General features: G+C 68.1%; 100 protein-coding genes, 2 pseudogenes and 1 riboswitch (1 of these 103 running past the window's edge). Of the genes and pseudogenes, 69 read left to right on the forward strand and 33 right to left on the reverse strand.

Annotated features, from left to right (window positions below):
• The 3 genes from SI859A1_RS05405 to SI859A1_RS05415 form a co-directional block, all read right to left on the reverse strand.
• Positions 1 to 918, reverse strand: the 5' portion of a protein-coding gene (locus SI859A1_RS05405; protein WP_040325357.1) for a threo-3-hydroxy-L-aspartate ammonia-lyase. The gene continues 78 nt to the left of window position 1, outside the view; only the first 918 of its 996 coding nucleotides appear in the window; the start codon lies at positions 916 to 918; its stop codon lies off the left edge, out of view.
• 138 nt (positions 919 to 1,056) lie between these two features.
• Positions 1,057 to 1,692, reverse strand: coding sequence for an NrsF family protein (locus tag SI859A1_RS05410; protein WP_009208836.1), 636 nt, complete (start codon positions 1,690 to 1,692; stop codon positions 1,057 to 1,059).
• Positions 1,693 to 1,696: 4 nt separating this feature from the next.
• A complete protein-coding gene (locus SI859A1_RS05415; protein WP_009208837.1) occupies positions 1,697 to 2,251 on the reverse strand; it encodes a sigma-70 family RNA polymerase sigma factor in 555 nt (184 codons plus the stop codon).
• A gap of 188 nt (positions 2,252 to 2,439) precedes the next feature.
• Between SI859A1_RS05415 and SI859A1_RS05420 the strand changes: the two genes are divergently transcribed.
• The 8 genes from SI859A1_RS05420 to SI859A1_RS20195 all read left to right on the forward strand — a co-directional run bounded on the left by SI859A1_RS05420 (position 2,440) and on the right by SI859A1_RS20195 (position 12,369).
• Entirely contained in the window at positions 2,440 to 2,736 is a 297-nt protein-coding gene (locus SI859A1_RS05420; RefSeq protein WP_024348792.1) for a BufA1 family periplasmic bufferin-type metallophore, read from the forward strand.
• Between the two features lie 73 nt (positions 2,737 to 2,809).
• A complete protein-coding gene (gene bufB, locus SI859A1_RS05425; protein WP_009208839.1) occupies positions 2,810 to 3,712 on the forward strand; it encodes an MNIO family bufferin maturase in 903 nt (300 codons plus the stop codon).
• Positions 3,709 to 4,503 (forward strand): HvfC/BufC N-terminal domain-containing protein, encoded by a 795-nt coding sequence (locus SI859A1_RS05430; RefSeq protein WP_148233747.1) that lies wholly within the window; start codon positions 3,709 to 3,711, stop codon positions 4,501 to 4,503. Before bufB ends, SI859A1_RS05430 begins: the two co-directional genes overlap by 4 nt.
• Positions 4,496 to 4,981: a DoxX family protein gene (locus tag SI859A1_RS05435; RefSeq protein WP_050767446.1), complete on the forward strand. Its 486-nt coding sequence runs from the start codon at positions 4,496 to 4,498 to the stop codon at positions 4,979 to 4,981. The genes SI859A1_RS05430 and SI859A1_RS05435 overlap by 8 nt, the downstream gene beginning before the upstream one ends.
• A 448-nt stretch (positions 4,982 to 5,429) precedes the next feature.
• A complete protein-coding gene (locus tag SI859A1_RS05440) occupies positions 5,430 to 6,371 on the forward strand; it encodes an IS110 family RNA-guided transposase (RefSeq protein ID WP_040325081.1) in 942 nt (313 codons plus the stop codon).
• Between the two features lie 1,148 nt (positions 6,372 to 7,519).
• Positions 7,520 to 11,317 carry a methionine synthase gene (gene metH / locus SI859A1_RS05445; protein WP_009208844.1) on the forward strand — a complete coding sequence of 1,266 codons (3,798 nt, stop codon included), beginning with the start codon at positions 7,520 to 7,522 and terminating at the stop codon, positions 11,315 to 11,317.
• Positions 11,318 to 11,466: 149 nt separating this feature from the next.
• Positions 11,467 to 11,931, forward strand: a complete 465-nt coding sequence (rirA, locus tag SI859A1_RS05450) for an iron-responsive transcriptional regulator RirA (RefSeq protein ID WP_024348786.1) — start codon at positions 11,467 to 11,469, stop codon at positions 11,929 to 11,931.
• Positions 11,932 to 12,069: 138 nt separating this feature from the next.
• A complete protein-coding gene (locus SI859A1_RS20195; RefSeq protein ID WP_085931412.1) occupies positions 12,070 to 12,369 on the forward strand; it encodes a DUF1289 domain-containing protein in 300 nt (99 codons plus the stop codon).
• A gap of 112 nt (positions 12,370 to 12,481) precedes the next feature.
• Here SI859A1_RS20195 and SI859A1_RS05460 read toward each other — a convergent pair whose 3' ends face one another.
• Both SI859A1_RS05460 and SI859A1_RS05465 read right to left on the reverse strand, forming a co-directional pair.
• Positions 12,482 to 12,964 (reverse strand): Dps family protein, encoded by a 483-nt coding sequence (locus SI859A1_RS05460; protein WP_009208847.1) that lies wholly within the window; start codon positions 12,962 to 12,964, stop codon positions 12,482 to 12,484.
• Between the two features lie 100 nt (positions 12,965 to 13,064).
• On the reverse strand, positions 13,065 to 13,538 hold the full coding sequence (locus SI859A1_RS05465) for a hypothetical protein (RefSeq protein WP_040325360.1): 474 nt from the start codon (positions 13,536 to 13,538) through the stop codon (positions 13,065 to 13,067).
• A gap of 199 nt (positions 13,539 to 13,737) precedes the next feature.
• Between SI859A1_RS05465 and SI859A1_RS05470 the strand changes: the two genes are divergently transcribed.
• A complete protein-coding gene (locus tag SI859A1_RS05470; RefSeq protein WP_040325362.1) occupies positions 13,738 to 14,016 on the forward strand; it encodes a DUF1289 domain-containing protein in 279 nt (92 codons plus the stop codon).
• Positions 14,017 to 14,164: 148 nt separating this feature from the next.
• On the opposite strand, the gene SI859A1_RS05475 is transcribed toward SI859A1_RS05470, so the two are convergent.
• Together SI859A1_RS05475 and SI859A1_RS05480 are read right to left on the reverse strand one after the other, a co-directional pair.
• On the reverse strand, positions 14,165 to 17,329 hold the full coding sequence (locus tag SI859A1_RS05475; RefSeq protein ID WP_009208849.1) for an efflux RND transporter permease subunit: 3,165 nt from the start codon (positions 17,327 to 17,329) through the stop codon (positions 14,165 to 14,167).
• Positions 17,326 to 18,756, reverse strand: coding sequence for an efflux RND transporter periplasmic adaptor subunit (locus SI859A1_RS05480; RefSeq protein ID WP_244400914.1), 1,431 nt, complete (start codon positions 18,754 to 18,756; stop codon positions 17,326 to 17,328). Before SI859A1_RS05480 ends, SI859A1_RS05475 begins: the two co-directional genes overlap by 4 nt.
• Before the next feature lie 120 nt (positions 18,757 to 18,876).
• Here SI859A1_RS05480 and SI859A1_RS05485 point away from each other — a divergent pair, with 120 nt between their 5' ends.
• The 3 genes from SI859A1_RS05485 to SI859A1_RS05495 all read left to right on the forward strand — a co-directional run bounded on the left by SI859A1_RS05485 (position 18,877) and on the right by SI859A1_RS05495 (position 22,075).
• Positions 18,877 to 19,548, forward strand: a complete 672-nt coding sequence (locus SI859A1_RS05485) for a TetR family transcriptional regulator (RefSeq protein WP_276324887.1) — start codon at positions 18,877 to 18,879, stop codon at positions 19,546 to 19,548.
• A gap of 269 nt (positions 19,549 to 19,817) precedes the next feature.
• A complete protein-coding gene (locus SI859A1_RS05490) occupies positions 19,818 to 20,642 on the forward strand; it encodes a ferredoxin--NADP reductase (RefSeq protein ID WP_009208852.1) in 825 nt (274 codons plus the stop codon).
• A 293-nt stretch (positions 20,643 to 20,935) separates the two neighbouring features.
• Positions 20,936 to 22,075: a CaiB/BaiF CoA transferase family protein gene (locus SI859A1_RS05495; protein WP_040326319.1), complete on the forward strand. Its 1,140-nt coding sequence runs from the start codon at positions 20,936 to 20,938 to the stop codon at positions 22,073 to 22,075.
• Between the two features lie 27 nt (positions 22,076 to 22,102).
• On the opposite strand, the gene SI859A1_RS05500 is transcribed toward SI859A1_RS05495, so the two are convergent.
• The 4 genes from SI859A1_RS05500 to SI859A1_RS05515 form a co-directional block, all read right to left on the reverse strand.
• Positions 22,103 to 22,804, reverse strand: coding sequence for an ABC transporter ATP-binding protein (locus SI859A1_RS05500; RefSeq protein ID WP_040325364.1), 702 nt, complete (start codon positions 22,802 to 22,804; stop codon positions 22,103 to 22,105).
• Positions 22,797 to 23,576 carry an ABC transporter ATP-binding protein gene (locus tag SI859A1_RS05505; RefSeq protein ID WP_040325365.1) on the reverse strand — a complete coding sequence of 260 codons (780 nt, stop codon included), beginning with the start codon at positions 23,574 to 23,576 and terminating at the stop codon, positions 22,797 to 22,799. Before SI859A1_RS05505 ends, SI859A1_RS05500 begins: the two co-directional genes overlap by 8 nt.
• Positions 23,573 to 25,450, reverse strand: coding sequence for an ABC transporter permease (locus SI859A1_RS05510; protein ID WP_009208855.1), 1,878 nt, complete (start codon positions 25,448 to 25,450; stop codon positions 23,573 to 23,575). The genes SI859A1_RS05505 and SI859A1_RS05510 overlap by 4 nt, the downstream gene beginning before the upstream one ends.
• An 87-nt stretch (positions 25,451 to 25,537) precedes the next feature.
• Positions 25,538 to 26,749 carry an ABC transporter substrate-binding protein gene (locus tag SI859A1_RS05515; RefSeq protein ID WP_009208856.1) on the reverse strand — a complete coding sequence of 404 codons (1,212 nt, stop codon included), beginning with the start codon at positions 26,747 to 26,749 and terminating at the stop codon, positions 25,538 to 25,540.
• A 234-nt stretch (positions 26,750 to 26,983) separates the two neighbouring features.
• On the opposite strand from SI859A1_RS05515, the gene minC reads away from it, so the two are divergent.
• The 4 genes from minC to SI859A1_RS21830 all read left to right on the forward strand — a co-directional run bounded on the left by minC (position 26,984) and on the right by SI859A1_RS21830 (position 29,054).
• Positions 26,984 to 27,736 (forward strand): septum site-determining protein MinC, encoded by a 753-nt coding sequence (gene minC / locus SI859A1_RS05520; RefSeq protein ID WP_009208857.1) that lies wholly within the window; start codon positions 26,984 to 26,986, stop codon positions 27,734 to 27,736.
• Positions 27,737 to 27,767: 31 nt separating this feature from the next.
• Positions 27,768 to 28,583, forward strand: coding sequence for a septum site-determining protein MinD (gene minD / locus SI859A1_RS05525; protein ID WP_009208858.1), 816 nt, complete (start codon positions 27,768 to 27,770; stop codon positions 28,581 to 28,583).
• A complete protein-coding gene (minE, locus tag SI859A1_RS05530; protein WP_024348772.1) occupies positions 28,580 to 28,843 on the forward strand; it encodes a cell division topological specificity factor MinE in 264 nt (87 codons plus the stop codon). Before minD ends, minE begins: the two co-directional genes overlap by 4 nt.
• Before the next feature lie 61 nt (positions 28,844 to 28,904).
• Positions 28,905 to 29,054, forward strand: coding sequence for a hypothetical protein (locus SI859A1_RS21830; RefSeq protein WP_169513611.1), 150 nt, complete (start codon positions 28,905 to 28,907; stop codon positions 29,052 to 29,054).
• Between the two features lie 142 nt (positions 29,055 to 29,196).
• On the opposite strand, the gene SI859A1_RS20765 is transcribed toward SI859A1_RS21830, so the two are convergent.
• Both SI859A1_RS20765 and SI859A1_RS21335 read right to left on the reverse strand, forming a co-directional pair.
• Positions 29,197 to 29,721, reverse strand: coding sequence for a DUF4760 domain-containing protein (locus SI859A1_RS20765; RefSeq protein ID WP_009208859.1), 525 nt, complete (start codon positions 29,719 to 29,721; stop codon positions 29,197 to 29,199).
• Between the two features lie 642 nt (positions 29,722 to 30,363).
• On the reverse strand, positions 30,364 to 30,570 hold the full coding sequence (locus SI859A1_RS21335) for a hypothetical protein (RefSeq protein ID WP_148233749.1): 207 nt from the start codon (positions 30,568 to 30,570) through the stop codon (positions 30,364 to 30,366).
• A 156-nt stretch (positions 30,571 to 30,726) separates the two neighbouring features.
• A riboswitch (cobalamin riboswitch) is annotated at positions 30,727 to 30,981 on the forward strand.
• A gap of 127 nt (positions 30,982 to 31,108) precedes the next feature.
• Between SI859A1_RS21335 and SI859A1_RS05535 the strand changes: the two genes are divergently transcribed.
• The 7 genes from SI859A1_RS05535 (at position 31,109) to bla (ending at position 39,289) form a co-directional block, all read left to right on the forward strand.
• Positions 31,109 to 31,750 carry a HupE/UreJ family protein gene (locus SI859A1_RS05535; RefSeq protein WP_009208861.1) on the forward strand — a complete coding sequence of 214 codons (642 nt, stop codon included), beginning with the start codon at positions 31,109 to 31,111 and terminating at the stop codon, positions 31,748 to 31,750.
• Positions 31,740 to 32,276 carry a bifunctional adenosylcobinamide kinase/adenosylcobinamide-phosphate guanylyltransferase gene (gene cobU, locus SI859A1_RS05540; RefSeq protein WP_009208862.1) on the forward strand — a complete coding sequence of 179 codons (537 nt, stop codon included), beginning with the start codon at positions 31,740 to 31,742 and terminating at the stop codon, positions 32,274 to 32,276. Before SI859A1_RS05535 ends, cobU begins: the two co-directional genes overlap by 11 nt.
• A gap of 4 nt (positions 32,277 to 32,280) precedes the next feature.
• Positions 32,281 to 33,366, forward strand: a complete 1,086-nt coding sequence (gene cobW / locus SI859A1_RS05545; RefSeq protein WP_009208863.1) for a cobalamin biosynthesis protein CobW — start codon at positions 32,281 to 32,283, stop codon at positions 33,364 to 33,366.
• An 11-nt stretch (positions 33,367 to 33,377) separates the two neighbouring features.
• A complete protein-coding gene (gene cobN, locus SI859A1_RS05550; protein WP_009208864.1) occupies positions 33,378 to 37,160 on the forward strand; it encodes a cobaltochelatase subunit CobN in 3,783 nt (1,260 codons plus the stop codon).
• A 21-nt stretch (positions 37,161 to 37,181) separates the two neighbouring features.
• The gene (locus SI859A1_RS05555) at positions 37,182 to 37,622 is read left to right on the forward strand and encodes a GNAT family N-acetyltransferase (protein ID WP_009208865.1); all 441 of its coding nucleotides are present in this window, start codon (positions 37,182 to 37,184) and stop codon (positions 37,620 to 37,622) included.
• Position 37,623: 1 nt separating this feature from the next.
• Entirely contained in the window at positions 37,624 to 38,262 is a 639-nt protein-coding gene (gene cobO / locus SI859A1_RS05560) for a cob(I)yrinic acid a,c-diamide adenosyltransferase (protein WP_009208866.1), read from the forward strand.
• A gap of 127 nt (positions 38,263 to 38,389) precedes the next feature.
• Positions 38,390 to 39,289, forward strand: a complete 900-nt coding sequence (gene bla, locus SI859A1_RS05565; protein ID WP_009208867.1) for a class A beta-lactamase — start codon at positions 38,390 to 38,392, stop codon at positions 39,287 to 39,289.
• A 125-nt stretch (positions 39,290 to 39,414) separates the two neighbouring features.
• Here the strand turns inward: bla and SI859A1_RS05570 are convergent, their stop codons facing one another.
• The gene (locus tag SI859A1_RS05570; protein ID WP_040325367.1) at positions 39,415 to 39,738 is read right to left on the reverse strand and encodes a hypothetical protein; all 324 of its coding nucleotides are present in this window, start codon (positions 39,736 to 39,738) and stop codon (positions 39,415 to 39,417) included.
• A gap of 563 nt (positions 39,739 to 40,301) precedes the next feature.
• Positions 40,302 to 40,973: a nucleoside triphosphate hydrolase gene (locus SI859A1_RS05575; RefSeq protein WP_040325368.1), complete on the reverse strand. Its 672-nt coding sequence runs from the start codon at positions 40,971 to 40,973 to the stop codon at positions 40,302 to 40,304.
• A gap of 182 nt (positions 40,974 to 41,155) precedes the next feature.
• Between SI859A1_RS05575 and SI859A1_RS05580 the strand changes: the two genes are divergently transcribed.
• From SI859A1_RS05580 to pbpC, 4 genes are all read left to right on the forward strand, one after another.
• Entirely contained in the window at positions 41,156 to 42,124 is a 969-nt protein-coding gene (locus tag SI859A1_RS05580) for a ring-cleaving dioxygenase (protein WP_009208870.1), read from the forward strand.
• Entirely contained in the window at positions 42,121 to 42,774 is a 654-nt protein-coding gene (locus tag SI859A1_RS05585) for an alpha/beta hydrolase (protein ID WP_009208871.1), read from the forward strand. Before SI859A1_RS05580 ends, SI859A1_RS05585 begins: the two co-directional genes overlap by 4 nt.
• A 183-nt stretch (positions 42,775 to 42,957) precedes the next feature.
• The gene (locus SI859A1_RS05590) at positions 42,958 to 48,372 is read left to right on the forward strand and encodes an alpha-2-macroglobulin family protein (protein WP_244400916.1); all 5,415 of its coding nucleotides are present in this window, start codon (positions 42,958 to 42,960) and stop codon (positions 48,370 to 48,372) included.
• A gap of 45 nt (positions 48,373 to 48,417) precedes the next feature.
• A complete protein-coding gene (pbpC, locus tag SI859A1_RS05595; protein ID WP_009208873.1) occupies positions 48,418 to 50,487 on the forward strand; it encodes a penicillin-binding protein 1C in 2,070 nt (689 codons plus the stop codon).
• A 149-nt stretch (positions 50,488 to 50,636) separates the two neighbouring features.
• On the opposite strand, the gene SI859A1_RS05600 is transcribed toward pbpC, so the two are convergent.
• From SI859A1_RS05600 to SI859A1_RS05630, 7 genes are all read right to left on the reverse strand, one after another.
• Complete coding sequence (locus SI859A1_RS05600) at positions 50,637 to 51,644, reverse strand: branched-chain amino acid ABC transporter permease (protein WP_009208874.1); 1,008 nt, start codon at positions 51,642 to 51,644, stop codon at positions 50,637 to 50,639.
• 1 nt (position 51,645) lies between these two features.
• Positions 51,646 to 52,533 carry a branched-chain amino acid ABC transporter permease gene (locus SI859A1_RS05605; protein WP_009208875.1) on the reverse strand — a complete coding sequence of 296 codons (888 nt, stop codon included), beginning with the start codon at positions 52,531 to 52,533 and terminating at the stop codon, positions 51,646 to 51,648.
• A 6-nt stretch (positions 52,534 to 52,539) separates the two neighbouring features.
• Positions 52,540 to 53,268, reverse strand: coding sequence for an ABC transporter ATP-binding protein (locus SI859A1_RS05610; RefSeq protein ID WP_009208876.1), 729 nt, complete (start codon positions 53,266 to 53,268; stop codon positions 52,540 to 52,542).
• Positions 53,261 to 54,025, reverse strand: coding sequence for an ABC transporter ATP-binding protein (locus SI859A1_RS05615; RefSeq protein WP_009208877.1), 765 nt, complete (start codon positions 54,023 to 54,025; stop codon positions 53,261 to 53,263). Before SI859A1_RS05615 ends, SI859A1_RS05610 begins: the two co-directional genes overlap by 8 nt.
• 84 nt (positions 54,026 to 54,109) lie before the next feature.
• Positions 54,110 to 55,333 carry an ABC transporter substrate-binding protein gene (locus SI859A1_RS05620; RefSeq protein WP_040326324.1) on the reverse strand — a complete coding sequence of 408 codons (1,224 nt, stop codon included), beginning with the start codon at positions 55,331 to 55,333 and terminating at the stop codon, positions 54,110 to 54,112.
• Positions 55,334 to 55,369: 36 nt separating this feature from the next.
• Positions 55,370 to 56,755 carry an ABC transporter substrate-binding protein gene (locus SI859A1_RS05625; RefSeq protein ID WP_009208879.1) on the reverse strand — a complete coding sequence of 462 codons (1,386 nt, stop codon included), beginning with the start codon at positions 56,753 to 56,755 and terminating at the stop codon, positions 55,370 to 55,372.
• Between the two features lie 190 nt (positions 56,756 to 56,945).
• On the reverse strand, positions 56,946 to 57,374 hold the full coding sequence (locus SI859A1_RS05630; protein WP_148233751.1) for a hypothetical protein: 429 nt from the start codon (positions 57,372 to 57,374) through the stop codon (positions 56,946 to 56,948).
• Between the two features lie 283 nt (positions 57,375 to 57,657).
• On the opposite strand from SI859A1_RS05630, the gene SI859A1_RS20200 reads away from it, so the two are divergent.
• Complete coding sequence (locus tag SI859A1_RS20200) at positions 57,658 to 58,548, forward strand: DUF6456 domain-containing protein (protein ID WP_161600107.1); 891 nt, start codon at positions 57,658 to 57,660, stop codon at positions 58,546 to 58,548.
• Positions 58,549 to 58,601: 53 nt separating this feature from the next.
• On the opposite strand, the gene SI859A1_RS05640 is transcribed toward SI859A1_RS20200, so the two are convergent.
• Together SI859A1_RS05640 and SI859A1_RS20205 are read right to left on the reverse strand one after the other, a co-directional pair.
• On the reverse strand, positions 58,602 to 59,024 hold the full coding sequence (locus tag SI859A1_RS05640; RefSeq protein WP_009208881.1) for a SufE family protein: 423 nt from the start codon (positions 59,022 to 59,024) through the stop codon (positions 58,602 to 58,604).
• 110 nt (positions 59,025 to 59,134) lie between these two features.
• Positions 59,135 to 59,707, reverse strand: a complete 573-nt coding sequence (locus tag SI859A1_RS20205) for a DUF5330 domain-containing protein (RefSeq protein WP_050767449.1) — start codon at positions 59,705 to 59,707, stop codon at positions 59,135 to 59,137.
• A gap of 377 nt (positions 59,708 to 60,084) precedes the next feature.
• Between SI859A1_RS20205 and SI859A1_RS05650 the strand changes: the two genes are divergently transcribed.
• From SI859A1_RS05650 to SI859A1_RS05660, 3 genes are read left to right on the forward strand one after another with little or no spacing between them, the layout of a single operon-like run.
• The gene (locus SI859A1_RS05650) at positions 60,085 to 61,899 is read left to right on the forward strand and encodes a sensor histidine kinase (RefSeq protein WP_050767450.1); all 1,815 of its coding nucleotides are present in this window, start codon (positions 60,085 to 60,087) and stop codon (positions 61,897 to 61,899) included.
• Between the two features lies 1 nt (position 61,900).
• The gene (locus tag SI859A1_RS05655; RefSeq protein WP_009208884.1) at positions 61,901 to 62,650 is read left to right on the forward strand and encodes a peptidoglycan-binding domain-containing protein; all 750 of its coding nucleotides are present in this window, start codon (positions 61,901 to 61,903) and stop codon (positions 62,648 to 62,650) included.
• Positions 62,651 to 62,666: 16 nt separating this feature from the next.
• Entirely contained in the window at positions 62,667 to 62,999 is a 333-nt protein-coding gene (locus SI859A1_RS05660; protein ID WP_009208885.1) for a DUF1491 family protein, read from the forward strand.
• Between the two features lie 18 nt (positions 63,000 to 63,017).
• On the opposite strand, the gene SI859A1_RS05665 is transcribed toward SI859A1_RS05660, so the two are convergent.
• Entirely contained in the window at positions 63,018 to 64,049 is a 1,032-nt protein-coding gene (locus SI859A1_RS05665) for a hypothetical protein (protein WP_009208886.1), read from the reverse strand.
• 228 nt (positions 64,050 to 64,277) lie between these two features.
• Here SI859A1_RS05665 and SI859A1_RS21595 point away from each other — a divergent pair, with 228 nt between their 5' ends.
• Positions 64,278 to 64,448, forward strand: coding sequence for a hypothetical protein (locus SI859A1_RS21595; RefSeq protein WP_154653359.1), 171 nt, complete (start codon positions 64,278 to 64,280; stop codon positions 64,446 to 64,448).
• Positions 64,449 to 64,542: 94 nt separating this feature from the next.
• Here the strand turns inward: SI859A1_RS21595 and SI859A1_RS05670 are convergent, their stop codons facing one another.
• Genes SI859A1_RS05670 through SI859A1_RS05680 form a run of 3 tightly spaced genes read right to left on the reverse strand, consistent with a single transcriptional unit; the run spans position 64,543 to position 67,929 of the window.
• Positions 64,543 to 65,169: a DUF1254 domain-containing protein gene (locus SI859A1_RS05670; protein ID WP_009208888.1), complete on the reverse strand. Its 627-nt coding sequence runs from the start codon at positions 65,167 to 65,169 to the stop codon at positions 64,543 to 64,545.
• A complete protein-coding gene (locus SI859A1_RS05675; protein WP_009208889.1) occupies positions 65,159 to 65,743 on the reverse strand; it encodes a DUF1214 domain-containing protein in 585 nt (194 codons plus the stop codon). Before SI859A1_RS05675 ends, SI859A1_RS05670 begins: the two co-directional genes overlap by 11 nt.
• A 32-nt stretch (positions 65,744 to 65,775) precedes the next feature.
• On the reverse strand, positions 65,776 to 67,929 hold the full coding sequence (locus tag SI859A1_RS05680) for a transglycosylase domain-containing protein (RefSeq protein ID WP_244400918.1): 2,154 nt from the start codon (positions 67,927 to 67,929) through the stop codon (positions 65,776 to 65,778).
• Between the two features lie 140 nt (positions 67,930 to 68,069).
• Between SI859A1_RS05680 and SI859A1_RS05685 the strand changes: the two genes are divergently transcribed.
• Positions 68,070 to 68,546, forward strand: a complete 477-nt coding sequence (locus tag SI859A1_RS05685; protein ID WP_024348740.1) for a YcgN family cysteine cluster protein — start codon at positions 68,070 to 68,072, stop codon at positions 68,544 to 68,546.
• A 61-nt stretch (positions 68,547 to 68,607) separates the two neighbouring features.
• Positions 68,608 to 68,847 (forward strand): annotated as a pseudogene (locus SI859A1_RS05690) (transposase); the annotation flags it as partial.
• On the opposite strand, the gene SI859A1_RS21340 reads toward SI859A1_RS05690, so the two are convergent.
• Positions 68,844 to 69,206 (reverse strand): hypothetical protein, encoded by a 363-nt coding sequence (locus SI859A1_RS21340; RefSeq protein WP_161600108.1) that lies wholly within the window; start codon positions 69,204 to 69,206, stop codon positions 68,844 to 68,846. The pseudogene SI859A1_RS05690 and the gene SI859A1_RS21340 overlap by 4 nt on opposite strands.
• 581 nt (positions 69,207 to 69,787) lie before the next feature.
• Between SI859A1_RS21340 and SI859A1_RS05700 the strand changes: the two genes are divergently transcribed.
• The 22 genes and pseudogenes from SI859A1_RS05700 to SI859A1_RS05805 all read left to right on the forward strand — a co-directional run bounded on the left by SI859A1_RS05700 (position 69,788) and on the right by SI859A1_RS05805 (position 85,533).
• Entirely contained in the window at positions 69,788 to 70,279 is a 492-nt protein-coding gene (locus SI859A1_RS05700; RefSeq protein ID WP_009208894.1) for a hypothetical protein, read from the forward strand.
• Positions 70,280 to 70,584: 305 nt separating this feature from the next.
• Positions 70,585 to 71,070 (forward strand): hypothetical protein, encoded by a 486-nt coding sequence (locus tag SI859A1_RS05705; RefSeq protein WP_148233754.1) that lies wholly within the window; start codon positions 70,585 to 70,587, stop codon positions 71,068 to 71,070.
• Positions 71,067 to 72,581 carry a DNA-packaging protein gene (locus SI859A1_RS05715; protein WP_081451335.1) on the forward strand — a complete coding sequence of 505 codons (1,515 nt, stop codon included), beginning with the start codon at positions 71,067 to 71,069 and terminating at the stop codon, positions 72,579 to 72,581. The genes SI859A1_RS05705 and SI859A1_RS05715 overlap by 4 nt, the downstream gene beginning before the upstream one ends.
• A gap of 153 nt (positions 72,582 to 72,734) precedes the next feature.
• Positions 72,735 to 73,019, forward strand: a complete 285-nt coding sequence (locus tag SI859A1_RS20210; RefSeq protein ID WP_050767451.1) for a type II toxin-antitoxin system TacA family antitoxin — start codon at positions 72,735 to 72,737, stop codon at positions 73,017 to 73,019.
• Entirely contained in the window at positions 72,998 to 73,519 is a 522-nt protein-coding gene (locus SI859A1_RS05725; RefSeq protein ID WP_009208897.1) for a GNAT family N-acetyltransferase, read from the forward strand. Before SI859A1_RS20210 ends, SI859A1_RS05725 begins: the two co-directional genes overlap by 22 nt.
• Before the next feature lie 108 nt (positions 73,520 to 73,627).
• Complete coding sequence (locus tag SI859A1_RS05730) at positions 73,628 to 74,833, forward strand: phage portal protein (RefSeq protein WP_040326331.1); 1,206 nt, start codon at positions 73,628 to 73,630, stop codon at positions 74,831 to 74,833.
• A gap of 444 nt (positions 74,834 to 75,277) precedes the next feature.
• Positions 75,278 to 75,619 (forward strand): DUF6107 family protein, encoded by a 342-nt coding sequence (locus tag SI859A1_RS05735; RefSeq protein ID WP_040326332.1) that lies wholly within the window; start codon positions 75,278 to 75,280, stop codon positions 75,617 to 75,619.
• The gene (locus SI859A1_RS05740; protein ID WP_081451336.1) at positions 75,616 to 76,131 is read left to right on the forward strand and encodes an HK97 family phage prohead protease; all 516 of its coding nucleotides are present in this window, start codon (positions 75,616 to 75,618) and stop codon (positions 76,129 to 76,131) included. Before SI859A1_RS05735 ends, SI859A1_RS05740 begins: the two co-directional genes overlap by 4 nt.
• Positions 76,132 to 76,167: 36 nt before the next feature.
• The gene (locus SI859A1_RS05745; protein WP_009208900.1) at positions 76,168 to 77,415 is read left to right on the forward strand and encodes a phage major capsid protein; all 1,248 of its coding nucleotides are present in this window, start codon (positions 76,168 to 76,170) and stop codon (positions 77,413 to 77,415) included.
• Between the two features lie 71 nt (positions 77,416 to 77,486).
• A complete protein-coding gene (locus SI859A1_RS05750) occupies positions 77,487 to 78,050 on the forward strand; it encodes a head-tail connector protein (protein ID WP_040325382.1) in 564 nt (187 codons plus the stop codon).
• Positions 78,050 to 78,382 (forward strand): phage head closure protein, encoded by a 333-nt coding sequence (locus tag SI859A1_RS05755; RefSeq protein ID WP_009208901.1) that lies wholly within the window; start codon positions 78,050 to 78,052, stop codon positions 78,380 to 78,382. The genes SI859A1_RS05750 and SI859A1_RS05755 overlap by 1 nt, the downstream gene beginning before the upstream one ends.
• Positions 78,382 to 78,600 carry a hypothetical protein gene (locus SI859A1_RS05760; RefSeq protein ID WP_040325384.1) on the forward strand — a complete coding sequence of 73 codons (219 nt, stop codon included), beginning with the start codon at positions 78,382 to 78,384 and terminating at the stop codon, positions 78,598 to 78,600. Before SI859A1_RS05755 ends, SI859A1_RS05760 begins: the two co-directional genes overlap by 1 nt.
• A gap of 119 nt (positions 78,601 to 78,719) precedes the next feature.
• Positions 78,720 to 79,130, forward strand: coding sequence for a DUF3168 domain-containing protein (locus SI859A1_RS05765; protein WP_024348730.1), 411 nt, complete (start codon positions 78,720 to 78,722; stop codon positions 79,128 to 79,130).
• Between the two features lie 125 nt (positions 79,131 to 79,255).
• Positions 79,256 to 79,669, forward strand: coding sequence for a phage major tail protein, TP901-1 family (locus SI859A1_RS05770; protein ID WP_009208903.1), 414 nt, complete (start codon positions 79,256 to 79,258; stop codon positions 79,667 to 79,669).
• Positions 79,670 to 79,671: 2 nt separating this feature from the next.
• On the forward strand, positions 79,672 to 80,019 hold the full coding sequence (locus tag SI859A1_RS22015) for a gene transfer agent family protein (protein ID WP_040325386.1): 348 nt from the start codon (positions 79,672 to 79,674) through the stop codon (positions 80,017 to 80,019).
• 5 nt (positions 80,020 to 80,024) lie between these two features.
• Positions 80,025 to 80,246, forward strand: coding sequence for a rcc01693 family protein (locus SI859A1_RS22020; RefSeq protein ID WP_276324888.1), 222 nt, complete (start codon positions 80,025 to 80,027; stop codon positions 80,244 to 80,246).
• Between the two features lie 30 nt (positions 80,247 to 80,276).
• Positions 80,277 to 80,831, forward strand: a complete 555-nt coding sequence (locus SI859A1_RS05780; RefSeq protein WP_050767672.1) for a phage tail tape measure protein — start codon at positions 80,277 to 80,279, stop codon at positions 80,829 to 80,831.
• Positions 80,832 to 80,833: 2 nt separating this feature from the next.
• On the forward strand, positions 80,834 to 81,469 hold the full coding sequence (locus SI859A1_RS05785; protein ID WP_040325388.1) for a DUF2460 domain-containing protein: 636 nt from the start codon (positions 80,834 to 80,836) through the stop codon (positions 81,467 to 81,469).
• Positions 81,466 to 82,356, forward strand: coding sequence for a phage/gene transfer agent baseplate hub protein (locus SI859A1_RS05790; RefSeq protein ID WP_009208906.1), 891 nt, complete (start codon positions 81,466 to 81,468; stop codon positions 82,354 to 82,356). The genes SI859A1_RS05785 and SI859A1_RS05790 overlap by 4 nt, the downstream gene beginning before the upstream one ends.
• On the forward strand, positions 82,353 to 82,838 hold the full coding sequence (locus SI859A1_RS05795) for an NlpC/P60 family protein (protein WP_009208907.1): 486 nt from the start codon (positions 82,353 to 82,355) through the stop codon (positions 82,836 to 82,838). The genes SI859A1_RS05790 and SI859A1_RS05795 overlap by 4 nt, the downstream gene beginning before the upstream one ends.
• A gap of 3 nt (positions 82,839 to 82,841) precedes the next feature.
• A pseudogene (locus SI859A1_RS05800) lies at positions 82,842 to 84,995 on the forward strand (baseplate multidomain protein megatron); the annotation flags it as partial.
• A gap of 70 nt (positions 84,996 to 85,065) precedes the next feature.
• Entirely contained in the window at positions 85,066 to 85,533 is a 468-nt protein-coding gene (locus SI859A1_RS05805) for a hypothetical protein (RefSeq protein ID WP_009208909.1), read from the forward strand.
• A 95-nt stretch (positions 85,534 to 85,628) separates the two neighbouring features.
• On the opposite strand, the gene SI859A1_RS05810 is transcribed toward SI859A1_RS05805, so the two are convergent.
• The 3 genes from SI859A1_RS05810 to SI859A1_RS05815 form a co-directional block, all read right to left on the reverse strand.
• Positions 85,629 to 85,964, reverse strand: coding sequence for a helix-turn-helix domain-containing protein (locus SI859A1_RS05810; RefSeq protein ID WP_040325391.1), 336 nt, complete (start codon positions 85,962 to 85,964; stop codon positions 85,629 to 85,631).
• Positions 85,961 to 86,281 carry a type II toxin-antitoxin system RelE/ParE family toxin gene (locus tag SI859A1_RS20775; protein ID WP_148233755.1) on the reverse strand — a complete coding sequence of 107 codons (321 nt, stop codon included), beginning with the start codon at positions 86,279 to 86,281 and terminating at the stop codon, positions 85,961 to 85,963. Before SI859A1_RS20775 ends, SI859A1_RS05810 begins: the two co-directional genes overlap by 4 nt.
• A gap of 123 nt (positions 86,282 to 86,404) precedes the next feature.
• Entirely contained in the window at positions 86,405 to 87,361 is a 957-nt protein-coding gene (locus tag SI859A1_RS05815; protein ID WP_040325393.1) for an IS1595-like element ISAusp1 family transposase, read from the reverse strand.
• 106 nt (positions 87,362 to 87,467) lie between these two features.
• Here SI859A1_RS05815 and SI859A1_RS05820 point away from each other — a divergent pair, with 106 nt between their 5' ends.
• A complete protein-coding gene (locus tag SI859A1_RS05820) occupies positions 87,468 to 87,692 on the forward strand; it encodes a DUF6471 domain-containing protein (protein WP_040325395.1) in 225 nt (74 codons plus the stop codon).
• Here the strand turns inward: SI859A1_RS05820 and SI859A1_RS05825 are convergent.
• Positions 87,689 to 88,336 carry a hypothetical protein gene (locus SI859A1_RS05825; RefSeq protein ID WP_009208912.1) on the reverse strand — a complete coding sequence of 216 codons (648 nt, stop codon included), beginning with the start codon at positions 88,334 to 88,336 and terminating at the stop codon, positions 87,689 to 87,691. The genes SI859A1_RS05820 and SI859A1_RS05825 overlap by 4 nt on opposite strands.
• A 274-nt stretch (positions 88,337 to 88,610) precedes the next feature.
• On the opposite strand from SI859A1_RS05825, the gene SI859A1_RS05830 reads away from it, so the two are divergent.
• The 12 genes from SI859A1_RS05830 to SI859A1_RS20780 form a co-directional block, all read left to right on the forward strand.
• Entirely contained in the window at positions 88,611 to 90,158 is a 1,548-nt protein-coding gene (locus SI859A1_RS05830) for a phage tail protein (protein WP_148233756.1), read from the forward strand.
• Positions 90,159 to 90,192: 34 nt separating this feature from the next.
• The gene (locus tag SI859A1_RS05835; RefSeq protein ID WP_040325398.1) at positions 90,193 to 90,399 is read left to right on the forward strand and encodes a hypothetical protein; all 207 of its coding nucleotides are present in this window, start codon (positions 90,193 to 90,195) and stop codon (positions 90,397 to 90,399) included.
• Between the two features lie 193 nt (positions 90,400 to 90,592).
• Positions 90,593 to 90,910 (forward strand): hypothetical protein, encoded by a 318-nt coding sequence (locus SI859A1_RS22025; protein WP_244400920.1) that lies wholly within the window; start codon positions 90,593 to 90,595, stop codon positions 90,908 to 90,910.
• 84 nt (positions 90,911 to 90,994) lie between these two features.
• Positions 90,995 to 91,669, forward strand: a complete 675-nt coding sequence (locus SI859A1_RS05845; RefSeq protein WP_009208915.1) for a response regulator transcription factor — start codon at positions 90,995 to 90,997, stop codon at positions 91,667 to 91,669.
• On the forward strand, positions 91,647 to 93,035 hold the full coding sequence (locus SI859A1_RS05850; protein WP_009208916.1) for an ATP-binding protein: 1,389 nt from the start codon (positions 91,647 to 91,649) through the stop codon (positions 93,033 to 93,035). Before SI859A1_RS05845 ends, SI859A1_RS05850 begins: the two co-directional genes overlap by 23 nt.
• Positions 93,036 to 93,117: 82 nt before the next feature.
• On the forward strand, positions 93,118 to 93,522 hold the full coding sequence (locus tag SI859A1_RS05855; RefSeq protein WP_040325400.1) for a hypothetical protein: 405 nt from the start codon (positions 93,118 to 93,120) through the stop codon (positions 93,520 to 93,522).
• Between the two features lie 97 nt (positions 93,523 to 93,619).
• Positions 93,620 to 94,807, forward strand: a complete 1,188-nt coding sequence (gene ccmI / locus SI859A1_RS05860) for a c-type cytochrome biogenesis protein CcmI (protein ID WP_009208918.1) — start codon at positions 93,620 to 93,622, stop codon at positions 94,805 to 94,807.
• On the forward strand, positions 94,804 to 95,301 hold the full coding sequence (gene ccmE, locus SI859A1_RS05865; RefSeq protein ID WP_009208919.1) for a cytochrome c maturation protein CcmE: 498 nt from the start codon (positions 94,804 to 94,806) through the stop codon (positions 95,299 to 95,301). Before ccmI ends, ccmE begins: the two co-directional genes overlap by 4 nt.
• Positions 95,298 to 97,286, forward strand: coding sequence for a heme lyase CcmF/NrfE family subunit (locus tag SI859A1_RS05870; protein WP_009208920.1), 1,989 nt, complete (start codon positions 95,298 to 95,300; stop codon positions 97,284 to 97,286). The genes ccmE and SI859A1_RS05870 overlap by 4 nt, the downstream gene beginning before the upstream one ends.
• On the forward strand, positions 97,283 to 97,777 hold the full coding sequence (locus SI859A1_RS05875) for a cytochrome c-type biogenesis protein (RefSeq protein ID WP_009208921.1): 495 nt from the start codon (positions 97,283 to 97,285) through the stop codon (positions 97,775 to 97,777). The genes SI859A1_RS05870 and SI859A1_RS05875 overlap by 4 nt, the downstream gene beginning before the upstream one ends.
• Positions 97,778 to 97,926: 149 nt before the next feature.
• A complete protein-coding gene (locus SI859A1_RS05880) occupies positions 97,927 to 99,438 on the forward strand; it encodes a Do family serine endopeptidase (protein ID WP_009208922.1) in 1,512 nt (503 codons plus the stop codon).
• Between the two features lie 80 nt (positions 99,439 to 99,518).
• A partial coding sequence (locus SI859A1_RS20780; protein ID WP_244400924.1) for a peptidase dimerization domain-containing protein occupies positions 99,519 to 99,867 on the forward strand: 349 nt, incomplete at its 3' end.

The raw sequence follows: 99,867 nt of genomic DNA on the forward strand, positions 1-99,867 counted from the left end.
GCAGGGCACCGCGCCGGTGAAGGCGGCGGCGGCGGCAAGGCAGCCGGTCGGCTCGACCACCATCTTCATGCGCTCGGCGAAGAAGCGCATGGCGTCGACCAGCGCCGCGTCGGGCACGGTGACGATCGAATCCACCCGGTCGCGGATGATCGGGAAGGTGAGGTCGCCGAGATGGGTGGTCAGCGCGCCGTCGGCGATGGAGCGCGGCACGTCGATGCGGACGACCTCGCCCTTGGCCAGGGACTGGCGGCCGTCGTCGCCGGCTTCCGGCTCGACGCCGATGACCCGGCAGCCGGGCGACAGTTCGCTTGCGGCCAGCGCCGATCCGGCGAGGAGGCCGCCGCCGCCGAGGCAGACCAGCAGGATGTCGAGCGGGCCGGTTTCGGCGAAGAGCTCGGCCGCCGCGGTGCCCTGACCGGCGATGATGTCGCGATGGTCGTAGGGCGGGATCAGCGTCAGGCCGCGATCCGTCGCGACGGTGTTGGCGAGCGCCTCGCGGTCCTCGCTGTAACGGTCGTAGGTGATGACGTCGGCACCGTAGCCGCGGGTCGCCGCGACCTTCATGGCCGGGGCGTCGGCCGGCATCAGGATCGTCGCCGGCACGTTCTCGATGCGGCTGGCCAGCGCGATCGCCTGGGCATGGTTGCCGGAGGAGTAGGCCATGACGCCGCGCCGGCGCGCGTCCTCGGGCAGGGCGGCGATGGCGTTGCAGGCGCCGCGGAACTTAAAGGCACCGGCGCGCTGCAGGTTCTCGCATTTGAAGTGGAGCGTCGCGCCCGTCCGCGCGTCGGCAAAGCGCGAGGTCAGGACCGGCGTGCGGTGGGCGATGCCGGCGATGCGCTCGCGCGCGGTGGCGACATCGGCGAAGGTCGGAAGCCGGGTGCCGGAAGACGATCCGGCGTTTACAATTGCGGTCATCGTAGGCGCCTCATCTGGAACGGCGCGGCTGCATCCCGCGCCCATGCGCCGTGTTCAACGTGAGCGATGGGGCGATGTAAAGGGGCGCCGCCCCGAGGCTGCGAGGCTGCGAGGCTAGGCGCCGCTACGCCGAAGGCGCTACCAGCGCAGCAGCCGCCAGCCCAGAAGCGCGCCGGCGGCGACCAGCGCCGAGGCGGCCAGCGGATACCAGACGGCGACGAAGAGCGGCGAATCGTCGGTGCATTGCGCCGCATAGAAGATGGCGGCAACGGCGGCGGCGGCCAGGCCTGCGAGCCCGCCGGCAAGGGCCGGCCGGGTCGGCGCCTGACGGCGCAGGGCCCACAGGAAGACGATCAATGCCGGGGCGCCCATGGAGGGGATGGCGGTCAGGCACATCAGCGCGTTGGAGCCGACGAGATAGGCCATCCACGCGTCCGACGGCAGGGCGATCAGCTCGGCAAGGACGGCGGCGAGCATCACCCCGGCGGGCAGCGCCAGCCACCACAGCCGCCGCAGTGGCTCGCCGGGATGCGAGAACGCCCGCATCGTGACGATCGCGGTGACGGCAAGCAGTCCGGTGACGACGAATTTGAAGTCGAAGCGGGCGGTCTGCAGCGCGCCGGCGAAATCCGGCCGGACACCGATGGCGGTGAAGAAGACCAGGCCGGCGAGCGCCGCGGCAACGAGGGCGAGCAGCAGCCAGGACGGGCCTGTCTCGGGCGCGGTGCGCCGGCGGTCGGCGACCAGCGTGGCGATGAGGGTGTCGGTCTGCATGGCGTCAGGTCCGTCCGAATCTGGCGGCGATCGCGGCGAGGCCGCGATGGAAGGCGACCCGCACGGCGCCCTCGGTGACGCCGAGGCGGCTGGCGGTCTCGGTGATGGAATGGCCATGGACGGAGAGGGAGGCGACGACCTCCCGCTGGCGGCCGGCGAGCGACAGGAGCGCGCGGGAGATGTCGTGGGCCTTGGCGTTGGGCATGGTGGCGGGGTCGTCCAGCGTGTCGCTGAAGTCGGCGATGTCGAGATTGACGCGCCGGCCCTCGCGGCGATAGGCGTCGATCGCCTTGTGGCGGGCAATGGCGAAGAGCCACGGCTTCACGGGCTCGCCTTCGCGCCACGTATGTCGTTTCAGATGCACCGCCATCAAGATCTCCTGGACCAGATCCTCCGGATCGAAGCCGCCGGCATGGACCGGCGCCCTGGCGCGGGCAAAGCCGCGCAGAAGGCCCGCGACCTCCTGCAGGAAATCACGATAGGCGCCGTCGTCGCCGGCGTTGGCCGCCATCAAGAGGGATTCCAGTCGTCCGGGCCGGACGGGCGAGGCAGGCTTCATGTCTGGTCCTTCGCGCGCAGTGCCTGGGATGTTTCGCAGCATGGCGAATTTTTCCGCTGGCAGGGCGCTAAAAGGTTCACATGATGGTGATGGTCGAGAGGGCGTAACGAACCGGGCGGCGAGGGCGAACACAGGGAGGCGGGACCGGCAAAGGTGTCGCCCGATCAAAGGTCTCGAAGGAGGATTTCATGGACCGTCGCTCTCTCAATCTCGCACTGGCAGGCTCGCTTGCCGCCGCCCTGACCGCCTCGGCGCTGCCGGCTTCGGCGCAGGACAGCAAGGATACGGTGAAGTGCTACGGCGTGGCGCTGGCCGGCCAGAACGACTGCGCCGCCGGCCCGGGCACGACCTGCGCCGGCACGTCCAGCGTCGACTACCAGGGCAATGCCTGGAAGGCGGTGCCGGCTGGGACCTGCGAAACCATGGACGTGCCGGGCGACCGCATGGGCTCGACCGAGCCGCTGACCCGCGACGTGCCGAGCTGACACGGCCCTGACCGGAAGGCCCGGCCGGCAAGTCGGGCCTTCCCCCGACGCTGGTATCCGGGAGGCTCCACCCATGTCGTCACATCGCAAGACCGCCTTATCGGTGGCGGACACATCGCCCTTGCCCGCTGCCGCCGGGCTCGGCCTGAAGCTCGAACATGCCGGCGAGATTCTGGAAACGGACCCGGCGGTCGGCTTCTTCGAGGTCCATGCCGAGAACTATATGGGCGCCGGCGGTCCGCCGCATCGTTACCTGACGGCGATCGCCGCGCGCTATCCGCTGTCGCTGCACGGTGTCGGCCTGTCGATTGGCGGCGAGGGCGCCCTCGACCAGGCGCATCTGGCGCGGCTGAAAGCGCTGATCGACCGCTACCGGCCGGCAAGCTTTTCCGAGCACCTGGCCTGGTCGACCCATGAAAGCGTGTTCTTCAACGACCTCCTACCGCTGCCCTACACCCCGGCGACGCTGGAACGGGTGGTCGCACATGTGGCGGAGACGCAGGAGACGCTCGGCGTGCGGATGCTCTTGGAGAACCCCTCGACCTATCTCCTGTTTTCCGAAGCCAGCCTCGACGAGATCGACTTCCTGACGGCGATTTCCGAGCGCACCGGCTGCGGACTGCTGCTGGACGTCAACAACGTCATGGTGTCGGCGGTCAATCACGGCCTCGACCCGTTTGCCTATATCGACCGGTTTCCGCTGGAGCGGGTCGGCGAGATCCATCTGGCCGGCTATGACGAGACGGTGGACGATGCCGGCGAGCGGCTGCTGATCGACGCGCATAACGCGCCGGTGCTGCCCGACGTCTTCGCGCTCTACCGGCACACCTTGCGAAAGAGCGGCCCGCTGCCGACGCTGGTGGAATGGGACAACGACGTGCCGCCCTTCGCGGCGCTGATGGACGAGGTCGCGCGGGTGGAGGACGCCCAGGCCGAGGCGCGGCAGGCGGATCGCCGCGTCCGGTCGGCGGCATGAGCGCCGTGGCCGGCACCGCGTCGACGATGGGCGCGCAGGCTTTCATCGCCGCCCTGACCGCGGCGGGTGCAGAGATGCCGGCGGGGCTGACGACGCATCGCGGCACGCGCGACGCCCGCCGCTTCGCGGTCTATCGCAACAATGTTCATGTAGGGCTGGTCGGCGCGCTGGAAAAGGCGTTTCCCGTGGTCCGGCAACTGGTCGGCGACGCCTTCTTCCAGATCATGGCACGCGCCTATGTCGCCGCCGAGAAGCCCGCCTCGCCGGTGATGCTCGAATACGGCGATGGGTTTGCGGACTTCGTCGCCGGTTTCGCGCCGGCGGAGGGACTGCCCTATCTCGCCGATGTCGCCCGGCTGGAGGTCGCGCTGACGCAGGCCTATCACGCAGCCGAGTCTGACGCGCTCGATCGGGCGGGCCTTGCCGGGCTCGACCCGTCGCGGCTCGATGCCACGACGCTGGCGCTGCATCCGGCCGTGCGGCTGGTGCGCTCGGCGTATCCCGTCGGCACGATCTGGTCGCACCATCAGCAGCAGCCGGTGCGTCCGGTCGAACGCTGGGACGGCGAGGCGGTGCTGGTGACGCGGCCAGATGCGGAACTGCACTCGACCATTCTGCCGCCCTGCGACGTGCCCTTCGTGGCGGCGCTGTGGGCGGGGGCCAGTCCGGCGGAAGCGGCCTGGGTGGCTGTCGACGCGGACCGGAGGTTCGCTTTCGGCGAGGCGCTGATCGCGCTCATCGATCTGGGCGCCGTGACCGGCTTTCGCGACAGGGAGACACAGGATGCGTGAGTTGCTGATCCGTGCCGAGGCGGCGCTGGGCGCGGTTCCGGCGGCCCTGCCGCTGCTGGCGCTGCGGGTCGCGCTGGCGGTGCCGTTCTACAGATCCGGCCTGACCAAGTGGGACGGCTTCCTGCAGCTGTCGGGCGGCGCGCGCTATCTGTTCACGCAGGAGTTCAAGCTGCACATTCTGGGCGCCGAATACGCCTATCCGGCGCCGATCCTGAGCGCGCATCTGGCGGGGATCGCCGAGATCGTGCTGCCGATCCTGCTGGTGCTGGGGCTGGGCACGCGCTTTGCCGCGCTTGCGCTCCTGGTGATGACGGCGGTGATCCAGATCACCGTGCCGGAGGGCTGGGCGAATTTCCATCTGCCCTGGGCGGCGATGGCGCTGACGCTGATGTGTTTCGGCGGCGGCCGGCTGGCGCTGGACACGCTGCTCTTCGGCGATGCGGCGCGGGCTCGGCCGCGGGGGATGCCGTCCGTCTGAGGGCGGCGCCTCAGGGCTCCAGACACGAAAAAGCCGCCAGGGACATCGCCCGGCGGCTCCGCGTTGTCTGCGAGAGACAATGTGCGGGCCTCGCTCTTCGACTCGCCAGTACATCCGTGGTCGGACGAAAAGCTGAAGACCCTGGGCGCATCGACCTGACAAGTCAGGGACGCGTTGCACCACACACAGATGGGTACGCCCTGAAGCTTGTGCAAGGCTGACGTCGTGGTTTGTGCGGCGTGGTGCCCATTTCACCAACGCCGTCATCCTTGTCTGTTGACGGCCTCTTGCAATTGGAGAGGCTGATCGGCGGGCAGCGCACCGTGTCATCCTTGGTCGTTGGAGACCGTGCCCGAGCAAGGTTCGCCGCCCGCCTTTCGTCATCCACCCCGAACAGTTGCCGGGGCCGGCGTGACAGCGCCGAGCCCGCAGGACAAGGATGGGACTTATGATGATAGACCGGACCGTGCTGGGTATCGATATCTCTGGAGCGCATCTCGACGTCTTTGCTCATCCCGAAGGGCGGGCCAGACGCCTGACCAACGATGCCGACGGGATCGCTGCCGTGACGGCCTTGGCGGCAAGGCGGCAGGCTTTCGTCGTGATCGAGGCCACCGCGCCGTTCGACCAGCCGCTGATCCGTGCCCTGGAGGCGGCGGGCCTGGTGTTCCACCGGGCCAATCCCCGCCGCGCCCGCGACTTCGCCCGGTCGGCCGGCCTTCTGGCCAAGACCGATGCGGTCGATGCCCGCATGCTGGCCCTTTACGGCACGGCTCTGGCGCTGCGGCCGACGGAGAAGGTGGCGCCCGCGCGGCTGGCGCTGCAGGGCTTGGTCAGCCGCCGCGACCAGCTCGTCGCAATGCGCAAGGCCGAGCGGGTGCGGTTGCGGACCATGAGCGAGCCGTGCATCGCCGAAAGTCTCCTCGCGGTGATCGCCCTCCTCGACGCGCAGATCCGCACCATCGAGCGCCGCATCGAGGCGACGGTCGCGGCCGATGCCGCTTTGGCCCGCCAGCGCCGCGTGCTGCGCGCAGCTCCCGGCATCGGGCCGGTCGCCGCTTCGGTGCTGCTGGCCAGCCTGCCCGAACTCGGCCGCGTCAGCCGCCGGGCGATCGCCGCCCTGGCGGGGCTTGCCCCCATTGCCCGGGACTCCGGCCTGCTGCGCGGCAGACGCTGCGTCCAGGGTGGCCGCAAGCGCGTGCGCGACGCCCTCTACATGGCGGCGCTCGCCGCCGTGCGAACAACGCCGTGGAAGGCCCTCTTCGCCACCATGACGACCGCCGGCAAACCAGCAAAGCTCAGCCTGATCGCCATCGCCCGCAAGCTCCTCGTCACGCTCAACGTGGCAATCCGAACCGGAGAATATCAGCCGCGCCCAGCCACCCCTTGACGCATACTCACACAGTTGCTCGGGCTTGACCCGAGGACCCATTCCTCTGCGGTGCCGCTGTCGCGTCGGGGGAGGAGGGGCGCGGTCTGCGGCGTGGCGGCGGTTGGGGCGGTTTGGCATGGGTCCTCGGGTCGGAGCCCGAGGATGACGCCGAGTGGGGAGGTGGGGTGCGTTTTCTGCGGAGGCCGGGGGTGACGCGGCGGCTGCGGTGGCGGACGATGTCGTGGTCTTGCCGGGGCGACGCATGCGGCGATGCCGTCGGTTTGTCGTGTGGAGAGGCGAGCCCTGACAGCCCACCAGCGCCGAAGCCGTCGTTGGCCTGTCAGGCGAGGACGCAAACAGCTACGCCGTCATCCTCGGGCTTGACCCGAGGACCCATTCCTCTGCGGTGCCGCTGTCGCTTCGTGAGTGGAAGGGGCGCGTTCTGCGGCGTGGCGGCGGTTGGGGCGGTTTGGCATGGGTCCTCGGGTCGGAGCCCGAGGATGACGCCGAGTGGGGAGGTGGGGTGTGTTTTCTGTGAAGGTAGGGGGTGACGCCGACGCTGCGGTGGCGGCCGATGTCGTTGTCTTGCCGGGGCGACGCATGGGGCGATGCCGTCGGTTTGTCGTGTGGTGGGGCGAGCGCTGACGCCCACCAACGCCAAAGCCGTCGTTGGTCTGTCAGACGAGGGCGCAAACATTAACGCCGTCATCCTCGGGCTTGACCCGAGGGCCCATTCCTCTGCGGTGGCGGTGTCGTTTCGGGGGAGGGGCGCGGTCTGCGGCGTGGCGGCGGTTGGGGCGGTTTGGCATGGGTCCTCGGGTCGGAGCCCGAGGATGACGCCGAGTGGGGAGGTGGGGTGCGTACTTTGCGGAGGGCGGGGGTGATGCGGACGCTGCGGTGGCGGTCGATGTCGCTCTCCTGCCGGGGTCGACGCATGCGGTGCTGCCGTCGATTTGTCGTGTGGCGGGGCAGGCCTGACGCCGACCAGTGCCGAAGCCGTCATCCGTCTGTCGGGCGCGGGGCAACGATCTGCCCCACCCCCTCGAATTCTATCCGTCGCGGGCATGGTGTAAGGGTGGGCGCAGACAGGCCGACGCCGTGGCAAATATTGACATAAGGATATGTTTATGTGATTTGCCGCGGAGCGACAAGGAAACGGTGAAGCCATGACAGAGACGTCCGACAAGCTTTTCGGGGCGATGACCGAAGGCCGTTCGCCGGCAGAGGCGTCCAGGGCGCTGCGCAAGGCGGTTTCCGAGCGCATCCTGGTGCTCGACGGCGCCATGGGCACCGAAATCCAGCTTCTGGGCCTCGGCGAGGACGATTTCCGCGGGCATCGCTTCGGCGCCTGCGAATGTCATCTGCAGGGCAACAACGATCTCCTCAACCTGACGCAGCCGCAGGCGATCGAGGACATCCACTACGCCTATGCCATGGCCGGCGCGGATATCCTGGAAACCAACACCTTCTCCTCCACCACGATCGCCCAGGCCGATTACCAGATGGAGGACCAGGTCTACGAGCTGAACCGCGACGGCGCGCGGCTGGCCCGGCGCGCCTGCATCCGCGCCGAGGAGAAGGACGGCAAGCGCCGCTTCGTCGCCGGCGCGCTCGGACCGACGAACCGCACCGCCTCGATCTCGCCGGACGTCAACAATCCGGGCTACCGGGCCGTGACCTTCGACGATCTGCGCATCGCCTATGGCGAGCAGCTGCGCGGTCTGATTGACGGCGGCTCCGACCTGATCCTGATCGAGACGATCTTCGACACGCTGAACGCCAAGGCGGCGATCTTCGCCTGCGAGGAGATCTTCGCGGAAAAGGGCGTGACGCTGCCGATCATGATCTCCGGCACCATCACCGACCTGTCCGGCCGCACGCTGTCGGGCCAGACGCCGACGGCGTTCTGGCATTCGGTGCGGCACGGCCGGCCCTTCACCATCGGCCTGAACTGCGCCCTCGGCGCCGCGGCGATGCGCGACCATCTGGCCGAAATCTCGGCGGCGGCGGACACCTTCGTCTGCGCCTATCCGAATGCCGGCCTGCCGAACGAATTCGGCGAATACGACCAGAGCCCGGAACAGATGGCCAAGGAGGTCGAGATATTCTGCGAGGAAGGGCTCGTCAACGTCCTGGGCGGCTGCTGCGGCTCGACGCCGGACCACATCAAGGCGGTGGCCGAGACGGCCGCACGCTACAAGCCGCGCAAGGTGCCGACCATCGCACCGCTGATGCGCCTGTCGGGCCTGGAGCCGTTCACGCTGACCAAGGAGATTCCCTTCGTCAATGTCGGCGAGCGGACCAACGTCACCGGCTCGGCCCGCTTCCGCAAGATGATCGAGGCGAACGATCTGCCGGCCGCCCTCGACGTGGCCCGCAGCCAGGTGGAGAACGGCGCCCAGATCATCGACGTCAACATGGACGAGGGGTTGATCGACTCCAAGCAGATGATGATCGACTACCTGAACCTGATCGCGGCCGAGCCCGACATCGCCAAGGTTCCGGTGATGATCGACTCCTCCAAGTTCGAGGTGATCGAGGCCGGTCTGAAGTGTGTGCAGGGCAAGGCGCTGGTCAACTCGATCTCCATGAAGGAGGGCGAGGACGCGTTCCTCAAGCAGGCGCGCCTGGTGCGCAGCTACGGCGCCGCCGTGGTGGTCATGGCCTTCGACGAGCAGGGCCAGGCCGACACGCTGGAGCGCAAGGTCTCGATCTGCAGTCGCGCCTACAAGCTCCTGACCGAGGAAGCCGGCTTCGCGCCGGAGGACATCGTCTTCGATCCGAACGTCTTCGCGATCGCCACCGGCATCGAGGAGCATAATGGCTACGGCGTCGCCTTCATCGAGGCGACCCGCCAGATCCGCCAGAACCTGCCGGGCGCGCACATCTCCGGCGGCGTGTCGAACCTGTCCTTCTCGTTCCGCGGCAACGAGGCCGTGCGCGAGGCGATGCACGCGGTGTTCCTGTACCACGCCATCCAGGCGGGCATGGACATGGGCATCGTCAATGCCGGCCAGCTGGCGGTCTACGAGTCCATCGATCCGGAGCTGCGCGAGGCATGCGAGGACGTGGTTCTCGACCGCAAGCGCGATGACGGCGTCGACCCGACCGAGCGGCTGCTGGAGCTGGCCGAGCGCTGGCGCAGTGCCGGCGGCAAGGAGGCCAAGGCCAAGGACCTGACTTGGCGCGAGAAAAGCGTCCAGGACCGCATCGCCCATGCGCTGGTCAACGGCATCACCGAATACATCGTCGAGGACACCGAAGAGGCGCGCCTCGAGGCGGACCGCCCGCTGCACGTCATCGAAGGGCCGCTGATGGACGGCATGAACATCGTCGGCGACCTGTTCGGCGCCGGCAAGATGTTCCTGCCGCAGGTGGTCAAGTCGGCCCGGGTGATGAAGCAGGCCGTGGCGCATCTTCTCCCCTACATGGAGGAGGAGAAGCGGCTGAACGGCACCGACGAGCGCTCGAACGCCGGCAAGGTGCTGATGGCGACCGTGAAGGGCGACGTCCACGACATCGGCAAGAACATCGTCGGCGTGGTCCTGGCCTGCAACAATTACGAGGTCATCGATCTCGGCGTGATGGTGCCGGCCGCCAAGATCCTGGAAACGGCGCGGCGGGAGAAGGTCGACGTCATCGGCCTGTCCGGCCTGATCACGCCGTCGCTCGACGAGATGGTGCATGTCGCCGCCGAGATGGAACGCGAGGGCTTCGACATCCCGCTGCTGATCGGCGGGGCGACGACCAGCAAGGTGCATACGGCGGTGAAGATCGACCCGGGCTACAACCGGGGCCAGACGGTCTACGTCACCGATGCCTCGCGCGCGGTGGGCGTGGTCTCGCACCTACTCTCCGAGGAGACCCGCGGCTCCTATATCGAGGGCGTGAAGGCCGACTACCAGAAGGTCGCCGAGGCGCATCGCAAGGGCGAACGCGACAAGAAGCGGCTGCCGCTGGCCAAGGCCCGCGCCAATGCGCAGGTCAGCGACTGGGCGGCCTACGAGCCGGTCAAGCCGGCGATCACCGGCAAGCAGGTCTTCGAGGACTGGGACCTGGAAGAGCTGTCGCGCTACATCGACTGGACGCCGTTCTTCCAGACCTGGGAGATGAAGGGCCGCTATCCGGGCATCCTGGAGGACGAGAAGCAGGGCGAGGCGGCGCGGTCGCTGTTCAACGACGCGCAGGCCATGCTCAAGCAGATCATCGCCGAGAAGTGGTTCCAGCCGCGGGCCGTGATCGGCTTCTGGCCGGCCAATTCGGTGGGCGACGACATCCGCCTGTTCACCGGCGACGACCGCAAGGAGGAACTGGCGACGCTCTACACGCTGCGCCAGCAGCTGACCAAGCGCGGCGACCGGCCGAACGTGGCGATGGCCGACTTCGTCGCGCCGCTGGACAGCGGCAAGGCTGATTATGTCGGCGGCTTCGTGGTGACCGCCGGGATCGAAGAGGAGGCGATCGCCAATCGCTTCGCCAAGGCCAACGACGACTACTCGTCGATCATGGTGAAGGCGCTGGCCGACCGATTCGCCGAGGCCTTTGCCGAGCGGATGCACGAGAAGGTGCGCCGGGAATTCTGGGGCTATGCGCCGGACGAGACCTTCACGCCGGAAGATTTGATCAGCGAGGATTATGCCGGCATCCGGCCGGCGCCGGGCTATCCGGCCCAGCCCGACCACACCGAGAAGACGACGCTGTTCGAACTGCTCGATGCGGAGGCCACCACCGGCGTGAAACTGACCGAGAGCTTTGCCATGTGGCCGGGCTCGTCGGTGTCCGGCTTCTATATCGGACACCCGGACTCCTATTATTTCGGGGTTGCGAAGATCGAGCGGGACCAGGTCGAGGATTATGCCGCGCGCAAGGGCATGCCGGTCGCCGAGGTCGAGCGGTGGCTGGCGCCGATCCTCAACTACATTCCGACGGCGGCCGCCGAGGCACCCGCACAGGCCGCGGAATAGGGCGCAGGGCGCCGCGCTCGCGGCGCCGAAACGGGACGAAACGGGGCCACGCGGATGCGCGGTTCCCGCTTCCCCTTCTCATGATGCTGGAATCGTTCTAGATTGGGTTCGCTGGAAGTTAACCAGCGACGATGGTCGAGGACGATTTGATGCGGCTTACCCGCCAGACGAACTACGCGATCCGGATCCTGATGTACTGCGCCTCCAATGGCGGACAGCTCAGTCGCATCAAGGACATCGCGGCAGCCTATTCGGCGTCGGAGCTGTTCCTGTTCAAGATCCTGCAGCCGCTGGTCGAGGCCGGCATGGTCGAGACCGTGCGCGGGCGCAATGGCGGCGTGCGCCTGGCGCGGCCGGCTGCGGCGATCAATCTGCGCAATGTCGTGGAAGTGACCGAAGAGAATTTCGCCCTGGCGGAGTGCTTCGAGACCGGCGCCGTGGATTGCCCGCTGATCGAGAGCTGCGAGCTCAATTCGGCCCTGCGCGAGGCGCTGAACGCGTTTCTCGGGGCGCTGGGCAATTACACGATCGACGATCTCCTGGGCAACAAGGCGTTCATGCGCCGGCGGCTCGGCCTGATGGAACCGGTGCACGGGCTCGCCGCGGCGAGCTGATACGCATCCGGCGATCGTTTGACGGGACCGGCGCATGGATGGCGCGCCGGTCGCCCTAGACCGCTGGCAGGATGGCGGCGGCGCGCCTATATGCCGGCCGTCACCCGCCATTTCGTCAAACAGCGGCCAGCCCTCTTCATGGATACCAAGGTTACCGACGCCGCGGACGCCGCCTGGACCACCGCACCGTCTCCCTGCGTCGACATCTGCAAATACAAGCGACAGGGCCGCTGCGTCGGCTGCTCGATGACCAAGGCCGAAAAGCAGGCCTTCCCGTCGTCGGGCGGTGCGGAGCAGAAGCGCGAGTTCATCGAGACGCTGATCGGGCGGCTGCAGGAATCGGCGCGCAATCCGGCCTTCTGGATCATGTCCTACCGGCGCAAATGCGAGCGGGAGGGCGTTCCCTGTCCGATTCCGGTAGAGGGCGACGACGCCTGAACCGGGCCGCGCTAGCACGGTCGAGATATATAAAAAGGCCCGCCGGAGGATCTCCGGCGGGCCTTTTTCACGTCACGTGTCCGCCGCCGGTAAGGGCGGCGAGACGGTCGCCTCAGGCGGCGGTGGTCTTCAGATGGGCGCGCAGCATCCAGGCGAATTTGTCGTGCTGCTCGATGCGGGCGGTCGCCAGGTCGTTGGTGGCGAAATCGCCATGCTGGTCGGCGACTTCGGCAAGCGCCGACAGGGTCGAGGAGAGGGTCTCCTGATCCTGCATCAGGATCTCGACCATGGTGCGCGCGTCGGTGCGGCCGTCATGCTCTTCGATGGCGCTGCGCTCCAGATAGACCGAGTAGCGGCCCTCGGCATGGGCGTCGAACGCCTTGATGCGCTCGGCCAGCGTGTCCTGACCTTCGAAGTGATCCTCGTAGATTTCCTGGAACAGAGCGTGCAGGGCGCCGAAGGACATGCCCGTCACGTTCCAGTGGAAGTTCTGGGCCTTCAGCGTGGCGATGGCCGTCTCGGCCAGCGACTGGGTGAGGCCGTTGACGATCTCTTCCTTCGCCGTCGGCTCGATCTTGGCTGCTACTAGTCCCATGGTCTCCGGTCCCTTTGTGGTGTCTTAGAATAATTCTAATCTAGCCTCGGAAGCCGTTCATGACAAGGTCGCGGCAATCGGTCCCATGCGATTATTCGTGTCAGAGCGCCCGGGCGAGCGAGGCCGCAAGGAAGCGCAGCCAGCGCCGGCCCTCGGGGCGGACACGCCAGGCGACCAGCGCGCCGGCGGCGGCGTTCTCGCCGTCGCGCAGCACCGCGAGAAGGCGCAACAGCCAGATCTCGTCGTCCGAGGCCTGTTTCGCGCCGGGACGGTAGAACACCATCTCGCGCAGGCTCTGGCCGGACAGGCCGCGGAAGAAGGCGATGGCGAAGCGCTCCAGAGAGACGTTCTCCTCGCCGGCGAGAAGGAAGCAGGCCCGTTCGAGATCGGGCTTCGGGGCGAGCCGGCTGCGCAGCGCGAACCAGCGCAGGCGATTCAGCTCGTCGCGTTCGGCATCGGTGAGCTGGGGCGCGGCGGGACGGACCGTCGGGCAATTGCCGCCGGGAAAGGCGAGGATTCGCGCCGGGGCGCGCCCGGATGAGGGAAGAGTCTCGGGCAGGGGCAGTGCAGACATTCAGGCAACCGCGTTCTGTAAGAAGACCGCGCCGGGAACCCGCGACAGGGAATCGCACCCGACGTCTCGAACCGTTCTAAACTTGACAACCACTTTCATCTATTCATAGCAGACCGGGAATGGAAGGGAAGTGCCGCAGGCCGGATCGGGACCGCCGCGTCATTCGTCCCTTCGCCATCCGACCATCACAGGAGCGCCCGTGGCCAAACGTTGGGCCGATGCCCCGTCCCCGTGCATCGATATCTGCAAATACAAGGATGGCGGCCGCTGCATCGGCTGCGCCATGACCAAGCCGGAAAAGAAGCGGTTCAAGCGGCTGGACGGCAAGGCCGAGAAGAAGGCGTTCTTCCGCACCCTTGCCGAGCGGCTGGTCAGGGCCGGGCGCTACGATCGCTGGGCGCATGTCTATCGGCGCAAATGCGACAAGAAGGATCAGCCGTGCCCGCTCGACAAGCTGGAGGTGCCGGCCGAGGCGTGATCGCGCGGGGCGGAAACGGTTGAGAGATCGATTCCGGACCATCCGGCAATGCTTTGTGCTCACACGGCAAAAAGGCGGCGCGCCAGCCAGGCGCGCCGCCTTTTTCGTGGGATGAACCGGTTCGCGAGGCGAACGGCCGGGCCGGAGGCTATTCGGCCGGCGCCGGTGCCGGCGTCGCTGCGCCATCGTCGCCGGAGGTCGGGGCCGCGTGGCTGCCGCGGGACGGCTGCTTGCGGGCGAGCAGCTTGTAGAACAGCGGGATGAAGAAGATCGCGACGAAGGTCGCCGCGAGCATTCCGCCGATGACGCCGGTGCCGATGGAGTGGCGACTGGCCGAGCCGGCGCCGGTGGAGATCGCCAGCGGCACGACGCCCAGGATGAAGGCGAGCGACGTCATGACGATCGGCCGGAAGCGCAGCTTGGCGCCCTGCAGCGCGGCGTCGAAGGCCGACAGACCCTCCTCGCGTTTCAGCACCGCGAACTCGACGATCAGGATGGCGTTCTTGGCCGCCAGTCCGACCAGCGTGACGAGGCCGATCTGGAAGTAGACGTCATTGTCGAGGCCACGCAGCCAGATCGCCAGAAGCGCGCCGAACATGGCGAAGGGCACCGCCAGAAGCACGGCGATGGGCAGCGACCAGCGTTCGTACTGGGCCGACAGGATGAGGAAGACCATCAGGATGCCGAAGCCGATGGCGGCGAGCCCGGTGCCGCCCGAGGCGATCTCCTGATAGGCCGACCCGGTCCAGGCGACCTGATAGCCGTCGGGCAGCTTTTCGGCCGCGATCTCCTGCATGGCCTGCAGCGCCTGTCCCGACGAATAGCCGGGGGCCGGGCCGCCCGAGACCTTGGCCGCGGTGAAGGCGTTGAAGCGCTCGATGAGGTCCGGGCCGACGATGCGCTCGACCGACAGGAGGGCGTCGAGGGGGATCATCGCGCCGTTGTTGGCCTTGACGTAGACGAAGCGCAGATCCTGCGGCTTCTCGCGGAAGTCGGATTCGGACTGCAGCGAGACCCGGTAGTTGCGGCCGAGCAGGGTAAAGTCGTTCACATAGAGCGAGCCGAAGGTCGACTGCATGGTCTCGAAGATCGACGAGATCGGCACGTCCTGCGCCTTGGCCTTCTGGCGGTCGACGTCGATCTGGTACTGCGGGACGTTAGCCGAGAAGGTGGTGCGCACGCCGGCCAGCTCCGGCCGCTCGGCCGCCGCCGCCACCAGCGCGCTGGTCGCCGCGACCAGTTCCTGGGAGCCGCGGTTCTGCCGGTCCTGCACGAACAGGTCGAAGCCGCCGGTTGTGGACAGGCCCTGGATCGGCGGCGGGTTGAAGGCCAGGACCATGCCGTCCTGGATGCCGGCATTCATGCCCATGATCGGGCCGGTGAGGTTGCGGGCGTCGAGCGACGGGTCCTCGCGCTCCGACCAGTCCTTCAGCGTGACGAAGGCCACGCCCGAGCTGGACTTCTGGGTTCCGGCCAGGAGGTCGAAGCCGGCGAAGGCGACGACGTCGGCGACCGCCGGATGCTCGCGCACATTCGCGCTGACCTGCTCCATCACCTCCGTCGTGCGCGCCAGCGAGGCGGCCGGCGGCAGGATGGCGATGGCGAAATTGACGCCCTGATCCTCGTCGGGGACTAGCGAGCCGGGGATCGTCTGGAAGAAATAGTAGCTGCCGCCGACGATGCCGGCGAACAGGACGAGGGCGACGACGGCCCGGCGCATGATGAAGGCAACGCCGGCGCCATAGGCGTTGGTCAGCTTGTCGAAGCCCGTGTTGAACCAGCGGAACGGCGCCCAGGGCTCGGAATGGCCCTGCTTCAGGAGAAGGCCGCAGAGCGCCGGGGTGAGGGTGAGGGCGACGATGCCCGAGATCACCACCGAGACGGCGATGGTCACGGCGAACTGCCGGTACATGGTGCCGGCGAGGCCGCCGAGGAACGCCACCGGGATGAACACGGCGCACAGGACGAGCACGATGGCGATCACCGGGCCGGCGACTTCGGTCATCGCCTTGGCGGTGGCGTCCTTGGCGTTGAGCCCCTCGGTGGTCATGATCCGCTCGACATTCTCCAGGACCACGATGGCGTCGTCGACGACGATACCGATGGCCAGGACGAGCCCGAACAGGGTGAGGAGATTGATCGAGAAGCCGAGCGCCAGCAGCACGCCGAAGGTGCCGATGATCGACACCGGGACGGCGAGCATCGGGATCAGCGTCGCCCGGAAGCTCTGCAGGAAGATGAAGACGACGACGAAGACCAGCGCCATGGCCTCGATGAAGGTCATGATGACCTCCTCGATGGAGGCCTCGATGAACTTGGTGGTGTCGTAGGGAATGGCGAAGCTGATGCCATCGGGGAAGGAGCCGGAGAGCTCCTCCATACGGGTGCGCACGCCGCTCAGCGTGTCGAGAGCGTTGGCGCCGGGCTGCAGGTAGATGCCGATGGGCACCGTCGGCGTGCCGTTATAAGTGGCGTTGAAGCCGTAATCCTGGGCGCCGAGCTCGACCCGCGCGACATCCTTGAGAAGCAGCGAGGAGCCGTTCTCGTCGGAGCGCAGGATGATGTTCTCGAAGGCCTCGGCGTCGGGCAGACGCCCGGCAGTGGTCACCGAATAGGTGAAGGCGAGGTCGGTGTTGGTGGGCGGCGCGCCGAACTGGCCGGCGGCGAACTGGGCGTTCTGGTCGCGCACGGCGGTGGCGACGTCGCCCGGCGTCAGGCCGTAGGAGGCCAGTGCGTCGGGCCGCAGCCAGATGCGCATGGAATAGTTGCGGGCCCCGAAGAGCTGCGCCTCGCCGATGCCCGGCAGGCGCTTGAGCTCGTCAAGGACGTTGAGCAGCGCGTAGTTCGACACATAGGTCGCGTCGTAGCGCGGGTCCTCCGACGACATGGTCAGAACCGCGAGGATCGACGAGTTCTGCTTGGCGACGGTGACGCCGAGACGCTGGACCTGCTCGGGCAGCGAGGCATTGGCCTGCTGGACGCGGTTGTTGACGTTGATCGTCGCCTGATCGGGATCGGTGCCGCTGGCGAAGGTGACGGTGATCGTCGCCGTGCCCGTCGAGGAGTTGGTGGACTGCATGTAGAGCATGTCCTCGACGCCGTTGATCTGCTGCTCGATCGGCGCGGAGACGGTCTGGGCGATGGTTTCGGCGCTGGCGCCGGGATAGGAGGCGCGCACCTGGACCTGCGGCGGCACCAGCTGCGGATACTGCTCGATCGGCAGCGCGCTGATCGACAGCAGGCCACCGAGGGTGATCAGGATCGAGATGACGGCCGCGAAGATCGGCCGGTCGACGAAGAACCGCGCATTCATCGGGCGGACTCCGCCGAAGCGTCGCCGTCGCTGGTGGCGCGGCGGGCGTCGGCGCCATCGGGCAGGGCGGTCAGCGGCACCGGCGGGGCATCCGTGCGGCCGGTTTCGCCGGACGTGCTTCCCGCATCGGCAACGACCTTGTCGTTCGCCGCGTCGACGGCGCGCTCGATCGCACCCTGCTGTTCGCCATCGGCCTCATTGGCGGGGTCCGCAGCGGCGGGTTCGTCAGCCGCGGCAGGCTCGGGAGCGTCGACTGCGGGGTCTGCCTCGGCGGCGGGGGCGTCCGTCGCCTGCGCATCGGACTCGCTGCCGGCGGCATCGGCGTTCGCGGCTGCCGGCTGCGGATCGACGGGGGCGCCGGGACGAACCTTGACGACGCCCTTGATGACCACCTTGTCGCCATCGGCAAGGCCTTCGGAAATGACGATGGAGCCGTCGAGCTCCCGGCCGACGACGACCGGCCTGACCTCGGCCAGGTTCTCGTCGTTCAGCGTGTAGACGAAAGTGCCCTGCGGCCCCTGCATCAGCGCTTCGGTCGGCAGTTCGATGGCGTTCTCAATGGACAGGCCCTCGAGCTGCAGGCGCACGAACTGGCCCGGCAGGAGGCGGCTCTCGGGATTGGGCAGGACGGCGCGCGACAGAATCGTGCCGGTCTGCGAATCGATCGTCGTCGAGGTGAAGTCGATGGTGCCGGTCTCGCCGTAGGTCTCGCCATCGCCGAACATCAGCGTGACGGTGAGGTCGGACGGCGAGGAGGCGCCCTGCAACTGGCCGCTCTCGACCAGTTCGCGGATGGAGGCGGCTTCCCTGTCGGCAGCCGAGAAGTTCACATAGACCGGATCGAGGCGGCTGATGCGGGTCAGCAGGTCGCCGGTGCTCAGAAGGCTGCCCTCGGGCACCTGTTCCAGGCTGGTGACGCCGGCAACCGGCGCCTCGACGGTGGCATAGTCGAGGGAGAGGGTGGCGGTCTGCAACTGCGCCTCGGCGGCCGCGACCTGCGCTTCGGCGAGTTCGCGCGAGGAGACGGCGTCCTCGAGCGTTGCCTGGCTCGACGCGCCGCTCTGGGCCAGCTGCCGGGCGCGGGCCTCGGTCCGCTTGGCCTGCCCGAGCTGGGCCTGCGCCTGGAGCACCTGCGCCCTGGCCAGCGCCACCTGCGCCTCGTAGGTTGCCGGGTCGATGTGGAACAGCAGCGTGCCGGCCTCGACGCGCGAGCCTTCGTCGAAATTGCGTTCGAGCAGGATGCCGCCGACACGGGCGCGCACTTCGACCTCGCGGGATGAGGCGACGCGGCCGGCATATTCGTAGGTGACCGGCAGGTTCTTGGTCTTGACCGTCTGCACGGTGACGGCCGGCGGGGGCGGGGTGCCACCGGCCTGCGCGAAGGCTGCGCTCGCGGCTGCCAGCGAGACGCCGACGCACGCCGTCATGCGCAAAATCAGGTTAAGTCCGCGCATTGTAAAACCTTTTTCCGGCCGGGCATGCCGCCGCTCTCTTGCATTGCAGCATACATACATCCATAAATGTATCGCAGCAAGGGAGGCACGGACTTGAGACGCACCAAGCAGGATGCCCTGCAGACGCGCGAGGCGATTCTCGACGCTGCCGAGACGCTGTTCTACGAAAACGGTGTGGCGGCGACGACCCTCGGGCACATTGCCGCGAGCGCCGGCCTGACGCGTGGTGCGATCTACTGGCACTTCTCCAACAAGCTCGAACTGTTCCGGGCGATGCAGGAGCGCGCGAAGCTGCCCCAGGAAGAATTCTTCGACGAGCAGGCCTGTGCCGGCCGGCGGTCGCTGCAGGACCTCTACGAGAACACGCTGGAGGCGCTCGGCCATCTGGAGCGCGACGAACGGACGCGCAAGATTCTGACCATTCTCCTGTTCCGCTGCGAATATGTCGGCGAGATGCAGGACGCCATGCTGCGCCGGGCCGACGCCGAGGCCACCATGCACAAGGCGATCACCGGCATCTTCGCCGCAGTGCAGATCCGCGGCGAGCTGAAGCACGAATGGCAGCCGAAGGAAGCGGCCACCGCCTATGTCTGCGCGGTGAGCGGGGTGATCTCGGAATGGCTGCGCTCGGATCGCGGCTTCGACCTGACCGGGGTCGGCGCGCGGGTGGTGCGCAGCGTGATCGCGGGATTTGCCTGTTCGAGCGCGCGGGTCGCGTGCCTCGAGGAGATGGCGGAGGCGCGAGCCGCGGCGAACCTGAACTGAGGGGAGGACGGACGCACGCGCCGCATGGCGCCTGCGGCGAATGTTTTCCCCGAACAATGCCGATATTTGGAACGTGCGACGCTGCATTGCGGGACGCGGGGTTCTATCTTCCAGCACGACTGCGATGTAGGCACGGGGCAAGGATGCTGTCCGGCCTGCCATTCTCCCGACAGCCGGGACCCGATCAATCGTGACGCGGCATCTGTCGTCGCGCGCACCGGACAAGGCCGTCTCGCGCGGTCGCGGACCATGAAAAGGAACGACGCCTGATGAGTTCTCTCGCCCAACAGCCGGAGCATTCGCCGGAGCCTGCCTTCCCGATTCCCGCCGGCGTCTTTGCCGAGACGGTGACCAAGGTCACGCACTATACCGACAGCCTGTTCGCCTTCCGCATCACCCGGCCGCAGAGCTTCCGCTTCCGCTCGGGCGAGTTCGTGATGATCGGCCTGCCGAACGCGGCCAAGCCGGTCTATCGCGCCTATTCCATCGCCAGCCCGGCTTGGGACGAGGAGCTGGAGTTCTTCTCCATCAAGGTGGCGAACGGTCCGTTGACCGAGCATCTGCAGAAGATCCAGGTCGGCGACACGGTGCTGATGCGCAAGAAGCCGACGGGCACGCTCGTCCACGACGCGCTGAAGCCCGGCAAGCGGCTGTTCCTGTTCTCGACCGGAACCGGCATCGCGCCCTTCGCCTCGGTGATCCGCGACCCGGAGACCTACGAGAAGTTCGACCAGGTGATCCTGACCCAGACCTGCCGCGGCAACGCCGAGCTGGCCTATGGCCGCGAACTGGTGGAGACGTCGAAGGCCGACGAGCTGATGAGCGAGTTCATCGGCGACAAGCTGATCTTCCACGCCAGCGCGACCCGCGACGGCGAGACGCGCGGCCACCGGATCACCACGCTGATCGAGAACGGCAAGCTGTTCGAGGATCTCGCCATCGCGCCGCTCAACCCCGAGACCGACCGGGCGATGATCTGCGGCTCCATGGCGATGCTGAAGGATACGGAAGCGCTGCTGGAAGCCCGCGGCTTCGAGGAGGGCGCCAACAACAAGCCCGGCACCTTCGTCGTCGAACGCGCCTTCGTGGACTGAGGACAGCGCCTCCGCTGCCAGGAGCGGCGCGCGTTGACCGACGACTTCGAACGGGTCGATCATCTGCGGTTTCCCCGCAATGAAGGACCTGCAGGAACGGATGTATTCCGAATGCTTGGGCGCATCAGTTGAATTTGAATGTCAGCTGTTAGCGTGTCAGCGTAAGTCCGGGGTGTTGTTGGCCCGAAGTCCCTCGTCAATCGGCATGCGCGGCTGCGGAGCGGCCCTCGGAGCAGGGGCGAGCGGCGCTGGTGCAGCTTGACAGCGCCGGCGCCGGGCGGCACGCCGACCGGATGACGCACGCACCCCATGCCGGACTGAAGGTCCTGGAACTCGCCCGCATCCTGGCCGGCCCGTGGATCGGCCAGACGCTCGCCGATCTCGGCGCCGACGTGATCAAGGTCGAGAGCCCGGCGGGCGACGACACCCGCGGCTGGGGGCCGCCCTTCGTCGAGCGGGACGGCGAGCGCACGGCGGCCTATTTCCACGCCTGCAACCGCGGCAAGCGCTCGGTGGTCGCCGATTTCGGCACCGAGGAGGGGCGGGAACTGGTGCGGTCGCTGGCGGCCGAGGCGGACGTGCTGATCGAGAACTTCAAGGTCGGCGGGCTGGCGAAGTTCGGCCTCGATTACGAGAGCCTGAAGGCGATCAATCCGCGCCTCGTCTATTGCTCGGTCACCGGCTTCGGCCAGGACGGCCCCTATGCGGGCCGGGCCGGCTACGACTTCATGATCCAGGGCATGGGCGGCATCATGAGCCTGACCGGCGACCCGGCGGGCGAGCCGCAGAAGATCGGCGTCGCCTTCGCCGACATCTTCACCGGACTCTACGGCACTATCGCCATCCAGGCGGCGCTGGCCGACCGGGAGCGGACCGGGCGCGGGGAATATGTCGACATGGCACTCTACGACTGCATGGCCGGCGTCCTCGCCAACCAGGCGCTGAACTTCTTCGCCACCGGCGCCGCGCCGTCGCGGCTCGGCAATGCCCATCCCAACATCGTGCCGTATCAGGTGTTTCCGGTGGCCGACGGCCATCTGATCATCGCCTGCGGCAACGACCGGCAGTTCGCACGGCTCTGCGCCGTCCTCGACCTGTCGCAGCTGTCGGACGATCCGCTCTACGCCACCAACGAGGCGCGGGTCGCCAACCGGGACGCGCTGACGCCGATTCTGGCCGGGGCGATCGCCGCCTGGCGCCGCGACGATCTTCTGGCCGCTTTGGAGCCGGTGGGCGTGCCGTCGGGGCCGATCAACGATGTCGCGGACGTCTTCGCCGATCCGCAGATCGTCCATCGCGGCATGCAGATCGCGCCGGGCGGCATGGCGGGCGTGCGCAGCCCGATCACCTATGGCGAGGCGGAACTGTCGCTGGAGCGGCCCGCGCCGAAGCTCGGCGAGCACCAGGGCGCGGGCTTCGGCGACGGCGGCTGACCGCGCCGGCGGACAGGGCCGGGCTGCTCAGACGGCGAGGTGGCTGGAGACGATGTCGGGATCGGCTTCCATCTTGGCGAAGCTGCCGGTGAAGCGGACGGTGCCGGTCTCGATGATCACCGCACGGTCGGCGATGGCGCGGGCAAAGCCGAGATTCTGCTCCGACAGAAGCACCGACAGGCCTTCGCGCTTGAGGTCGCGGATCGCCGCGGCCATGGCGTCGACGATGACCGGCGCGATGCCCTCGGAGGGTTCGTCGAGCAACAGGGTCCGCGGATTGCCCATCAGGGTGCGGGCGAGGCTGAGCATCTGCTGTTCGCCGCCGGACAGGCGCCCGCCCTTCTGGCCGCGACGTTCGCCGAGATTGGGGAAGAGGTCGAAGAGCCGCGCCGGCGTCCATGGGGTGTCGGCATCGGCGGCGACGCGGCGGCCGACCTCGAGGTTCTCCGAGACCGTCAGATCCTTGAAGATGCGCCGGTCTTCCGGGACGTAGCCGAGGCCCAGCCGCGCGATGCGGTAGGGCGGCAGGCCGGTGATGTCGGCACCGCGATAGCGCACCGAGCCGCGGCGCGGGCGCACGAGGCCCATGGCGCTCTTCAGCGTCGTGGACTTGCCGGCGCCGTTGCGCCCGACAAGGGCGACGATCTCGCCTTCGTTCACGGTCAGCGACACGCTGTGCAGGATATGGGCGTCGCCGTAGAAGCTGTCGATCGCTTGCAGTTCAAGCATTTGGCGAGACTTGTTCAGTGACTGATTCCGGTGCGCCGCCGCCGAGATAGACGGCGCGGACCGTCGGGTCGGCGCGGATCGCATCCGCGGTGCCTTCGGCGATGACGGCGCCCCGGTTGAGCACCACGATGCGGTCGGCATGGGCGAAGACGACATCCATGTCGTGCTCGGTGAAGAGGACGCTGAGGCCGGTGTCCTCGACGATGCCGCGCACCAGCGCCATCAGGGCGGTGCGCTCGCGCGGCGCCATGCCGGCGGTCGGCTCGTCCATCAGCAGAAGCCGCGGCGATGCGGCCAGCGCGACGGCGAGCTCCAGCCGCTTGACGTCGCCATAGGCAAGCTCGGCGGAGGGGCGGTCGGCGGCCTCGGACATGCCGACAATGGCGAGCAGCCGGTCGGCCTCGACCCGCTCGGCGGCGACGGCGCGGGAGAAAAAGTCGAAGCGGCGATTGCGATGGGCGAGAAGGGCGGTCTGCAGGTTTTCGCGCACCGTCATGGAGGTGAAGGTCTGGGTGATCTGGAAGGTGCGGCCGACGCCGCGCCGCGCGATGCGGCGGGCCGGCAGGCCGGCGATCTCGGACCCGAACAGCCGCACCGAGCCGCGATCGGGGCGCAGCTGGCCGTTGAGCATGTTGAAGGTGGTGGATTTTCCGGCGCCATTGGCGCCGATCAGGGCGAGCATCTCGCCCGACGCGACGTGAAAGCCGACGTCGTCGACCGCGACGACGCCGCCGAAGGTCTTGCTCAGACCGCGGATCTCCAGCGCGTTCATGCCGGCGCTCCGGAAGGCGCCGCTGCGCGGCGGCGTGCGAGGCCGGCCAGCGACCGCAGGCCGCCGGCGATGCCCTGGGGCGCCAGAATGCAGACGGCGAGGATGATGACGCCGAAGATCGACCGCCAATAGGGCAGCCGGCCAACCCAGTCCTCGATGCCGACGAAGATCGCGGCGCCGGCGATCGGACCCGACAGTGCCTGCACGCCGCCGATCAGCACCATCAGCAGGGCGTCGACGGACTGGCCGACTGCCAGGATGGTGGGAAAGACGCTGCCCTTGGCGAAGACGAAGACCGTGCCGGCAAGCGCGGCGAAGAGGCCGGCGATGACGAAGGCGGCGAGCTGGCGGCCGCGCACGTCGAGGCCGATGGCCTCGGCGCGCAGGGGCGAGTCGCGGGTGGCGCGCAGGAGATAGCCGAAGGGCGCATGGGCGATGCGGCGGATCAGCAAGAGGCCGACGGCGCACAGGCCAAGGGCGATCAGGTAGTAGACCGTGCGGGAGGCGGCGAAGCGGTCGGGCCAGACGCCGAGAATGCCGTCGTCGCCGCCGGTGACATCCTGCCATTGCAGGGCGACGGCCCAGAGGATCTGGGCGCCGGCAAGGGTCAGCATGGCGAGATAGACGCCGGACAGCCGCACGCAGAACCAGCCGATGACCAGCGCCCCGAGGCCGCCGGTGGCCACGCCCAGCGCCATGGCGGCGAACATCGGCAGGCCGAGAGCCGTGGCGGCCAGCGCCGCGCCATAGGCACCGAGGCCGAAGAAGGCGGCGTGGCCGAAAGAGATCATGCCACCGAGGCCCATGAAGAACTGCAGGCTGGCGGCAAAGAGCGCGGCGACGAAGAAATCGGTGAGCAGGATCAGGGCAAAGCCGGATTCGACCAGCGGCAGCAGCGCGAATCCGGCAACGGCGAGGACGACGAGGATGGTCACCATGCGGCCGGGCAGCCGCAGGGTGGCGCCGCGTTCGGCCGGGGCCGGCGCAACGAGGGCGGCCTGGCCGAACAGGCCGTAGGGCCGCACCACCAGGATCGCCGCCATCACCAGGAACGGCAGGACGGTGGCAAGGGTCGGAAACCACAGGAGGGTGAAGGCATTGAGGACGCCGATCAGGATTGCCGCCGCATAGGCGCCGCCGATCGAGCCGAGCCCTCCAACGACGACGATGACGAAGGCCTCGACCACCACGTCGAGATCGAGGGCGAGGCTGACCGCCTCGCGTGGGGTCTGGAGGGCGCCGGCAAGGCCGGCGAGGAAGGCGCCGAGCATGAAGACGGTGGTGAACAGCCGCGCCTGGTCGATACCGAGCGCGCCGGTCATCTCGCGGTCCTCGGTCGCAGCGCGGACCAGGGTGCCCCAGCGGGTGCGGTTGAGGACCAGCCAGACGGCGGCGAGGACGACCGGGCCGGCGGCGATCAAAAGGAGGTCGTATTGCGGCACCGGCTCGCCGAAGATCCGCAGGGCGCCGCCGAGGCCCGGGGCGCGGGGCGCGAGCAGATCTTCCGGACCCCAGATCGCCAGCGCTACATCCTGGATGACGAGGAGGACGCCGAAGGTGGCGACGAGCTGGTAGAGTTCGGCGGAGGCGTAGAGCCGGCGCAGGATGACGATCTCGATCAGCCCGCCGATCAGCGCTACCGCGACCGCCGCTGCGAGCATCCCGCCCCAGAAGCCGAGAAAGCCGGTCGGCAGCCAGGTGACGGCCGAATAGGCGACATAGGCGCCCAGCATGAACAGCGAGCCGTGGGCGAAATTGACGATGCGGGTGACGCCGAAGATCAGCGACAGGCCGGCCGCCACCAGGAACAGCGACGACGCGTCGGCAAGGCCGGCCAGGAGCTGGGCGAATACGAAGCCGAGCGTCGTCAACACCGTCTCCTCGTTGGGGATGGACGCCAGCGCGCGGCGACCGGAGGGGTCACCGCGCGCTCGCGTCTGTGCGCTGCCTGTGCGGCCGGCCTATTCGGCGGGGCGAAGCTTGCGGGCGTCCTCGGGCGACGGCAGGTAGTCGGCGCCGTCGGCATACCGCCAGTCGACCATGACGCCCTGGCCATCGCGCACCGCCGTGCGGCCGACCCAGGCGCCCATGGTGGACTGGTGGTCGGCCTCGCGGAAGGTGAAGGCGCCGGACGGGGCGTCGGGAACCTCGAGGCCCTCGAAGGCGGCGATGAGCGAGTCGGCGTCGGTGGCGCCGGCTTTCGTCAGGGCGGCGGCGAGAGCCTTCATCCCGTTGTAGCCGACCAGCGAGCCGGCATAGGGATGCTCGCCGTATTTCGCCTCGTAGGCCTTGCGGAAGGCGTCATGCTCCGGCGTGTCGATGTCGTACCAGGGGTAACCGGTGACGATCCAGCCTTCGGGGGCCTCGGCGCCCAGCGGCTCCAGATATTCCGGCTCGCCGGACAGGAGCGAGGCAACCTCGCGGCCGTCGAACAGGCCGCGAATGTCGCCCTCGCGGACGAATTTGGCGAGGTCGGCGCCGAAGGTGACGTTGAAGATCGCGTCGGGCTTCATGGCTTCAAGGGCGCGCACGGTGGGGCCGGCGTCGAGCTTGCCCTGGGGCGGCCACTGCTCGCCGACGAACTCGACGTCGGGCTTGCGCTTCTTCAACTCGGCCTTGAAGGCGGTGACGGCATCGGTGCCATAGGCGTAGTTCGGCGCAATGGTCGCCCAGCGGGTGGCGTCGAGCTTGGCGGCCTCTTCGGCCAGCATCGCGGCCTGCATGGCCGTCGAGGGGCGCAGGCGGAAGGTGTAGCGGTTGCCCTGCGACCAGACGATGGCGTCGGCCAGCGGCTCGGTGGCCAGATACGGCACCTGGCGCTGTTTGGCGAAGTCGGTGAGGGCGAGGCCGACATTGGAGAAGAAGCCGCCCCATACGATCGCGACGTCGTCGGAAGCGACGAATTCCTCGGCGATGCGGATGGCGTCGGCGGGCTTGCCATTGTCGTCGCGGCTGACGACCGCGACCGGCCGGCCGTCGATGCCGCCGGCGGCGTTGATCTCTTCCAGCGCCAGTTCCCAGCCCTTGCGATAGGGACCGGTGAAGGCGGGCAGGGTGGTGTAGCTGTTCATCTCGCCGAGGGTGATCGGCTCCTGGGCGAGGCCCGGCGTGGCGAGCCCGGCGAACAGGCCGAGGGCCCCTGCGAGCGTGGCGAACATCCGTCCGGTGATCATGGCAAGTCCCCGTGTCTGTGGCCGCAGGCCCCGGTCTTAAGGGCCGACCCTGCCCCGGCGTCATGGCCGAAAGCGGCTGCCATCGCAAGGCCACACGGACGTCATAGCCCCGCAGGGGCCGTATCCGGACACGGCAAATCGCCGTGTCCGCGTCAGCCCGGCGCAGGCTTTGAGGCTTAATCTCCGGTTAACCGACGTCCGATTAGATCGCCCAGCAACCGAAAATTAACGCAGATGACCAAAGCGCTAACAGACACCCGTCCGATCCGCCTCAAGGGCCGCTCCTTCCTCGCGCTGGTGCTGTCCCCCGAGCTGCCGTTCGACAGCTGGCTGGCTCGCCTCGACGATCTGGCCGCCCGTTCGACCGGCTTCTTCCTCGGTCGTCCCATCGTTCTCGACGTCGAGGGCCTGGACATCGACCAGGCGCAGCTGAAGGAACTGATCGGCGAACTCGGCGAGCGCAGTGTCCGGATCATGGGCATCGAGGGCGCCCGCGCCTCGCTGCTCGGCTTCGGCATGCCGCCGGCGATGAAGGGCGGACGCCCGGCCGACGATTTCGAGGCGCCGGCCGCACCGGCTCCCGCGAGCGCGCCGGCCAGCCCTGCCACGAAGGCCGAAGCGCCGGCCCCGCGGCCCGAGCCGCAGCCGGTCCGGGCGATGCCGTCGATCATCATCCACGAGCCGGTGCGCTCGGGCCAGTCGGTGATCTTCCCGGAAGGCGACGTGACCATTCTCGGCTCCGTCGCGTCCGGTTCGGAGATCGTCGCGGGCGGCTCGATCCACGTCTACGGCACCCTCAGGGGCCGGGCGATGGCCGGCTCGGTCGGCAACGCCTCGGCCCGCATCTTCTGCCGCAAGCTCGAGGCCGAGCTTCTGGCGATCGACGGCCTCTACAAGATGGCCGACGACATGAATCCTGCACATCGCGGACAGGCCGTGCAGGTCTGGCTCGACGGTGACACGCTGAAGACGGAAATCCTGGTCTAGCCGGCGGCCGACCAGCATACAGGAGAACGAGATGGCAAAAGTAATCGTGGTGACCTCGGGCAAGGGAGGCGTCGGCAAGACGACCTCCACGGCAGCGCTCGGCGCCGCACTGGCACAGCGGGGCGAGAAGACCGTCGTGGTCGATTTCGACGTCGGTCTGCGCAATCTCGATCTGGTCATGGGTGCGGAACGTCGCGTCGTCTATGACCTGATCAACGTGGTGCAGGGCGACGCCAAGCTGCCGCAGGCGCTGATCCGCGACAAGCGGCTGGAGACGCTGTTCCTGCTGCCGGCCTCGCAGACCCGCGACAAGGACAATCTCACGTCGGAAGGCGTCGAGATCGTCATGAACGAGCTGCGCGAGACCTTCGACTGGATCATCTGCGACAGCCCGGCCGGCATCGAGCGCGGCGCGACCCTGGCGATGCGCCATGCGGACGTCGCGGTCGTCGTGACCAACCCGGAAGTCTCCTCGGTGCGCGATTCGGACCGGATCATCGGTCTCCTGGACGCCAAGACCGCCAAGGCCGAGCGCGGCGAGCGGATGGAGAAGCACCTGCTTCTGACCCGCTACGACCCGAACCGGGCCGAGCGCGGCGACATGCTGAAGGTCGAGGACGTGCTGGAGATCCTGTCGATCCCGCTCCTCGGCATCATTCCCGAATCGATGGACGTGCTGCGCGCGTCCAACCTCGGCACGCCGGTCACGCTGGGCGACGCCCGCAGCGCACCGGCGCTGGCCTACACCGACGCCGCGCGCCGCCTGGCCGGCGAGACCGTTCCCATGGTGATCCCGGGGGAGAAGCGCGGCCTGTTCGGCAAGATCTTCGGACGGAGAGCGGCATGAGCCTTTTCAGTTTCTTCAGCAAGCAGAGCTCGGCGCCGATGGCGCGCGAGCGCCTGCAGGTCCTGCTCGCCCACGAGCGCGCGACGGTCGGCCATTCCGATCTGGTCGGGCTCCTGCGCGAGGAGATTCTCGCGGTGATCGCACGGCATGTCCATGTCGACCGCGAGAAGGTGATCGTGAAGATGGATCGCGGCGAACAGGTCTCGACCCTCGAGGTCGACATCGAGATTCCCGTGACCGCGAGCGTGCGGGCCGCCTGACGGTGCCCGCCCCAACCCGCGGCGGGATCCCCGTCGCGGAACCGGCAAGAAGGAGAACACCATGAGCCGAGTGACCATGCTCGAGCGGCTCAAGGAGCTGCAGAAGACGCCGAAGTTCCAGAACCGCGACATCCGCACGATCAGCGCGATCCTCTCCAACGAGGCGCTGGCCAAGCATGTGGAAGCCTGCGAGCAGTCGGCGGCGCGCTGAGCCGAGCGCCTGACATGCATCGAGGCCCGGCTGCAGGAAACTGCGGCCGGGCCTTTTGCGTTCGCGCCGCGCACGGCATGCAGATCCCGGCCGTGTGGCGAATTTTGTAGTATCTCAGTTCGAGAGTGGATGCTGTTATAGGTCAGTCGCGTTCCGCATCGAGCTTCCCGTAGAACGGACGACCGCGAACCCGCTCGACAGCCCGAGTAAATGCATTCGGTGGCTTTTTATGCCAGCGCCGATGAACCCACTCTAAATGCTCGTAAATCGTCATGCGTTTCCGCCCATCGCGGAGGTGCCATATGTAAGCTTCGCAACAGGTGTAAAGGGCAACATACGTTCCGCGCTCGCTGTCTTTTACGAGTTTTTCGTCAAAGTCACCGTTGCGGAGTCCCGCGGAAACAAATTCGTAGTGATTCAAAATATCGCGAAAATTCGCACGGAGATCCTCGTCTGCCCCATTCAAAATGTCGGGTGGGCATTTTCCTGCTTTTAGATGAGGCGCGATTTTCGCGCGCGCTTCAAGAAAACGTGCGTTAAAATTCGTTTGCAGAATTACATTAATCGTATGCTGTTTTTTCGCTAGCGTACGTGCACGCCGCGCCGCATAAAGCCAGCCTGTCGTTGCAAGCGCTGCCACGATGAGAATCGCGTATTCAGGAGTCATTAATTTTTTTTCAATGGCAATGATTTACGTGTTTGCATATGTGTAGGCGTGAACCTACGGTGATCATAGACCGAGGGAGGTCAAGGATGACAAGAGAAAACGATCCGGGTTTCTGATTTGCAAAACCCCGCCAATTGGCGGGGTTTTCGCACTCGGGCATTCTCCCTGTAAGACCCACGCCGTTCTCGCTTGGGCACAACTGTCTCCATCGTCTCGGCAAGGTCCGTCCATTGACCGTAGAATTGCGGTAATGCGAGCGGCCATCGCTGGCGATATTTTTAGCGTCTTGCGAATGCTGTTGCAGCTATGCCAAGCGGTGTAGAGTGATGCCACCTGCATGTGGTTCTCGAGTTCTTGGAGAATGCGTTAGCCGGTGCGTTGGTATCCGCATGGTGAGCTTCTGCTGTTCCAAATAGGACGTGTTTACCGAAGCAATATCGGGATCATCTGCGATGCGGTCCTTGCGCGCTCTGATGCACTTCTGGCAGTCATGTTCTTTGCGCGAGCGACAGTACCCTGGCCCCATCTCTTGCACAGCCTGATCTTACTGTCCTCGACCGTAAGGTATTCCGGTTACTAGCCGTCGCGAACTGCATTAGGCGAACGGCGTTGCCGACCACAACGGCAGGCCTCATAGCACCTCTAGGTCCTGTCGGCATTTTTACTCGCCCCATTTTCGCAGAGGGCCAGATTGGTCTTGCCAAGCTCGCTGAAAAATAGGTTTGCAATTTTCGCGGCGTCAATGTCGTCGATCACCGGGCCCCTAGTGCCGTCATTCCTTGGAATGCCTTCAGCGCACTCATGATGAATTCGCTCTGCTAGCCGTTTCCTAAAATCTTCCCGGGTCATTACGTCTCCCTTTCTTTCCACTGAGCATACCGGAAGCGAGCGCCGGTTGAAGGGCGCAGCTTGAGCCGCGTATACAAACTGAGACACTACGGTAAATTGGCTTGCGTCGCGCCGGCCGATCGCTAGTCTGCGAGGTGATCGGATTCGACGCTTGCGCCGGGTCCGTCGAAGGATGGTTCCCCCGCTGCCACGCGGCAGGGGCGAAGAGGGAATGCGACGGGCCGACCCAAACAGGGGGCCCATATCGCAGCCGACCCCGCGACTGTAGAGCGGCGAGGTCTTCACCACCGGGATGCGTCGGGCCGTCAGGCCAAGCGGAACCGGCCAAAGCCACTGGAGATGTCTCCGGGAAGGCCAGGCGAAGACCGACGACCCGCGAGCCAGGAGACCTGCCATCCACGTGCGACGTCTACGGGACGGGATGTTCCTTCAGGACCTGTGTTTCGATCCGGCGGCCGTCGTGCCGCGGAGTATCGGGGAAACGCCGGTTTTCCAGGACTATCCGCGTCCGTTCCAACAGGACACGGGAGTTGTCTTCATGCCTTTCCGCAATCGTTTCGCCGTCACGGCGCTGCTGTCCCTGATTCCGACCGCGGCCTTCGCTCACCACCCCGGTGGTGGCATGGCGCCGCAGAGCATGGCCGACGGCCTACTGTCGGGTCTCGCCCACCCGGTCATCGGGCTCGACCACCTGGCCTTCATCATCGGTGTCGGCCTGCTGGCCGCGCTGACCGCGCATCGCTTCGCCGCGCCGCTCCTGTTCATCGGCGCCACCGTCGCCGGCACGCTGCTGCATCTGATGGCCTTCGATCTGCCGGCCGCCGAATTCGTCGTCGCCCTGTCGGTCGCCGGCATCGGCATCCTCGCCCTGTCCGGCCGTTCCTACGGCATGCTCGCGATCGGTTCGCTCTTCGCCGTCGCCGGCCTGTTCCACGGCTATGCCTATGGCGAAGCGGTGGTCGGTTCGGAATCCGGCGCCGTCGTCGCCTATCTGATCGGCTTTGCGGCCATCCAGTATGTCGTCGCGGTCTCGGCCGGCTTCATCGCCGTGCGGCTCCTCGGCAGCGGCCTGGCCGCCCGCGAGAATTTCGGCCTGCGAGTGTCGGGCGGCGTCGTCGCCGGTGCCGGGGCGATGATCCTCGGCGAGCAGCTGCTGGCGATCGCCGGTCTTGCCGGCTGAGGCCGGCGCGACCGACCGCCTCGTCCTCGTTCTCGGCGGCGCGCGCTCGGGCAAGAGCGCCTTCGCCGAGCGCCGCGTCGGCGAGAGCGGCCGCGTCCCCGTCTATATCGCGACGGGGCAGGCCTTCGACGCCGAAATGACCGCCCGGATCGACGCGCACAAAGCGCGTCGGCCGGCGCCGTGGCGCACCGTCGAGGCGCCGCTCGATCTCGTCGCGACCATCGAAGGCGAGGCGGCGCAGGACCGGGCGCTGCTGGTCGACTGCCTGACGCTCTGGGTGTCGAACCTGATGCTCGCCGAACGCGACGTCGATGCGGAGGCCGACCGGCTCGTGGCCTGCCTGAAGGGCCGGCCGCCGGGGCTGATCGTCTTCGTCTCCAACGAGGTCGGCCTGTCGATCGTCCCCGAAAACGCCATGGCGCGGCGCTTCCGCGACCACGCCGGGCGTCTCCACCAACTTGTCGCGGCCGCATGCGACGAGGCGATCTTCGTCGCCGCCGGCCTGCCGCTCACCCTGAAAGGTTGAAGCCTTGCAGAAGATACCAGCCACTGTCGTCACCGGCTTTCTCGGCGCCGGCAAGACGACGCTGATCCGCAACATGCTGCAGAATGCCGGCGGCCGGAAGATCGCCCTGATCATCAACGAGTTCGGCGATCTGGGCGTCGATGGCGACATCCTGACCGGTTGCGGCATCGAGACCTGCACCGAGGACGACGTGGTCGAGCTGACCAATGGCTGCATCTGCTGCACCGTCGCCGACGACTTCATCCCGACCATGACCAAGCTGCTCGCCCGCGACCGGCTGCCCGATCACATCGTCATCGAGACCTCGGGGCTGGCGCTGCCGCAGCCGCTGGTCGCCGCGTTCAACTGGCCCGAGGTCAAGACGCGGGTGACGGTGGACGGCGTGGTGACGGTCATCGACACCGCGGCCGTTGCCGCCGGACGCTTTGCCGACGACGAGGCGAAGGTCGCGGCGGCGCGGGCCGCCGACGAGAGCCTCGACCACGACAATCCGCTGGAAGAGCTGTTCGAGGACCAGATCCGGGCGGCCGACCTGATCGTCCTGAACAAGGCCGACCTCGTCGACGCGGCGACGCTGGAGCGGGTGCGCGGCGAGATCGACAGCCAGTGCGCCGAGGCCGTGAAGATCGTCACGGCGGAAGGCGGCGTGCTGCCGACCGACGTCCTGCTGGGCCTGTCCGCCGGAACGGAGGATCTGATCGCGGATCGCAAGTCGCATCACGAGCTCCACCATGAAGGCGAGGGCCACGATCACGACCATGACGAGTTCGAGAGCTTCGTCGTGGAGGCCGGACAGGTCGCCGATCCGAAGGCCTTCGCGGAGGGGCTGTCGGCGGTCATCGCCGGCCACGACATTCTGCGGCTGAAGGGCTTTGCCGACGTGCCGGGCAAGCCGATGCGGCTGGTCGTGCAGGCCGTCGGCCAGCGCATCGAGACCTATTTCGACCGGCCCTGGAAGCAGGGCGAGAGCCGCGCCACGCGGCTGGTCGTCATCGGCCTGCATGACGGGCTGGACGCGGCGACCTGCGGGACGATCCGGGCGACCATCCGCGCCCTGACCGACGGAGCGGCGCAGGCGGCGGCGGAGTAGGGCCCAGTCTCGTGCATCTCCTCCTTGCCCAGAAAGGCACGATCGACGATGGCGGCGAGGCGGTCGATCTCGGCCAGACGCCGGCCGACATCGTCGTTTTGTCGGCCGCCGACACGGAGATCGCGGGTCTGGCCGGTGCCGCCGGACGGCTGGGCGCAACTGCCCCGTCGCTGCGGCTGGCGAATTTCCTGCGGCTGAAGCACCCGATGTCGGTCGACGCCTATGTCGGCCGGACGCTGCGCCATGCGAAGCTGGTGGTGGTACGCATTCTCGGCGGCGCGGCCTACTGGCCCTACGGGTTGGACGCGCTGCTGGCCAATGCCCAGGCGACCGGCGGCCATCTGGTCGTGGTGCCGGGCGACGACAAGCCCGATCCGGGGCTCGATCGCTACAACACGCTCGAAACCGGCCAGCGCGACCGGATGTGGCGCTATCTCGTCGAGGGCGGGCCGGCGAATGCGGAGAATTTCCTGCAGGCGCTGGGCGCGGTCCTGTCGAACGGGGACTGGCCGCCGGAGGCGCAGCCGCTCCTGAAGGCGGGCAGGCTGGAACTGGCGGGCGTCGAGGCGGAGGCGTCGCGGCCGGCAGTCGCTCCGGCGCTGCACCCGGACTTCCCCCGCGAATCAGTGGCGGCGGCGCGCACGCGGCCGCTGGCGGCGATTGTCTTCTACCGGGCGCTGATGCAGAGCGGCCAGACCGAGCCCGTCGAGGCGCTGGCAAAGGCGATGGCGCGGCAGGGGCTCGACGTCCTGCCGGTCTATGTCTCCAGCCTCAAGGACCCGGTGTCGATCGAGACCCTGCGGGCGCTGTTTGCCGAGCGGGCGCCGGACGTCGTGGTCAATCTGACCGGCTTCGCCGTCTCGTCGCCCGGCGGCGAGCGGGTGCCGACGGTGCTGGAGGAAGGCGGGGCCGTCGTCCTGCAGGCGGTGCTGGCGAGCGGCGCGCGCGAGGCCTGGGAGACGTCGTCGCAGGGACTGTCGGCGCGCGATCTGGCGATGAATGTCGCCCTGCCGGAAGTGGATGGACGCGTGCTCGGCCGGGCCATCGCCTTCAAGTCGGCGGGTGACTGGGATGCGCTGACCCAGACGGACATCGTGGCGCATCGCTCGCTGCCGGACCGGGTGGATTTCGTCGCCGAACTGGCGGCGCGCTGGGGCCGGCTGCGGACCAAGCCCGCAAAGGCGCGGCGGGTGGCGATCCTCCTGGCGAACTACCCGAACCGGGACGGGCGGCTCGGCAACGGCGTCGGTCTGGATACGCCAGCCGGGACCATCACCGCCCTGAGCGCCATGGCAGCGGCCGGCTACGATGTCGCCGATGTGCCGGCGACGGGCAACCGGCTGATCGATCATCTGATGGCCGGGCCGACCAATGCCGGGACGGCGGCGCGGGAAATCCGCGAGACGCTGGCGCTCGAGACCTATCGCGTGTTCTTCGACGGCTTGCCGGAGGCGGTGCGGGCGGCGGTGACGGAGCGCTGGGGCGCGCCGGAGGCCGATCCGTTCTTCCTGGCCGACCGGGACGCGTTTACCCTGCCGCTGGCGCGGTTCGGCGAAACGCTGGTCGGCATCCAGCCGGCGCGGGGCTACAATATCGACCCCAAGGAGACCTACCACTCGCCGGACCTCGTGCCGCCGCACAATTACCTGGCACTTTATGCCTTCCTGCGGACGCAGTACGATGCCGACGCGGTGATCCACATGGGCAAGCACGGCAATCTGGAATGGCTGCCGGGCAAGGCGCTGGCCCTATCCGAGGCCTGTTTTCCCGAGGCGGTGTTCGGGCCGCTGCCACATCTCTATCCCTTCATCGTCAACGATCCGGGCGAGGGCACGCAGGCCAAGCGCCGCACGAGCGCGGTGATCATCGACCATCTGACGCCGCCGCTGACGCGGGCCGAAAGCTACGGGCCGCTGCGCGACCTGGAGGCGCTGGTCGACGAATATTACGAGGCGGCCGGCAGCGATCCGCGGCGGCTGGAGCTGCTGAAGGGCCAGATCCTCGATCTCGTCCGCGACATCGGTCTCGACCAGGATGCCGGCATCGCGGAAGGCGAGGCCGAGGATACGGCGCTGGAAAAGCTCGACGCCTATCTGTGCGACCTGAAGGAGATGCAGATCCGCGACGGGTTGCATGTGTTCGGCGTCGCGCCGGAAGGCCGGCTGCTGACCGACCTGACCGTGGCGCTGGCCCGGCTGCCGCGCGGCAGTGCGCCGGGCGACGGCTCGCTGCACCGGGCGATCGCGGCGGATCTGCTGGGAAGCGATGGCGGCGAGGAGGAGGACTTTGATCCGCTGGATTGCGACATGGCGGCACCCTGGACCGGGGCGCGGCCCGACGTGCTTCAGCAGCTGTCGGCCGACGCCTGGCGCACGGCCGGCGACACGGTGGAGCGGATCGAATGGCTGGCGGCGCGGCTTGTCACCGGCGAGGCGGCGGCCGAGCCCGGCTGGACCGCAACGGCGGCGGTGCTGACAGAGGTCGAGACACGGCTGGCACCGGCGGTGACGGGATCGGGCCCGGCGGAGATCGCGGGACTTCTGGCCGGGCTTGCCGGCCGCTTCGTTGCGCCGGGACCGTCGGGCGCGCCGACGCGGGGACGGCCGGACGTGCTGCCGACCGGGCGCAACTTCTTTTCCGTCGACACCCGCGCCGTGCCGACCGAGGCGGCCTACGATCTCGGCCGGCGTTCGGCGGAGCTTCTGGTGACGCGGCATCTGCAGGACGAGGGCGACTGGCCGCGATCGATCGGGCTGACCGCCTGGGGCACCTCCAACATGCGCACCGGCGGCGACGACATTGCCCAGGCGCTGGCGCTGATCGGCGCCCGGCCGGTCTGGGACCGGGCCTCGCGGCGGGTCACCGGCTACGCCATCGTGACGCTGGCCGAGCTCGGCCGGCCGCGGGTCGACGTGACCCTGCGCATCTCGGGCTTCTTCCGCGATGCCTTCCCCGACCAGATCGCGCTGTTCGACCGGGCAATCCGGGCCATCGGAGCACTGGAGGAGGAGGCGGCCGACAATCCGATCGCGGAGCGGATGCGGGCCCAGCGGCAGGCGCTGGTAGCCGACGGCGTCGACGAGGCCGAGGCTGCGCGGCGGTCGGGCTTTCGCATCTTCGGCTCCAAGCCCGGCGCCTACGGGGCGGGGTTGCAGGCGCTGATCGACGAGAAGGGCTGGGACGACCGGGCGGATCTGGCCGAGAGCTACATCGTCTGGGGCTCCTATGCCTACGGGGCGGATGCCGCGGGCGAGGCGGACCGGGCCGGCTTCGAGCAGCGGCTGTCGGGGATCGAGGCGGTCGTCCAGAACCAGGACAACCGCGAGCACGACCTTCTGGATTCCGACGATTACTACCAGTTCGAGGGCGGCATGACGGCGGCGGTCGAGCAGGTCTCGGGCGACCGGCCGGTGGTCTATCACAACGACCATTCGCGGCCCGAGCGGCCGGTGGTGCGCACGCTGGACGAGGAGATCGGCCGGGTGGTGCGGGCCAGGGTGGTCAATCCGAAATGGATCGCCGGCGTCATGCGCCACGGCTACAAGGGCGCCTTCGAGATCGCCGCAACGGTGGACTATCTCTTCGCCTTCTCGGCGACCACGGGCGCGGTGCGCGACCATCATTTCGAGGCGGTGTACCGGGCCTTCGTGGTGGACGAGCCCGTGCGGGACTTCATGCTGGACAACAATGCGAGCGCCTATCGCGAGATGTGCGACAAGCTTGCCGAGGCGATCGACCGGGGCCTATGGATACCGCGCTCGAACTCCGCACGGGCGGAGCTGGGTGCCGGATGACGGACCGCAGGAGGCGCGCGCATGGACATCCGCCAAGTGGAGATGGCCGACGACGAGACGCGCAGCCGCATCGTGGCGCCGCTGGCGGAGCTGGCGACGCGTGCCGATTTCGCCATGTCGCCGCGCTTCCTGACGCTGGCGCTGAGCGATGCGGCGGGCATCGACGGCGGCCTGATCGCCCAGATCTACTGGAACTGGCTGCATATCGAGGTGCTGGCGGTGCCCGAGCGCCATCGCGATGCGGGGCTGGGCCGGCGGCTGGTCGAACGGGCCGAGGCGATCGCGCGCGACGCGGCGCTGCGCGGCGTCTGGGTCGACACCTATTCGTTCCAGTCGCCCGGCTTCTACGAAGCCATGGGCTATCGCCCCTTCGGCCGGCTGCCGGACTATCCGGAGGGCGAGGAACGCATCTTCTACGCCAAGATCTTCGGCGACCAGACACAGACCGCAGGGGAGGCCTGACATGAACGACAAACCCAAGATCACCGACGGCATGTCGGACGCCGAGCTCGACGCCCGGCACGCCGAGAAGATGAAGAAGAAGAAGGCGGCGCGCGACAAGATCATCGCCACCAAGACGATCGAGAAGGGGCTCGTCATCGTCCATACGGGCAAGGGCAAGGGCAAGTCGACGGCCGGCTTCGGCCTGGTCTTCCGGGCGCTGGGCAACGGCATGAAGGTCGCCGTCGTGCAGTTCGTGAAGGGCAAGTGGGAGACCGGCGAGCGCAAGGTGCTGGAAAAGTTTCCCGACCAGGTGACGATGACCGCCATGGGCGACGGCTTCACCTGGGAGACTCAAGACCGGCAGCGCGACATCGCGGCGGCGAAGGCCGCCTGGGAGCGGGCCAAGGCGCTGATCATGGACGACGAGCACAAGCTGGTGCTGCTCGACGAGTTGAACATCGTCCTGCGCTACGACTATCTCGACCTTGCCGAGGTGATCGAATTCCTGAAGGGCAAGCCGGAGATGAAGCATGTCGTCATCACCGGCCGCAACGCCAAGGACGAGCTGATCGACTTCGCCGACCTCGTCACCGAGATGGAAATGATCAAGCACCCGTTCCGCTCGGGCGTGAAGGCGCAGCTGGGGATCGAGTTCTAGGGTCACCCATCGGCCTGTGGATGGCGCTCACGCGCGCAGCGTTCCGCCTCCATTTCGACACAAGCCGGCCGTTGATCGCCCCTGTCCAACGGTTGCAGAGGCAACCGAGTATTGCGTGGGGATGAAGATGAAGAGTTTTTGCCGGACGGTATCACGTCGATCGGTCCTGTCGGCTGCGGTGGTCATGGTCGCGCTGTGCGCGGGACCTGCGGTCCGAGCCGAGGACGCCACGGCGCGCCTTGCGGACACGGTGCAGGGGCTGGAGGAGCGGCTGGATGCCCGCATCGGCATCTTCATCCGCGACAGCGGCAGTGACTGGCAGTGGGGGCACCGCGAAGACGAGCGGTTCCTGATGGCCAGCACCTTCAAGTCGGTTTTGTGCGGGGCGGTGCTGGAGCAGGCCGAACAGGGAGCGCTGGCGCTCGACGAGCCGGTGAAGATCCGGGCGGAGGATATCCTCAGCTATGCGCCGGTGACCGAGACGCGGCAGGGCAGCACGATGACGATCGGCGAACTCTGCCTGGCGACGGCGGACATGAGCGACAATACCGCCGCGAACCTGCTTCTCGACCGCCTCGGCGGTCCGCAGGCGGTGACCGCCTTCCTGCGCGGCATCGGCGACGCGGTGACCCGGCTCGACCGGACCGAGCCCGATCTCAACATTTTCGCCCCCGGCGATCCGCGCGACACGACCAGCCCGAAGGCAATGGCGACGAGCTGGGAGACCATGCTGGTCGGGGACGGATTGCGCCCGGCATCGCGCCAGCAACTGCGCGAATGGATGCGCCATGGCGGCGTGACCGGCAAGCTGATCCGCGCCAGTACGCCCAAGGACTGGGAGGTCGTCGACAAGTCCGGCGGCGGACAAACCCATACGCGCAATCTGGTGGCGATGCTCACCCCGCCGGGGCGTGCGCCGATCTTCGTGGCGATCTATCTGTCCGACTCGCCGGCAGATTTCAGCACGCGCAACGCCGCAGTCGCCGAGATCGGCGCAGCCATCGTCCCGGTGATCGCGGTGCGTTGAGGATGGCTGCGGTCGCGCTCGATCCCGGCCGCGCTCGTGTTACGTCGCTGCGCCGACGCGTCTGGGAGGTGCCGGCGCCCGTGGCGGCGGGCGGGTGGGGCCGGCGCAGCGATAGCTGGGTCGTCCTACCTGTTGCGGTCGCGCTCGGCATCGAGCTCGGCGGCGCGGCCACGGGTGGCGGCGAAGGTCGAGCTGGAGACCGCGACGCGGACGGCCGGCCGGGTGCCGTTGGTGGCGACCCTCACCAGAACCGCGGGGACGGCGGCCACGGCGAGTTCGGGCTGGTCGCTGGCGTGCAGGGTGGCCCGCGCCTCGTCGTCGAGATCGAAGCCGAGCCTTTCCATCGTGGCTTCGGGCTCGGCCTCCAGGGCCTTGCGGACTTCCGGGTCGGTCAAGATCTGTTGCAGGGCCTTCACATCGGTGTCTTCGCCCTTCTGCAGGTCGGTCATGTCACTGCTCCCTTGTCGTGGACGCCGTGGAGATGTCGCAGGGGAACGCCGATCCGTTCGCCCGGCGGGGCCGCTTTCGTATCCGGCATCGATGGAACGGTCCCTGCGGGGCCGCTCGCCAGACGCGAGCCTGCAACGGGCAGGAATTACATTGGGCGGAATCAACACAAGATGGCAATATACAGCAATTCAACCTAAGATGGAAGACGCCTGACGTGATATCTGACGCAAGGTGAGACATGGCCGGTCCGCAGCAGCCAGGCACCGTCGCCTCGCCGCATTTTCATCACCGGCTATCGCTGGCCGTGCTCGTGGTCCTGACGCTGGGCCCGTCGTCTGGCTGGCTGCGGTTCGGCCCGGAGATCTGGCCTATTACGCCCTCCGGGGCGCGGCCTGGGCGCTCGCCGTCACGGGCAAGCTGTTTCTGGCGCGAATACGGTTCGCGGAGCGCCTGATGAAGGCGGGCGTCGCCGGGGCCGGGCCCTGGCGGGCTGGGTCTATGTGGCGCTGCGCCTGACCGGCGGTGAGCGGCAGCCGGCAGGGCGCCGGTCGCCCGCGCGGCTTCAGCCGTCGTTCACCACGGTCAGGTCCGCCGGCACGCTGCGCTCCAGCACCAGCCGCATATTGGGCAGGTCGTTGCCGTCGAGCTTGGTGACGAGGGCGTCGGTGGTCAGGCCGTGGCCGAGCCAGCGATCCTTCAGCCGGCGGCGCAGGACCGGCTCGGGGACGGCGAGCATCACCGTCAGGTCGAAGCGCTGGCGCAAAGGCGCCCAGGCCGGGTCGTCGAGAAGGAGGTAATTGCCCTCGACGAGGATGATGCGGGCCGAGGGCGCGATGATGCGGGCGCCGGCGCGGGCGATCTCGATGGCGCGGTCGAAGACCGGCACGGCGACGGCGCGGCCGTCATCGGCCTTCAGCCGGTCGAGGGTGACGGTCAGCCCGTCGACGTCGAATGTGTGCGGTGCGCCCTTGCGGGGGCGGTGGCCGCGCGCGTCCAGCACGAGGTCGTCATAGTGGAAGCCGTCCATCGGCAGGATGTCGGCGATCCCCGGCGTGGTGGTGCCGGCCCCAGCGGCCGGTGGCGACGCATCGTTCAACCGATCGCGCAGATGCTCGACCATGGTGCTCTTGCCGGAGCCGGGCGCCCCGGCCAGCGCAACGATGAGGCGACGGGGATCGGTGCCCCGCCGCGCGGCAATGGCGTCGAGGATGGGGTCGAGGTCGGTGTTGGTCATGGGCAGCCTCCGGGAACAGAGGAAAGGGGGCAAACAGCCCCGATGGACGACAGGGCACTGTTCGCATCCGGACGACGGCCGTTCAACAAAGAGAAACGATTCGTCACGAACGGCGCCCTTTCAATTGTCCTGCCGAGGCCGCTTATCTTGCCCCGAGCGATCTCTTGCAACGGAGCAATACAATGACCCTTGCCCTCAAAGGCATTCATCATCTGACAGCCATCACCGCCGATGCGCCCGGCAATCTCCGCTTCTACACGGAGGTTCTGGGCCTGCGGCTGGTCAAGAAGACGGTCAACCAGGACGATACCAGCGCCTATCACCTGTTCTACGCCGACGGGAAGGCGACGCCGGGCACCGACATCACCTTCTTCGACTGGCCGGCCCAGCGAGAGACGCGCGGCAACCATGCGGTCTCGCGGACCGGGCTCCGGATCGCCGGCCGCGCCAGCCTCGACTACTGGCATGCGCGGCTGACGGAGGCCGGTGTTGCGACTGGCGCGATCACGGAGCTGGATGGCCGGGCCTCGCTCGACTTCGAGGACCCGGAAGGCCAGCGGCTGCGGCTGATCGACGACGGGGGCACCGGCGAGGCCAATCCCTGGGACGCGAGCAGCGTGCCGGCCAAGCATCAGTTCCGCGGCCTTGGGCCTATCACCATGGCGGTGCCCGACCTCGCCCGTACCGCGCCGGTGCTGACCGAGCTGATGAACATGCGCGAAGTCCGCACCTATGAAGCGGACGGCGCCAGCGTGCATGTGTTCGAGATGGGCGAGGGCGGACCGGCCGCCGAACTGCACGTGGCGGTGGACCCGTCGCTGCCGGCGGCCGGGCAGGGTGCGGGCGGCGTGCACCACGTGGCGTTCCGCGCGGCCGACGTGGAGGAACTGCACGCCTGGACCGAGCGGGTGCGCGGCTTCCGCGTGCCGTCGAGCGGCGAGGTGGAGCGGTACTATTTCCGCTCGCTGTATTTCCGCGAGCCGAACGGGGTGCTCTTCGAGATCGCCACGGACGGGCCGGGGTTTGCTGTCGACGAGCCGATGGAGACTCTCGGCGAGAGCCTGTCGCTGCCGCCGTTCCTCGAGCCCAAGCGGGCGCAGATCGAAGCCGGCCTGAAGCCGCTCGACCGCCAGGGAAAGGACAGGACATGACCCCCGAGGATTCGAACGCGCTTCTGGCCCGCCATCATCTCGGCCATGCCGGGGCGCCGCTGGAAAGCGCCAGCCGGGTCGTCGTCTGCCTGCACGGGCGCGGCGCGACGGCGGCGGACATTCTGGGCATCGCCGGGGCGATCGGTCTCGGCGACATCGCCTATCTGGCACCGCAGGCCCGCGGCGGGGCATGGTATCCGCGCCCCTTCATGGAGCCGCTCGACGCGAACGAGCCGGATCTGAGCGCCGCGCTGGACCGGATCGCGGCGATCCTCGCCGATCTCGACGCAGCGGGGATCGGGGCGGACAAGGTGGTGATCGCCGGCTTCTCGCAGGGTGCCTGCCTGTCGCTGGAATTCGCAGCCCGCCATCCGGGCTGGGTCGCGGCCGTGCTCGGCTTCAGCGGCGGCCTGATCGGGCCGTCGGTGGAGGGGCGCGAGGAGACCGGCCGGCTCGATGGCCTGCCGGTGTTCATCGGCTGCAGTGAGCGCGATCCGTTCATTCCGGCCGTGCGGGTGCGCGAGACAATTGCGCATTACAAAGCCCGCGGCGCGGCGGTGACGGCGGTGCTCTATCCGGAGCCCGGCCATACGATCAACATGGACGAGATCGGCCGGGCACGGGCCCTTCTGCAGGGTCTGGCGGGCTGAAACCGGCCTGACTCCGGCGGGACGTCGCCATCGGACGTCTCGCCGGAATCCACTGGTGTGGATCAAGTCTTCGGCATAGGATGAACCCGGCGGACGTCCGCCGGGGAGAAGCATTCGATGCGCGGTTTCGGCAGGCTCTTCTTCGTTTTGGCGGTCGCATTGCTGTCTTCGGGGCAGGCCTTGATGCCTTCCCTTGCGCAAGACGGGCGCCGGGTGATCACCACCGAGGGCGCCGATTATTTCGGCCGCGACTACGACATCCTCAAGGATGTCGATCTCGACCAGTGCACCGCGACCTGTCTCGCCGACGACCGCTGCCAGGCCTTCACCCTCAATACCAACAGCCGCTGGTGCTTCCTGAAGGAGGCGATCGGCGAATTGCGGACGGTGGCCGGAGCCGTGTCCGGCAAGGTGGTGGCCGAGGCCGGGATCGACGCCGACAGCGTCGAGGCGCGCATGGCGGATCTGGCGTTCCTGTCGGCGGCGACGCTGGACGATGCCAGGCAGTTGCGGCTGGAGATCGCCAATGAGGACCGCAGCATCCGGTTCGGCGATGCGAGTGCGCTGGAGATTGCCGGCCTCGCGCGAACGGCGCTGACCCAGCCGCAAGCAATCCGGGCATGGCGGGAAGCGCTGAAGCGCGCGCCGCTGGCGCATTACGCCTGGCAGGGAATCGCCGATGCAGCGCTCGCCTACACGCCCGAGCAATATGGCGAGCAGCCCGCCAACAACCGCCTGCGCGAGGCGGGAGCGATCAACGCCTATCTGACCGCCGGCCATGACGACGAACGCGCCGCGGCGCTGGCGACGCTGGCCCGCGCCTACGAGGCGGCCCAGAACTGGAAGCAGGCGATCAAGGCCTATCGCGAAAGCCTCGCCCTGGCGGAGACCGGCGACGTGCGGTCGGCGCTCGACGCGGTGGTTGCGGCGCACGGTTTCCGCATCGTCGACAACAGCGTCGACAACAACGCGGCCAGCCCGCGCATCTGCCTGAATTTCTCGGACGCGCTGTCGAGCCAGCTGACCAGTTCGGAGAATGCCGGCGACTTCGTGCAGGTGGAGGGCGGCGAGACCCTGCCGGTGACGGCGAGCGGGTCGCAGATCTGCATCGATGGCGTCAAGCACGGCGAGCGCTACCGCATCGTCGCGCGTCCCGGCATCCGCTCAATCGATGGCGAGACGCTGTCGCGCTCGGCGGAGGTGAGCGTCTATGTGCGCGACCGCGACCCCTCGGTGCGGTTTGCCACCAATGCCTATGTGCTGCCGGCCGGCGGCGAGGCGACGATCCCGGTGACGACGATCAACACCGACGAGATCGAGGCGCGGCTGCAGCGGATCGGCGACCGGGCCCTGTCTCGGGCAATCGCCGACGGGCGGCTGCTGCAGCAATTGTCCGAGTGGCAGATCACCGAGGTGGCGACCGAGACCGGCGAGGACGTGTGGACCGGCACCGTCGGCGTGGTGCGCGAGACCAACGGCGAAGTGACGACGGCGATCCCGGTGTCTGAGATCGTGCCGGAGATCAAGCCCGGGGTCTATGTGCTGACCGCGAAGGCAAAGAATGGCCCGCAATATCAGGACAGCTTCGCTACCCAGTGGTTCGTCGTCAGCGATATCGGGCTGACCAGCCTGGCCGCCGAGGACGGCTTCCATGTCTTCGCGCGCTCGCTGGGCCGCGCCGATCCGATGGCCGGGATCAGGCTCGATCTCGTGGCCGCCAACAACCAGGTTCTGGGCACGGCGACGACCGACGCGGCCGGCCATGCGCGGCTGCCTGCGGGTCTTCTGCGCGGCACCGGCGGCGACCGGCCGGCGCTTCTGACGGCGGCGCGGGCGACAGACGACTTCGTCTTCCTCGACCTGACCCAGACGCCCTTCGACCTGACCGATCGCGGCGTGGACGGCCGGGCGCCGGCCGGGCCGCTGGACGTGTTCCTGACCTCCGAGCGTGGCATCTACCGCACCGGCGAGACGGCGTTCTTCACCGGCACGATGCGCGACGCCACGGGCGCGGCGGTCGAGGGCCTGACCATGACCCAGATCGTGACCCGGCCCGACGGCGTCGAGCATCGGCGGCGGCAGGTGGCCGATGCCGGTGCCGGCGGTTTCGCCTTCGGCCTCGACCTGCCGGCGGGCGCCATGCGCGGCGTCTGGAAGGTCGCCCTCCACACCGATCCCAAGCAGCCGGCTTTGGCCGAGACGACGGTGATCGTCGAGGATTTCGAGCCGGAGAAGATCGATTTCGAGCTGACGACGCAGGCCGAGGCGCTCGACCCCGATGCGCCGCCGGTGATCGCGGTGGCGGCGCGCTACCTTTTCGGCGCCCCGGCCGGCGGGCTGGAGGTCGGCGGCGAGGCGGTGCTGACGGCGACCGACAGTCTCGATGCCTATCCGGGCTATCGCTTCGGGCTGGCCGGCGACGAGACGACGGCGCTGCGCCAGCCCTTCAATGGCGCGCAGACCGACGAAGCGGGCGACGCGACGATCGGGCTCGACCCGTTCCCCGCGCCGGCGACCACCAAGCCGGTGACCGCCGCGCTGCAGGTGCGGGTGATCGATACCGGCGGACGGCCGGTGGAGCGCAGGCTGGACCTGCCGCTGGCCGGCGCCAAGCCGCGTCTCGGCATCAAGCCGCGTTTCGACGGGACGGTGGGCGAGGGGGCGGAGGCCGGCTTCGACCTGATCGCCATCGATGCCGACGGCGCGCGCATGGCGCAGGCTGGCGTCGACTGGGTCCTCAACAAGGTGAACACCCGCTTCCAGTGGTACGCGACGGGGGGCAACTGGAACTACGAGCCGGTCCGCAGCACGGAGCGCGTTGCCAGCGGCACGGTCGATGTCGGGACCGAGGCGCCGGCAGCCCTGTCGCTGCCGGTGGAATGGGGCGAATACGAGCTGGTGCTGAGCGATCCGTCCGGTGCGGCGGTGCCGGCGAGCGCCGGCTTCGAGGCGGGCTGGTACGTGGCGGCCGCCGCGCTCGACACGCCGGACATGGCGCGGGTGTCGCTGGACAAGCCGCGCTACAGGATCGGCGATACGGCCGTCGTGCGGATCGAGCCGCGCTTTGCCGGAACCGCCGAAGTCCTGGTGATGGACGAGCGCGTGATCACGCGGCAGACCGCCGAGATCGCTGCCGAGGGCGGCACGGTGGAACTGCCGGTGACCCGCGACTGGGGGCCGGGCGCCTATATCGCGGCGATCGTCTATCGGCCGATGGATCTCGACCAGAAGCGGATGCCGGGCCGGGCGATCGGGCTGGCCCATGCCGAGGTCGATCCGGGCGAGCGGGCGCTGCAGGTCGCCATCGCGGCGCCCGAAAAGACCGAGCCGCGGCAGCGGATGACAGTGGAGGTTTCGGTCGACGGCGTCGTGGCGGGCGAGACCGCCTATCTGACGCTGGCGGCGGTGGACGAGGGCATCCTCAACATCACCGGCTTCCAGCCGCCGTCGCTGAGCGGCCATTATTTCGGCAAGCGGCGCCTCGGCGTCGACATCCGCGACCTCTATTCCAAGCTGATCGACCGCATGCAGGGCGCGCCGGGCAGCGTGCGCTCGGGCGGCGACGCCGGGGCGAGTTATGACAGCCCGCCGCCGATGGAAGCGCTGGTCGCGCTGTTCTCCGGCGTGGTGACGGTCGGCGCGGACGGGACCGTGGCGGTGCCGCTGGACATTCCCGACTTCAACGGCACGCTGAAACTGATGGCGCTGGCCTGGTCTAAGACCGGGGTGGGCGAGGCCAATGCTTCCATGGTTGTGCGCGACCCGGTGGTGATCGCGGTCAACCAGCCGCGCTTCCTGGCGCCGGGCGACCGTTCGCGCATCGCCATCGACGTGACCCATGTCGAGGGACCGACCGGCGCGGCCAGCCTGGCCGTATCGGGCGCGGAGGGGATCGTCGCCTTCGACGACACCGCGCCGCGGCGCTTCGATCTGGTGGAGGGCCGCCGCGAGACCTTCCTGATGCCGGTGACCGGCGCGGCGGTCGGCGACGGCACGCTGGAGGTGGCGCTGACGCTGCCGAATGGCGACATCCTGTCGAAGCGCGTCACGCTGCCGGTGCGCTCGATCGCGCCGGAGACCGTCGACAAGAGCGCCGTGACCCTGGCGGCGAATGGCGGGCGCTTCGATTTCGACCGCGGCCTGTTCGCCGACTTCCTGCCGGGCACGGCCACCGCGACGCTGAGCGTCACCGGGGCGGCAGAGTTCGACGTGGCCGGCGTGGTACGGGCGCTCGACGTCTATCCCTATGGCTGCACCGAGCAGATCACCAGCCGGGCAATGCCGCTGGTCTATCTGGAGCCGACCATCCTCGCCGCCGGGCTGAACCGGGTCGAGGACGTGAAGACGCGGGTCGACGGCGCCGTTGCGGGCGTCTTGGCCAACCAGTCGTCAAGCGGCAGTTTCGGCCTCTGGCGGCCCGATTACGGCGACCTCTGGCTCGACGCTTATGTGACGGACTTCCTGACGCGGGCCCGCGAGGCCGGCTACACGGTGCCCGAACAAGGCTTCAACCTCGCCATCGACAATCTGCGCAACAGCCTCGCCTATCTGCCGGACGCGCCCGACTTCGGGCCGGTGGCCTATGCGAGCTATGTGCTGGCGCGCAACGGCCGGGCGGCGATCGGCGACCTGCGCTATTACGCCGACAACGAGCTGGCGAACTTCAGGACGCCGCTCGCCAAGGCCCAGATCGGCGCGGCGCTGGCGCTCTATGGCGACCGGGTGCGGGCCGAGCGGGTGTTCCGCGCCGCGGTCGACGACGCGATCGGCTCGCCGCTGCTGAATTCGCAGCGGGGCGATTACGGCACGCCGCTGCGCGACGACGCGGCGATCCTGACACTGGGACTGGAGACGGCGATCGACGGGGTCTCCTTCGACGGGCTGGTGCGGCAGGTGAACGATGCCCGGCGGACCCAGCGCTTCACCAGCACGCAGGAGGATTCCTGGTCGCTGCTGGCGGCGCATGCGCTGCTCGACCGCAGCCTGCCCAAGCTGACGGTGGGCGGGCGCGACGTGGACGGGCCGTATGCGGCGGCCTTCACGGCCGCCGACATCAGCGGCGGTCTGGACATCGCCAACCGCGCGGCAGAGCCGGTGCGGGCCGAAATCACCCTGCGCGGCGTGCCGGAGTTCGCGCCGGCGGCGCAATCGGACGGCTATGCGATCGACCGGCGCTATTACACGCTGGACGGCGATCCGGCCGATCCGTCGGCCATCGGGCAGGGCGAGCGGCTGGTCACGGTGCTGGAGGTGACGCTGCTCGATTCGGGACCGGCACGGCTGATGGTCGACGACTCGCTGCCGGCGGGCTTCGAGATCGACAATCCGGCGATCCTGCGCGGCGGCGACGTGGCGGCGCTGGACTGGCTGCAGCTGACCGGCGAGGCGGCGCATACGGAGTTCCGGGCCGAGCGCTTCCTGGCGGCGATCGACCAAGGCGACGGCGACACGGCCACGAGGCGCTTCGCCTATATCGTGCGGGCGGTCTCGCCGGGCGAGTTCGTCCACCCGGCGGCGCTGGTGCAGAACATGTACGATCCGAGCCGACGCGGGCGCACCGACGAGGCGAACGTCTCGGTGATCGGTCCGCTGCGGTGAGGCCGGGCGCGATCCGGCAGGCCTCCGCGTCAGGGAGATGAGCTAATGTCGGCGCGGCGCCGTCTGGCGCAACTGGGGCTGCTCGGCCTCCTGCTGGCGATCGCGATCCTCGGCGCCGGCTATTCGGCCTTCGAGCGGGCGGTGACGGCGCGCATCGCCGTCATCGAGATCCCGACGACCGGGGTGGAGGTGCGCGACCGCGACGGAGCGTTGCTGCGGGCCTTTGCCAATGATGACGGGCGCTGGCGGCTGGCCGCCGGGGCCGGCGACGTCGATCCGCGCTATCTGGAAATGCTGGTCGCCTGGGAGGACAGGCGCTTTGCCGAGCATGGCGGCGTCGATCCGGTCGCCTTCGTGCGGGCGGCGTGGCAGTCGCTGGCCGAACGGCGGGTCGTGTCCGGTGGTTCGACGCTGACCATGCAGGTGGCGCGGCTGCTGGGCCGCCTGCCGACGGGCAGTCTCGCCGCCAAGGCCGAGCAGATCCTCTTCGCGCTTGCGCTGGAGCGCAGCCGGACCAAGGCCGAGATCCTGTCGCTTTATCTGCAGCTCGCCCCCTATGGCGGCAATCTGGAGGGCGTGCGGGCAGCGGCGCTCAGCTTCTTCGGGAAAGAGCCGAAGCGGCTGACGGCGGCGGAAGCCGCGCTGCTGGTGGCGCTGCCACAATCGCCCGAACGCTATCGGCCGGACCGGTTTCCGGACCGTGCCAAGGCGGCCCGGGACCGGGTGATTGCGCGGATGGCGACGCTGGGGCTGATCAGCGACCGCGAGGCGGAGCGCGCCATGCGCGAGGCGATGCCGACCGGCCGCCGGGCGTTGCCGATGCTCGCCGCCCATGCCTCGGCCCGGCTGCACCAGGCAAAGCCGGAGGCGGCGCGGATCGACCTGACCATCGACAAGGCCCTGCAGGCGCGGCTGGAGGATTATGCGCGCCAGAAGGCGCAAGGCCTGAAGAAGCCGGTGAGCCTGGCCCTGCTGGTGGCGGATGCGGCGACGGGTGAGGTGCTGGCGCAGGTCGGCTCACCCGACCTCTTCGACCGCGAGCGCCAGGGCTTCGTCGATCTGACGCGGGCGACGCGCTCGCCGGGCTCGACGCTGAAGCCGCTGATCTACGGCCTCGCCTTCGAGCGCGGAATCGCCCATCCCGAGAGCCTCGTCGACGATTCACCCGGGGGCTTCGCCGGCTATACGCCGCAGAATTTCGACCGGGAGTTCGAGGGGGTGATCACGGCGCGGCGGGCGCTGCAACTGTCGCGCAACCTGCCGGCGGTGGAGCTGCTCGGGGCGGTCGGGCCATCGCGGCTGGTCTATCGCATGCGGCGGGCGGGCGCCGTGCCCGAGCTCGGCGACCGGTCGCTGCCGGGGCTGGCCATCGGTCTCGGCGGGCTGGGGCTGACGCTGGAGGATCTGGTGCGGATCTATGGCGGGCTCGCCAATGGCGGCGTTGCCATGCCGCTGCATGTGGAGCGGAGCGCCGAGCCGGCGATGGGCAAGCGCATCCTCTCGCCGCAGGCGGCGTGGTACGTGACCTCGATCCTCGCCGGCGCCTCGACCACCACCAAGGGCTCGCCCGGCGAGATCGCCTACAAGACCGGCACCTCCTATGGCTACCGCGACGCCTGGACCATCGCCTATGACGGGCGGCACGTGGTGGGCGTGTGGCTGGGACGGCCGGACGGGGCGCCGGTGGCCGGGCTCGTCGGCCAGGATTCCGCCGTGCCGGTGATGCGCGACGTGTTTGCGCGGATCGGGCCGGTGACGCGGCTCGCCGGTCCGCCGCCGGGCATCCTCGCCTCGGCCGGCGGCGGACTGCCGCCGCCTATGCGCCGGGTCGGCCGGGCCGCGGATCTCGCCCAGAGCGGGCTGAAGCCGGAGATCGTGTTTCCGCCGGATGCGGCAAAGGTGGAACTGGGGCTCGTCTCGGGCGCCGGGAGCGAGCTGTTCCTGAAGGTGAGGAACGGCCAGCCGCCCTTCACCTGGTATGTGGACGGCCGCCCCGTGGCCCGCGACGCGCTGCAGCGGCAGGCGCGCTGGCAGCCGTTGGAGCCGGGCTTCGTCGATATCTCGGTGGTGGATGCGATGGGCGCCGCGGCGCGCTCGCGGGTGTTTCTCGACTGAGACGGGGCCGGCGTGGCCCTGAGCGGCGAGACACCGGCGGGGGGTCGGCGGGCAGCGTTCTGCGCGTGCTGGCAGCCGGAAGATGATGCCGGATGTGGCGGTCACGCCAGCGGGGCGGCGCGATGGCCGGCCCCGCTGGGTGTTTGTCGCTATCGGCGGATGAGGCGGATGGCCTCGCCGACGATGCCGCGGCGGAAGAGCAGCACGCAGAGGACGAAGATGATGCCGATCATCACGGTGACCGGGAAATCCATCGAAGCGAAATAATGCTGCATGGTGACGACGAGGGCGGCACCGATCGCCGGTCCGAAGATCGTGCCCATGCCGCCGAGGAGGGTCATCAGCACGACCTCGCCGGACATCTGCCAGGCCACGTCGGTCAGCGTCGCGATCTGGAAGACGATGGCCTTGGTGGAGCCGGCGAGGCCGGCAATGGCGGCCGACATGACGAAGGCGCCGAGCTTGTAGCGCTCGACCCTGTAGCCCAGCGAGATGGTGCGGTTCTCGTTTTCGCGGATCGCCTTCAGCACGTGGCCGAAGGGCGAATGGACGATGCGCCAGACGGCGAAGAAGCCGAACAGGAAGATCGCCAGGACGAAATAGTAGATGTTGAGCGGGTCGTTGAGATTGACGACGCCCAGCAGATAGCCGCGCGGTACGCCCTGGATGCCGTCCTCGCCATGGGTGAAGGGTGCCTGCAGGAAGATGAAGAAGATCATCTGCGACAGTGCCAGCGTGACCATGGCGAAGTAGATGCCCTGGCGGCGGATGGCGAGATAGCCGACCAGAAGGCCGATCAGGCCGGCACCGCCGGCGCCCAGCAGGATCGCCGAGAGCGGCTCCCAGCCCCAGACCTTGGCGGCGTGCGCGGTGAAGTAGGCCGCGCCGCCGAAGAAGGCGGCATGGCCGAAGGACAGGAGCCCGACATAGCCGAGCAAGAGGTTGAAGGCGGTCGCAAAGAGCGCGAAGCAGAGCACGCTCATGATGAAGACCGGATAGACGTAGAACGGCGCGACGAGCAGGCCGACAACGGCGATGCCGGCGAGGACGAAGCCGATGGTCGACAGGTCGCGCTGGCCGGGCTTGCGGCCGGAAGCGACGGCGGTGCCGTCGGTCCCCTCGGTGCGGATCTCGCTGGTGTGATCCAGGCTGGTCATGTCACGCCTCCTTCCCGAACAGGCCGGCGGGCCGGATCATGAGCACGATCGCCATGATGACGAAGACGACGATGTTCGAGGCTTCGGGATAGAACACCTTGGTGAGGCCCTCGAGGATGCCCAGCATGTAGCCGGAGATGATGGCGCCGAGGATCGAGCCCATGCCGCCGATCACCACCACGGCGAAGACGATGATGATGAGGTTGGAGCCCATCAGCGGGCTGACCTGGTAGATCGGCGCGGCCAGGACGCCGGCGAGGCCGGCGAGACCGGCGCCGAGCGCATAGGTCAGGGTGAGAAGCAGCGGCACGTTGACGCCGAAGGCCTGGACGAGCTGCGGGTTCTCGGTCGCGGCCCGCAGATAGGCGCCGAGCCGGGTCTTCTCGATCAGCAGCCAGGTGGAGATGCAGATGACCAGCGAGGCGACGACGACGAAGCCGCGATAGTTCGGCATGAACATGAAGCCGAGATTGGTGCCGCCGGCCAGGAGCGCCGGCGTCGGATAGGGATTGCCCGCCGCGCCGAAATAATAGCGGAAAGTGCCCTCGATGATCAGCGCCAGGCCGAAGGTGAAGAGCAGGCCGTAGAGATGGTCGAGGTCGTAGAGCCGCGACAGCATGGTGCGCTCGATCACCGCCGAGAGCATGGCGACGATGAGCGGGGCGACGATCAGCGCCGGCCAGAAGCCGAGGCCGGTATAGGCCAGCACCAGATAGGCGGTGAAGGCGCCGAGCATGTACTGGGCGCCATGGGCGAAGTTGATGACCCGCAGGAGGCCGAAGATGACCGCGAGGCCGAGGCTCAGAAGGGCGTAGAACGAGCCGTTGATGAAGCCGATCAGCAACTGGCCGAGCAGCGCCGGGAGCGGAATGCCGAAGATCATGGTCATGGCGCGTTACACTCCCACCACTTCGTGCAGCCGGTCCATCCGGGCATCGAGTTCGGAGGTCGGGAAGCTCTCCAGGATGTGGCCGTCCTCCATCAGGAAGAAGCGGTCCGCGACCTTGCGGGCAAAGCGGAAGTTCTGTTCCACGAGAAGCAGCGTCATGCCCTTCTTCTTGAGCTCCATCAGCACGTCGCCGATGCGCTGGATGATGACGGGGGCGAGCCCTTCGGTGGGCTCGTCGAGAAGGATGATCTTGACGCCGGTGCGCAGGATGCGGGCGATGGCCAGCATCTGCTGCTCGCCGCCGGACAGCTTGGTGCCCGGCGAGTCGCGGCGTTCGGCAAGGTTGGGGAAAAGGTCGTAGATCTCCTCGATGCTCATGCCGCCGGGCGCCACGGTGGGCGGCAGCATGAGGTTCTCGGAGACCGTCAGCGTGGCGAAGATGCCGCGTTCTTCCGGTACGTAGCCGATGCCCGAATAGGCGGTGCGGTGGACCGGCACCTTCATCATGTCGGCGCCGGCGATGCGGATCAATCCCTCGCGTCTCGGCAGAAGGTTCATGATGGCGCGCAGGGTGGTCGTCTTGCCGGCGCCGTTGCGGCCGACCAGCGTGATCGTCTCGCCTTCGTGCAGATCCAGCGAGACGCCGTGCAGGACGTGACTTTCGCCGTACCATCCGTGCAGATCGCGCACCTCGAGAAGGGCAGGGCCCTGCGGGCGGCCCGGGGCCTCAATCATCTTCGCTTCCCATATAGGCTTCACGCACGCGCGCATCGGAACTCACCGTCTCGTAGTCGCCTTCGGCGAGAATCTCGCCGCGCGCCAGGACGGTGACGTAGTCGCAGAGATCCGCCACGACGTTGAGGTTGTGTTCGACCATCACCACGGTGCGGTCCCTGGCGATGCGCTTGATCAGGGCCGAGATGCGGCCGATGTCCTCGATGCCCATGCCGGCCATGGGCTCGTCGAAGAGCAGCACCGGCGGGTCGAGGGCGAGGGTGGTGGCGATCTCCAAAGCGCGCTTGCGGCCGTAGGAGAGTTCGGCGGCATCCAGATTGGCGTATTCGGCGAGGCCGACCGCCTCGATCAGCTCGTGGGCGCGATCGTCGAGCGTGTGCAGCACCCGGCTGGAGCGCCAGAACTGCGTGCCGAGATGCGCCTTGCGCTGCAGCGCCACGCGGACATTGTCGAGCACCGTCAGATGCGGGAACACCGCCGAGATCTGGAACGAGCGCACCAGCCCGAGCCGGGCGACGTCGGCCGGCTTGACCTTGGTGATGTCCTTGCCGCGGAAGGTAATGGTGCCCGATGTCGGTGTCAGGAACTTGGTGAGAAGGTTGAAGACCGTCGTCTTGCCGGCCCCGTTGGGACCGATGAGCGCGTGGATGGTGTTTTCGCGCACGTCGAGATCGACGGAATTGACGGCGGTAAAGCCAAAGAATTCCTTGGTCAGGCCGCGGGCGGACAGAATCGCCTCTTGCGGGGATACGCTCATCGGCGCGGGGTACTCCTGTCGGCGTTAAAACGCATTGCCGGGATGGACGCCGGCCCGCATGGCCGGCCGGCGTCCGCTGTCAGATCAACCCTTGGGGAAGGACGAGACGTCGCAGCCGCTTTCCTCGACTGTGCCGTAGGCCTCGTCGCCGGGAACGGTGGCGACCTCCTTGTAGAGGTCCCAGGGGCCGGTGGATTCCTCCGGCGTCTTCACCTCGAACAGGTACATGTCATAGACCATGCGCCCGTTCTCCAGGACCTTGCCGTTCTTGGCGAAGAGATCCTCGACCGGCATTTCGTGCAGCTTGGCGGCGACCGCCTCGGTCTCGTCGGTGCCGGCGGCCTCGATGGCCTTCAGATACTGCAGGACCGCGGAATAGGTGCCGACATGGATCATGTTCGGCATCTTGCCGAAGGCCTTCATGTAGCGGTCGGCGAATTCGCGGTTCTCGTCGCTCTGGTCCCAGTACCAGCCCTCGGTGAGGTTCAGGCCCTGGGCCGCCTCGACGCCGAGGCCGTTGACCTCGGCCAGGGTGAAGAGCAGCGCGGCGAGCTTCTGGCCGGACTGGACGAGGCCGAACTCGGTGGCGGCCTTGACGGCGTTCGCCGTGTCGAGGCCGGCATTGGCGAAGCCGACGACCTTGGCGCCGGAACTCTGCGCCTGCAGCATGAAGGAGGAATAGTCGGTGGTGGAGAGCGGATGGCGCACGGCGCCGAGCACTTCGCCGCCATTGGCCTCGATCACCTTGGTGGCCTCGCCCTGGAGCGAATCGCCGAAGGTGTAGTCGGCCGTGACGAAGTACCAGCTGTCGTCGCCGTTCTTGACCAGCGAGCCGGCCGTGCCCTGGGACAGGGCGCGGGTGTTGTAGGCCCAGTGGAAGCCGTAGGGGCTGCACTGGCCGCCGGCGATCTCGGTCGAGCCGCCGCCGGTGGTCATGGTGATCTTCTTCTTCTCACGCGACAGGCCCTGGACCGCGAGGGCCACGGAGGACGTGGTGAGGTCCATGATCGCGTCGACATTCTGGGTGTCGTACCATTCGCGGGCGATGTTGGAGCCGATGTCGGCCTTGTTCTGGTGGTCGGCCGAGACGATCTCGATCGGCTTGCCGAGAACCGTGCCGCCGAAATCCTCGACCGCGAGGCGGGCGCCGACGACGGAGCCTTCGCCCGCCGTGTCGGCATAGACGCCGGAGCGGTCGTTCAGGATGCCGATCTTCACGACGTCGTCGGAAATCTCCTGGGCCGCGGCGGGAAGGGCAGCGGTGGCCGCGACGCCGGCAGCGCACAGGGCGACGAGACTGGTCTTCATGGTCATCAAAGCGATTCCTCCCTTGGAACGCGGTCGTCACCTCCCCGTGACGGCTGCCGCGCAACTGCATTGGATCGGCCAAACCCCATGACTGCAAGCCGAAACTTCAGGCACTTGTCCCGGAATCGGGCAGCCGGCCAGAAAGCGGAACGGGGGCGTACACCCGCGGCGCCCCCCCCGTTCCCGTGTTCGTCCTACTTGGGGAAGCTGGCGACGATCGCACCCCGAATCCTCGACCGATAGGAAGGCCTCGTTGCCCGGCACGGTGGAGATCTCGTTGTAGTAATCCCACGGCTGGGTGGAGTCGTCCGGCGCCTTCACCTGGAAGAGGTACATGTCGTAGACCATGCGACCGTTCTCCTGAACGGTGCCCTTCTTGGCGAAGACGTCCTCGACCGGCAGCTCGTGCATCTTCTCGGCGACGGCGTCGGTGGCATCGGTGCCGGCCGCCTCGACGGCCTTCAGATACTGGGTGACGGCCGAGTAGGTGCCGACCTGGATCATGTTCGGCATGCGCTGGGTGCGCTCCATGAAGCGCTTGGCGAACTCGCGGTTCTCGTCGCTCTGATCCCAGTACCAGCCTTCGGTGAGGTTCAGGCCCTGTGCGGCCTGGAGGCCGAGGCCGTGGACTTCGGCGATGGTGAAGAGCAGGCCGGCGAGCTGCTGGCCGGCCTGGACGATGCCGAACTCAGCGGCGCCCTTGATGGCGCTGGCGGTGTCGAGGCCGGCATTGGCAAGGCCGATGACCTTGGCGCCCGAGCTCTGGGCCTGGAGCAGGAAGGAGGAGAAGTCGGTGGTGCCGAGCGGATGGCGGACCGCGCCGAGGACCTCGCCGCCATTCTCCTTGACGAAATTGCCGGTCTGCTCCTCGAGGGAATAGCCGAACGCATAGTCGGCGGTGAGGAAGAACCAAGTGTCGCCGCCGGCCTTGACCAGCGCGCCGCCGGTGCCGACCGCCAGAGCGTGGGTGTCATAGGCCCAGTGGAAGCCGTAAGGGCTGCACTGGCCGCCGGTCAGCTCGGTGGTCGCCGCGCCGGTGGTGATCGTGATTTTCTCTTTTTCGCGGGACAGGCCCTGGACCGCCAGCGCGACCGACGAGGTGGTCAGCTCCATGATCGCGTCAACATTGTCGACGTCGTACCATTCGCGGGCGATGTTGGAGGCGATGTCAGCCTTGTTCTGATGGTCGGCGGAGACCATCTCGATCGGCTTGCCGAGAACCGTGCCGCCGAAATCCTCGATCGCCATCTTGGCGGCCTCGACCGACCATTTGCCGCCGAAATCGGCGTAGACGCCCGACTGGTCGTTGAGAATGCCGACCTTGACGACGTCGTTGGACACTTCCTGTGCGCTGACGGTCGCCGGTACGAGAACGGCGGCCGCGGCGGTGCCGGCCAGCAGCAGGCGCGTGAAACTCTGCATATTCGGTGATCCTCCCAGATCGTTCGCTTTCGATCGGGCCCCAGGGCCGGTGCCCGGTGAGTCACCCGATCAAGAACAGGTCCGATGTTGTGGCCAGCCATCGGTAGGGTGTCAAGCTATACTACGCGAGGCTTAGTATCGCGGCGATCTGTGTTGCGAACGTTGGGTTTTTGTCTGTCGGGGCCTTCCTCTAGGGCACGGATCGGCACCGGCGGGCACGGCGAAACCGGGCGTTCGCCGCGCGGCCGGAACCGGGCGCAGCGGGACCGGGAAGCCATCTCTCGGCGCCGCCGAGCCAGCGCGCCAGTCGCTTTGCGTTCAGATGGCGGTTGAGGTCGTAGGCGCGGTGGCCTCGCCGCGCGAGAAGCGCCAGATGGCGAAGCTCGGCGGCCAGACGCGACAGTATCTCCTGTCGCTGCCCCTCGGGAATGAGGCTCGGCTCGTCGGCCGCGATCGCTGCGTCGAGCGAGGCCGATGGGGGCGCGAACGGCCGCAGCAACGCCGCGAGCTGACGTCGGGCGGCGCGGTCCGCAGCGCCTCGCCGGCGCGCCGCGACGTAGCTGCGGGCGGCCGCCTCGAGCCGACGCTGCGACGCCGGGCGGTCGAAGGATGGGGTCATGCGGATGTCCTCCACGGATGTCCGCATGAGCCTGAGGTGCCTGCGCGATGGCGGGGAAAAAATTCCTGTGCGGTTTTGCCCGAAGACCAGTGTTACGGCCTGAACGGTCAATCCGGCGGCTGAGGTCGGGTGCGACAAGATAGGAATAATTTCCACAATCGATCCCGTCTGGCCTAAGAACGGGGGAGATCCCGAAACACTGGAGGCAGCGATGCAGGATCAGATCCCGGCCAGAAGCGGAGACATTTCGTCAAACAGGGGCGGCCTGCCGGGCGTCCCGGCGGTGGCGCCAATCGACTTGCAGCCCGCCCGCGACGGCGTTCCGCCGATCGACACGCGGCTCGGCTGCCGTCTGGCGCGGGAGATCGCCAGCACCTTTCTCGACGTGCCGGTCTGCGACATCGACCGGCCGACCCGGGCCATCGCGCCGATCTGCGAGGCGCGCCATGTGGCGATGTATCTCGCCCATGTGGTCTTCCAGATTCCGCTGACCGGCATGGCCGGGCCGTTCGGCCGCGACCGCACCACGATCGCCTATGCGGTGCGGCGGATCGAGGATCGGCGGGACGATGCCGAATTCGACGCGGTGATCGAACGGCTGGAGCGGCTGGGCACGGCGATCCGGGCCGCTCTCCAGCGCGGCAGCGGACGCGGAGAGGCGGCGTTCAACGACGACGAATCGCCGCTGGCGCGCCTCGCCAGGCGCAGGGGCCGGGACGGCGCGGCGTTTCTGACGGCACAGGAGGTCGAGGCCGGCGAGCGGTTGCGTGGCCATTTCACCCGTGGCCAACTGATGCCGGGCATCAGCCAGCGCTGGGACGCGCAGCCGCGCGGGCAGGGCAGCCGCGGTGGCGGGGACGTCTCGGACTCGGCGATCGACGCGCGGCGGCGGGTGGACGCGGCGATCGGCGCGGTCGGGCCGGAACTCTCCGGCGTGCTGCTCGACTTCTGCTGTTTCCTGAAGGGGCTGGAAACGATCGAGCGGGAGCGGCAATGGCCGGTTCGCTCCGCCAAGCTTCTGTTGAAGGCCGGGCTCGGCGTTCTGGCGCGGCATTACGGGCTGGATCGGCAGGCGGGCCACCGCGAGGGGCGCATTCGCCGGTGGGGGACCGCCGATTCGCGCCCGACTATCGGCGGCGCGCAAGGTGGCGGCGATCAGCCGGCGGATGGGTGAGGGATGCGGGGCCGTTGCGGTCGCGGCAGGGGCCGTCCGCGACGACGCACGTCTCAGGCGGCGGCGAGGGCCTGCCGGGCGTCGTCCTTGATCCGCGCCACCATGGAGCGCAGGCCGTTGGAGCGCTGCGGGCTGAGATGATCCTTGAGGCCCAGACGCAGGAAGGTCGCCTCGGCATCCGCTTCGAGGATCTCCGGCGCCGTCTTGCCGGAAAACAAGGCGAGCGCCACGGCGACGAGACCGCGCACGATATGGGCGTCGGAATCCCCCAGGAAGGTCAGGTGCGGCGGATTGGCCGTGTCGGATTCGCTGACCAGCCAGACCTGGCTGGCGCAGCCGCGGACCTTGCTCTCCTCGGTCTGGGAGCCTTCGGGCATCGGCGGCAGGGCGCGGCCGAGCTCGATCAGGTAACGATACCGGTCTTCCCAGTCGTCGAGATATTCGAAATCCGCCGTGATGTCTTCGATCGTCTGCATTCCGCCTCCGGTCTGGCCCGATACGGCCGTGGGACCGCTCTCGTCGCGATATAAGGTCAGCAGGCGGCGATGTCAGGCCCGGGCGGGGATGCGATCTTGGAGGAAGGGCGTCAGGCGCGCGGCGCGGGCTGCGGGATCGGCAGACGGGCCGGCGTCGCGGCGGCGGGCACGGCGGCGTCGGGACGCGGCTGGCTGGCGACCGTCCGGGTCTCCTCCAACGCCGGCATGGCGAAGGTGGTGGTGGCCGGCTTTGCGGTGCGGCCGGGCGTTGCCGGGCGGGCGAGTTCCAGAACCTGCGCCACGGCACCGGTGACGATGTCGTCCGGGCGGCTGCCGGCCGGGATCGCGCTGGCCGGAACGGGGTGCTGCGGCGCCGGCGCCTTTACGGCGGCGATGTCGGTGGTGGCCGGCTCGCCGGACTGACCCTGGATCGTGCGATAGGCGAGGGCGAAGCCGTCGCCTATCCGGTCGCCGGCGAACTGCACCAGATCGCCACCGGCCGAGCAGGCGGCGGGGGCCCGGTCGCAGAAGCCCCAGATGTCGGCGATCGCAGCCTGCGCTCCCATCATGGCGGTGAAGGGATCGATGCCGGTCGCTGCGTCGTCGCCGTCGTTCTGGCCGCTGGGCAGGAACAGCGCGACGAGGCCGAGCAGGAAGGCCGATCTGATGATGAAGCGGATCATTTCAATCCCCGAAATGGCAGAGCATGCATCCGGTCCTGGTCGACCGGTCGTTCGATAAGCGCCACCATGCCACGGCCGTTCCAAGGGGACGTTGAAACTGCGACGCGTAGTTGATTCAAATTGTCCCTTATCCACCGCCGCTATGGATCGGATGGCCGGCGAAGCGGGCATCGGGCGGCGCAAGGAAGCGTTAACCATAAGCGAAGACGGACGATGTCCGAATCTGCGCTGTGCCGGGTATCCGATGGCGACGCCAACGGGAAAAGCCGTGGTTTATGGCTTCCTTAAACCGTCGGTCGCATTATCACGGTCGACCGCCGCCGGACCTCGAATTGTCCTCGACGCCCGGCGGCCTGAATGTGAGTGCGAGTTCTTGTATGACCGAGGCGTTGGACGAGCGACAGACAGGAACACCGGCCGGTGGTGCGCTGTCTCTCATCGGCGAACGGCTCGATGTTCTCGTTCCGAACTCCGTCAGCGACGCGGGTGAGCGCCGCGTGCAGGCGCTGGCGATTGGCGGCCTCATCGGCGCCGGCCTGCTCGCCGCGATTGCATCGCCCATCCTGGCACTGCTCCAGTCCGGCATTCTCGCCGTGGCGGCGCCGCTGATCGTCGCCGGCATGGCGCTGGCGGCCGCGGCCTATCTGTCCTCCACCGGCGCCATCGACCATGCGACCTGGCTGGGCGGCACGCTCGTCGCCGGCCTGATCGGCTGGGGCGCCCTGTTCGCGCAATCCTCCTCGGCTGCCTGGCTGATCCTGCTGGCGATCCTGCCGGCCGAATTGCTGATCGCCGGCCGCCGCGGACTGGCTGCGGCGCTGGCCGGGTCGACCCTGGTCTTTGCGGCCTGCCTGCTCGCCGTCGGTCCGCCGGTCTTCACCGCCGGTCTCGACCCCGCCTCGGCGGCCCTGATCCTGTGCTACGGCGCGACGCTCGTCCTCCGGCTGGCCCGGCGTTCGACCAACTCCAATGCCGCCGCCACGACCTCGGCTGCGGCCGTCGCCGGTCCGTCGATCGACGACGCGGCCAGCCTCCTGGATGCGGCGCTGATCTCGCTCGACGCCCGCGGCATGGTGACCGCGGTGTCGCCCGCCACGCTGACCGGCATCGGGCAGGAGCGCGACACCGTGACCGGCCGCAGCCTCGTCGACCTTGTCCATGTCGGCGACCGCGTGGTCTTCCTGCAGGCGCTGGCGGATGCACGGCGCACGGCGCAGGTCGTCACGGCGGCAGCGCGCTTGCGCCGCGGCGACGGGACCTATCATCCGGCAGGGCTGCGTCTTCGCGGCTGCGCCGAGACCGGTGCCGTGCACGTGGCCGTCGCCGTCGCGGCGAACGCGGCAGGTGAATCGGCGGACCTGCAGACGGCGCTCGATGCGGCCAATCAATCGTCGGCGGCCAAGAGCCAGTTCCTGGCGGCAGTCAGCCACGAATTGCGCACGCCGCTCAACGCGATCATCGGCTTCTCTGACATTCTCGACCAGGAATTCTTCGGCGGCTTCGAGAGCGATCGCCAGAAGGAATATGTCGGGCTGATCCGCCAGTCGGGCCAGCACCTCCTGTCGGTGGTCAACAGCCTGCTCGACGTGTCCAAGATCGAGGCCGGCCGCTACGAGCTGGTGCCGGAAGCCTTCGGGCTGGGCGAGGCGATGGACCTGGCCGTCGACGTCGTGCGCGAGGAAGCGCGGCGCAAGGATCTGCGCCTCGACGTGCGGCCCGGCTGCCGTGACGAGGAGATCACCGCCGACCGGCGAGCCTGCCACCAGATCCTCCTGAACCTCCTGTCCAACGCACTGAAATTCACCGAGGTCGGCGTGGTGACGCTGGAAAGCCGGCGGGTCGGCGCGATGGTCGAATTCTCGGTCAGCGACACCGGCATCGGCATCGCCGAAAGCGATATCGAGCGCCTGGGCCGGCCCTTCGTACAGGTCTCGTCCGGCACCACGCGGCGCTACCAGGGCACCGGCCTCGGCCTGTCGCTGGTCAAGGGCCTGGCCGAACTGCACGGCGGCGACATGACGATCCGCAGCCAGCCGGGCGTCGGCACCATGGTGACGGTCCGCCTGCCGGCGGTCTATGTCGAAGGCGCCGAATCCACACCAAACCTCAAGGAAAATGTCGTAGCTCTGAGCGATGCCCGCACCCAAACGAATCTCCCCCCGCAGACCCTCGAAGCGCGCCGCTCGGCCTAGCATGGGCACGACGCTTCTGGCCCTGACCCGCCGCGGCGCGGCGGGTGTGGCGCGTGCGCTCGCACGTCGTCCGGCGCTGTCGGCGGGCCTGACCGGGTTTGCCATCCTGTTCGGCGGCGTGGCGATCAACGCCATGCACCAGCCGGGACCGCATCCGAGCCCGTTCCTGGCGACGCGCGAGCCGGGCAAGGGCGGCGGCACGCGCGTGGCCGGCAACAACCCGGCGCTGATGCCGGTGCCGCTGGTGCGCGAGGTGCAGACCGCGCTGGCCGAGGCGGGGATCTACGAGGCGCCGGTGGACGGCCGCCCGGGCCCGGCGACGGACACCGCGATCCGCACGTTCCAGAGCCGCCACGGCCTGACGACGGATGGGGCGGCGACGCCGCTGCTGCTGTCGCAGATCCGGCAGGTGACGGCGCAGGCGCCGAACCCGTCGCCGCGACCGAACGCCATCGCCAGCATCGAGGAGCGGATGCGGGGCATTCCGCAGAACGTCCCCGACAATTCCACCGACGCACCCGACGACGCCCTGCAGGCCGAGATCGGCAAGCTCAGCGACAGCGAGCTGGTGCGCCGGATCCAGGCCGGGCTGACCTCGGCGCAGGTCGCCGAACTCTCGGCCGACGGCATTCCCGGCGAGCGCACCCGCGAGGCGATCCGCACCTTCGAGGCGCTGGAAGGGCTGGAAGTCACCGGCGCGCCGGACCCGCGGATCCTGGAGCGGCTGATCGAGATCGGCGCGATCCAGTGAGCGGTCGCGCGCGCCGATGCGGATAACCAGCGAACTCCATGTCGCGCAGCTCGTGCGCCGGCTGTTTGCGGCCGGCGACTTCGCCGTGGTTGCGCGCCGCGGCGCCGATCAGGCCGGCGCGATCTTCATCGTGGCGCGGCAGCCGGGCGGAGCGTTCCAGCTGTACGGGCCGGCGCCGCAGAGCCTGAACGAGGAAAGCGGCGAGCGCCGCTTCGTTCTCGAGCCGGCGGCGGACGAGGCGGCGCTGGAAGCGCGGCTGGCCCGCGAGGCCCGCTTCGACCCGGATTTCTGGGTGGTGGAGATCGAGACCCGCGACCCCGAAGCCTTCATCGACCTCGCCACGGAATAGCGTAGCGGCCGATTGGCCTCAGCGTTTGCCGATGGAGCGTTCGACGGCCGGCGGCAGGGTGCGGCGGCCGAAGCTGCGCCGCGGCGCACCGGCGACCGGACGGATCACCAGATCGGCCGATTGCGGCTGCAGCGCCGGCGCGTCGACCATGATGCGCGCCCTTGCGAGGCCAAGGCGCGACCGGCAGTCGTCGGCGTCCAGCCCACGATAAATCGTCTTCATCGCCTCGAAGGCCGCGACATCCGCCCCGATGCGGGGCTTGACCAGCATGATCGCGGTGAGGGCATCGGTCGGGCCGGCCCGCAATAGCTTCAGCGCACGGCCAAGCCATTCGCCGCTGGCGTCGTCGGCGATCGTCGAAAGGGTCGCGGCGTCGAGGGCCAGCATGCGGCCGAGGCCGGCATAGAAGCGTTCGATGCGTCCCGCTCTGGCGTCGGCGACGAGGCCGGAGATCGAGGTGGCAAGCGGTGCCTCGGCTGCCTTGGGCGCGGCCGGTGTCGCCGGTGCACGGCCGGGGCGGGCCAGCCAGAACAGTTCGGCGCGGGCAGCTGCGGCGGCATCCGGGCGCACGAGCGCAGGGGCGGAGGGCTGGGCTGCGACGGGCGGGGTTGCCGGCTTCGCCGGGGCGTCGGGAATTGCGATGGGGGCCGAAGCGGCGGGGGCAGCGTCCGCAGCCTGGCGCTCGGCGAGAATGGCGTGGAGGGCAGCATCCGGGCGCTGGGCCAGCGCCTCCAGATGCCGGCTTTCGAGGCACGGGCTGGCGCGCAGGAACGGCGCCGCGATATCGAGCGGGGCGCAGCAAATGCGATCGACGATGCCGACGGGCAGGTTGGGCGCCGAGGCGAGGGACTGGGCGAGCGTTCGCAGGGTGTCGGCGCCGAGCTGGGGCCAGGCCGAGGCGACCAGATCGCCGAATTCGCGCAGCTGCCGTTTGCCGGGCGCGCGCTGGGTCAGGAAGCTCATGGTCGCAGCCGTCACGATGGTGTCGAATCCGCCGCGCCGGATGTCCTTTTCGAGGGAACGGTAGATGCGCGGCAGGACGTCCTTCATGGGGCTCCCGTATGGTTGACCTTTGGTTTCGCCGGGTGGAAGGATTAGCTAAGAAACATTAGCAAGCTGTTAACTGTCGTAGGGTCTGCTGCCCTGCGGACGGCGCGAATGACGAACGCGCCGGTATCAGGATCATCCGGATCGGGATCGATGCGCGATGGTCAGCCCCCGGGTCGACAGCGCCAGATACTGGATGTTGCCGTGCTCCATTGGACGAGGAATCGTACCATGGCAGTCATTGTGAACCTGAACAGCAAGTCGGACAGATATCAGCGGGCGCGGCCGGTCGTGCCGGGCGGCCGCGCGACGGCGCAGATCATTCTCCTGCCCTGCGTGCGCCGGGAAGCGATTCCGGAGCGGGCCGGCAAGCGCGCCGTGGTGATGAAGCGGCAGGCCTGATCGCAGCGGTTCGGCGTCGGTCGATCACCTTGAACCAGCGTGCGGAGCAGAGCGGGCCGTCCCATGCGGCGTCCCCGGGTGAGGGAGACGGCGATCAGCCGTCGCGGCTGGCGGTCGGCTGATTGGCGGTGACCGGTCCGAGCGGGCGGCAGGCCAGCGAACCGATGAACTCCTCGACGGCGGGGCGCTTGCTCTCCTCGTCCACCAGCACGCGGATGGTCATGTAGCCTTCGCTGAGATCGACCTCGACCGGGATGGTCGTGTCGTCGCCGCTGTCGATGTCGGCATTGGCGTCAACGATCTGTTCGCGGGTGCCGACCAGAAGGTCGAAGATGCCGTCGACGGCGGAGCGATCGTTGATGCTGTAGAGATTGTCGCCGCTGCGATCGTAGATCGAGGCCGACCAGAAGGTGGTCGGGCCATAGCTGGCAATCATCCGCACCGGGCCGTCGGCGAGCGAGAAGCGGCAGCTGGCATTGACGAAGGCGGGATCGACGAAGGCGAAGTCGTGGCGATCGGAGCCGGGCATCGGGGCGATGGTGTCGGGTCCGGCGCTGCGCAGCGCCTCGACGCGGACAGTCTCATTGAGCGGTCCGAGCCTGGCGAAGCGGCCCCAGGCATTGTTCTCGGCCAGATGCGGCATGGCGAAGATCACCACGATATGCACTAGCGCGGCGCCGATGAGGCCGACGACGATGGCGTAGAGCAGCCTAGCGATCATAGCAGGTCTCGAGGGTGATGCTGGGCAGAGCGAGGCTATCGACGCCCGTGGAGGCGCTGGCCGGCGTGTCGTAGAGCGCCAAAGCGAGGGTGAAGGGACCGGTGCCTGAGGTCGCCAGCCAGTTGCCCGAGCGGGCCGAGGGGCCGAGGGCAATGGCGAAGGAATTGTCTTCCTCGCGCATCAGGTTGTTGGAGGTGAGCCAGCCATTGCGCCCGGCCGCCGGCGCGATGAGCCGGCCTTCCGGGGTGAAGGGCACCAGGGTCCAGATGCGGGCCGGCGGCGTCTGGCCGACAAGGCGGTAATTGCACTGGCGGCGCAGCGCATTGCCGGCGCCGTCCTGGTCGGCGGTGAAGAGGATGCCTTCGCCGATGCCCAGCGTGAGATTGCCGAGGCGGGCGAGCCGGGCCTTGGAATAGGGATCGGCGTCGGGCGCGCCGGCAAAGGGATTGGCCTGCCATGGGCCGACCGACACGGTGCCGATCTCGGTCGACCGTTTCAGCGCCCAGTCGGCGGACCAGCCGCCGAGGCCGAGGGCGATCGACAGGGCAATGAGGACGAGAAGCGCAAGACGCATGGGCGGTCAGATCCGGAAAGGCCGATGGCGGTCTAGCGCTGCGTCGCGGCGGGGGGGCCGGACGCGCTGGCGGCGGCGAGCTGCTCGGGTTCGAGCGGCGGCAGGGCTTCGAGCCGCTCGACGATGTCGTCTAGAACCGCCTGGGCGGCGCGCGACAGCATCTGCGGCCCCTCGGGCGGCGGCGCCTCGCCGTCGCTGGTGGCGACCTCGCGCTTTTCTGCCGGGAAGGGATCGTCGATGAACGGGATCGGCTTCAGCTCGATGTTCTTGTGGGCCGTCTCCATGAAACGCTGCCAGGTCATGGCCGGGAGCGAGCCGCCGGTGAGGTTGCGGGTCGGGCGGAAGCTGTCGTTGCCGTACCAGACGGCGGCGGTGAAATTGCCGGTGTAGCCGACGAACCAGCCGTCGCGGTAGCTCTGGGTGGTGCCGGTCTTGCCGGCGACGCGGGTCATGGAAAGCTGGGAGCGGCGCGCGGTGCCGCGCTCGGAGACGGCGACGAGCATCTCGTTCATGGATTTGGTCGCGTCCTCGGTGAGGATGCGCTTGCGTGGCGGCATGTCGCGCCGGGCATCCCAGATCGTCTGGCCGGAGGCGTCCATCAGCTGCATGATGGCGTGGCGGTGGGAATCCATGCCGCCATTGACGAAGACGCCATAAGCGGTTGCCTGGTCGAGGACGGTGACCTCGCTGGTGCCCAGCGCCATGGTCTTGTCGCCGCGCAGCGGGGATTCGACACCCATTTCCCTGGCCAGCGCCGTGACATTGTCCATGCCGACCTTCTGGCTGAGCTTGACGGCGGGCACGTTGAGCGAGCGGGCCAGCGCATTGGCCAGCGTGACCCGGCCGGAAAAGGAGCGGCCGTAATTCTGCGGCGACCAGCGGCCGATGGTGATCGGGCTGTCGACGATGGTGTCGGACGGGGTCATGCCGGCCTGCATGGCGGCGGCGTAGACGAAGACCTTGAAGGAGGAGCCCGGCTGGCGCAGCGCGTTGGTGGCGCGGTTGAACTGGGAGACGCCGTAGTCGCGACCGCCGACGATGGCGCGCACGCCGCCATCCTCGCCGATGACGACCATGGCGCCCTGCTCGACGTCGTAATTCGTGCCGAACTGGCGCAGATGATACTCGACCGATTCATCGGCGAGCTGCTGCAGCCGCATGTCGATGGTGGTGCGGGCCAGGAAGCTGCGCTGCTTGAGGCCGGCCTCTCGGGCGAGGCGCTGCACCTCCTCGAAGGCAAAGTCGAGGAAATAGTCCGGCGACTGGGTGGAGGAGCGGTCGACGGCGACGGCCGGCTGGCGGCGGGAGGCGACGACCTGGCCCTCGGTGACGAAATTGGCCTGGACCATGTTGGTCAGGACCTCGTTGGCGCGGGCCCGCGCCGCCGGCAGGTTGATGTGCGGCGCGTAACGGGCCGGGGCCTTGAACAGGCCGGCCAGCATGGCCGACTCGGCCATGGAGATATCGCGGATGTTCTTGTCGAAGTAGAATTCCGCCGCGGCGGCCGCGCCGAAGGTGCCGCCGCCCATATAGGCGCGGTCGAGATACATGGCGAGGATCTCGCGCTTGGTCAGATGCGACTCCAGCCAGATCGAGATGAAGGCTTCCTTGATCTTGCGATCGATGGTCCGCTCGTTGGACAGGAACAGGTTCTTGGCAAGCTGCTGGGTGAGGGTGGAGCCGCCCTGGACGACGCCGCCGGCGCGGGCGTTCTCGGACATGGCGCGGGCGAGGCCGAAGAAGTCGATGCCCCAATGCTCGAAGAAGCGCCGGTCCTCGGTGGCCAGCACCGCCTTGATGAAGGAATCCGGCATCTCGTCGATGGGCACGGCGGCGGCCCGCAGCACGCCGCGGCGGCCGATCTCGTCGCCATGACGGTCGAGGAACTGGACGGAATAGTCGGTTTCCTGGGGCAGGCCCTTCGCCGTCACCTTCATCGCCGGCTGGGCCAGCGCCAGCAGCAGCACGAAGCCGGCGAGCCCGAGGGTCAGGCCTTCGCCCATGACCTCGAACAGGAAGCGGTTGAAGCCGCGCACGCGGAACTTGCGGGAGAACACGGTGACGCCTTCCCACCACGCCGCGAAGGCATGGAAGGAGCGCCAAAGGCTGGAGTCGATCCAGGCGTCGATCTCGATCAGTCGCGAGGGCTGCCTGCGCCGCCGGCGTTTTTCGGGAGTTTCGTCCAAGGTCAACCTGTCAGTCTCGGCCGGACCCCGCGCCCGCGACGCATCTGCGGCCGCGACGCGACGTCCCTTCATCAGGAAGTGCTTGTACCCTATACGTCGAGATCATGAAAAAGTCGCGAGGAAGTGCAGACATTTCAACCATGCGTGATTCCGGCAACAAGCCCTTCTGGCAGGCCAAGAGCCTCGAGGAGATGACCCCCCACGAGTGGGAGTCGCTCTGCGACGGCTGCGGGCGCTGCTGTCTCAACAAGCTGGAGGATTGGGACACGGGCGAGATCGCCTGGACCAATGTCGGCTGCCAGCTTCTGGACGGCGAGAGCTGCCGCTGCCGCGACTACGACAACCGGCAGGCGACGGTGCCCGACTGCGTGTCGCTGGACGTGGCGACGGTGCGCTCGATCGGCTGGCTGCCGCCGAGCTGCGCCTACCGGCTGGTGGCGGAGGGGAGCGATCTCTACTGGTGGCACCATCTGGTCTCGGGCGATCCCGACACGGTGCACCAGGCCGGCGTCTCGGTGCGCGGCCGCACGGTCAGCGAGGCCGGCATGGCGCTGGAGGATTACGAGGACCATCTGGCGGCCTGGCCGGGCGAGAACCCGATGGATGATGCGGCTTAGGGGGGGCGGGCGCGGCCAAGCGCTTGCTCCTGACTTCGTCGTTTGCCGCTATGCCGAGGGCGTTGCGATCCACGCCAACAGCATCGAAGACGTGTTCGGCATCTTTAAGCGCGGCATGAAATGCGTCTATCACCACTGCGGTGAGGCCCATCTGCACCGCTATCTTGCGGAATTCGACTTCCGCTACAACAACCGCACCCGTCTTGGTGTGGCCAATGTAGAGCGCGGCGACCGCGCCGCTGCAGGCATTGGAGGCAAACGCCTGACCTATCGGCGGATTGGTAAAGCCGCGCACGCTTAAGCAGAAGGCGCGATGCTTCCTGCGGCAGAGGAAGAAGCAGGCATAGACTGCTTCTTCCGAGCCTTGATAACCCCTGTCAGGGCCTTATCTCGGCACACGCTTATTGCAAAAATCACCAAGCATACAACAGCCAGCATAAAGCTTCCGGGTAGGATGAGAAGAGTAGCAATTTCGCCACCCGTCAGCGGTTCCAGCCGATCTGCATTAACATTTCCCATGACATCAGAGAAAGCCGGGACTAGGCCTATAGCTGCCCCGAGGCCGACGAAACCTATCGATCCGATCACACCTGTTTCTGGACGAGATAACTGATCTAGCTCTTGATCAAGAATCATGTGCCAATCCACAGCATCTGGCATTGTAAATCTTTGCGCAGGAGCCTCCATTATCGGCCGACTAGGGCCGTGGATTTCGGACCCCTTAATGACGCCCGTTCCCGTCTCGCCAGCGTCAGACATTCGCCATCTCGGTGCCGTCCTTGCCGACCGTAGCTGGGTCGCGAACAGACCGAATGGCCTCGAATGTCTGTTCAATGATGTCTCTGCCGCCGGCTCCCATGCCGTGATAAATGCCCCTCATGAAGGAGATGGTATCCGAGGCTGCCCCCGCGAATTCAAATGCGCTGTCATAGAACTGACAACTCACCATTGAGGGTGGGACGCCGCCGCTGTACCGCATGCGCGAATTGCGAAACACGCAGCCCTCAAAACTGGCGCCGTCAAGGTCTACCAGCGTGCTTTCGAAAGTCGAATTTTTATACCGTATCAAAACCGCCCCCGCATTTTCGGGGAGGGTAGCGCGCCAGATGGCTGCCTTCTACTCCTGTTTCGGAGAAGGCCTCTGCTCGCCTTCCTTCTCCTTCTTTCCGCCCTTAGGCTGGGGAGGCGTCTCTAGGAGGCGTTTCAGAACCTCGTCTCGCTTCTGATCGCCGGAGCCCGCCATGATCCTCTTCCCCGAGTTCGAGCTTATCGGGAAGGTCACCACCTCTTGGAATGAGGTCGATAACGTTTGGCACCAGATTTACCTGCAGCTAATGGCGGATACACCCCAGGAGAAGGCGAACGCCATTTTTAAGATATTCGTCACAGGCCAAGCCCAGCGCGACTTGGTGATGAAAGTGGCCGGCGTCTCGCTAAGCGGCCACACGGACACTTTGAGAGAGTTGGGCCGGCTTCAAGCCAAAACGAACGACGTGTCGAGCCATCGGAATAGCGTCGTGCACGGCCGTATCGGAATATCCCTGAACGATGGCGGAAGCGAAGTCACCGTCATTCGCGGGGACAACCTTGGCAAGCCGAACCGGCTGTCTGGCAAGCCGCTGCAGCCGGAACTCCTACGCATAATCCAAGAGATTAGCGACCTACTGAGCGCGTTGTGGAGCTTTATCAGGAAGCTCAAAGGGATCGCATTTGCCGAGCGAGAGCGAGAGTAGTTCTCTCGCGAACTCCTCATAAATCACGGAGACGGTCGTTAGCCCGCCGATCATCGCCTCAGCGTATCGGGCGCCGGCCTCGACCATCTCTTCAGTCACTTCGCTTTCGGGCCTTTCACGCACTTCCGTCAAAGCGAATCAGTCCTGTTTTGGCACGTATATAATTAGGAAAAAAGTCCTTGACGGCGTGACGGTGGTCGTGTAGGGTTCAGATACAGTCGAGATATTGCGGGCGGCGGGGTTTGACCCCGGCGCCCTTTTTGGTGGCCGGTATCGTCGGCGACGGGCTCGGGGGCAGGCGCGGCATGGCGGAGCTGTTGTCGGAGCGCCTGTTCGTGCTGCTGCGGCGCGAGGTCGAGACGCTGCAGGCCGAGCTCTCGGACAATATTCCTTTATCGCGGGCGGCCGGTGCGGCGCGGGCCAATGCGGCCAGGGCGGCGACCGCCAACGGGGTTAAGCGGCGGGCGCCGGCGAAGGCTGGCGGTGAGACCGCGCCGGCGCCGCGTCGGGCGAGCGCCAAGGAGCGGGTGGAGAGCATCGGCCAGGCGGCGCGCACCCTGGAAAAGCTTCTGGAACTGAAGCGGCTGGAACGGCTGGCGGTGGAAGGCGGCGACGCGGACGCGGCGGAGACGGCCCGACTGCGCGCGGAGTTTCTGTCGCGGCTGCGCAGCCTCGATGCGCGGCGGCGCGAGGGCGCAACCCTGTTCGATGCTGACGGTGCCTATGCGGGCGATCCGCGACCGGCGGATGACCGGCCGGCGGGGCCGTCCGCGGCGACGGATGGCGCATGACCGGCGGGCGGCGGGCTGGCGCGACGGGAGAGGGCGGCGGCGGCGAAGGCGCTGATGGCGGGGCGGACTGGACGGATACGGGCTCGGGCGCAGCGGCCGGGATTGACGGGAATGAGGCGTCGGCCGGCGATGGTGGCGCTGGCGCTGCGGGCGGGGGTGGAAGCGGTTCGGAGGTTGGAGCCGGGGGTGCAGCGGACGACGCGGCGCTGCCGCTGCTGTCGGAGGCGGAATATCAGGCGGAAGGGGCCGAGTTGTCGGGCGAGTATCCGGGACCGGTGCTGGCGAGCGCTTCGCCGCATTGGATACAGCTGGCGCGGCGTTCGCAATTGCCGCCGCCGGGCCATTGGCGGCAATGGCTGCTGATCGGCGGGCGCGGCTCGGGCAAGACCCGGGCCGGCGCCGAATGGGTGCGGGCGATGGCGGCGGGGGCGCCGCCGATCGCCGCGCGGCCGCATGGCCGTATCGCGCTGATCGCCGAAACCCTGGGGGATGCGCGCGAGGTGATGATCGCCGGCGAAAGCGGGATCGTGGCGGCCTCGGTGGAGGGGCGGCCGGTCTATGAGGTGAGCCGGCGACGGCTGGTGTTTCCGAACGGGGCGATCGCGCAGGTGTTCTCGTCGGAGGACCCTGACGCGCTGCGCGGCTACCAGTTCGATGCGGCCTGGGGCGACGAGTTCGCCAAATGGGTGCATGGCGAAGCGTGTTTCGACAATCTGCAGTTCGGTCTGCGCCTGGGGGTGCGGCCGCGGGCGCTGTTCACCACGACGCCGCGGCCGATCCCGCTGTTGAAACAGTTGATGGCGGATGCCGGGACGGCATCGACGCATATGCGCACGGCGGAGAACGCGGCGAATCTGGCGCCGGGATTCCTGGCGGCGATGGAGGCCCGCTATGGCGGATCGCGGCTCGGCCGGCAGGAATTGGAAGGGCTGATGCTGGAGGCGCGCGAGGACGCGCTGTTCGACGTGGCGGCGATCGACGCGGCGCGGGTGCGCGTTGCGCCGGAGCTGCGGCGGGTGGTGGTGGCGGTGGATCCGCCGGCCACGGCAACGACGCGTTCGGACGCCTGCGGTATCATTGCGGCGGGCCATGCGGCCGACGGCACGATCTATGTGCTGGCCGATGCGAGCCGGCGCGGGGCCAAGCCGCATCAATGGGCGGGCGCCGCCGTGGCGCTGTTCGAGCGGCTGGAAGCGGACCGGATCGTCGCCGAGGTGAACCAGGGCGGCGACATGGTGGAGGCGGTGATCCGCGCCTGTGCGCCGAGCGTGCCGTTCCGCGCCGTGCGGGCGTCGCGGGGCAAATGGCTGCGGGCCGAGCCGGTGGCGGCGCTCTACGAGCAGGGCCGGGTGCGCCATGCGGGGCGGTTTCCCGAACTGGAAGACGAGATGGCCGATTTCGGCCCGGACGGCCTGAGCGGCGGGCGCTCGCCCGACCGGCTGGACGCGCTGGTCTGGGCGGTGACGGCGCTGACCGGGCCGGTGCGCGACCCGCGGGTGCGCGGGCTTTGAGGCTTGAACGGCGTCGGTAGATGTCACCGGGAGGGAGGCAGTGTTGCTTTGACCGTTGCCTGTCCATACATTGTCAATACGGCTGCGAGCAGGCCTGATGGCCGTCGCCGACGCCGCACGACGTCTTTACCGAATGGGTCATGAGGACCGGGAATGACTGCCTCGAAGAAAGAGAACAATCTCAACGTTCGGATCAAGAGCGACGAACTGGCCTTGATCAAGCGCGCGGCGGAGGCGTGCGGCAAGAGCCTGTCGAGTTTCGTCATCGAGGCCGCGACGTCCAGTGCGCAGAAGGAACTCATGGACCAGCGGTTCCTGCATCTCGACGCGGCGCTCTTCGACTCGATCGCGGAGACGATTTCCCAGCCGGCGAAGGTACATCCGGAACTGGCCTCCCTGCTTCGGAGCGGTAGCCAGTGGGCGACTTCCGAGCATTAGGGCTCTTCGCCCCAGAGCCACTGACCGACAGCCACGACTTTTCGGATTTTAGATGCGGAAAGCCGAGCCTGGACGAATGGCTGTCGGACATGGCGCTGCATAATCAGAGCGCGAACTACACGCGGACCTTTGTGGTGCGCGACGCGAACATGCATGTGCGGGCCTATTACGCGCTGTGTGCGGGGATGATCCTGCGCAAGGATGTGCCGCGTTCGCAGCGGCCGCACGGCACACCGGTGGAGATTCCGATCGCGCTTCTCGCCCGGCTGGCGGTGCATGAGGATCTCCACGGACACGGGATCGGGAAGGCGCTGCTGGCCAATGCGCTGCGCAATGCCGCTTCGGCGTCGCAGGCGGTGGCGTTTCGCGCGGTCGTGGTGGACGCGCTCGACGAAGAGGCCGCGCAATTCTACCGGAATCTGGGGTTTCAGCCGACCAAGATCAGTCCGTTGAAGCTGATCCTGCCCACGCAGGATATCCTGGCGTCGATGGCCGATTGAAGGCGGGCGAAGCGTCGCCCCTATCCGAGTTCTGTGACCCCGCTCCGGCGGGGTTTTTGTTGTCAGCATGACGCCTGGCGCGCCGTGATCGACGCTGCGGAGACCATCATGAGCTTGAAGACGAGGATCGCCGACTGGCTCGGCGGCGGGAGTGGTGCGCGTGCGGCGGCTCCGGGGGAGCGCAAGGGCGTGGGGTCTGCCGGCGGGGCGCTGGTGTTTTCCGGCGGCGGCGATCCGGGCGGGTGGAGCGAGCGCGGCTATGAGGGGCTGGCGCGGGCGGGCTTCATGCAGAACCCGGTGGTCTATCGCTCGGTCCGGCTGATCGCCGAGACCGCGGCGGCGATCCCGATGCTGCTCTACGAGGGCAGCCGGGAGATCACGGCGCATCCGATCCTCGACCTCCTGCGCCGGCCGAACCTGGCGAGCGACGGCCAGAGCCTGACCGAGACCCTGTGCGGGCATCTGCTCCTGTCGGGCAACGCCTATCTGGAGGCGACCGGCATCGACGGCGAGATCCGGGCGCTGCATGCGCTGCGACCGGACCGGGTGCGGATCGTCGAGGGCAGCGACGGCTGGCCGGAGGCCTATGAATATCGCGCCGGCCACGCGGTGCGCCGGATCGCCGCCGAGGGGAATGGCGAGCGGCCGGCGACGCTCCTGCACGTGCGGCTGTTCCATCCGCTGGCCGAAACGGCGGGCTATTCGCCGCTGGCGGCAGCGCAGACGGCGCTCGATTTGCACAATGCGGCGTCGCGCTGGAACAAGGCGCTGCTCGACAATTCGGCCCGGCCGTCCGGGGCGTTGGTCTATCAGCCGGCCGATGGCGGCAATCTGGCGCCCGAGCAGTTCGACCGGCTGAAGGCCGAGCTCGAAAGCGGTTATGCCGGGGCGGCGCGGGCCGGGCGGCCGATGTTGCTGGAAGGCGGGCTCGACTGGAAGGCGATGGCGCTATCGCCCAAGGACATGGATTTCATCGAGGCGCGCAACGGCGCGGCGCGGGACATCGCGCTGGCCTTCGGCGTGCCGCCGATGCTGCTGGGGATCCCCGGCGACCTGACCTATGCGAATTACGCCGAGGCCAACCGCGCCTTCTTCCGCCTGACGGTGCTGCCGCTGGCGGGCCGCCTGGCCGGGGCGATCGGCGACTGGCTGGGCGGCCATTTCGGCGCGCCCGACCTGCGACTGGCGCAGGATCTCGATCGGGTCGAGGGGCTGAGCGCCGAACGCGAGGCGCTGTGGGCGCGGGTCGGGACGGCAGACTTCCTGTCGCGCTCGGAAAAGCGCGAGGCGGTGGGGTACGGCGCCGAGGGGTGAGGCGTCCCGGCGCAATCGCGATGCTTGGTTAAGACCTTGCTAACCACCGGGCGAGGTAAGCCCGTGGAAACCATGCGGCCATCCTTCTCGTGCCTGTCTGTAGCTGCAGTGTCGCGGCTTCGATGAATGCGAGAGGAGCCCGCCGTGAAAGACGACGATGGCGCCATTGGCTGCGCCAGGGCCGGGCTGATCCTGCTGCTCGTGTGCCTGCTGTTCTGGGGCGCCGTGTTGTGGTGGATCGCCTGATCGCGCCCGACTGCTGACGGGGCGTGCGCGGTTTTCCCGCGCGGGCCGCCAGCCGGATGGGCGCTGCCGCTGCGGGGGAAGCCGGCTACCGGCGGCTCGGGAAGCGCCCGAGGCGTCTTCTGCAATCGACAGACATGACATGTGCCGGGGTCCGTGAGAGCGGGCCGGCCGGCGCGCGACCGTTTCATGGAGGTGCCGATGAACGTCGAACCCGTGTCCGTTCTGGCGCTCTGGGCGTCGAAAATTCTCGGCGCGGTGGCCGGGTCGGCCATCTCGGTCGCCTATCTGCTGCCGAAGGGCCGGCGCGAGGCGGCGTCGCGCTTCCTGATCGGCATGGTGACCGGCGTGGTGTTCGGTCCGCCGGCCGGGCTGATGCTGGCCGAGCATCTCGACCTCGGCCAGACGCTGAGCGCCCTGGAGCTGGCGCTGATGGGGTCGGCCTCGGCGAGCCTGTTCGCCTGGTGGGCGCTGGGCGTGCTGTCGCGCTTTGCAGACGGGCTGTTCCGCGGCGGCGAGAACCGGCCGTGGAGGAAGCGATGACCGGCGGGCTGCGCGCCCGCACGGGGCCCGGCGTGACCGACGACGGGTCGATCCGCGGCTATGCGGCGATCTTCGGCGAGACCGATCTCGCCGGCGACATCATCGAGCCGGGCGCCTTTGCCGCCTCGGTCCTGCGCCGGGGCATGGCCGGTATCCGTATGCTCTGGCAGCACGATCCCGGCCGGCCCGTGGGACGCTGGCACCATGTGCGCGAGGATCGCACCGGCCTCTATGTCGAGGGCGCCCTGGCGTTGGCGACGGCGGCCGGGCGCGAGGCGGCCGGGCTGATCGCTGCGGGGGCGCTGGACGGCCTGTCCATCGGCTTTCGCACCAGACTGGCGCGCCGCGGCGTCGGCACGGCCCGGCGGCGGCTGGTGACCATCGATCTGTGGGAGGTCTCGTTGGTGACCTTCCCGATGCAGGAGCGGGCACGCCTGTTGGCCGGCGTGGCCAGCACGGCGGGTCATGCCGCCCCGCGGCGCGCCCGGGCCGCGACCGGCTTTGCGGCCTGACATCTGAACTCTTCTGAAGCGAAACGGAGAATCCGCATGAGCGACCATTCCCATCCGTCCCTCGAGACCAAGGCGCATGCGCCGGAGGCCGGAGCGGCCTTTCACGAATTCATGCAGGCCTTCGAGAGCTTTCGTGAGGCCAATGACGAGCGCCTGGGCGAGATCGAGAAGCGCATGAGCGCCGACGTCCTGACCGAGGAAAAGGTCGACCGGATTTCCAAGAGCCTCGACGAACAGGAGCGGCGTGTCGAGCGGCTGATCCTGAAGGAGGCGCGGCCGGCGCTGGGCGGCGAGCGCCGGCCGGCGGCCGGGCCGAGCGAGCATCGCAGCGCCTTCGAGCGTTATGTGCGCGGCGGCGACGAGCAGGGGCTGCGACGGCTCGAGGAAAAGGCGATGTCGAGCCTGACCGGCGCCGATGGCGGCTTCCTGGTGCCGGACGAGACCGAGACCGAGATCGGCCGGCGGCTGGCGGCGATCTCGCCGATCCGCGCCATCGCGACGGTGCGCATGGTGTCGGCGGCCGTCCTGAAGAAGCCCTTCGCGATCGACGGCGCGCAGACCGGCTGGGTGGGCGAGGCCGATGCCCGGCCGCAGACCACCGCACCGCAGCTCGCCGAACTCGCCTTTCCGACCATGGAACTCTACGCCATGCCGGCGGCGACCAACGCGCTGCTCGACGATGCGGCGGTGGATATCGATCGCTGGATCGGCGACGAGGTCGAACAGGCCTTCGCGGCGCAGGAGGGCGCGGCCTTCGTCAATGGCGATGGCGTGGCCAAGCCGAAGGGCTTCATGACCTATCCGACGGTGGACGAGGGCGCCTGGGCCTGGGGATCGGTGGGCACGGTGGCGACCGGCGCCGACGGCGGCTTTGCGCCGGGCGAGGCGGCCGACAGCCTGCTCGACCTCGTCTATGCGCTGAAGGCCGGCTACCGGCAGAACGCCAGCTTCGTGATGAACCGCCGCACCCAGGCGAGCGTGCGCAAGCTGAAGGATGGCGACGGCAATTATCTGTGGCAGCCGCCGGCCAGCGCCGGGGCGCGGGCGACGCTGATGGGCTTTCCGACGGTCGAGGCCGAGGACATGCCGGATATCGCCACGGACGCGAAGGCGATCGCCTTCGGCGATTTCGGCCGCTTCTACCTGGTCGTCGACCGGCAGGGCGTGCGGGTCCTGCGCGATCCCTATTCGGCCAAACCCTACGTCCTCTTCTACACGACCAAGCGGGTCGGCGGCGGCATCCAGGACTTCGACGCCGCCAAGTTCCTCGACTTCGCCGCCTGACGGGCGGGCTGAAGGGCGAGACGAATGACGGCCGGGCAGACGCCCGGCCGTTTGCTTTGGCGGAGGGACGGATGACGATCATCGATCTGGGGCTCGGCGGGGCCGAGGAGCCGGCAAGCGTGGCCGAGGCAAAAGCCTGGGCGCGGATCGACCGAAACGACGAGGACGAGCTGATCGCTGCGCTGATCCGCGCGGCGCGCGAGACGATCGAGGCGATGGCCGGGCTGGTCCTGGTGCAGCGGGCATTCCGGCTGGCGCTCGATCCGGTGCCGGCCGACGGCTGGGTGGAGATCGCGCGCCGGCCGCTGGGGGCGATCACTGGCGTGACCGCCTACGCGTCGGGCGGGGTGCCCGTCATGTTCGACGCGGGCGAGGCGATCGTCGAGCGGGCGCTGGGGGTGGAGGCGATCCGGGTGTCGCCGGGCGTGCGGGCGGCAGCGGTGAACGGCGTCGAAGTGGAGTTCGAGGCGGGGTTTGCGGCTGGTGCGGTGCCGGAGAACCTGCGGACCGCGCTGCTGGTGATCGCGGCGGCGTCCTACGAGATGCGGGCGGCGGTCGATCCCGGGCAACAGCCGGCGGTGATGCCGGAGCTCGCGCGGTCGCTGATCGCGCCCTATCGGCGGGTGCGGATCTGATGGCGCCGCTGTTCCTCGATCCGGGGCTGCTGCGCAAGCGCGCGGTGCTGCTGGCGCCCGAAGCGGAGCCGGACGGCGCCGGCGGCGCGGCGACGAACTGGACGGAGCTTCGGGAGCTGTCGGTGCATGTGGAGCCGGTGTCCGTGGCGGCACGCGAGCGGTTCGACCGTCACGAGGCGACGATCACGCATCGGGTGATCTGCCGTTCGAGCGAGGAGGTGATGCGCGGGCGGGCCTTCGGCGTCGGGACGCGGCGTCTCGTCATCGCCTCGGTGCACGACCCGGACGAGACGGGGCGCTTTCTGGTGTGCCGGTGCGAGGAGGAGGCCTGATGCGCATTTCGGCGGAGATCAGGCGGCTGCGCAGCCGCCTGCCGCTCGAACGGCTGGTGCGCGCGGTTCGCCAGCCCGGGCGCCCGCGCTCGACCGTGCCGGCGGGGAGCTGGCCGTCGACCTCGAACATGCCGCGGCATTTCGGCACGCTGGACGATGGCGATGCGGGCCCTGGCGGCGATCCGCGTGATGCGCAGGGTTCGCCGGCGACGGTCTGAACTTGCGGGCCGGCGCGATCACTAGTGCGCGACGAGGAATAAGAGGTTGCAGTTCGTCTGGCGGACGCACGGGCACGCCATATATCATCTTGTAGACATCCGTGAGCGAGGAGGATGACATGGCGCATCCCAGTGCCGAACTCCAGACGACGATCTTCGAGACGCTGACCGCAGACCCATCGCTGACATCGCTGTTGGGCGGGCCGAAAGTGTTCGACCGGAGACCGGAACATGCAAGCTTTCCCTATCTGACGCTTGGCCGCACGGCGGTGGTGGACTGGTCGACCGGGACCGAAGACGGCTCCGAACACATCCTGACCCTGCATGTCTGGGCGAAGGGTGGCGGCAAGGCCGAGACCTACGAGATCATGGACAAGGTGGCCGGCCGGCTGAACGACGCGCATCTGCCGCTGGAGGGCCATCACCTGGTCAATCTGCAACTGCAGTTCGCCGAGGCACGGCAGGAACCGGACTCGGCCACCTATCACGGCATATTGCGGTTCCGGGCGGTGACCGAACCGCTGGCCTGACGGCCAGCCGGCGCGGGGCACGGGGTCCCGCAGCCACTCAAGCGACATCGACACGGGCGGTCTTTCGGGGCCGCCTTTTTCTTTGGCCGGAGCCGACCGGCACCGGGGCGGAAAGGACGACGCGAATGGCCGCACAGAGAGGCAAGGATCTTCTCCTGAAGATGGACGAGAACCGGGACGGGAGTTTCGTCACCGTGGCGGGGCTGCGGACCCGGCGGATCGCCTTCAACGCCGAGACCGTGGACATCACCGACGCCGAGAGCGCCGGCCGCTGGCGGGAACTCCTGGGCGGAGCGGGGGTACAGCGGGCCTCGCTGTCGGGATCGGGCATCTTCAAGGATGCCGCCTCGGACGCCAGCCTGCGGCAGGTGTTCTTCGCCGGAGACATCGTGCCGTATCAGGTGGCGATCCCGGAATTCGGCACGATCACCGGCCCATTCCAGCTGACGGCGCTGGAATATGCCGGCGAGCACAATGGCGAGATCACCTTCGAGGCGACGCTGGAATCGGCCGGCGCGCTGGCCTTCGCGGCGGTCTGACGATGGCGGTCAATCGGCATCGCGGCGAGGTGCCGGCGATCATCGACGGGCGCGAGCGCACGCTCTGCCTGACGCTGGGGGCGCTGGCCGAACTGGAGGACGCCTTCGCGGCGGACAGTCTGGCCGGGCTGGTGGAGCGCTTCGGCACCGGCCGGCTGTCGGCCCGCGACCTGACGCGGATCCTGGCGGCGGGCCTGCGCGGCGGCGGCGCCGATGTCAGCGAGGCCGAGGTGGCGGCCATGCGGATCGACGGAGGGGCGGCGGGTGCCGCGACTGTTGCCGCGCAATTGCTGGCCGCGGCCTTCGGCACGCCGGACGGGGAGCCGGAGCCGGCCCCGCCAAACCCCTGAACGCCGTGCCGGATCGACCGGCGCCCGGCACGGCGTTTCCCTGGACCGAGGCGATGCAGGCGGGGCTCGGCCTGCTGCGGCTGTCGCCGCGCGCCTTCTGGACCGCGACGCCGCGCGAACTGGCGGCGGCGCTGGCGCCCTTCGGCGCCGTGACGGGCGAGGCGCCTGAACGCGCTGCGCTGGCCGCCCTGATGCGGCGCTTTCCCGACCGGGATTCTTCGAACTGACGAGGTGAAAGGATGGAGCCGGACGAGACGATGAACGTCGCGATCGTCGCCGATACCAGCGGGTTCGAGCAGGCAATGGGGGCCCTGACGCAGCGCGCCAATTCCTTCGGCTCGGCGATCGCGTCGGCGATGAAGGGCGCGGTGACGGGCGGGCGTTCGCTCGACGGCGTGCTGCGCCAGCTCGGCCAGCGGATCTCGACGATCGCGCTGGATGCGGCGCTGAAGCCGCTGACGGACCTGGCGTCGAACATGCTGGGCAATGCGCTGGGCGGGCTGGGCGGTGGGGGCGGCGTGCCCGCCGCGGCCGGAATCGTGCCTTTCGCCAAGGGCGGCGTGGTCGCCGCGCCGAGCTATTTTTCGACGGCCGGCAAGCTGGGGCTGATGGGCGAGGCCGGGGCGGAGGCGATCCTGCCGCTGCAGCGCGGCGCCGACGGAACGCTGGGGGTGGCGAGCACCGGTGCGCCGGCCGGCCCGTCCATCGTCTTCAACGTGACGACGCCCGATGCAACGAGCTTCCGGCGGTCGGAGGCGCAGATCCAGGCGATGCTGGCGCGGGCCGCCAGCCGCGGCCGGCGGGGATTGTGACCATGGCGATCGAAGCCTTCAGCGAGGCGCGGTTTCCGCTGCGCGTGTCCTTCGGGACCAGCGGCGGGCCGGAGCGGCGCACGGAGATCGTGCGGCTGTCGACGGGCTTCGAGCATCGCAACCAGCGCCATCGCCATTCCGTGCGCCGCTACGATGCGGGGTCCGGCGTGCGCAGCCTCGCCGATCTCGTGGCGGTGCTGGATTTCTTCGAGGCGCGGCGGGGCCGGCCGACGGGGTTCCGCTTTCGCGATCCGCTGGACTGGCGGTCCTGCGCCTATGGGGGGAGCCCGAGCGCCCTCGACCAGGCGATCGGTGTGGGCGACGGGGTGACGACGGAGTTTGCGCTGGTGAAGCGCTATGGCCTGGGCACCGAGGCCTATGTCCGGCCGATCGCCAAGCCGGCCGGGGACACGGTCCGCATCGCGGTGGACGGCAGCGAGGTCGCGGTAGGCATGGCCGTCGACCCGGCGACGGGGATCGTCGCCTTCGCCGCCCCGCCGGCCGAGGGCGCGGCGATCACCGCCGGCTACGATTTCGACGTGCCGGTGCGGTTCGACATGGACCAGCTGACCGTGAACGTCGCGGCCTTCGAAGCCGGGGAAATTCCGTCCATCCCGCTGATCGAGGTGCGCCCATGAGACAGGTTTCTCCGGAGCTGGCGGCGCATCTGCAGGGACCGCAGACGACGCTCGTCCATTGCTGGCGCCTGACCCGCCGGGACGGCGTGGTGCTGGGCTTCACCGATCACGATGCGGCGCTGGTTCTTGCTGGAACCCGCTTCGAGGCGGCGACGGGGCTGAGCGGCAGCGAGGCCGAGGAGATGCTGGGGCTGGCGGCGGCCAGCCGCGAGGTTGAGGGAGCGCTGGATTCCGCTGCCATCGACGAGGCCGACATTCGGGCAGGTCGCTACGACGCGGCGCGGATCGAGACCTTCGTCGTCAACTGGCAGAGCCCGGAGGATCACGTCCTCATCGACGTCGCGGAACTGGGCGAAGTGAAGCGCGGCGAGACCGGATTTGCCGCCGAACTGCGGGGCGTCGCGGCGCAGCTCGACCGGGTGCGCGGACGGATCTACCGGCGGCGATGCGATGCGGTGTTCGGTGATGCGCGCTGCGGCTTCTCGGCCTCGGCGGCGCCCTACACCATCGAGACGACTGTCGTGGGCGGCGAGGGATCGCGAATGGTCGTCGACGGCACGCTCGGCGGTGCGCCGACGCTGTTCCAGAACGGCCGGCTGACGGTGCTGGGCGGAATGGCCGAGGGGCTCGGGGCCGACATCGTCTCGGCCATGACGGGCGACGAGGGGACGGTCACGCTGGTGCTGGCGGAGGCGCTGGGGGTCACGCCGTCGCCGGGGGACGCGGTGCGGGTGGTGCAGGGCTGCGACAAGCGCTTTGCCACCTGCCGCGACCGGTTCGGCAATGCGGTGAACTTTCGCGGCTTTCCGCACATGCCGGGCGGCGATGCGGCGCTGGCGATTGCCAAGAGCGACGGGCGCCATGACGGCGCGCCGGTGGTGCCATGAGCCCGGTGCAGGTGGACCCGCGCGAGGCTGATGCCGATGGCGGCAAGCCGGCCGCCGATGCGCGGTTGCCGCCGGCGCTGATCGCGGCGCGGCGTTTTCTAGGAACGCCCTATCGCCATCAGGGCAGCCGGCGGGGCGTCGGCTGTGACTGCCTCGGCCTGCTGCGCGGGGTCTGGCGCGAGCTGCATGGCGCCGAACCGGAGGATCCGGGACCCTACCGGGTCGACTGGGTGACGCGTTCGGGGCCGGACCGGCTGCTGCAGGGCGCGCGGCGGCATCTGCGGGAGATCGCCCGCGCCGATGCCCGGCCCGGCGACGCCCTGCTGTTTCGCTGGCGGGTCGGCGCGCCGGCCACCCATTGCGGCATTCTCGATGCGGGGGATCGGCTGATCCACGCCTATGAGGGGGCTTCGGTCGTTTCCTCGCCGATGCCGCATGCCTGGACGCGCTGCATTGCCGGCGCCTTTCGCTTTCCGGAGTAGACCATGGCGACGATCCTGTTGCAGGCGGCCGGCGGTCTCGTCGGCGGCGTTCTGGGCGGGCCGTTCGGCGCGGTGCTCGGCCGCGCGGCCGGTGCCCTGGCGGGCGCCTCGATCGACGCGGCGCTGTTCGGCACGACGAAGCGGACGGAAGGGCCGCGCCTGACGGAGAGCCGGATCATGGGCGCCGACGAGGGCGCCGGCATTCCGCGGGTCTACGGCACGGCGCGGGTGGCGGGGCAGGTGATCTGGGCGACGCGCTTCGAAGAGGATTCGGCCACCGAGCGCCGCGGCGGCAAGGGCGGCGGCCCGAAGGTCGAGAGCACGACCTACAGCTATTACGGCAATGTCGCCGTCGGCCTGTGCGAGGGGCCGATCGCCGGCATTCGCCGGATCTGGGCGGATGGCGAGGAAATCGACCGCGAGCAGATCGTCCACCGCGTCTATCCGGGGAACGAGACCCAGGCGCCCGATCCATTGATCGAAGCGCGGCAGGGAGCGGGCAACGCGCCGGCCTATCGGGGCCTAGCCTATCTTGTCTTCAAGCGGCTGCCGCTGGAACGCTGGGGCAACCGGCTGCCGCAGATCACCTGCGAGATCCTGCGTCCGGTCGGGCAGATGGAAACGCAGATCCGTGCCGTCACCATCATTCCCGGCGCCAGCGAGCACGGGCTCGATCCGCTGCCGGTGCGCGAGCGGCTGGGGCCGGGCGAGGATCGGCTGGTCAACCGCAACATGCTGTTCGGACCGAGTGACTGGACCGCGTCGCTGGACGAGCTGGAGACACTGTGCCCGGCGCTGGAGCGGGCGGCGCTGGTGGTGTCCTGGTTTGGCGACGATCTGCGGGCCGGGCACTGCATTTTGCGGCCGGGGATCGAGATCGGCACGCGCGACGAGACCGAGGCCTGGCGGGCGGGCGGCGTCGGTCGCGGTGGGGCACGGCTGGTCAGCCGCGTCGATGGCGGGCCGGCCTTCGGCGGCACGCCGAGCGACCGGAGCGTGCTGCGCGCGATCGCCGATCTGAAGGCACGGGGGCTGGCGGTCACCTATTATCCGTTCGTCCTGATGGACGTGCCGCCGGGCAACGGTCTGCCCGATCCCTATGGCGCAGGCGAACAGGCGGCGTTTCCCTGGCGCGGCCGGATGACTCTGGATCTGGAACCGGGCCGGGCCGGCTCGACCGACGGCACGGCGGCGGCCCGCGCCGCCATCGCGGCCTTTCTCGGGACGGCGGGGCCGGAGCATTTCTCCGTCGCGGGCGGAGAGGTCGTCTATTCGGGGCCGGCGGAATGGTCGTATCGCCGGATGATCTTCCACCAGGCGGCGCTGGCGGCCCTGGCCGGCGTCGACGCCTTCGTCATCGGCTCGGAAATGCGCGGCCTGACCCGCCTTCGGGACGAGACCGGGGCGTTTCCCTTTGTCGAGGGTCTGATCGCGATTGCCGAAGCCGTGAAGGGGATGCTGCCGGGCGCGGTCGTCACCTATGCAGCCGATTGGAGCGAATATGCCGGCTACCAGCCGACGGATGGTTCGGGCGACGTCTTCTACAATCTCGATCCGCTCTGGACCTCGCCAGCGATCGACGTGGTCGGCATCGACAATTACCTGCCGCTCGCCGATCTGCGGGACGCAAGCGAGGATGCGGCGGCGGATGAAACGCCCTCGCAGTATGACCGGGCGGCCCTGCGGGGCGGCATCGCCGGCGGCGAATATTTCGACTGGTACTATGCCAGCGCGGGTGATCGCGGGGCGGGGCTGCGCACGCCGATCACCGACGGTGCCCATGGCAAGCCCTGGGTCTATCGCGCCAAGGATCTGGCAGGGTGGTGGGCGAACCCGCATGTCGAGCGGCGCGGCGGCGTTGAGATCGCCGGAACATCGCCCTGGTTGCCGATGGGCAAGCCGATCTGGTTCACCGAACTCGGCTGCCCGGCGATCGACAAGGGCGCCAACCAGCCGAATGTCTTCGTCGATCCGAAATCATCGGAGAGCTACACGCCGCATTTCTCGGCGGGTGGCCGTGACGATCTCGCCCAGCGCCGCTTCGTCGAAGCGCATCTGGAGCATTGGGACCCGGCCTCGCCGGTCTTCGACGCGGCGGCCAACCCGGTCTCGCCGGTCTATGGCAGGCGAATGGTGGCGCCGGACGCCATTCATCTGTGCGCCCTTATGTAGCAGATGCACCATGGAAAAGGTAGGCGGAACAGCCGACTAGCGCGATAATGGGCGCATGGAACGAAAGCACCGCGCCACCCGAACCGACAGCTACAAGCTTACCATAGCTGGGCTGCTTACGAAACGCGCCGAGATGGCAGGCGAGCGCGTCCGCGCCGTCGAGCACCTGGCCGCAGTGGATCGCGATCTAGGCCATCTAGACGCCGTGTTGGCGATGTTCGGCGTAACGGACGGTCACAAGGTGAAGCCCCTGCAGCGGGCCACCACGCCCCGCGCAAAGCGGGCGGACGTTCTAGCGCGGCATCGGGCCATCTTCGCCGCGCTGCGCTCTACTGGCGCCGCCACGACCACCCAGCTTGCGGAGGCGGTAGCGCCCCTGTTCAAGCTGCACGACGACCACGAGCCGGACCCGAAAGCCATCCTGTCAGCCGTGCGGAAGATGCTGCACAGGCTGGAGCGGCAAGGCGGGGTGGTGCGCGATGGCTGGGATGGGGACGCGAGGGTGTGGCGGCTACAGGGCTGAGGTATGGCTGCCGTACTTTATACGACGTATGGCGGTCAGTGAAATTAACTTCACAACGAAAAACCCCGCCGAAGCGGGGTCAATCAATTGGTGTGCTAGCCTACTGCCCTTCGGCGCCCATCATCAAACTTATGCATGTTGATCTCGCGCAGGGCTTCGACCATCTCCTTTGGCCTATCGTTGATAAGCAGGAGATAGGCACGGTGCGCCTGTACGGGGCGCGATCTTCCCTGCTCCCACTGCTTAAGCTGGTCGAGCCCGAACCCAAACGTCGAAGCGAAATCCTTCTGAGAAAAGCCGGTCTTGGACCTAATGGCCTTAACATCAACTTCCGAAGGAACGTAAAGGCGATAAGGCGAAGACTCGCCACGCGTGACGGAAAGAGCTTCTTCCAAACCTTCGGCTATTTGGTTGAAAACTTCCTTGCTCATCCTGTATCTCCTGCCGCGATCGGCATAACTCGTCTCGAATAGTCGGCGACTATGAGATCTGAAAGCTTCTTCAGGCCATTACGTTCCGCCTTGGAAAGCGTCACCTTTTTCGATTTCGCAAAAACCGTTATCAGGAAGACAGGCAGATTTGGCCCTGTGAATAGAGTGATCGTGCGGACTCCGCCACTCTTGCCCTTGGTGTTGCGCGCGAGAGCGAACCGCACCTTTCGACATCCACCCGTACCTTTTATCTCGTCGCCGGCAGCGGGATTTTTTGATAGGTAGTCAGTCAGTCGGTCGATGTCATCCTGTGACATTCCAGCTACCTCCGCGTGCCGGCGAAAGGTGTTTAGCTCAGAGACGGTGTGTTGCTGGGGCTCGCTCATATGCACCATATGTATGTAATCTACGCACCAGTCAATTAACAATTCATTGACAGGCTATTTTTGCCAATACCCGCACCACGACCGGCTGACCGGCGAGAGCATCGCGTTGCCGACCAACGCAACGGCGTTGCAGCCGTTGTCGCGACGACGGTGATCTTCGCACCATGCGGCGTTTGAGGCGTAGGCTGCGAGGTACTTCGGCGATACGCCGTGGTGCTGACCGGCGACCATACGGCGCAGGCGGGAGAAGAAGCTTTCCACCCAGTTCGTGTGCTTGCCGTGACCCTCACTGTAGGCTTCCGAGTGATTGATGCGCTCGGTGGGGAAGAAGGCTTCCAACACGTCCCAATGGGTCGCTTCGTCAGCGAACACGGTCGAAGCCGAAGCCACGAGATCGCGCGCGATCTGCACGCCTTCATGCTCAAAGTTGCGGACGAAGGTCAGGGTGCGTCCCGCACGCTGGCGAAGCCCGATGACGACGCGGCGGGTGCCGGTCTGGTGTTCCTTCAAGCGACGGTCGATCCGGTCTTCCTTGCGGTTCTGCGGCTTGATGGACCCACCGAAATAGGCGCCGTCGATCTCGACTTCTCCGTCCAGCGTGAAGCCTGCCGTCTCGTTAGCCATCGCCTCGCGCAGCTTGTGGCAGAGAACGAAGGCCGTCTTGTACTGGCAATCGAGATCGCGGCTCATCTGCAGGGCAGACATGCCTTTAACGGCGTTCACGAACAGCGCGATCGCGGCCAGGAGATCCGTGAAGCCCATCTTGCGGGAATGGAAGATCGTCCCGCTCGTCACCGAGAACTGGTGATGGCAGGCAGCGCACTTGAAGCGGCGGCGGGTGGTGATCTCGTAGGTATCGACGCAGCCACAGCGGGGGCAAACAGCCTGGCCGTTGGTGGAGGCCCAGCGGATAGAACGGAACTGCTCGTAAGCCTTTTCCTCGCCGGCCTTGTAGATGGCGCGGATAGAAAGGGTGCGGGCCTTTGCGGAGAGAAGAAAGTGCTGTGCCATTGTCATCGTTTCCATTACCTATGTAATGGATGTAGTACATTGACGTACTGGATGCAAGGGCATATCTATCGTTTGCGATACATTTTTTATCGGAGACGATACGTCGATGGCAGAGCATACGGATTACGAAACCCGCGTAGCGAATATCCTTAAGGCCGAATTGAAACGAAAGGGCGTGACCTATGCCCAGCTCGTTGAGAAGCTCGCGGCGATAGGTGTCGAGGAGAAGGAGGTGAACATCCGCAACAAGCTCTCGCGCGGCAAGTTCACAGCGGCCTTCATGGCTGCGTGCTACGAAGCTATCGGGTCGAGCGCGATACGCCTAGATTAATAAGGGTTTGGCAGCTTCCCAAATTCTTCGATCACGTCCTTATCGTACGCTCGTTTCAGATGGTCGCGAAGATCACCTTCAGAGATTAGTTTATGGCCGTCGTCTTCCTTGGTGACTCCGTCATAATGATCCTCAAACTGTTCAAGCATCATCTCGCACAAACGGAGAAATTTAGAGTTCAGCTTCTCGGCTGGGGTCATCCCTTGCCGAAGCATATTTGAGTTTAAGCGGTCAAATATCGTGATTGTTGGCTCTCGCGCTAAAGCCCAATCGGAGTTGGATACCAGTTCGATGGCGTCCTCACGGGTAATCCAGACCTTATCTTCCAATTTATTCCTCACCCAAAAAATCAGTCGGTGACGGGCGCGCCAGAACTCCCGAGCCGGCCAAATGAAGATGACGCATCCTATTATGACGAGAGCCACACGAACCCATAGCTGATTTATGAAGGATGCGATGGCCACGGCATACTCCGCAAGCCAGATCACTGTGGGATCGCTCACCATAGCGTCGATCCACCTTGTCCATGTCGCGATATCGTCGGGTATACCGGCGACTCCGACCACGGCGCTCGCGGCGCCGAAGAGCGTCCACCCATAGGTAAGCATTTTGAGGACGAACCAGATGAAACGCATGGCGCCCAACTAACCCGACCTTCTTTGAGTTGTGGAGTCTCTGCCAGTCTCATCGTGCGGTCCTTGGTGCGTTTGCTACATAAGGGCGCATCTGTGGACATGGGATGCGCGACCCTATCCGGCATTTCCCGAGCGGTCCGATGTCTGGGCCGATGGCGACAACTGGCGGCGCGGCCACTGGCTGAGCGGCCGGCTGGCGAACGCCCCGGCAGATGCGCTGTTTGCGGCAATCCTGCGCGATCACGGCATTACCGACTTCGATGTTTCGGCAGTGGACGCGGTCGTGACCGGCTTCGTTGCGGGCGGTCCGGGCTCGGCCCGCCAGGCGCTGGAAGAGCTGATGCGGCTGACCGGGACGGTCGGCCATGTGGCGGCGGGCCGGCTGGTGCTGCGCTCGCTGGCGCGGCTGCGGCCCGAAGCGTGGATCACCGCATTTGCCGACGGGGAGGGCCCCTATGTCGAACTGCGCCGGGCCGATGCGAGCGAGCGGGCGCAGGAGGTCTCGCTGGGCTATCTCGATCCGGCGCGGGCCTATCAGCCGAGTGCCGCCGAGGCGGTGCGGGCGAGCGCCGACCGGCCGCGCAAGGAGATCGTCGAACTGCCGGTGGTGCTGGACGAGGCCCATGCGCGGGAGCTGGCGGCCGCGATGCTGGCGGAAATGGGCGGCCATGCCGAGACCGCGCGCTTCGGGACCGCGACATCGGACCTGGCGCTGGAGGCCGGCGACACGGTGCGGCTCGACGGCCGGGACGGGGCCTGGCTGATCACCCGGATCGAGACGGGGCTCGCCCGCCAGATGGAAGCGCGGCTGCTGCCGCCCCGGCGTCGCGCCTATCCCGACCAAGGGAAGCCGCCGCCGGGGCCCGACCCGCTGGTGCCACTCGGCGCCTCGCGGCCGCTGGTGCATCTGCTCGACCTGCCGCTGCCGGAGGGCGGCGACGCCATTGCCGGGGCACGCTTCGCGATCCACGCGAGGCCTTTCGCGGGCTATGCCGTCGGCGTGTCGCGTACGGGAGACGGCTTCGATACACGCAGCATCGCCACCCGCGCGGCGACGACCGGGACGCTGATCGAAGCGCTGGAAGCCGGCCCCCGCGGCGTGCTCGACCGGGGGCGTCGGCTGGTCGTGCGGCTGCATCGCGGGGCGCTGTCCTCGATCGGCGAGGAAGCGCTGCTCGATGGCGGCAATCTCTGCGCCGTGCAGAGCATGTCGGGCGCCTGGGAGGTGCTGCAGTTCGCCAATGCCGCAGAAACTGCGCCGCAGGTCTTCGATCTGAGCGGATTGCTGCGGGCGCAAGGTGGCACCGAGGATGCGATGGCGGCGGGCGCCGCGCCGGGGGCGGCCTTCGTGCTGCTCGACGCGGCCTGCGAAGCGCTGGGTCTTGGCATCGGCGAGGTCGGGCGCGATCTGGCAATCCGCGTCTCGCCGCTCGGCCGGCTCGCCGACGATCCGGCGGTCGTTACCCTGTCGGCCGTTCTGGGGGCACGCTCGGTGCGGCCGCTGTCGCCGGTGCATCTGCGCGCGGAATTCCAGCCGGACGGCGCGCTGGCGCTGGTGTGGATCCGGCGGACGCGGATCGGCGGCGATAGCTGGGACGGGCTCGACGTGCCTTTGGGCGAGGAACGCGAACTCTACAGCGTCGAGATCCGCGACGGGACGGGGGCGGTTCTTTCCCGGCAGGCCGAGCTGCCGGCGCTGGCGGTCCCTGCGGCGGAACAGCACGCCGCCTTCGGCGCGCTGCCGGCGACGGTCACGGTGACCGTCGCCCAGAAGAGCCCGGTCTGGGGCGATGGGACGCCATCCGCCCAGACCTTCATCCGTCCGGGCTGACCCGGCAATTCGAGGCAACAGGAGGAGACGCGAGATGAGCGATGCAAAACCCTGGTACCAGTCGCGCAGCATCTGGGGCGGTCTGGTGGCGCTGGTCGCCGGCGTCGGCGGGATCGTCGGCGTCGAGATCGATGCGGCCACCAGCGAGACGCTGATACTGTCGCTGACCAACGGCGCCGCGGCGATCGGCGCGGTGGTCGCGATCCTCGGCCGGCTGGCGGCGCAGAAGACCCTGCGATAGCGGCGGGGCTACTGGCGGAGCCGTCACGCGTCCGTGCCGGGTGCGTGGCGGTTCGGTGCGCCGGTGGTGCCGGAGCTTGCCGGAATCGGCACGCGAACCGGCATCATTCATGGGCGGTTCAGCGAGACCTTGCTAGGAAGGGGTCGGCTGCCATGTCTGTGGCCGGTGGCGTCTCGATCTAGCTGGGCAATCCATGACCCGAATTCGTACCATCTTTCTTGTGTTTCTCGCCGCCCTGACGTTGGGCGCCGGGCCGGTCGCCGCGCGTGACGGTGCGGGTGACTGGCCGGTGCACGTCCGCCGGGCGGCGCCCGTGACGGATGGTCTGGTGCGCTTCGCCCAGGCCGACTGCTCGAGCGCCGGGTCCAAGGCCGCGGCGCAGACCGGCGGCGAAGTGCTGTCGGTCTCGACGCGTACCGAAGGCGGCCAGACGGTCTGCGTGGTGACGGTGCTGGTGCCGGGCACCGACGGCGGCCGCCCGCGCAAGACGACGGTGACCATTCGCCCGTAAGCCGGCAGCGCTGGGTCCAGCCGGGCAAGCGCACCATCCGGCTTTGAGTGATGCCGGACGAATTGCAGAGAAGGGACGATCCGCATGCGGATACTCGTCGTGGAGGACGACCAGACACTGAACCGCCAGCTCGTGGAGGCGCTGAACGGCGCCGGCTACGTGGTCGACAAGGCGATGGACGGCGAGGAAGGGCATTTTCTCGGCGATACCGAACCCTATGACGCGGTGGTGCTGGATGTCGGCCTGCCGCTGATGGACGGCATCAGCGTGCTGGAGCGATGGCGGCGCGACGGCCGCACCATGCCGGTGCTGATCCTGACCGCCCGCGACCGCTGGAGCGACAAGGTCGCCGGTATCGACGCGGGCGCCGACGACTATGTCACCAAGCCGTTCCATGTGGAGGAAGTGCTGGCGCGGCTGCGGGCGCTGATCCGCCGGGCGGCCGGCCACGCCTCCTCGGAGATCCATTGCGGGCCGCTGCGGCTCGATACGCGGGCGGCCCGGGTGACGCTCGACGGCACGGCGCTGAAGCTGACCTCACACGAATACCGCCTGCTCGACTATCTGATGCACCATCAGGACCAGATCGTCTCGCGCACCGAACTGATCGAGCATCTCTACGACCAGGATTTCGACCGCGACTCCAACACGATCGAGGTGTTCGTCGGGCGGCTGCGCAAGAAGCTCGGCGGCGCCGAGCTGATCGAAACCGTGCGCGGGCAGGGCTACAGGATGCATGATGGCGGCACCGGCGGTTAGGTCGCTCACCGCCCGGGTCATCCTGCTGTCGAGCGTGTGGGCGATCGTCGCCTTCGCGGTGGCCGGCGGGCTGATCTCGACGCTGTACGAGCGGACCGCGCGCAAGGGGTTCGAGGACCTCCTGACGGCGCAGCTCTACAATCTCGTCAACAGCGTCAGCGTCGGCGATTCCGGTTATCTGTCGGGCTCGCCCGATCTCGGCGACCTGCGCTACCTGCAGCCCTTGTCGGGCTGGTACTGGGAGGTCGTGCCGGCCAGCGCCAACACGCAAGGGCGGCTGAGCTCCGGCTCGCTGGGGATCCTCGATGTTCCGCCGACCGCGACCGCACAGGTGCCCTTCGACGCCGCCTATCGGCGCAGCTACGATGCCGACGGCCTCGACGGCGAGCAATTGCGGATCATCGAGACCGAGGTCGTGCTCGACAGCCAGAACCATGCGGCGCGGTTCCGGGTGATGGGCAATGCCAGCGTCGTGGCCGCCGAGATTGGCGAGTTCGACCGCATCCTCACCCTCTATCTCGGCGCCGTAGGGCTGGGGACGGTGCTGGTCAACGGCCTCGCCATCCTGTTCGGGCTTGGGCCGCTACGGGCGGTGCGTGCGGCGCTGAGCGACGTACGGACGGGCCGGGCGGAGCGGCTGGAGGGGCGCTTCCCGATCGAGATCGAGCCGCTGGCGGTCGAGATGAACGCGCTGATCGACAACAATCGCCGCATCGTCGAGCGCTCGCGCACCCAGGTCGGCAATCTCGCCCATTCGCTGAAGACGCCGATTGCCGTCCTCGTTAACGAGGCGAGCGCGATGGGCCGTGAGCGCGGCCGTGTTATCGGCGACCAGGCCGAGCGGATGCGCCAGCAGGTGCAGCATTATCTCGACCGGGCGCGGGTGGCGGCGCAGAGCGAGGGCGGCGTGTTCCGCACACCGGTGGCGCCGACGCTGGAGCGGCTGGTGCGGGTGGTCGCCAAGCTCAATCCGGGGATCAATCTCGATTTCGACGCAGAGGCGGCGGCCGATCTGGTCTTTGCCGGAGAGAAGCAGGATCTGGAAGAGATCGCCGGCAATCTGCTGGAAAATGCCGGGAAATGGGCGAAGGCCCGCATCCGCGTCTCGGCCGAGGCGACGGGCGCCGACCGCGTCTCGGTGAGCATCGAGGACGACGGGCCGGGGCTGACGGCGGAACAGATCGTCGAGGCCAAGAAGCGCGGCACGCGGCTCGACGAGGCGACGCCCGGCAGCGGGCTGGGCCTGTCCATCGTTCTCGACATGGTGCGCGAATATCGGGGCGTCCTGGATCTCGGCCGCTCCGAACTGGGTGGCCTGAAAGCCACGGTGACGCTTCCCCGCGCGCCGGGCGGCCTCGCCGCTTGACATGCCGGGCAAGACCCATGATCTCCGACAGGCCTTCCCTGGCGCAGTCTTGCGACGGGCCTGCCGTATTCGGATGGATCATATGCGCATTGTCTTGAAGCTCCTGGTTCCGGTTCTGGCGCTTCCCGTGTCCGGTTGCCTGAGCGCCGGGTTCGGGGGTGGGACTTTGTCGCCGCCGACCGAGGGCGTCGCGGCGCTGGACGGCGGGCTGATCGGGCAGGATCCGGTGGGCCGGACGCTGCCGGAGGACGCCCGCGCGCGGGCGCTGGAAGCGGAATTCCAGGCATTGAACTTCGCTACGGCCGGACAGCCGGTCGCGTGGAACGCCGACGGTTACAGCGGCGAGGTCGTGCCGACGCAGCTCTACCGCGTCGGTTCGCAGGACTGCCGGGGCTATTCGCATGTGTTCCAGGGCGAATCGCCGGCGGTGAAGGCGGTGGGAACCGCCTGCCGGACGGCCGGCGGCTTCTGGAAGCCGGTCGTCTGACGATCATGCGGCGCGCGGCCGACCTGCTTTGCCGCAGAGGGCGGACGAGGCCGAAGGCCGCGTTTCCTTTGGCCGTCGCCGTGAGTATAGGGATGGCATGATCTTCTGGTTTATTGCCGCCGTGATGACGGCGGCCGTCACGCTTCTCTCGCTGTGGCCGCTGCTGCGCTCCCGGCAGGAGCATCTGGCCAGCCGTGCCGAGCACGACGTGGAAGTCTATTCGGCGCAATTGCGCGAGCTCGACGCGGATGTGGCACGCGGCGCGATGGCGCCGGCCGAGGCCGAGACCGCACGGGCGGAGATCGGCCGGCGCCTGCTGCGGGCGGCCGATCGCGGCAAGAGCGAGAGCCAGGCGGGCACCGCGTCGTGGCAGCGGCCGCGCACGCTGGCCGCCATCGTCGCGGTCGCGCTCCTCGTGCCGATCGGCTCGGTGGTGCTGTATGCCCAGCTCGGCGGCGCGGGGCGCCCCGATTTGCCGCTGGCCGGACGCAGCGCGCCAACGAGCGGCCCCGGCGACATCCAGACCCTGATCGCGGGCGCCGAGGAACGGTTGCGCGCCGAGCCGGAGGATGGCCGCGGCTGGGACGTGCTGGCGCCGATCTATCTGCGGATCGGCCGTGTCGAGGATGCGGCCGAGGCCTTTCGCAACGGTATTCGTCTGAACGGCTCGTCGGCCGCCCGCGAAAGCGGACTGGGCGAGGCGCTGACGCAGATCGCCAGCGGCGAGGTGACGGACGAGGCGCAGGCGGCCTTCGAGCGGGCCGAGGCCGCCAATCCCGCGCATCTGCCGGCGAAGTTCTTTCTGGCGCTGAACCTGTCGCAGGAAGGGCGCCGCGACGAGGCCGCGATCGCCTGGACGCAACTCGTCGAGATGAGCCCGCCGGATGCGCCCTGGCTGGAGATCGCCAATGCGGCGATCGCCGATGCGCGCGGTGAAGCACCGCCGGCCACCGCGACGGCGGACGCCGACCCGGTCACGCCGCCGCGGGGACCGGGCGAGGCCGACATCGCCGCCGCAGCCGACATGGCGGCGGACGATCGCCAGGCGATGATCGAGGGCATGGTGTCGCAGTTGGCCGCCCGGCTGGAATCCAACCCCAACGATGTGGAAGGATGGAAGCGACTGATCCGGTCCTATACCGTGCTTGGTGACAGCGAGGCGGCCGGCGCGGCCTATCGCACGGCGCGCCAGACCTTTGCCGCCGATTCCGCCGCCGGCCGGGAAATCGCCGCTTTCGGTGACGAGCTTGGGCTGACCGCCGAGGGAGAAACGCAGACACAATGACCCGCAAGCAGAAGCGCCTCGCCTCGATCGCCACGATCCTCGTCGTCATCGGCGGCGCGGCCGCACTCGTCCTGACCGCCCTGTCCGACAGCGTCGCCTATTTCCATTCGCCGAGCGATATCGTCGCCAAGGCTCCGGCGCAGAGCCAGCGCATCCGGCTCGGCGGTCTCGTGGAATCCGGCTCGGTCGTGCGCGACGGTTCGCAGCATGTCAGCTTCAAGGTCACCGACACGCTGGAAAGCGTCGAGGTCGCCTATACGGGACTCTTGCCGGACCTGTTTCGCGAGGGGCAGGGCGTCGTCACCGAAGGCACGCTGGGGCCGGACCGCATCTTCGTCGCCGACACGGTGCTGGCCAAGCATGACGAGACCTACATGCCGAAGGAGGTCGTCGACGATCTGAAGGAACGCGGCCTCTGGGAGGACGGCAAGGGCATGGTGAGCCAGGATACGCCCGAGGCCGTGGTGACGCAGACGTCGGGGGCCGGCTCGTGATCGTCGAGATCGGCCATTACGCCCTGATCCTGGCGCTGTCGCTCTCGCTGGTGCAATCGGTGCTGCCGGCGATCGGCGCGCGCAGCGGCGACGCCCGGCTGATGGAAACCGCCACGATCACCGCGACCGGTGGCTTCGTTCTCCTGATGCTGTCGTTCTCGGCGCTGACGGCGGCCTATGTGACGTCGGACTTTTCAGTCCTCAACGTCTTCGAGAATTCGCATTCGCTGAAGCCGATGCTCTACAAGGTCACCGGCGTGTGGGGAAACCACGAGGGCTCGATGCTCCTGTGGGTGCTGATCCTCAGCCTGTTCGGTGCGCTGGTGGCGCTGTTCGGCCGCGACCTGCCGGCCAGCCTGAAGGCCAATGTGCTGGCGGTGCAGGCCTGGATTACCGCCTGCTTCCTGCTGTTCATCCTGACCACGTCGAACCCGTTCACCCGCGTCTTTCCGGCGCCGATGGAGGGGCAGGACCTCAATCCGATCCTGCAGGACATCGGTCTCGCAATCCATCCGCCGCTGCTCTACCTCGGCTATGTCGGCTTCTCGATCGCCTTCTCCTTCGCCGTTGCCGCGCTGATCGACGGCCGCATCGACGCGGCCTGGGCCCGCTGGGTGCGACCGTGGACGCTGACCGCCTGGGTGTTCCTGACCGCCGGCATCGCGATGGGCTCCTACTGGGCCTATTACGAGCTCGGCTGGGGCGGCTGGTGGTTCTGGGACCCGGTGGAGAACGCCTCCTTCATGCCGTGGCTGTCCGGCACCGCGCTGTTGCATTCGGCGCTGGTGATGGAGAAGCGCTCAGCCTTGAAGATCTGGACGATCCTGCTGGCGATCCTGACCTTCTCGCTGTCGCTCCTCGGCACCTTCCTGGTGCGCTCGGGCGTCCTGACCTCGGTGCATGCGTTTGCCACCGACCCGACCCGCGGCGTCTTCATCCTCGCCATCCTGTGCCTGTTCATCGGCGGATCGCTGGCGCTGTTCGCCCTGCGCGCGCCGTCGCTGGAGGCGGGTGGCCTGTTCGCGCCGATCAGCCGCGAGGGGGCGTTGGTCGTCAACAACCTGTTCCTGACGACCGCCACCGCGACGGTGCTGGTCGGCACGCTCTACCCGCTGGTGCTCGAAGTCCTGGGCGGTGCCAAGATCTCGGTCGGCGAGCCGTTCTTCAACCTCACCTTCGGTCCGCTGATGGTGCCGCTGCTGTTTGCCGTGCCGTTCGGCCCGCTCCTGGCTTGGAAGCGCGGCGACCTTCTGGCTGCGGCGCAGCGGCTGTATTTCGCCATCGGCGCGGCGATGCTGACCATCCTGATCGCCGTGGCGCTGACCTCCGGCACGCGCATCCTCGCGGCGCTCGGCTTCGGCCTGGCGGTGTGGCTGATGGTCGGCGCCCTGACCGATCTGTTCGTGCGGGCCAATTTCGCCAAGGTCGGTTGGCGCACGGGCCTTGCCCGCATGCGCGGCCTGCCGCGCTCGGCCTTCGGCACCGTGCTGGCGCATTTCGGCCTCGGCGTGACGGTGCTCGGCGTGATCACCACCTCGGCCTTCCAGACCGAGACCGTGACCGCGATGCGGGCCGGGCAGACGGTGAACGCGGGCGGCTACGAGGTGCGCTACGAAGGCGCGCAGCAGCGTCAGGGGCCGAATTACGAGGAGCAGGTGGGCACGTTCACGCTGCGCCGCGACGGTCTCGACGCCGGTAAGATCGAAAGCGCCAAGCGCTTCTACCCGGCGCGGCAGATGCCGACGACCGAGGCCGGCATCCACACAAGCTGGTTCTCGCAGCTCTACATCTCGCTGGGCGATCCCTCGCCGGACGGTGCGTCGATCGTCGTGCGCGTCTGGTGGAAGCCGCTGATCACGCTGATCTGGATCGGCGCGATCTTCATGGCGGTGGGCGGTACGGTATCGCTCTTCGACCGGCGCCTGCGGGTCGGTGCGCCGGCGCGCAGCCGCAAGCGGCAGCTGGCGGCGGGAGCCGAAGCGTGAGCCGGCCTAGCTGGCGCGCCATCGCCGCGAGCCTCGCGCTCGCCGTTCTCCTGATCGCGGGGCCTCAGGGCGCGGCACCGGCTTTCGCGGTGACGCCCGACGAGGTGCTGAGCGATCCGGCTCTGGAGGCGCGGGCGCGGCAATTATCGACGGGGCTGCGCTGCCTCGTCTGCCAGAACCAGTCGATCGACGACAGCAATGCCGATCTTGCCAAGGATCTGCGGCTCTTGGTGCGCGAGCGGCTGGTGGCGGGCGATACGGATGACGAGGTCATCGACTATCTGGTCTCGCGCTATGGCGAGTTCGTGCTGTTGAAGCCGCGCTTCGACTGGGCGACGCTGGCGCTGTGGGGCACGCCGGTGGTGGTGCTGCTGGCCGGCATCGGTTTCGCGGTTCTGACGGTGCGCGGCCGCCGGCAGGCCACGGCGCCGACGGCGCTCTCGCCGGAAGAGGAAGCGGCGATCGCCGAGGTGACGCGCTCGCGCGGCTGACGGTGCCGGGCGTCAATGCGCAACCTTACGAAGATGTCACACGCCCGAAAAGGTCCCGTAATCTGGCAATCCCTAGATTGGCATCCATCGATGGCGCACGGCCCGTGCCGGCGCCACAGGGATCGAAGACCAATCGAAGAGGGTTTCCAATGCGCAACGATGCGAACAAGACGAAGCGTGGCGGTCTGATTGCCGGTGTTCTGGCCGCGGGCGTCGCCAGCGTCGCGCTGACCGGCGTCGTCGGCAATACCGTGCCGGTCTTCGCCGAGCCGGTGAAGGTCGAGGCACCGGTCCAGAATTTCGGCTTTGCCGACGTGGTGGAGAAGGTCTCGCCGGCCGTCGTCTCCGTCCGCGTCACCCAGGAAGTGACTCCGACCATGTCACAGGGCCGTGGCCCGGATATGGGCAGCCCCTTCGACAGCCTGCCGGAAGATCACCCGCTGCGCCGCTTCTTCGACGTGCCGGGCCGCGACAACGCCCCGAACGGCATGCGCCCGGATCGCGAGCCGCGCACCCGCATGGGCCAGGGCTCGGGCTTCTTCATCTCCGACGACGGCTTCGTCGTAACCAACAACCACGTGGTCGAGGGCGGCAGCCAGTACACGGTCGTCATGGATGACGGTACGGAGTACGACGCCGAGCTGATCGGCACCGATCCGCGCACCGATCTCGCGCTGCTCAAGGTCGACGAGAGCAACACCAAGTTCACCTATGTCGAGTTCGGTGACGACGACGCCGTGCGCATCGGCGAATGGGTCGTGGCTGTCGGCAACCCGTTCGGCCTCGGCGGCTCGGTGACGGCGGGCATCGTTTCGGCCCGTGGCCGCGACATCGGCGCCGGCCCCTATGACGACTTCCTGCAGATCGACGCGGCGGTGAACCGCGGCAATTCCGGCGGTCCGGCCTTCGGTCTCGACGGCAAGGTCATCGGCGTCAACACGGCGATCTTCTCGCCGTCGGGCGGCAATGTCGGCATCGCCTTCGCCATCCCGGCCTCGGTGGCCAAGGATGTTATCCAGTCGCTGCGCGAGGACGGCAGTGTCGAGCGCGGCTGGCTGGGCGTGCAGATCGCACCGGTCACCGACGACATCGCCGAGGCGGTCGGCCTCGACCAGGAAAAGGGCGCCATCGTCACCCTGCCGGACAACGAGACCCCGGCGACCAAGGCCGGCATCAAGACCGGCGACGTGATCACCGCGGTCAACGGCGAGACGGTCGACGGTCCGCGCGAACTGGCCCGCATGATCGGCAATTACCGCCCGGACACCAAGGTCGACGTGACCATCTGGCGCGACGGCAAGGCGCAGGACGTGTCGGTGGAACTGGGCAACCTGTCCAGCCTCGACGAGGCCGCCTCGGCCCGTGGTTCGGGCGTTCCGGTCGATCCGTCGTCGCTGTCGGGCTACGGCCTGACCCTGACCCCGTCGGAAGACGGCGAGGGTGTCGTGGTCACCGACGTGAAGCCGGATTCCTCGGCATCCGAGAAGGGCATCAAGGCCGGCGACATCATCATCGCGGTGAATGGCGAGACGGTCGAAACCCAGAAGGACGTGCAGTCGGCGATCGACGCCGCTGCAGAAACCGGTCGCAAGGCGGCGCTGTTCCAGCTCCAGACCAACGGGCAGAACCGCTTCGTGGCGCTGCCGATCGCCAAGAGCTGATCCTTCCAACGACGGTGGCGAGGCCTTCGGGCCTCGCCCTCTCCCCCGGCGGCGCGACCAATCCGGCGGCGATGGGCGACATGATCAAGATCGGCCGGCGCGGTTCGCTGTCGGCCGAGCTGCGCATCACGGGCGTTCAGGGCCACGTCGCCTATCCGCATCTGGCCGACAATCCGCTGCGCACCCTCACGGCGATCGCCGAGGCGCTGATGGACGAACCGCTTGACGCGGGATCGGCGGAATTTCCCGCCTCCAACCTGGAGATCACCTCGATCGACACGGGCAACGGGTCGGTCAATGTCATTCCGGCGCGGGCCCGCCTGTTCTTCAACGTGCGGGTTCAGCGATCGCTGGACGCCGGACAGCCTCAAGGTCGAGCTGACCCGGCGCATCGAGGCGGCGGCCGCTTCGGGACGGTTCCGGGAGGGC

The sequence above is a fragment of the Aurantimonas manganoxydans SI85-9A1 genome, from assembly GCF_000153465.1.
Lineage (GTDB): Bacteria > Pseudomonadota > Alphaproteobacteria > Rhizobiales > Rhizobiaceae > Aurantimonas > Aurantimonas manganoxydans.

Coding starts and splice junctions, on each gene's coding strand:
- SI859A1_RS05410 (WP_009208836.1), bottom strand. CDS start 1,692: ATGCAGACCGACACCCTCATCGCCACGCTGGTCGCCGACCGCCGGCGC.
- SI859A1_RS05415 (WP_009208837.1), bottom strand. CDS start 2,251: ATGAAGCCTGCCTCGCCCGTCCGGCCCGGACGACTGGAATCCCTCTTG.
- SI859A1_RS05420 (WP_024348792.1), top strand. CDS start 2,440: ATGGACCGTCGCTCTCTCAATCTCGCACTGGCAGGCTCGCTTGCCGCC.
- bufB (WP_009208839.1), top strand. CDS start 2,810: ATGTCGTCACATCGCAAGACCGCCTTATCGGTGGCGGACACATCGCCC.
- SI859A1_RS05430 (WP_148233747.1), top strand. CDS start 3,709: ATGAGCGCCGTGGCCGGCACCGCGTCGACGATGGGCGCGCAGGCTTTC.
- SI859A1_RS05435 (WP_050767446.1), top strand. CDS start 4,496: ATGCGTGAGTTGCTGATCCGTGCCGAGGCGGCGCTGGGCGCGGTTCCG.
- SI859A1_RS05440 (WP_040325081.1), top strand. CDS start 5,430: ATGATGATAGACCGGACCGTGCTGGGTATCGATATCTCTGGAGCGCAT.
- metH (WP_009208844.1), top strand. CDS start 7,520: ATGACAGAGACGTCCGACAAGCTTTTCGGGGCGATGACCGAAGGCCGT.
- rirA (WP_024348786.1), top strand. CDS start 11,467: ATGCGGCTTACCCGCCAGACGAACTACGCGATCCGGATCCTGATGTAC.
- SI859A1_RS20195 (WP_085931412.1), top strand. CDS start 12,070: ATGGATACCAAGGTTACCGACGCCGCGGACGCCGCCTGGACCACCGCA.
- SI859A1_RS05460 (WP_009208847.1), bottom strand. CDS start 12,964: ATGGGACTAGTAGCAGCCAAGATCGAGCCGACGGCGAAGGAAGAGATC.
- SI859A1_RS05465 (WP_040325360.1), bottom strand. CDS start 13,538: ATGTCTGCACTGCCCCTGCCCGAGACTCTTCCCTCATCCGGGCGCGCC.
- SI859A1_RS05475 (WP_009208849.1), bottom strand. CDS start 17,329: ATGAATGCGCGGTTCTTCGTCGACCGGCCGATCTTCGCGGCCGTCATC.
- SI859A1_RS05480 (WP_244400914.1), bottom strand. CDS start 18,756: ATGACGGCGTGCGTCGGCGTCTCGCTGGCAGCCGCGAGCGCAGCCTTC.
- SI859A1_RS05490 (WP_009208852.1), top strand. CDS start 19,818: ATGAGTTCTCTCGCCCAACAGCCGGAGCATTCGCCGGAGCCTGCCTTC.
- SI859A1_RS05495 (WP_040326319.1), top strand. CDS start 20,936: ATGACGCACGCACCCCATGCCGGACTGAAGGTCCTGGAACTCGCCCGC.
- SI859A1_RS05500 (WP_040325364.1), bottom strand. CDS start 22,804: ATGCTTGAACTGCAAGCGATCGACAGCTTCTACGGCGACGCCCATATC.
- SI859A1_RS05505 (WP_040325365.1), bottom strand. CDS start 23,576: ATGAACGCGCTGGAGATCCGCGGTCTGAGCAAGACCTTCGGCGGCGTC.
- SI859A1_RS05515 (WP_009208856.1), bottom strand. CDS start 26,749: ATGATCACCGGACGGATGTTCGCCACGCTCGCAGGGGCCCTCGGCCTG.
- minC (WP_009208857.1), top strand. CDS start 26,984: ATGACCAAAGCGCTAACAGACACCCGTCCGATCCGCCTCAAGGGCCGC.
- minD (WP_009208858.1), top strand. CDS start 27,768: ATGGCAAAAGTAATCGTGGTGACCTCGGGCAAGGGAGGCGTCGGCAAG.
- minE (WP_024348772.1), top strand. CDS start 28,580: ATGAGCCTTTTCAGTTTCTTCAGCAAGCAGAGCTCGGCGCCGATGGCG.
- SI859A1_RS21830 (WP_169513611.1), top strand. CDS start 28,905: ATGAGCCGAGTGACCATGCTCGAGCGGCTCAAGGAGCTGCAGAAGACG.
- SI859A1_RS20765 (WP_009208859.1), bottom strand. CDS start 29,721: ATGACTCCTGAATACGCGATTCTCATCGTGGCAGCGCTTGCAACGACA.
- SI859A1_RS21335 (WP_148233749.1), bottom strand. CDS start 30,570: ATGACCCGGGAAGATTTTAGGAAACGGCTAGCAGAGCGAATTCATCAT.
- SI859A1_RS05535 (WP_009208861.1), top strand. CDS start 31,109: ATGCCTTTCCGCAATCGTTTCGCCGTCACGGCGCTGCTGTCCCTGATT.
- SI859A1_RS05555 (WP_009208865.1), top strand. CDS start 37,182: ATGGACATCCGCCAAGTGGAGATGGCCGACGACGAGACGCGCAGCCGC.
- cobO (WP_009208866.1), top strand. CDS start 37,624: ATGAACGACAAACCCAAGATCACCGACGGCATGTCGGACGCCGAGCTC.
- bla (WP_009208867.1), top strand. CDS start 38,390: ATGAAGAGTTTTTGCCGGACGGTATCACGTCGATCGGTCCTGTCGGCT.
- SI859A1_RS05570 (WP_040325367.1), bottom strand. CDS start 39,738: ATGACCGACCTGCAGAAGGGCGAAGACACCGATGTGAAGGCCCTGCAA.
- SI859A1_RS05575 (WP_040325368.1), bottom strand. CDS start 40,973: ATGACCAACACCGACCTCGACCCCATCCTCGACGCCATTGCCGCGCGG.
- SI859A1_RS05580 (WP_009208870.1), top strand. CDS start 41,156: ATGACCCTTGCCCTCAAAGGCATTCATCATCTGACAGCCATCACCGCC.
- SI859A1_RS05585 (WP_009208871.1), top strand. CDS start 42,121: ATGACCCCCGAGGATTCGAACGCGCTTCTGGCCCGCCATCATCTCGGC.
- SI859A1_RS05590 (WP_244400916.1), top strand. CDS start 42,958: ATGCCTTCCCTTGCGCAAGACGGGCGCCGGGTGATCACCACCGAGGGC.
- pbpC (WP_009208873.1), top strand. CDS start 48,418: ATGTCGGCGCGGCGCCGTCTGGCGCAACTGGGGCTGCTCGGCCTCCTG.
- SI859A1_RS05600 (WP_009208874.1), bottom strand. CDS start 51,644: ATGACCAGCCTGGATCACACCAGCGAGATCCGCACCGAGGGGACCGAC.
- SI859A1_RS05605 (WP_009208875.1), bottom strand. CDS start 52,533: ATGACCATGATCTTCGGCATTCCGCTCCCGGCGCTGCTCGGCCAGTTG.
- SI859A1_RS05610 (WP_009208876.1), bottom strand. CDS start 53,268: ATGATTGAGGCCCCGGGCCGCCCGCAGGGCCCTGCCCTTCTCGAGGTG.
- SI859A1_RS05615 (WP_009208877.1), bottom strand. CDS start 54,025: ATGAGCGTATCCCCGCAAGAGGCGATTCTGTCCGCCCGCGGCCTGACC.
- SI859A1_RS05620 (WP_040326324.1), bottom strand. CDS start 55,333: ATGAAGACCAGTCTCGTCGCCCTGTGCGCTGCCGGCGTCGCGGCCACC.
- SI859A1_RS05625 (WP_009208879.1), bottom strand. CDS start 56,755: ATGCAGAGTTTCACGCGCCTGCTGCTGGCCGGCACCGCCGCGGCCGCC.
- SI859A1_RS05630 (WP_148233751.1), bottom strand. CDS start 57,374: ATGACCCCATCCTTCGACCGCCCGGCGTCGCAGCGTCGGCTCGAGGCG.
- SI859A1_RS05640 (WP_009208881.1), bottom strand. CDS start 59,024: ATGCAGACGATCGAAGACATCACGGCGGATTTCGAATATCTCGACGAC.
- SI859A1_RS20205 (WP_050767449.1), bottom strand. CDS start 59,707: ATGATCCGCTTCATCATCAGATCGGCCTTCCTGCTCGGCCTCGTCGCG.
- SI859A1_RS05650 (WP_050767450.1), top strand. CDS start 60,085: ATGACCGAGGCGTTGGACGAGCGACAGACAGGAACACCGGCCGGTGGT.
- SI859A1_RS05655 (WP_009208884.1), top strand. CDS start 61,901: ATGGGCACGACGCTTCTGGCCCTGACCCGCCGCGGCGCGGCGGGTGTG.
- SI859A1_RS05660 (WP_009208885.1), top strand. CDS start 62,667: ATGCGGATAACCAGCGAACTCCATGTCGCGCAGCTCGTGCGCCGGCTG.
- SI859A1_RS05665 (WP_009208886.1), bottom strand. CDS start 64,049: ATGAAGGACGTCCTGCCGCGCATCTACCGTTCCCTCGAAAAGGACATC.
- SI859A1_RS21595 (WP_154653359.1), top strand. CDS start 64,278: ATGGCAGTCATTGTGAACCTGAACAGCAAGTCGGACAGATATCAGCGG.
- SI859A1_RS05670 (WP_009208888.1), bottom strand. CDS start 65,169: ATGATCGCTAGGCTGCTCTACGCCATCGTCGTCGGCCTCATCGGCGCC.
- SI859A1_RS05675 (WP_009208889.1), bottom strand. CDS start 65,743: ATGCGTCTTGCGCTTCTCGTCCTCATTGCCCTGTCGATCGCCCTCGGC.
- SI859A1_RS05685 (WP_024348740.1), top strand. CDS start 68,070: ATGCGTGATTCCGGCAACAAGCCCTTCTGGCAGGCCAAGAGCCTCGAG.
- SI859A1_RS21340 (WP_161600108.1), bottom strand. CDS start 69,206: ATGCCAGATGCTGTGGATTGGCACATGATTCTTGATCAAGAGCTAGAT.
- SI859A1_RS05700 (WP_009208894.1), top strand. CDS start 69,788: ATGATCCTCTTCCCCGAGTTCGAGCTTATCGGGAAGGTCACCACCTCT.
- SI859A1_RS05705 (WP_148233754.1), top strand. CDS start 70,585: ATGGCGGAGCTGTTGTCGGAGCGCCTGTTCGTGCTGCTGCGGCGCGAG.
- SI859A1_RS05715 (WP_081451335.1), top strand. CDS start 71,067: ATGACCGGCGGGCGGCGGGCTGGCGCGACGGGAGAGGGCGGCGGCGGC.
- SI859A1_RS20210 (WP_050767451.1), top strand. CDS start 72,735: ATGACTGCCTCGAAGAAAGAGAACAATCTCAACGTTCGGATCAAGAGC.
- SI859A1_RS05730 (WP_040326331.1), top strand. CDS start 73,628: ATGAGCTTGAAGACGAGGATCGCCGACTGGCTCGGCGGCGGGAGTGGT.
- SI859A1_RS05735 (WP_040326332.1), top strand. CDS start 75,278: ATGAACGTCGAACCCGTGTCCGTTCTGGCGCTCTGGGCGTCGAAAATT.
- SI859A1_RS05740 (WP_081451336.1), top strand. CDS start 75,616: ATGACCGGCGGGCTGCGCGCCCGCACGGGGCCCGGCGTGACCGACGAC.
- SI859A1_RS05745 (WP_009208900.1), top strand. CDS start 76,168: ATGAGCGACCATTCCCATCCGTCCCTCGAGACCAAGGCGCATGCGCCG.
- SI859A1_RS05750 (WP_040325382.1), top strand. CDS start 77,487: ATGACGATCATCGATCTGGGGCTCGGCGGGGCCGAGGAGCCGGCAAGC.
- SI859A1_RS05755 (WP_009208901.1), top strand. CDS start 78,050: ATGGCGCCGCTGTTCCTCGATCCGGGGCTGCTGCGCAAGCGCGCGGTG.
- SI859A1_RS05760 (WP_040325384.1), top strand. CDS start 78,382: ATGCGCATTTCGGCGGAGATCAGGCGGCTGCGCAGCCGCCTGCCGCTC.
- SI859A1_RS05765 (WP_024348730.1), top strand. CDS start 78,720: ATGGCGCATCCCAGTGCCGAACTCCAGACGACGATCTTCGAGACGCTG.
- SI859A1_RS05770 (WP_009208903.1), top strand. CDS start 79,256: ATGGCCGCACAGAGAGGCAAGGATCTTCTCCTGAAGATGGACGAGAAC.
- SI859A1_RS22015 (WP_040325386.1), top strand. CDS start 79,672: ATGGCGGTCAATCGGCATCGCGGCGAGGTGCCGGCGATCATCGACGGG.
- SI859A1_RS05780 (WP_050767672.1), top strand. CDS start 80,277: ATGAACGTCGCGATCGTCGCCGATACCAGCGGGTTCGAGCAGGCAATG.
- SI859A1_RS05785 (WP_040325388.1), top strand. CDS start 80,834: ATGGCGATCGAAGCCTTCAGCGAGGCGCGGTTTCCGCTGCGCGTGTCC.
- SI859A1_RS05790 (WP_009208906.1), top strand. CDS start 81,466: ATGAGACAGGTTTCTCCGGAGCTGGCGGCGCATCTGCAGGGACCGCAG.
- SI859A1_RS05795 (WP_009208907.1), top strand. CDS start 82,353: ATGAGCCCGGTGCAGGTGGACCCGCGCGAGGCTGATGCCGATGGCGGC.
- SI859A1_RS05805 (WP_009208909.1), top strand. CDS start 85,066: ATGGAACGAAAGCACCGCGCCACCCGAACCGACAGCTACAAGCTTACC.
- SI859A1_RS05810 (WP_040325391.1), bottom strand. CDS start 85,964: ATGAGCAAGGAAGTTTTCAACCAAATAGCCGAAGGTTTGGAAGAAGCT.
- SI859A1_RS20775 (WP_148233755.1), bottom strand. CDS start 86,281: ATGTCACAGGATGACATCGACCGACTGACTGACTACCTATCAAAAAAT.
- SI859A1_RS05815 (WP_040325393.1), bottom strand. CDS start 87,361: ATGGCACAGCACTTTCTTCTCTCCGCAAAGGCCCGCACCCTTTCTATC.
- SI859A1_RS05820 (WP_040325395.1), top strand. CDS start 87,468: ATGGCAGAGCATACGGATTACGAAACCCGCGTAGCGAATATCCTTAAG.
- SI859A1_RS05835 (WP_040325398.1), top strand. CDS start 90,193: ATGAGCGATGCAAAACCCTGGTACCAGTCGCGCAGCATCTGGGGCGGT.
- SI859A1_RS22025 (WP_244400920.1), top strand. CDS start 90,593: ATGACCCGAATTCGTACCATCTTTCTTGTGTTTCTCGCCGCCCTGACG.
- SI859A1_RS05845 (WP_009208915.1), top strand. CDS start 90,995: ATGCGGATACTCGTCGTGGAGGACGACCAGACACTGAACCGCCAGCTC.
- SI859A1_RS05850 (WP_009208916.1), top strand. CDS start 91,647: ATGATGGCGGCACCGGCGGTTAGGTCGCTCACCGCCCGGGTCATCCTG.
- SI859A1_RS05855 (WP_040325400.1), top strand. CDS start 93,118: ATGCGCATTGTCTTGAAGCTCCTGGTTCCGGTTCTGGCGCTTCCCGTG.
- ccmI (WP_009208918.1), top strand. CDS start 93,620: ATGATCTTCTGGTTTATTGCCGCCGTGATGACGGCGGCCGTCACGCTT.
- ccmE (WP_009208919.1), top strand. CDS start 94,804: ATGACCCGCAAGCAGAAGCGCCTCGCCTCGATCGCCACGATCCTCGTC.
- SI859A1_RS05880 (WP_009208922.1), top strand. CDS start 97,927: ATGCGCAACGATGCGAACAAGACGAAGCGTGGCGGTCTGATTGCCGGT.